The sequence below is a fragment of the Myxococcus sp. MISCRS1 genome (assembly GCF_026626605.1).
Classification (GTDB): Bacteria; Myxococcota; Myxococcia; order Myxococcales; family Myxococcaceae; genus Myxococcus; species Myxococcus fulvus.
In genome coordinates, this window is sequence record NZ_JAPNKB010000001.1 from 2,475,441 (window position 1) to 2,590,783 (window position 115,343).

Below are 115,343 nucleotides of genomic sequence, written 5' to 3' on the forward strand. Positions count from 1 at the left end.
TTCGCGCCGGAGCCGTCTCGAGGGGCTCCGGCCTGGCCTCCTTGTCACGCGTGCATCCCAGACACACGAGCGTCGCGACAACGAGGGCCCCCGCCCGCAAGCATTTGTCTGGAGTCGTGGACGGGCCGGAAATCCCAAGACCGATAGACAAGCAGGTCCAAACACTAACATTCGGACTCGATAAACAGGTATCGTGCCTCAGGGAGCGCGGGTGTCTGCTCTTTCACAGAAGCCCTGCCCTACGAGCGCAGCTTCGCCCGCATCCGCCCCGCGACTGGGGACAGGCAATGACGGGCATCCGTTGCTCGAGTGCTCCGTCGCTGGGAGCCCCGCACCCCCCAAGAGGAGCGCGTGGTCCAGCCCCTCACGCAGCGCCCCTGGACCTCGTCGACGGCGCCGAGAACGGCCTGTCGTGGAGGAGCGCCGCTCCGAGGGTTCGTCGACTTCATCCGGGCCGCAGCGGAGCAGGCCGGCCCCCAGCGACGTCACAACGCGACGTTGACCGCGACACCCTCGCGCCCGGTCGCCCACTCGCGCAAGTACGCGTTGAGCTCCCCGAAGAACGATATCGACACCAGGTCTGACACCGCGAAGAGTTCCCGGAGCAGCGCGCCCACGTGGTTGTTATGCGTTTCGGCCGCGTCAGCGTCCACGTACTCCTCGATGATCGAATAGTGACCGGGCTTCTGCGTGGTGAACCACTGGTAGCGCAGCGTCCCCGGCTCGGTCGCGGCGACGGCGGCCAATGCCCGCGCCGCTCGGAGGAACTCCGTCTCCCCTCCGGTCCGTGTCTTGAACTCACAAATCACCAGAAGGCTCATTCGACGCTCCTGCACAGGCTGCGGTTCGAGGGATGGCGCTCGTCGTACCATCCGACCGGCTCGAAGTCGTCAACGAACGCAGGGTGGAACCGGGTCATGTGCGAGCGCGAGATGCGGCACGCCCAAGCAGGTACTCCTCGCGCTTCCCCTCCGGGCACGCCGAACCGTGACGCGGGCTCAGTCGGGACGGCGGGTCGTGGTCTGCGCATCGCGGTCGTAGGACTCCTGGTGCTTGTGGATCGTGTCGATGTGCTCGAGGGTCCAATCGTACAGGGCCGCGAACGGCTCCTGGAGCGACCTGCCAAGAGGGGTGATGGAGTACTCGACGCCCGGCGGTGAGCCGCCGATGACGCGTCGGACAACCATCCCATTGCGTTCAAGCTTTCGCAGCGTCTGCGTCAGCACGCGCTGGGTGATGCCCTCGAGCTGTCGCTTGATGCCATTGAACCGCTTCGGCGAGGCCCGCAGCACGGCAAGCACCATCATCGACCACTTGTCGCCAATCTGGTCGAGGATGGTGCGGGTGGGACAGTCAGCTCGGTAGATGGGCTCGTCTTCAGTATCTCTCGGCATACCAAGGATGCTCCAGGTACGCTCTTGACCCTAGGTATGCAACATATACCTTCGTGACGTGACGACTTCGCCTCTGGCCCCAGCGAGCGGCGCTGGGTCTGCGGCCGCTCAGGCGAGCAGTCCGTTCGAGCGAAGGAAGCGTGACGCTGGCCGGACAGCAATCCCTGGCCAGCGACTCGTCACGACATGAACTGCCCATGCAGGAGAGAAAAACGTATGAATCGTTTCAAGGACAAGGTCGTGGTCATCACCGGTGCAAGTGAGGGTATCGGGCTCGCGACGGCCAAGGCCTTTGCCGCCGAGGGCGCCAACGTCTACGTCACCGGGCGCAGGCAGGAGAGGCTCGACGCGGCGGTGCGCGAGATTGGCGGCGCCACCGTCGGCATCCAGGGAGACGTTGGCACGCTCTCCGACCTCGACCGCCTCTACGCGCGCATCCAGCGCGACCACGGGAGGGTCGATGTCGTGTTCGCCAACGCGGGTATCTCCGAAACGTCGGCGCTGGGTGAGATTGACGAGGCGCACTTCGACCGCGTGTTCGGCACGAACGTGAAGGGCATGGTCTTCAGCGTGCAGAAGGCGCTGCCGCTCATGACCCGCGGAGGTACGGTCATCCTCGCGGGCTCGGCCAGCGGCAGCAAAGGGTTCCCCGGGCTCTCGGTCTACAACGCGACCAAGGCCGCGATTCGCTCACTCGCTCGAACCTGGACGACGGACCTGAAGAGCCGAGGCATTCGCGTCAATGTGATTTCACCGGGGATGATTGAAACGCCCGCGATGCAGACGTACCTCCAGAACAACGCGGGGTTCGAGGACGTGCTGAAGCAGATGACGCCGCTCGGGCGGATCGGTCAGGCGGAGGACGTCGCGAACGCGGTGTTGTTCCTCGCAGCCCACGAGAGCAGCTTCGTCGCGGGCGTCGAGTTCTTCGTGGATGGAGGCATCATGGCGGTCTAGCCAGCCGCCTCCCCCCGATGGCGATACCGCGCTCAGCCCGCTTTGCGGCGGAAGTGGAGCGCCTGCGCGCCGGACTTGAACCGCTGCGTCGAGAGGAGTTCGAGCTGCCGCGGACTCGACAGGCCCTGAAACAACGTCGGCCCGTGGCCGCTGATGATGGGATGAACGACGATGCGGTACTCGTCGATGAGCCCCCACTCCTCGAGCGACGCCGCGAGCTTGGGCGCTCCGACCAGGACACCCTGCTCGGTCTTCGCCTTCAGCGCCGAGATGGCCTCGCGAAGTTCACCCTCCACCCTGACCGTGTTCTGCCACGGGAAGTCGCTCCGCGAGTTCGACACGACGTACTTCACCTTCGCCTCGAGCTTCTGCGCCCACTCGCGCATCGCGCGCGGCGCATTCTCGTCGCGCGCCACCGCGGGCCAGGCGCCCTCCATCAGCTCGTAGGTGTTGCGCCCGAAGAGCATCGCCCCGCTCTGCTCCATGCGCTCCCTCCAATAGTCGTGCAGCTCGTCGTCCGCGATTCCCTGGGTGTGGTCGATGCACCCGTCCAGCGTCACATTGAGACCGAAGGTGAGGAGGCCCATGGCGCGGGACTCTACGAGAAGCGCCCCCCGTGCGCAGCACACCTCGCCATCGACGCAATGCCCCATCTCCGGCGGGCCCCACCGCCACCCGAGGTCGCGACATGCATCAATCCCCGCCGCCCGGCCGCGACGACAACAGGCCCTTGAGGCCATCGAGGATGCTCCGCGCGCTGAGCGCTCCTTCGACCCGCTCCCCGACACTGTCGGGCTCACTGTCGAAGCCGAGGTCGCGCTCGGAGCCCTCGATGCCGATACAGCCCTCGACGACCAGGTCGGTTCCGTTGAAGACCTGCACGGCATGGGCCCTCTTCGAGGGCAAAGGCTGGGTGAGGTCGTACGACCAGAGGCGCCTGCTGAGCTCCCATGCGAGGAAGGACGGGTGGGCGGCCGCACCTCCTGCCTGAGCGCCCAGGGGCATGATGACCGAGTCCGTGCGGGCATCGCCTTCAGCCGTTTCCAGGTCGCCATTCGCATGCACCCGGAGCCACAGTCCGGGCCGCTTCTGCAGCCGCAGCAGGAGCGGACTGCCGCTGCGTGAGCGCCTGGGAATGTCCGGCATCGCCAAATCACTTTCGAGCTCCGTGTCGCCGAGGTCGTGGACGACCAGCTCACCCTTCGAGGTGCCCACCGCGACGAAGCGGTCATTCGGAGACACACTCAGGCACGAGACGTCCCACGGGGACACCTCGCATGACAGCACCCCGAGCACCCGCCCGCTGCGACTCGAAACGAGGGTCACTCCGTCCGAGCCGCTGGCCGCGAGCCAGCGCGTGCTCCGGGCCATCGCCAGCAGCGTTTCCTGCCCATGCCCATACCCCAGGATCTCCGAACTCCAGTCCGCCCCACCGGTCTCGTGGTCCCACCTGTAGAGGCGCGGCCGGACCGCGTCGTCATCCCGGTTGAGGCGTGACTTCACGCCCACCACGCGAGGCCCGGTCGGCAACACGAAGCCCGGCCCGATGGCCTCGTCCCGCGCGCCCTTGAACCGGGAGAGTTCCTGCCCTGTCCGCGCATCGAGCACCACGAGGTCCCACTCGAAGAAGCACCACAGCTTCGTCCCGTCGTCGGAGAGCGCCAGGCCACAGGTGGGCTCGAAGGTGTGGATGTCCTTCAGGAGCGGCTTCGGGGTCGAGCCCGGCGTCCACGACCAGACCCTGTCGCCCTGGGAAGCGTGGCCCGCCCAGTACACGGCGCCATCCGCGGAGACCACCAGCGCCCTGGGACGCGTCGCAAGGGGAGCGCTCTCCAGCATCCTGCCGGAACCCAGCGCATACACCCGGGCGACCTGGTCCTCGAAGGTCGCGGCCAGCACGTCACCGGTCGGGAACAGCCGGACCTTGTTGAGCCCCTCGGCGACCGTGAGCGTCGACACGGTCCGCGCGGCCGCGACGTCCCACACGCGAACCGTGGAGTCCCCCTCCGCCGCCGAGACGAGCCGGGACGAGTCCGGGAGCCAGTCCGCGGCGAGGATGGGTGTGGAGTGGCCCTCGAGTCTCTTGCTCGACCTGCGAAGGTGTCTGTCCTGCTTCACGGCGTGCCTGCCTCCGCCCTCTCCTCGTACCCCGTGGGAGGGCTCTCCGCCCGTCGTGGGGGGCCACGACAAGAACAAGCTCCACGTCCTGGGGAAGGTCAAGCGCATCCGCCTCGAGCGCTTCGTCGCCCCCGACCGCGGACGCAGGGCGGACTCCGTCTGGAACCATCCCAACGAAATCCAAGCGGCCTGCAAGAACGCATGCATCGAGCAGCAGCAGAACCGCACGGACGAGGATGCGAAGCACGACAAGCCGAGCGCATCCTGATTCGACGCTCGAGGGACATCCCTTCGCGTGAGTCCGCGAAGACCGCCTTCGCGCTCGGCATCATCATCTGGTTCCACGCGCGCCCGCCGAGATAAGCTCCGGGATGTTGGCCCCTCGATTGCTTAGGGCCGAGCAGCCCCCGACTCGACACTGGAAGCCGAGCCCCCATGCGTTCCCGTCACTTCGTCCCCGCCCTCCCCGCCGCTTCCACCTCGTCTGTCCGCTCCCAGGAGGTGGCCCCGTGAGCCGCGTCGCGGGATGGGTGGTGCTGATGCTGGCGCTGGCCGTGTCGTACCACCCGGCCGAGGCCGCGCAGGCGAAGAAGGCTCCTGCCCAGCCGAAGACCACGGTGGCGGTGCTGCGCCCCGAGGGCCGCCAGGCGGACGCGCTGCGCAAGGTGCTGGCCGCGGAGCTGGGCAAGAAGGGCCGCGGGCGCGTGGTGCTGCCCGCGAAGAAGGTGGATGCCCAGGTGAAGCTCCTCCGCGGGGGTCCGAAGACGGAGGAGCAGCGGCAGGCGCTGGCGAAGAAGCTCGGCGCGGACATCCTCATCCTCTCCTCGGTGAAGGGCACGAAGCGCTGGGACGTGCAGGTCCGCGCCTACTCCGGCCAGGACGGCTCCCTCATCGCGGAGGAAGCGTGGGACGTCCGCACGAACCGCGCCTTCCCCGACGTGCGGCGCGAGCTCGAGCCCAAGCTGGGCGCGGCCCTGAAGGAAGGCCCGCCGCAGAGCCTCCCGCCCACCGCCGTCACGCCTCCGACGCCTGTCGTCTCCGAGCCGGAGGTCGCGCCCGCGGCCCCCATCGCGGAGGCACCTCGCCAGGCGGTCGTGAAGCCTCCTCCGCCCACGGTGACGAAGAAGGAGGAGCCGCCCGCGCAGCCCGAGCCCAAGGCCGCCGGCCCTCGTGACCTGGACGGCCCCACCCTGGAGGCGCTGCTCTCCGGCCAGGGCCTCTTCCGTCGCTTCAACTTCTCCGGCAGCAACGCCAGCCAGCTGCCCGACTACAGCCTCAACAGCGCCGCGGCGGCGAGCCTCGCGGTGAGCTACTTCCCCCTCTCCCACTTCACGGATGGGATGGTGCACAACCTGGGGCTCGTCGCGCGGGGCTCACGCTCCTTCGGGCTGTCCACGCGGCTCCCGGATGGCTCCAGTCACCCCACCACCGCGCAGCTCATCGAGGGCGGCCTGCGCTTCCGGCTGCCGCTGCGGTGGCTGGAGCTCTCCGTGGGCGCGCTGTACGGCACCCACTCCTTCGCGGTGGAGCTCCCGCCGGAGAGCACCTTCGCCCTGCCCGACGTGGACTACCGCTTCGCGCACGTGGAGCTGGGCCTGCGCAAGGCGCTCAACGAGCGCTGGGCCATCGCCGCGCGCGTGGGCTACCAGCACGTGCTGAGCGGCGGCGAGCTGTCCTCGGACGACTACCTCCCCGAGCTGAGCGGCTCCGGCATCGATGGCGAGCTCGCCGTGGAGTTCGCCCTGACGCGCGTCCTCGGTCTGCGCGTGGGCGGAGAGGTGCGCAGCTACTCCTTCACCGCCGGCGCCGCGGAGGGCACCCCGGTCTTCGCCGGCGGCGCCAAGGACCTGTACTTCAGCGGCCAGCTCGGCCTGTACGTCAGACTGTAGCACCCGCGCATTGAGGGGGTCTGTCCCCCACGCCTGTGGCGCCTCCTCCACACTTTCGCCCGAGGCCCGCATGGAAGATGAAACGCGCGTGCATGCGTGACACGAGTTTTTCAGTATCCGTGTCACCGGGCCATCCGACCGATGCGTGCGCGTCGCGGCTACATTGACAGGACCGCGTCATCCAGCCGATGGGTATGTCTCCCAATGATGGAGGCGCTCGTGCCGAGGATGCGGTCACAACGGTTGTCACGAGAGCCAGCGGAGCGGGGACGGTGGTGGCGCCCGGTGGTGCTCGGGTTGCTCTTGAGCGGGGCTGCTGGCTGCGAAGGAACCCTCTCCAACCCGGAGGGCCCCGGTGGAGGCCCCGGTCCCGGCAATCCCCCGCCCCCCGCCGTCGAGAAGCCCGCCCCTTCCGTGCGGATGGCGCGCCTGACGCACGTGCAGTGGACCCACAGCGTGCAGGAGCTGCTCCGCCTGGACGCGCCGCCCACAACGCTCGCGGGCACCTTCCGCGCGGACCCCGCCCAGAGCGGCTTCCTCTTCGACAACGATGCGCGCGCCCTCTCCGTCGACGAGGCCCTCTGGGGCGCCTACCAGCGCGCCGCCGCGGAGCTCGCCGGACAGGTGACGACGGACGCGGCGAAGCTCGCGCGCCTGGTGCCCGCGTCGACCGCCACCGGTGCAGCGCGCGCCCGCGCCTTCGTGGAGTCCTTCGGCCTGCGCGCGCACCGGCGCCCGCTGACGCCCGATGAGGTGGAGAGCTACCTCGAGCTGTACCGCAAGGGGCCCCAGGCCTACGCGGACATGGCGGCCTTCGAGGGGGGCCTCCGGCTGGTCATCGAGGCCTTCCTCCAGTCGCCCCACTTCCTCTACCGCGTGGAGCGCAGCACCCAGGCCGTGCAGGACCGGGTGCCGCTCGACGACTACGAGGTGGCCTCGCGGCTGAGCTATGGCCTGTGGAACGCGATGCCGGACGACACCCTGTTCGCCGCCGCGAGCGAGGGCACCCTGCACTCGCGCGAGGGCGTCGCCACCCAGGCCAGGCGCATGCTCCAGGACGCGCGCTCGAACAAGGTGGTGGAGGCCTTCCACCGCACCCTCTTCGACGTGCCCCGCTATGCCGCCATCCGGCCCTCGCTCACGCGCTATCCCCAGGTGACCGAGCGGCTCGGCGAGTACGCGGCCCGGGAGACCAGCCTCTTCGTCCAGGACGTCGTCTTCTCCCGCAAGGGCGGCTACAGCGACCTGCTCACCTCGCCGTCCACCTTCGTCAACGACGAGCTGGCGCGCGTCTACGGGCTGAGCGGCGCGTTCACCGCCGACTTCGTCCCCGTGACGCTCGACTCGCGCGAGCGCAAGGGCGTGCTCACCCAGGTGGGCTTCCTGGCCTCGCACGCGACGTCGGTGGACCCGGACCCCATCCACCGCGGCGTCTTCGTCTCCGAGCGCATCATCTGCCGGAAGATTGGCGCGCCGCCGGCCAACATCCCGCCGCTCCCCGCCCCCCAGGGCCGCACCAATCGCGAGGTCGTCGCCTCGCACACCGAGGCGCCGGGGAGCGCGTGCGCCAGCTGCCACTCGCACCTCATCAACCCGCTCGGCTTCCCGTTCGAGAACTTCGACGCCATCGGCGGCTTCCGCACCACGGACAACGGGCATCCGGTGGACGCCAGCTCGACGCCCAACATCAACGGGGAGACGGTGCCGGTGCGCGACGCGCTGGATTTGGCGGACGCGCTCGCGGCCAATGAGTCGGTGCACGCGTGCTACGCGAAGCACTGGGTGGAGTACCTCCACGGGCGCCCGTCCGCCCACGAGGACGCGCCGCTGGTGGAGCGGCTCGGGAAGCTGTCGAAGGCGGGCAACCTGTCCATCGTCGACCTGGTCGTGGAGGTCGTCACCAGCGAGGGCTTCGTGAATCGCCACCCGGAGGAGCTGCCATGAAGCTGAGTCGCCGGATGGTGTTGAAGGGCCTGGGCGGGACGATGCTGAGCCTGCCGCTCCTCGAGGGGTTGATGCCGAGGACCGCCCTCGCGGCGGACCCGGTGGTGCGGCCGTACGCCATCTTCTTCCGACAGGCCAACGGCGTCGCCTCGGCCCAGACGACGTCGGAGCTGGGCGCGGAGCCGGAGCGCTTCTGGCCGCGCACCCTGGGGGCGCTCACCGCGGACAGCATGGCCGGGCGGGCCGTGGGCGTGCTCGAGGCCCACCGCGCGCACCTGCTGCTCGTGCGCAACGTCAACATGCGGGACTACAACTACGGGGACGGCCACGCCCGCGGCGCCATGCAGGGGCTGACCGCGCGGGGCCCCGTGGTGGAGGGCGCGGGCGGCGGCTCCGAGTCCGCGGGCGAGTCCATCGACCACCGCATCGGCCGCGAGCTCAACCCGCAGCAGCGTGACTCGCTCGTGTTCTACGCGGGCCGGCGGGGCGGCTGGCTCGGGGGGCCCTGCCTGTCCTACCGGAGCAGCAACGTGCGCCGGGCCGCGCTGCATGACCCGTGGAATGCGTACCAGACGATGATTGGCGGACCGGGGGGACTGACGCCCGAGGCTCGCGAGCAGCTGCTCGTCCGGCAGCGCAGCGTGAACGATTTGGTGAAGGCCCAGCTCCAGTCGCTCAAGCAGCGGCCCGAGCTGAGCGCGTCCGACCATGAGCGCGTGGACCTGCACCTGTCGAACGTCCGGGACCTGGAGGTCGCCCTGAGCTGCCGCATGCGCGCGGACCAGGAGCTCATCCTCCAGCAGCAGGCCCCCGGCTACGACAGCACGGACGGCACCGAGGTGCTCGCCACCGCCCGGCTGCACATGGACATCGCGGTGATGGCGATGGCGTGCGGCACCAACCGCGCGGCCGTCATCCAGGTGGGCAACGGCAACGACGGCGACACGCGCTACCGCAACCCGGAGACGGGGCAGTTGATGGAGAACTTCCATTACGTGTCCCACCGGCGCACGTCGCACGACGCCAGCGGCGGCATCATCACGGGCTCGGACCTGCTGCACCACCACGTGGACGTGCAGTTCGCGAGCACCTTCAAGCACCTGCTGGACAAGCTGGCGGCCTACCAGATGCCGGACGGCAAGCGGCTCATCGAGCACGGCGTGTCGGTCTGGTACAACGACCTGGGCAACGGGCCGGCCCACTCGGCGCGCAATGTGCCCTTCGTCCTGGCGGGCAGCTGCAATGGCTTCCTCAAGCAGGGCGTCTACGTCGAGGCGTCGGGCGGCGGCAATCCCAACCACAACCGGATGCTGAACACGATTGGCACCGCCGTGGGTTTGAGGAACGCGGCCGGCGGGAACCTGGACGACTTCGGCGACCCGGCGCTCACCAAGGGCGTGCTCTCCGAGCTCATCGCATGAGGCGTTGATGGCGGCCTGCTCCCGTGCTTCGCGCTGGAGCAGGTCGTCGAGCGAGGCCGTGGCGCTGGGGCAGGCGCACGCTGCTGACACACCCTGTCAGCACCCCTCGGGCACAACCTGGGGATGCACGCACCCCAGCGACGTACGCCCCGCCCATTCACCCTCTCCATTTCCGACGCCGAGCTGGATGACCTCCGCGCGCGGCTGAAGGCCACCCGCTTCCCCGCGACGGTCGAAGGCGTCGGCTGGGACGATGGCACCGATGCCGAGCTGCTCCGGCGGTTCGTCACCCACTGGGCGGAGCGGTTCGACTGGCGCGCCGCCGAGCAGCGCCTCAACGCGGTTCCTCAATTCATCGAGGAGGTCGACGGCGAGCGAGTCCACTTCGTCCATGCACCGGGTCAGGGCGGGACGCGCGTCCCCATCGTCCTGGCCAATGGCTGGCCCTCGAACTTAGTCGAGTTCCTGCCGCTCATCCCGCTGCTCACCGCCGAGCGCAACGGGGTGTCGTTCGACGTCATCATCCCCTCGCTGCAGGGCTTCGGCTTCTCGGGCCGGCCGACGAAGCGGGGAATGAACATGAGCCGCATGGGTCATCTCTGGGCGGAGCTGATGACCCGGGTGGGCTACGAGAAGTTCCTCGTGGCGTGCTCGGACCTGGGCTCGGGGGTCTGCTTCAGCCTGGTCCGCAACCACCCCGGCCGACTCCTGGGCGCGCACTACCTCAACGTCTTCTCGGGGTACCCGCGGCCCCAGGCGCCGACGCCCGAGGAGGTGGACTACTTCCGGCGCGTCGACCTGTGGACCGCCACGCAGAGCGCCTACGTCATGATTCACGGCACCAAGCCGCAGACACTCGCCGTCGGCCTCAACGACTCACCTGCGGGCCTGGCGTCGTGGATCCTCGAGAAGTTCCACGGCTGCAGCCACCTGCGGGACGGCCGCCTCGAGTCGGTCTACTCGCTCGACGACCTGTGCACCCTGCTCTCCGTCTACTGGTTCACCCAGACGATTGGCTCATCGGTCCGGCTGTACAAGGAGGCCTTCGCCGACCAGGAGCTGCTGGCGCCGATGCCCCGCCATGACGTGAAGCAGGGCGTCCTGGTGCCCGCCGACGTCGACAACCCCGCGCCGCGCGCCTGGGGCGAACGGCACCTGCAGAACCTCGTCCACTGGACCGAGGCGCGGCTGGCCGGGCACTTCCCGGCGCTCGAGGCTCCGGAGCACTACGCGGCCGACCTCCGCGCGTTCCATGGCACCATCCGGTGAGCCCCGGGCGCGCATGGACAAGACCGAACGCCTCTTCGCAGTCATGGACGCACTTCGCCGGCACCGCCGCCCCGTCACCGCGGCGGCGCTGGCCGAGGAACAGGGGGTGTCCCTGCGCACGCTCTATCGCGACGTGCGGACACTCATCGGTCTTGGCGCGCCCATCGTGGGCGAGGCGGGCGTGGGCTACATGCTGAAGCCGGGCTTCTTCCTGCCGCCGCTGATGTTCACGGCCGAGGAGCTGGAGGCGCTGGTGCTCGGCTCCCGCTGGGTGGAGGCCCAGCCGGATGCCGGCCTCGCCGGGGCGGCGCGCAATGCCCTGGCCAAGATCGCCACCGCCTCGCCCGAGGACTTGCGCGACCGGATGAACGACACCGGGCTCTGGCCCATCCTGATGCGCGGCGGGGCCGCGCCCGTCCCGGTGCTCGGCCTGGTGCGCCGGGCCATTCGCGAGGAGAAGGCGCTCCTCATCGTGTATGCCGACGAGAAGGGCCAGCCGAGCCAGCGCGACATCTGGCCCGTGCAGCTCGCGTTCCACGAGGGCAAACAGCTCGTCGCCGCCTGGTGCTGCCTGCGCCAGGCCTTCCGCCATTTCCGCGTCGACCGCATCACCGCGGCCTCGGCGACGGAGGCCCGCTACGGCCGCCCCCGGTCCGTGCTCGCGCGGGAATGGCGGGAGGAATGGAAGCGCCTGTATCCCGATTGAGCGCGGCCACCTGCGTGAGGCGCGGTTCCTTGCGCATCCCTGGGGGAAAGAACCACCAGACGCGACTGCGGACACGCCCCCGGGTCCCGCCCCTCTGCCGAGGGCGGCGTGAAGCTACCGGTTTCGTGGCGGCGCGTTCGCGTTGTCCATGTCCGAGACGATCAGCCACGGCCCACCGGGTGCACGACGCAGGGTGAGGGTGAACTTCCCCGTGTCGTCGGCTTTGTTGCCGTAGCCGTATGCGCCGATGATGTAGCCACTCGTCTCTTCAGCGGCAAACGCGAGCGCGCGCAGTTGCAATGGCCCGCCGGCCTGCCCCTCATAGGCGGCTCGAATGGCCGCACGACCACGGACAGGCGGGCGATTGCTCTGCAGTACGAACCCGTCCTCCGCGAACAGCGAGGCAAGCGCAGCCGCGTCGCCCGCGCGCCATGCACGCTCATAGTCGCGCAGCACGCGGTCCAACGCAGGTGGCAGTGCGACCTCGGGGAGGCGCACGGCCGCGGCGGGAGCAGGAGCGCTCTGAGCCAGGATGGGCTCGGTCACCAGCATCGAGCCAAGGACGACCCACGGAAGACGATAGCGGCGCATGGACCTCGGGCTCTGGTGGATGTCGAGCTGGGGAGACGCCCTTACTTCGGCGCCACCGTCTTGGTCGCCGTCTTCACCGTCGTCACGGTCTTTGTCGTCGCCTTCGTCGTCGACGTCTTCGTGACTGTCGTTGTCGCCTTCGAGGCCGCCGCCGCCTCGGCCGTCGACACCACGCCATTCGAATCAAAGCCCTTCATGAAGAGCGCGACGACCGCAAGAACAGACAAGACACCTGCCAGTTGTTTCATACGACCTCCTGTCGACAGCGTGTCATGTGGAACCCGGGAAATCAAGGAGAGGAGCCGTCCGAGACCTACTCCCAAGGCGCAAGCGGATTGCGTGGGAACCAGAAGAAGAACCACGCCAGGACACCTGCGCAGAATGTCAGCGTGGCCCCGCGCGGCAGTTTCGAGAGCGCCAGCGCCGACAGGATGCATTGGCCTGGCATAAACAGCAGCATGTAGAACGGATAGGTCACGCGCACGTGCGCGACCAGGAGGAAGAGCAGGTACGGGACCCCCACCAGCAGCGAGGAGAGGAGCGCCAGCGGCTGTCGCGCCCGGATGTCCGGCCACACGAGCGGAATGGCGAGCCAGATGAACAGCAGAATGACCAGGTTGGGCTGGTCCATGTACTGCAGGACATCTCGTGGGATGCTGCCGTCCTCGGACTGGATGGACGTGACGAAATACGGCGAGTTCGGGAACCCCGAGAACCAACGCAGCGGATGCACGCTGTCGCTCATTCCCGGCGAACCGAGGGTCTGATGATAGCTCGCCATGCTGGCGAGGTGATGCAGCGGGCTGGGAAAGGCTTGATACACGAGGTCGTAGAGCCCCAGTCCCGCGAGAAAGGTCAGGGCCGCGGGGATGCCGACGCTGAGACCGACCCGTGTCGTGACCGCCAGCGCGGCCTTGGAGTACCACCGCTCCTGGCTGAGCAGGACGTAGAGGACCAGCGCGATGAACACCATCGCCACCACGCCCTTGGCCAGCATGCCAACGCCGAGCGCGAGTCCAGCGAGCCACCACCTCTGGCCCGTGAACAAGTAGACGCCCAGCATCGCGAAGAAGAACGCCGGGATGTCGAGCATGGCGATCGACGAGTGGACGAACCAGAGGTTCTCGAAGCCGAGCAGGAAGGCGGCGAGGAGCGCGACACGGCCGTCCGTGAGCCTCCGCGCGAGGAGGTAGAGCAGCACCAGCGTGAAGCTGCCCGCGAAGACGGAGGGCAGGCGCCAGCCGAATCCCCGGTCACCGAACGCCTGGATGCTGAGTGCGATGAGAACCTTGGCCAGAGGCGGGTGCTCCTCGTTGCATCCCGTCCCGGCCATCAGACACCTGGCCGCCGGTACGTAGTGCGCCTCGTCGAAGACATAGGACAGGGTCGGCTGATCGATGATGAGCAGGTGAAGCAGCAGGACCCCCGCCACGAGCGCCACGAGTGCCCAGCCCTCGCTGGACGTCGAGGGCTTCGGCGGCGTCGAGCCATCCCACCGACGCATCTTGAGACTCCATCGAGAAGGTGCGTCCATGATTGATGGCCGGAGGATACTCACGGACCTGTCTGAAGCGAGCACGAAGGACGGCGCCACCGGGCCCTGAGACACGGCTCGAAATGGACTCTTCCCCGAGTATCGGAGGAGCTATCCTGGCGCGATGCGAAGCACCGACCTCGACCTCTACGCTCCGATTCCGCGCGGGCATCGCGTCCGCCTGATGGGCCTGAAACGCCCAGGCAGCTTCCTGGTGGGTCCCGTCGACGTCACCCTCGTCATCGACCTCACCACGGGCACGTACTACATCCCCCACGCGCTGTTCCCCGACTTCCAGACCTGCACCTCGCCGGAGATGCTCGACGCGCTGATCCACTCGGGCAAATGGGGCATCACCTACACCTACGAAGGGGAAGTGCTCACCTCGGCGGTGACCCTCAAGGAAGCAGGCAAGTACAACTACGCCGTGACCCGGCTGTTCGTCTCCCCGTGAGCTCCTTGGAAGACCTCGCGGGGGCCTGACTCAGCGCAGCGGCAATCCCAGCCGCATGGCCAGGAAGGACTGCATCACGTCGGCCGCGGCCTGGGTGTACTCGTCCGTCATGCGGCCATGAAGGTAGAAGGACATCCGGAGGCTCGCGGTGCCGAACTCCACCGCCAGCGCCGCGATGTCCGGCGCCCCCCGCGGGATGTCGATGCCGTGCGTCGCGAGCAGGTTGCGCGCGAGCGTGCCGAGCCGCGCGATGGTGGACTCGAACGCGCGGAAGCTCACATCCGAGACCGGCCCGCTCAGCAGGACCACCTGCGCCGCCGGATGCGCGCGGTAGAAGTCCGCCGCCGCATGCACCATGCGCGTCATCGGCTCCTGCCAGTCCTTGGCCCCCAGCAGGCTCTGGGCATAGGTCGTCAGGTGCGCTTCCAGCGCCGCCAGCTGGCGCTCCGCGAGCTCGTTGAGCAGGGCCTGGGGGGTCGGAAAGAACTTGTAGATGGTCGACCGCGGGTACTCCAGACGCTCCGCCAGCGTCGGAATCGAGAACGCCGAGAGCCCTGATTCGAGCAGCAGCTCCTCCGCCGCCTGGAGCACGGCATCGACCCGGACCTTGGCGCGCTGCTGCTGCGGCTTGCGCGCCACGAAGTCGGGGCGGGGGGCGGATTGACGCGCATCGTCAGCCATGGCTCGTGACTCCATTGCGTTCGTCGCGGACGCGAAGTCGGCACCGCGGGTTCTTCCACGCCAGGGTTCGCTCGACAACCCAGCGCTCGCCGCCAGGTCTCTCCTCAAACTCGCCCCCAGAGGCCTCGTCTGGCCCTGACGGTCGCCCATTGCCAATAGGCGACAAATGTCGCCCAAAGGCACTTTCGCGACAAATGTCCCCTTTAAGGGACAAATGTGAACTACTCTCATACCGAGCGTGCGGCTCGAAAGCTGGCGTCTTCGAGCCCGCGTCCCCCCGGTCGGAGAGAGGCCCCATCCGACCGCCCACCGGACGCCAGGAGGAGGGACTTCATGGCGGCACGTCTGACTCGAAGCGTTCTCGTCGCGATGTGTTGTGTCTTTGCCGGCAGCACACCGGCGGCAGCCCAATCCGACCTGCTCGGCAGCAAGCGCGGCGGGCACTACTGGTTCGAGTTCTGTACTGGCAGGTCCGATGCGACGCCCCTACCGGCGGATCCACGCTCGCTCGTGACGCCGACGTCGAACAAGAACGTCGTCTTCAACGTGGGATGGAACTCGTGCATGAACCGCACGCCGCAGACGTGTGGCGAGCTGCGGTCGGTCAACGCGGCGGGAGGGCGGCTGCTCGGGGGAAATGGAGACCCCGACGCCGGCTGGGAGTTCAGCGGCCACTCCGCGTGGAGTCTCTGGTCGATGTCCGCGGCCCAGTACAACGCGCTGTGGCTCAGGTGGGGCCTGCCGTTCCGCCCTTCTGACTTCGACAACCTCGTCGCCGAGCGTTACGGCGTCCCGCTCAGCCAGCAGCGCAATCCGTATCCCCTCCCCTTCGAGGACCCGAACCGCACGAACGGAGGCTCCGGCCAGTTGCCGATGGCCCTGACGCAGACACGCAACGCCGACGGCTCGTGGAGCGGGCAGATTGGCGTCACGTGTTCGGTCTGTCACAGCGGCCAGATTGGCAAGGCGAGCGACGGCGCGGGCCTGGGGGCGCTGCACGGCACCAACGGCCTCACCGACGCGACCCTGTTCCTGGGCGAGCTGGGCGGCCTCAACCCCGCCTTCACCATTGCCTCCCTGAACCGCATCCGCGGCACGGGCAACATCACCAACTTCCAGCTCTTCGCCCTGCTCACCCTCTTCGACCCCGACGGGACGATTCCCGGCGTCATCCTCAATCCGAGCATCTGGGCCGCCGGCTCGACGGGCACGGAGGACCCGCCGAACTGGTGGAACCTCGGGCACCGGCCGGTGAAGTTCTACGACGCCGGGATGAGCAGCGACGCCACGCGCATCGAGCTCTCCTGGTACATGCCGGGCGCCGCGCTGCCGACCTACCAGGGCGGCTACGAGTGGATCCTCGAGAATGAGTACCAGGCGAACACCTGGATGCTCGGGCTGAAGTCGCCGGCCTACCCGCTGCCGGTCAACACGGCGCTCGCGCAGCAGGGGTCGGTCCTGTTCCACACGCTCGACCTGTGGGCGCCGAGCCGAAACAACCCGGTCGCGAAGCCGCAGCAGGCCGGCAACGGCTCGTGTGCGAGCTGCCACGGCGCCTATGCGCCCCGCTACGTGAACGACCCGAGCTTCCTCGCCACTCCGTTGTTCGAGGGCATGGCGGCCAACGTCACGCCCATCGACATCATCGACACCGATGACGCCCGGATGCTCGCCAACGACGGCGCCGTCGAGACCCAGGCGAAGTACAGCTTCTTCGGCTACAACGGGCAGGAAGGCTGCGCCGAGAAGTACAACATGATCGGCTATCTCGCGCAGCCGCTCTACGGCATCTGGGCGTCCGGCCCGTACTTCCACAACGGCTCGGTGCCCGACCTCTGGAGCCTGCTCAAGTCGTCGGACCGACCGCGCATCTGGCGTCGCAAGTCGAAGCCGGCGAGGTTCGGCGTGGTGATGGGCTTCGAGACCGACCTGGCGAAGGGCTATGACCAGGGCAAGGTCGGGTGGAAGTACGACACGATTCCGTGCAGCTACCTGACCTTCTCGCCGTTCAACCACTGCAACCCGTGGGACCCGAACGAGACGCCGCTCATCGAGGGCGGGCTGTCGCTGCTGTACGGCAACGGCGCGCTGGCCTGGAACCTCCTGGGCAGCATCGTGGCCCCGAGCTTCACGAACTCGGACATCGAGGACCGGAAGATCTACAACACCCGGATGTTCAGCCAGTCGAACTCGGGCCACACGTTCACCGACGTGCTGACCGACGCGGAGCGCACCGCGCTCATCGAGTACATGAAGACGCTGTGAGCCTCACGCTGGAGCGTGGCGGGGATTCGCTCGCCACGCTCCGGGGAGTGGCCCCCGCGGCGCTCCCCTTCGAGGCCTCGCGAGCGCATCCATTCAGGGGTCCGGGCCAAGGCGAGGCCCATGGTCGTGGCGCCTCATGAGGGGCCGCTCCCCTGGGGGCTGGCGCGACGGGCCATGGCGGCTTCACGCGCGTCCGGGAAGGCACGCTCGATGCTGGCGTCCAGCAGCGAGAGCTGTCGCTCCAGTTCGGCGCGCCGGAAGGGGGGCGCCACGCGCAGCAGATCCTCCAGCAGGAAGCGCAGGCGCCGGACGACCTGGACGGAGCGCTCGCCATACTGGCGAAGCTCGTCGATGGCGAGCCGGAGGTAGGCGCTCCAGTCCGGGCGCGGGCAGAGCAGTCGGAGCGCGCCCTCCTCATCTTTGCGTGACGGGGCGGGAAAGCGCCGATGGACCATGCGCCGCAGCAGGTCATGGAGCTGGTCGATGGCCTGCACGGCCGTGGTGGGGTCATTGATGCCCGGAGAGAGGGCCCGCTCCGCGACGTCGACGAGTTGGCGGAAGCCGAACGCGGTGTCCTGCTGGAGCGTCCGCTCGGGGCCGACGACCACGGCCTCCGTCAAGGCCTTCACGTCGAGCTTCGCGGCGTCTCCCCACACCTCGAAGAGCGGGCCGCCGTGGGGGATGAAGTCACCCATCATCGGCAGCAGGGCCAGCAGGACGTCGGCCTCCCGGGCACAGGCCAGCAGACGTGACTCGTCGATGACGACGAGGACCCCGGACGGCCCGTCATGGGGGACGAGAAGTGATGCGGGCGCCACGGGTCGCTCCAGGCGCCCCTCCTCCGCGTCCTGGCCGATGCCCTCCGGGTACATCCGCTCCAGGGTGCGGCAGGTCTCCTGACGGATGCGCTCGAGGATGACCACGGCGCGGATGGACTGGGCGACATGGTGGATGAAGTAGATGAACGTCGCCACGCAGAGCAGCGCGAGGACGACGGCGAGCCAGACCGAGAGCGAGGGCACGTAGCCCTCGTTGCCCCGCCATTCCGTCGCGCCTCGGACGCCTCGCAGCGTCAGCAGGGCGTAGACGAACGTCCCCACGAAGATGCCGAGGGCGAGCTGACTCCGCCGGTCCCCCAGGAAGGTGCGCATCACGCGCGGAGAGAACTGATTGCTGGCCTGCTGGAGGACGAGGATGGTGACGGAGAACACGAGGCCCGCGAACGTCATCATCGAGGAGGCCACCGCGGTGAGGACCGAGCGGGCGCCCTCCGGCCCGCCTCGAAAGAGGTACCAGGCGTGCTCCGTCTGCTCCAGTCGCGAGTCGATGGCCTGGGCGAGGTAGGAGAAGCCGATGGCTCCCACGACACACAGCGCGGGCACCAGCCAATAGCTCATGTTCAGCCGCTCGGTGAGGCGTGCGAATCGAGGCGTCATGATGGTCGCGACGAGCACCGGGCCGCGGACGCGGCGCCGCGAGCCCGGCTGGCGGGAGGAGGCTCGGTCTTCCTGGTCGACTCCGGCAATAGTGGGCACGCCTCATCGGGACGGAAGGGACCGCGGCCCGCCAGACAGGAGGCGACAGGGCTCCGTCGGGGCACCGTCAGGCGACCATGCGCCAGGCCTGTCGGCGCGCGTGTGCCCCTGAGCCGCGGAACGCTCCTTGACCCGCCGAGGGGTCAGAAGAGGCTGACCTGCTGATACAGCAGGCCCGAGAACCCGGCCCGAGCCCACGGCTCAGCCATACAGCTCGCTCAGCGGCCCCGGCGCGATGCGCGTGCTGCCCTCCTGACCGAAGGTGTTGAAGTCCGCGTCTCCGAACGCGTGGCCGAGCGTGTTGAAGAGGTTGGAGACCTGCCGGTTCCGCGTCGCGTCGTACTTCGGGTACACGACGGTGCGCCCGTCGGTCTTCAGGCCCAGCGCGTTGCCGCCCACCACGAGCTTGGGCCACTCCCGCGAGGTCGAGTGGTGCTGCTCGCCGTTGTCGGACATGAAGACGATGGCGGTGTGGTCCAGCATCGACCCGCTCGCGCCAATCTCCGGCGTGGCGGCCAGCGTCCTCGCCAGGTTCGCCACCAGCTGCACGTGGCGGCGGGTGACCTCGGCGACGCGGTCCCAGTTCTGCCCCGCGTCCAGGCCGTGCTGCAGGCTGTGTCGCGCGACGTCGGCCACGTCCGCGCCGTAGGCCACGTCGAAGCCCGAGCTTCCCGTCGCCAGCACCACCGTGTTCGTCAATCCACCCAGCAGCGACGCCGTGGCGATCTGGAACTGCGCCTCGAACCACTTCAGCGAGTCGGGCGGTGAGCCCGCGCCGGTGATGAGCGGGTTGTCCTTCGGCGCCGGCGGCAGGTACGGCCGCACGCGGTCCGCCATGCCCGCGAGCTGGTCCTCGCGCGTGCGCAGCGACTCGAGCGAGGAGAGGTAGCGCTCCAGCTTCAGCCGCTCGTTGGAGTTGCCCTTGAACTCCGCCAGCGCCTTTCGCGAGTCGGCCAGCGCGAAGTCGAAGAGCATCTTCCTGTCCCGCCCGTTCGTCGAGCCACCGAGCAGCGAGCCGAAGGTGCTGTCGAACGCGAGCGACGGGTTCACGATGATGCCAGCGGGCTTGCGAGGCCCCAGCGCGCACGTCTCGTACACAATCGACACGCGCGCGGAGCTGGTGCCCAGGCGCAGCACGTCGAACGGGGCCCCCCGGCGCAGGCGAGGCGCGATCACCGCGTCGAAGGTCGCGCCCGCGCCGTTCACCGCGCAGCTCAGCGCCCCCGTCCCGCTGGAGTGCCCGCCGCCCGCGATGAGGCTGGAGAGCCCCAGCAGCACGGCGGAGCGGTTTACCAGATCAATGTTGCCGGAGGACGCCGCCAGCGGTCCGAGACAGGTCGCGGTGGCGAGATTGTCGCCTTCACGCACCAGCGCCGTGTCCTTGTACGCGTCCCAGAAGATGCGGTCGGTGGTGTTGGCGCGCCCCCCCAGCGCCGCGCGGGTGCCCGCGCTCAGGAGCGCGCGGGGATAGACGCCGTTGCACTCGAGCACCAGCACCAGGCGCGCCGGCGGCTTCGACGACGACTGGGCGTAGACGTCGTGGAAGTAGGGCGCGAAGAGGCCGGCGGCCATGCCCTTCAGGACGGTTCGTCGCGAGAACATGGCGGTCACTCTCCAGCCCGCGGCACGCGCCGCGTCTTCCAGGTGTCACTGGTCATCAGCGTGGTCAGCATCTTGGAGAACGAGCCGTTGTTCTGGTCATAGGCCTGCTCCATCTGCGTCAGCGTGCAGGCGTCGCTCGGGTTCTCCGGGCGCCCCATGAAGTAGCGGAAGGTCTGTCGCAGGAAGCAGCGCTTCACGTGCCGCGAGGTCGCCAGGCGCTCGCTCAGCTCCACCGCGTCGCGCACCGGGCCGTCCAGCGCGGGGTCCGGCATCGACGTGAGCGTCGAGCTGCCGTCCGGCGTCGTCCACCCTCCGCTCGTCGAATGGTCCCGCGCGCGCAGGAAGCCCGCGTGGTTGTAGATTTCGAACGGCAGGCCGAGCGGCTCCATCAGGCGGTGACAGCCCTGGCACTGCGCGCCGGCGGTCGCCTCCTGGAGGCGGCGGCGCGCGTTCTTGTCGGGAGCGTGGGCGCCGACCTGGGCCGCCACCTGCACGGTGCTCAGCGGAGGGACGAAGCCACACAGGAGGTTCTCCCGCACCCACTTGCCGCGGTGGACGATGGACGGGTCGTCCTCGAAGTTGCCGCCGTGCGCGGCCAGCCACACCGGGTGGGTCAGCACGCCCGCCCGCTCGGTGGCGGGCAGCGTCTTCCAGCGGCCCGCGACGGTCGCCGGGAGGATCTCACTGACGTTGTAGGGATGCGACAGGCCCTTGTGCGAGTCATAGGCCGCGTTCTGCATGGAGGGCACGTAGAAGGTACGCGTGGTGAGCAGGTTCGCCAGCACGTCCTTGTCCTCGACGACCACCCGGGCAATCAGGTCGTCGAACTGCTGGATGAAGGTCGGCTCCAGCGGATGGAAGTTGGTGAGCAGGTTGTCGTAGGAGACGGAGCTGATGTAGCCGAGCCCCTCGATTTCGAAGCGCGAGGTCGCCGCCGGGGACTCCTTGAACACCCCCGCCACGTGCCCGTAGCCGAGCCACTCGCGGAAGAAGCCCGCGACGCCGTCCCCCAGCCAGTACTGTCCACGCTTGGCGCGCTGCTCCTCGTTGTAGTCCTGCACCAGGTCGAAGCGCGGGGTCCCGTTCTGGTTGGCGTCGACGCCGCCCAGGTACTTCTGGATGAGCGCGGTGGTCGTCGCATCCTGCGTGAGCGAGCCATCCTTCGCGGCCGTGGCCACGTCCGCCAGGTGCCCTTCCAGGGGCGCGGAGTAGTGCGGCCACACGAAGCTCGGCGTGGCCGAGGGGGCGCGCCCTCCCAGGGCGTAGGCCAGCTGAGAGCCCAGCTCGAGGCCGGTCAGCTCCACGCGGCCGTCCACCGGCTCGCCGCCCATCTCGCGGCGGAACAGGGCGCCGGTCATCATCCACGCGGCGTTGGAGATGCGCGTGATGGAGTCCGCCCGGATTTGCGCGGACTTGCTCGGCTCCTGCGCGATGACCTCGGTCGCGAAGGCGGTGAGGCGGGTGAGCTCATCCTCGGTGGGCGGGCGGAAGAAGACGCCGAACTCGAGCATCTGGCCCAGGTGGAAGCGCTTGCAGGTGTCGCTCGGGTTCGCGTCGTTGAACATGCAGCTGAAGCGGCTGTTGGTGAAGACGCGCTCCATCCGGTTGCCGTCCGGGTAGTTCATCGTCCACGGCGAGGCGGCCTCGCCGACGACCGGCAGGAACAGCTCCACCGTGGCTTCGTCCAGCGTCTCGTCCGTGGCCCAGGAGCTGTACTGCTCGATGGCGCTGGGGTCGAGCGGGTTGTCGTAGAAGCTGAACCCCGTCCAGCTGCGCTCGACCGAGCCACCGACGTTGCGGGTGAACTCGCGCCGGTTCATGCGGCGGATGCGCGTCGGCGCATCCGAGCGCACGCCCGCGGTGCAGCTGAAGAGCGTGGACTGGTCGAGCAGGTTGGGCTCGGCCACCTCCGTCACGGGCGGGCCCCCCGTGCCATTGCAGAGAGGCATCCCCTCCCCTATCCAGGTCTCGAGCGCGGTGAGCTCGGCGGTGCTCGCGCGCGCATGCGGCGCCGGCGGCATCGGAGACGCGTTGTCACGCATGCGAATGAGCGCTCGTTCGGCGTTGCTGAGCCGCCCGTCCATCGACGAGCTCACCCGCATGTCGTGCAGGGTGCGCAGCGGCATCGTCGCCCCCTGGCTCGGCATCGCGCCGTGACAGCTGGCGCAGCGCTCGGCGAGCACCGTCTGCACCACGCACGCGGCGGCCTGGTTCCCTCCGGGCCCACCATCAGGGTCACCTGGGTTGTGGGGGCCTGCGTCGGGGGTGTCGTTGGGCCCGTTGGAAGAGCCCTTGCACGCAACGAGGCTCAACAGTCCGGCCAGCAAGAGGACGCGGTTCATGCGGCCAGACTGGCACGGACGGCGGGTGGGATAGCAAGCAAGCTCTGCAAAGCAGGCTCAGCTCCGTGAAGCGGCTCGCGTCCAACGCGACGGGCCCGGCGCGAGGAAACGCACCGGGCCCGCCGTCATGTTTCACGATGTGGCGAGGTGCTTCAGGCGCCGAGCGCCACGTTCTCCAGCACGCCCAGCGCGTCGGGGACGAGCACGGCGGCGGAGTAGTAGGTGCTCACCAGGTACTGGGTGAGGGCCTGGTCGTTGATGGCCATGCGCTTGACGGTGAGGCTCGCCTCCACTTCATCCGGGATGCCCGCGTTGTGCAGGCCCACCACGCCCTGGTCCTCCTGGCCGGTGCGCATGGCGATGATGGACGTCGTGTTCTCCCGGCTGATGGGCAGCTTGTCGCACGGGAGGATGGGCACCCCGCGCCACGCCTGGAACTTCGCCCCGCCCACGTCCACCACCGTCGGGTACAGGCCGCGCCTGGTGCACTCCCGGCCGAACGCCGCGATGGCGCGCGGGTGCGCCAGGAAGTAGCGCGTCTTGCGACGGCGCGTCACCAGCTCGTCCATGTCGTCCGGCGTCGGCGGCCCCGAGCGCGTGTTGAGGCGCTGCTTGAGGTCCGCGTTGTGCAGCAGGCCGAACTCCGGGTTGTTGATGAGCTCCCACTCCTTGCGCTCCTTCAGCGCCTCGATGGTCAGCCGCAGCTGCTCCTGCGTCTGGTTCATCGGGTCGTTGAAGATGTCCGACACGCGGGTGTGCACGCGAAGGATGGTCTGCGCCACGCTCAGCTCGTACTCGCGCGGCTTGAGCTCGTAGTCCACGAAGCCACCCTGCAGCACGGGCTCGCCGTGGTGGCCGGCCGACATCGGGATGGCCGCCTGCCCCGCCTTGTCCTGGGGCTTCTTGAGCTTCGCCTTGTAGCCGTCCACGTGCGCCTTGAGCGCCGGGGACTGGACGATGAGCGCCTCGAACACGTCCTGCGGCAGCGCCATCACCGTGCAGGCCGTGAGCGCCTTGACGGTGAAGGGCCACACGTCGTTGGACTCCACCACCGCCTGGTCGCCGAAGTGGTCGCCGTCCGCCAGCGTGTCCAGCACCAGCGGGTCGCCGTACTTGCCCTTCGAGAGCTTCTGCGCCTTGCCGTGCGCGATGAGGAACACCTGGTGCGCGGACGTGCCCGCCTCCACGATGACGTCCCCGGCCTTGTACTGCTGCTGGGTGAAGCGTCCCGCCAGCGTGCGGATGAGCAGGTCATCCGCGTCCTGGAAGCCCCGCATCAGCGGCAGCTTCAGCAGCTCCTGCGGAATCACCTCCACCTTGACGCCGATGTTGCTGAAGTTCAGCCGGTCGTCGCCCGCCGCGTACGTCAGCCGCCGGTTGACGCGGTACGTGCCGCCCGACACCTGCACCCACGGCAGGATGCTCAAGAGGTAGCGGGGCGAAATGCCCTGCATCACCGGCTGCGTCTTCGTCGTCGTCGCCAGCTGCCGCGCGCCGGCCGTGCTCAGGCTGGTGCCCTCGTGGGCCGTCAGCTCTCTGTCTGGATTCGCCATGAAGTCGTCCTCCTTGGTCCGGATGCGACGACTACGAGCGGCCCAGCTCCACGCTCTCCAGGATGCCCAGCGCGTCCGGCGTCAGCACCGCCGCCGAGAAGTACGCCGTCACCAGGTAGTTCATGATGGCCTTCTCGTTGATGCCCATGAAGCGCACGTTGAGGCTGGGCTCGATTTCGTCGGGGATTCCCGCCTGGTGCAGGCCGACGACGCCCTGGTTCTTCTCGCCCGCGCGCATCAGCATGATGGACGTGGTGCGCGTCTCGGAGATGGGCAGCTTGTTGCAGGAAACAATCGGCACGCCGCGCCACGCGGGCACGTGGTTGCCGTTCATCTCCACGCTGGTGGGGTAGATGCCCCGCTTGTTGCACTCCTGGCCGAAGGCGGCGATGGCGCGCGGGTGCGCCAGGAAGAACGACGGCTCCTTCCACACCGTCGCGAGCAGCTCGTCCATGTCGTCCGGCGTCGGCGCGCCCGAGCGGGTGTGGATGCGCTGCTTGAGGTCCGCGTTGTGCAGGAGGCCGAACTCGCGGTTGTTGATGAGCTCGTGCTCCTTGCGCTCCTTGAGCGCCTCCACCGTCAGGCGCAGCTGCTGCTGCGTCTGGTTCATCGGGTCGTTGAAGAGGTCCGCCACTCGGGTGTGAATCTGGAGCACCGTCTGGGCGACGGACAGCTCGTACTCGCGGGGGCTCGTCTCGTAGTCCACGAAGGTGCCGGGCAGCACCGGCTCGCCGTGGTGGCCCGCCGCCAGCTCAATCGCCTTCTGGCCCGAGTGGTCCTGCTTCTTCTTGGCGCGCGCCTTGAACTTCTCGAGGTGCTTCTGCAGCGACGGCACCTGCGCCACCACCGTCTCGAAGGCGGACTGCTGGAGCACCAGCGCAATCACGGGCGTGACGGCCTTGGCGGTGAACTGCCAGTAGTCCTGCGACTCCAGCAGCGCCTGGTAGCTGTAGTGGTCGCCGTCCGCCAGCGTCTCCAGCACCACCGGCTCCCCGTACTTGCCGGTGCCGATGCGGTTCACCTTGCCGTGCGCGATGAGGACGATGGAGTCGGCCTCCTTGCCCGCCTCGGTGATGACCTCGCCCGCCTTGAACTCCTTCTGCTCGAAGCGGTTGGCCAGCGCGGTGAGCGCGTCCACGTCCTCGTACCCGCGCAAGAGAGGCAGCTCGCCCAGCTCCTGCGGAATCACCGCCACCTTGGCGCCCGTGCTGGTGAAGGTGACGCGGCCGTCGCCCACCGCGTACGTCATGCGGCGGTTGACGCGGTACGTGCCGCCGGACACCTGCACCCACGGCAGCAGCTTGAGCAGCCACCGCGAGGAGATGCCCTGCATCTGCGGCTCGGACTTGGTCGTCGTCGCCAGCTGCCGCGCCGCCTGCGTGCCCAGGCTCTGGTTGTTGTCGTCGAACTTCTTCGAATCATTGGACATGGGTCACCCTTCTTCGGAGTTGAAGACTCGAAATCACTTCGGAATGTGTCTGGGGACTTCTCAGGGGCGCGTGGCGCGAAGCAGCTCGGCGATGCGCATCGCCGACGTGCCCAGCGGGGCGGGCTTGCCCGTCTTGAGCTTCGGCGCCGCGTCGTGGATGAGCTCCACCTCGGTGTAGCGCGTCACGCCCGCGTGCCACCGGGGGATGCCCGCCATCCACTGCTGCAACTGCTCCACGTACTTGTGCAGCTTGCCTTGCGCCTTCTCGTCCAGCTCGAAGGTGCGGATGACGGCGGGCAGCTCCTTGGCCACCAGGTGCTCGAACTGCTTCATGCGCGCGGTCATCATCTGGTTGACCACCTGCACCGCCGCGTCCTTGTCCACGCCCAGGAACTTCTGCACGACGAGAACGCAGTTGTTCAGCTCACCCTCGAACTGAATCTCCTTCTGGTAGGAGTACAGGTCGTTGACGAAGCAGGCGTAGTCCGCGGCGGAGTTCTCCAGCGCCCGCAACGTGCGGGTGTTGAAGACGTCCTCCGGCACCGCGTCGCCGTGGGACAGGCGCGCCAGCGACATGGTGAGGTCCGAGCCGAACGTCTTGCGGCGCATCTCCACGTAGTCCACCGGGTCCGGCACGCGGTTGAGCAGCTGGTTGTTCAGCTCCCACACCCAGCTGTCCGTCATGTCCTGGATGGCCTTGCGGAAGAGCTTTCGGCCGCGCGGCGTCAGCGGGCCCGCCGTGCGCTTCCACAGGTCCGCCAGGCTCAGCTCCACCGGGTTGAGGGGCACCGCGGCGCTGGCCGTCTCCACGTCGTCCGGCATGAACTGCCCCAGCCGCGCGGTGAAGGCCTTGGCGCCCGCCATGTCCCGGGTGTTCGCGTAGAGCAGGGGGAAGTAGTCGTCCGCGTACGTCCCCCACACCAGCCAGCAGGCCGTCAGCTCCAACTGCTCGGGCGTCGCGTCCGGGTGGATGAGCGCGCCGCAGAGGGCCACGTCCGCCGCGTCGAACTTGTGGTCATCCCAGACGTAGAAGCCCACGCCGGGCACCACCTCCAGCAGGCCCATCTTCCGCGCCCAGGCCTTGGAGGCCCTCCGCGCATGGTCCAGGTGGGGACTGAGGTACGTGCTGTACGGCATGTAGAACTTCGGCAACGTCGTGGGGCCCACGTGCTGGCGCGGCGTGTGGCTCAACGAGCGGGCGCGAGGCCCCATCCCCAGCGCGCCCGCCGTCAGCGGCAGCCGGAGCGCGGAGGTGCCCAGGCCCGCGGGCACCGGAATGGACAGCGCCGGGCGCTCCTCGGCGTGCTGGTTCATGTAGCGGTTGGAGCGCATGTGCCACTCGTGGCCGCCGGACTGCCAGTCCTGGAGGCCTCGCAGGTAGGTGAGCACCTGCGCCTGCTCCACCGGGTTGAGTCCGTACTCCGCGAAGAGCCACGGCAGCTCCGTGGCGAACGTCGTCTCGAACTGCTGCAGCCGCGACGTCAGCAAGTCGTTGACCAGGTCCGCGGCGCGCTGCGTGTCGCAGTCGAGGAACTTCTCCACCACCAGCACGCCGTTGGAGAGCTCGCCCTCCTCCAGGATTTCACGCTCGTAGGAGAACAAGTCGTTGCGCAGGTGCACCGCGTCCGAGAAGGTGTCCTTGAAGACGCGCATCGGCCGGCTCTTCACCACCCGGTCCGGAATCTCCGCCGCGACGGCCACCTCCACCAGGTCCGACGACCAGGGCGCGCCGCCCACCTTGCGGCGCATCTCGATGTACTCGATGGGGTTGGAGACGCGCGCCTCGCTGATGTTCTCGATTTCCCACATCGACTCATCGAGCAGGTGCTTGGTGTTCTCGAAGAAGCGGCGGCGCCAGTCCATGGACATGGCGGGCACCGTGCGCTGCCACAAGTCCCACAGGCCGCGCTCCACCGGGTTGACGGGCTCCGGCGGCGTCTGGCTCATGTCCAGCGGCATGAACAGCGGCAGCCGGTCCAGGTAGGCCTGGCCGCCCTTCACGTCGCGCGAGTACTTGAAGACCTCCAGGAAGTGGTCGTCGAAGTAGAAGACCCAGACGTACCAGTCCGTGATGAGGTCCAGCACCGGCCCCGGCGCCTCGGGGTGCGTGTACGCGCAGAGCAGCGCGTAGTCCATGCCGTCGAAGCGGCGCTCGGACCAGACCTCCCGGTCCGTCCCGTCCCTCGGCGGCCCCAGGATGCCCATCTGGTAGGACCACGCCTTGGTGTGCACACGGGCGGCTTCCAGGTTCGGGTTCAGCCGCGCCGGCCACGGCACGTAGAACTCAGGCAGCTGGAATGGTTGCTTCTGACGCGCCTTTGACATCTTCAACCCTTCGCCAGTCTCAAGATGATTCAACTCATCGGGCCCGCGCGCCCATTGCAACGGTGGTGCCGGGATGAATCAGGCCGCCTCTCGTGTGATTCGAGGCGGTTGAAACACCCCGGCTCGCGCGGCTGACACGTCAGTCGTCACCGAGGACGTGTCAACGGGGCGCATGACACGTCCGCGGCGGCGTCAGACGCTCGTGCCGGTCGCGGCGGCGGCGTCCTCTGCGGGGAGGCTTGCCAGCAGCTCGCGGGCCTTCTCCACCTTCACGTGACCCGCCTTCACCAGCAGGTTGGCGATCTTCTCCACCCAGTCGCCCCGCGCGCCCGCCGTCACCGCCACGCAGCGCGCGTGCATCGCCATGTGGCCCTTCTGGATGCCCACGCTGCCCAGCGCCCGGAGCGCCGCGAAGTTCTGCGCCAGCCCCACCGCCGCGAACACCATCGACAGCTCGCGCACCGAGGGGGTCTGCATCAGCTTGAGCGCCAGCTGCACGCCGGGGTGCACCTTGATGGGGCCGCCCACCACGCCCAGCGCCATGGGCAGCTCGATGCGGCCCACCAGGTGCCCCTCCTCCAGGTACCAGGTGGACAGCGGACGGTACTGCCCGCTGCGGCAGGCGAAGGCGTGCGCGCCGGCTTCAATCGCGCGCCAGTCCTGCCCCGTGGCGATGGCCACCGCGTCGATGCCGTTCATCACGCCCTTGTTGTGCGTGGCCGCGCGGTACGGGTCGGCTTCGGCGAAGCGGCTGGCCTGGGTGATGCCCTCGGCGATGATTTCGCCCGGCATCTCGAAGTCCGCCAGCGCCGCCAGTGGGATGCGGCACGTGGCGCGCGCCAGCCGCCGATCCGCCAGGTTGGAGAGGATGCGCAGGTACACCTTGCCGCCGGTGAGCTGCTCGATGAGCGGCGCCACGCCCTCCGCCATGGTGTTGATGAGGTTGGCCCCCATCGCCTCCTGCGTGTCGATGAGGAGGTGCACGATGAGCAACGGCTCTCCGCACGGGCCCTCGGGGGCCGGCAGCACGCGCACCTCCACGTCCTTGGCCCCACCGCCGCGCGCCACCATGGCCGGGTGGAAGCTGTTGGCCAGCGCGAGGAGCTGCTCCTTGTTCGCCAGGATGTGCTCGGTGGCCACCTTCGGGTCGCCGTAGCGCGACACCTGCACCTGGCCAATCATCAGCGAGGGGTCCGCCTCGGCGGTGAAGCCACCGGACTCGCGGACGATCTTCGCGGCGAAGGACACGGCCGCCACCACGGACGGCTCCTCCACCGCCATGGGCACCAGGAGGTCGCGCCCGTTGACCTGGAGGTTGAGGCCCAGGCCCAGCGGCAGGCAGAACGTCCCCACCGCGTTCTCGATCATCTGGTTCGCCAGGACAGGCGGCAGCGCTTCGGAGCCCAGCAGTTGTCGCAGGTCCTCGGGCTGGAGCCGGAACATTCGAGCGAGGTGCGCGTGGCGCTCCTCCATCGGCAGCTTGTGGAAGCTCGGGAGCCGGGAGGTCACGGTGTCGGACATGTTGTTCCTTCGGTGCAGAACCTGGAGCGGGCCCCCTTGCAACGGTGGCGCCATGAAGCGCCGGGCCACATCTCGCGGGATTCGAGGAGGATGAAACAGCCAGGCTCCTCGTTTGACGTGTCAACCCCGGTGGCTGACGCGTCAACTCACCGAATCACAGACCCGGCACACCCACTGGCGACCAGGAAGCGCACACCGCGAACCGACTGGCTCGCGGATTCACCGGAGCCGAGCGCCGCGAGTCACCAGGTGAGCGGCAGCTCATGGACGCCGAGCAGGTTCTCGTCCTTCTTGAAGCGGACCTCCTCCAGCGGCACGGCCAGCCGCAACGTGGGGATGCGCTGGAACAGCGTCTTGAACACCACCTCGAACTCGATGAGGGCCAGCGCGCGCCCCGTGCACAGGTGGATGCCGTGGCCGAAGGCGAAGTTGCGGTGCGCTTCCCGCTGGAGGTCCAGCCGGTCCGGCGCCTCGAAGACCGTGCCGTCGCGGTTGGCCGAGTCCGGCTGCGCGAGGACACCCTCCCCCGCGCGGATGAGCTGACCGCCCACGGTGAGGTCCACGGTGGCGACGCGCTGCCGGGCCAGATGCGAGACATTGACGAAGCGCAGCAGCTCCTGCACCGCCGCGGTGATGGCGGCGGGGTCCTCCATCTGGCGGAACTTCGCGAGCTGCTCGGGGTGGATGAGCAGCGCCAGCGTCCCCAGCCCGAACATGTACGCCGACGGTCCGTGCCCGGCGTAGTACAGCGCGTGGAACAGGGACGCCGCGTCCGGGGGGCTCAGCTTCCCCGTCGCCACCTGCTCCGTGACGACGCGACCGATGAGCGTGTCCCCGGGCTCACGCAGGTTGTCCTCCACCAAGCGCAGGAAGACATCATCCAGCGCCATCAAGGCCGCTGTCGCCTCCTCGCGGGAGGACGCACGCGAGCCGACGGTCCTGCTCAGCACGTGCAGCGCCTCGGCGCCTTCCTGGGGCACGCCGAGCAGATCGCCAATGACTTGCAGGGCCACAGGGAGCGCGAACGCCGACATCAGGTCCACGGGCCTCGGGCCGGCCAGCATCGCGTCGAGCGCCGCGTCCACGGTGGCCTGGATGCGCGGCCTCAGGGCCTCCATCCGCCGGGGCATGAACTCCTGCACGAGCATGGCCCGCTGCGCCCGATACTCCGCATCCGGGCGCAGGAAGAAGGCCAGCGGCCTGCCCTGGCGAGCCGCGGCCGCGGGCGACAGGTGCGGGAACCCCGGCAGCGTGGAGTCCGCGACCAGCCGCGGGTCTCCCAGCACCGCCAGCACGTCGCTGTAGCGGCTCACCAGCCACGGCGTGTTTCCGTCCCACAACTTCACGGGACAGACCGGGGCCTGCTTGCGCAGCCGCTCGTATTCAGCGGGCGGCTCCAGCGGGAGGCTCCAGTCCTTGGGGAAGGGATAGGAAGGGCTCATCGGGGGGCTCCTGTTCGGTCGAGCCGGGCGGCGATGCCCGCCACGGTGGGATGCTGGTACAGCTCGCGCAAGCCGAGGTCCTGACCCAGTTCATTCCGGATGCGGACCGCGACCTCGACGAGCTGCAAGGAGTGGCCGCCGCGCTGGAAGAAGTCGTCGTCCGGAGCGACCGAGGCGACCTTCAGCACGTCGGCGAAGATGCGGCCAAGCTGTTGTTCCCGGGTCGAGGAGCGCCGAGGCGAGGTCCGCGCGTCGGGGGTCGCCGTCCGCAAGACGTCCTCGTAGTCCGCGAGCAGCGCCTCGATGAAGGCGGGCTCGAAGAGGCTCTCGTCGAACTCGCCCCACACGGTGAACGCGCCGTCGGAGCGCTCCTCCACCCGAACGGTCAGCTCGAACTTCGCGGAGGGGAGGTCCAGCAGGAGCTCCGTCACCTCACAGTCCTGCAATGACAGGGCGCCCGCCGTGCCCACGGGGTGGTAGGCGAAGTTGACCTGGACGACGGGAGAGCGCGTCGGGTCCCTGGGCGGAGCCAGGTCCGCGACGAGCTGCTCGAAGGGCAGGTCCTTGTGCGCGGTGGCCGCCGCCGTGGCCGATGCCACCCGGGTGAGCAGCGCGCGGAGGTCGACGTCACCACGCAGGTCCACCTGGAGCACCACGGTCTCGACGAAGAACCCGAGCACCCGCTCGACCTCGGGCAGGTCCCGGTTCGCCACGGCCAGCCCCAGCAGCACCCGCTCACGTCCCGCACGGTGCCCGAGCACCCTCCCACAGGCGGCGGCCAGCACCGTGAACACCGTCTGACGCTCGGTGCTCGCGAGGGCACGCACGCTGTCGGAGACCGCGGCGGGCAGCACCCGGTGCATGCGCCGTCCCCGCCCCGACACGGGACGCGGAGGGACGAGGTCCAGGAACAGGGGGACACCCGACAGCTGCTCCCTCCACCAGCGCGACAGCGACTCGCGCCGCTCGGCGGTGAGCTGCTCGCGCTGCCATGCGGCCCAGTCCACGTACTGCACGGGCAGCTCGGGCAGGGCGGGAGGCCGCCCCAGGAGCGCTGCCCGGTATGCGATGGCCAGCTCCTCGGTGAACACCTGGAGCGAGGTGCCGTCCGCCACCAGCAGGTGCACGGCGAAGAGGAGGAAGTGCGTCCGGGGCTCCAGCCGCAGCACGGTGAGCCGCAGCAAGGGACCGCGCTCCAGGTCGAACGGCTGGAGCGCCTCCTCGTGCGCGTGTCGCAGGGCCTCGGCCTCCGTCTTGACCTCCACGAAGCGAACCTGCGCGCGCCCTTCCGGCGCGATGTGCTGCTGCGTCCCCAGCGGGAAGACGGTGCGCAGCGGTTCGTGCCGGGCCACCAGCGCGTCCAGGGCCTCTTGCAGGGCTCGCGAATCCAGGGGCCCCGTGACACGGTGGCAGCGAACGGTGGCGTGGGCCGCGCCGGTGGGGTCCATCCGGTGCAGGAAGCACAGCCGCTGCTGGGCGAACGACATCGGGAACACGGTCGTCATCCGCGTGGAAGCCTCTTGATGGTGGGCTTCGCGACCGGAGCCTCGGCGAGCGCATGAGCGAGCTGGGCGATGGTCGGCCCGGTGAGAATCGTGGCGAGCCCGACCTCGCGCCCCACCGTCCGGCTCAGCCGCGAGGCCAGCCGCATCGCCTGTAGCGAATGCATGCCGAGCGCGAGCAGGCTCTCATGCACATCCACCCGGCTCACGCCCAGGAGCTCGGTGACCACCGATGCGACACGGACCTCGGCCTCGGTCCTCGGCGCCGTGTAGGGCGCGTCCGGGCGCCGGTCCGTCGTGGGCAGCCGCGAGGGGTCCACCTTCCCGTTTTGAGTCAGCGGCCAGGACTCCAGGACGATGACCTCCGAAGGCACCAGGTGCGCCGGCACCCTGCGCGCCAGGTCCTCGCGTACGGCCTGCCCCGACACCTGGGTCACTGCCCCGGCCACGACATAGCCCACGAGGCGAGCCTCCCCGCCCCGCGAGTCGACCCGCGCGAGCGCGTCCACCACGCCGGGATGCGCGGCCAGGGCGGCGCGCACCTCGGCCAGCTCCACCCGGACGCCACGGACCTTCACCTGCTCATCACGGCGGCCCAGGAACTCGATGACGCCTCCTGGCAACCACCGGGCCAGGTCTCCGCTGCGATAGAGCCGCGCCCCCGGATGGGTCCCGAAGGGGTCCGGTACGAAGCGCTCGGCGGTGAGGCCCGGCTGGTCGCGGTAGCCTCTCGCGACACCGGCCCCACCGATGCAGAGCTCCCCCACCGCGCCCGGCGGAGCCACCTGCCCGTGCGCGTCGAGCACCACCAGGTGCGCATTGAACAGCGGGCGCCCGATGGGGACGTGGGTGGCCTCGGCGTCGACCCCGTCGTCCAGCCGGTGTCCGCTGGCCATGACGGTGATCTCCGTGGGGCCGTAGCCGTTCGTGACCTTGGTGAAGCCCTCGCGCTGGAGCGCGCGGAACGCCTCCACCGGGAAGACATCTCCACCAACCACCACGCGGTCCAGGGCGGCGAAGGCCTCCGGAGCGTCGGCCGCCAACCGGGGCAGCACCACGGGAGGAATCACCGCATGCGTGATGCGCTGGTCGACGAGACAGCGCGCCAGCCCCGGCACGTCCCACCCCGGCGGCAGGAAGTGGACGGCGGCGCCATTGAGCAGCGCGCCCCAGACCTCCAGCACGGAGATGTCGAAGGTCACCGACGCCATCGCCAGCATCGTCTTGCCGGGGCCCAGGTCCTCGGCCAGGGCCGTGCGGTGCAGCAGGGACACGACCGAGTGGTGCTCGATTTGAACGCCCTTGGGTCTGCCCGTCGACCCGGACGTGTAGAGCACGTAGGCGAGGTCCGACGGGCTCCCCTCCGGCAGCGGCCCGGATGACACCGGAGGCAGCGCCTCCAGCACGACGGTGGGCAGACCGGTGAGTCGGCCGTCCAACGCCGCCGTGGTGACGAGGGCGCGGGCCCCGGCCTCCCGCATGAGCGGCTCCAGCCACGCCGCGGGAGCACCTGGGTCCAGCGACAGGAAGGCCGCCCCCGCAATGAGGATTCCCAGCTGGGCCACGACCAGGGCTTCCGAGCGCGGAATGCACACCGCCACGAGGGCCTCACGGCCAACGCCCAGGTCGCGCAGGTGGTGCGCCAGGTGCTCCGCCCGACGCGTCAGCTCGGCATAGGTCAGCACCCGGTCGCCGGACCTCACCGCGGGAGCGTCGGGCGCTCGGCGGGTCCAGTGTGCGAACAGGTCATGCACCCGATACGACGGCGCCTCCTGGCGAGCCCCCACGCTGACGAGCGCGCGCCGGTCCGCGTCGCTCAGCATCGACAGCCTGGACACGCGGGTGTCCGGCGCGTCGACGATGGAGCGCAGCAGTTGCTGATACGCGGACAGGATGCCGGCGATGAAGAAGTCCTCGAAGAGGTCGGAGTCGAACTCCCACGAGAGCAGGATGCCGCTCAGGGATGAGCGGGGACTGGAGCGCACGGGGGCCTCCGAGCGCGGGATGCGCACCACGTCCCCGGCCAGCCGTTGGATGTGCCCCGGCTCGGCGTAGAGCGGCACCGCGACGACGGACAGCTCGAACTTGGCGGAGCCGTTGCCCAGCCCCTCCACGAAGGAGACGTCGAGCGGCGACGCATCGAGCGTGCCCACCGACGAGTCGTGGAAGTTGAACATCGTCTGTATCAACGGGTTGAAGCCCCCCTGATGCCGCGCGGGCGACTGCGCGAAGATCTGCTCATAGGGCAGCTCCTGGTGGTCATAGACCTCCAGCGTGGTGCGCCGCACCCGCGCCAGGAGTTCCTCGAACGAGGGGTCCCCGTCGAGCCTGCCCCGCAGGACGACGGTGTTGATGAACATGCCCAGCATGCCCTCGGTGTCCTGCCAGCGCCGGTTGGCGACCGAGGAGCCCACGAGCAGGTCCTGGGAGCCGGTGTACCGGTGCAGCAGGACGAAGAACGCGGAGAGGAGCGTGGTGAAGAGGGACGCGTTGTTGCGGTCCGCCAGCGCCTGGAGGCGCCGCGCGAGCTCACCGTCCAGCTCCACCCGGGGCGCCACCCCACGAAACCGTCGCCCATGGGGGGCCACCCGTCGGGGGAGCTGGAGCAGGGTCTGCGCGCCCTCCAGCTCCCGGCGCCAGAAGCGGCGCTGCGCCTCTGCGGCCTCGGTCCCCACCCACTCGCGCTGCCAGCGCGCGTAATCGGAGTACTGCACCGCCAGCGCGGGGCGCCGCACCTGGCCGTGGCGGACGTGTTCGGCGTAGCCGTTGAGCAGCTCTCGCACGAAGACGTTGAAGGACCAGCCGTCGTGCACGATGTGATGCTCGACGTGCACGAACAGGTGCTCCCCCGCGCTCAGTCGCAGCAGCCGCCAGCGGAAGGGCCGGCCCTCGGCGAGCGCGAACGGGGCCTGCACCGCGTCCCGGACCGCCTCCGCCACGCGGGAGTCCAGCTGCGCTTCGTCCACGCCGCTGAAGTCCTGGACGCAGAGCTCCACCTCCCACGGGGCCTCCAGCTCACACCGCAGCTCGCCATCCACCTCGGGGAAGCGCGAGCGCATCACGTCGTGGCGACGCACGATGTCGGTGAGGCTCGCTTGCAGCGCGGCGAGGTCCAGCGTGCCCTCGAGACGGAACACCGCCTGCGTGTGATAGGCCCGCGCGTCCGGGTTGAGCTTGTGCATCAGCCACACCCGCTCCTGGCCGAACGACGGCGTGAGCGCCATTCCCACAGCGCCACGTCGAGGGCCCAGGTCCACCCCACCCTGTGCTTCCTGCAAGCGCGCCGCGAGGCGGGCCACCGTGGGCGTCTGGAGCACCTCGCTCAGCTCCAGCTGCGCGCCCAGCACGCGTCGCACCCGGGCCACGAGCTGGGTGGCGAACAGCGAATGCCCTCCCAGCTCGAACAGGTTGTCATCGCGCCCCACCCGCTCCATCCCGAGCAGCGCCGCCGCGATGGCCGCCAGCGCCACCTCACCGGGCGACCGCGGGGCCCGGTAGTCCGTCCGCTCCGCGCGAGGAGGGCGAGGCAGCCGCGCCCGGTCCACCTTGCCGCTGGTGTTCAGGGGCCAGGCCTCCACCACGACCACCACGTCCGGCACCAGGTAGCCGGGCAGCCGGCGTCGAAGCTCCGCGCGCACCGCGTCGCCGGTCAGCGCCGCTCCGGTGTCGGGCATCACGTAGCCCAGCAGGCGCTCCCGCGTGTCGTCGATGAGGGCGACCGCGTCGCGCACGTCCGGCAGCGCGGCCAGCGCCGCCTCCACCTGGCCCAGCTCGATGCGCGCGCCGCGAATCTTCACCTGGTCGTCGCGCCGGCCCAGGAACTCCAGCGTGCCGTCCGGCAACCACCGGCCCCAATCGCCGCTGCGGTACAGCCGCCCTCCCGGCACCGGACCGAACGCATCCGGGATGAACCGCTCGGCGGTCAGGTCGGGCCGCCCCAGGTACCCACGCCCCACCCCTTCCCCGCCGATGCACAGCTCACCCGCCACCCCGTCGGGCACGAGGCGCAGGTGCTCATCGAGGATGACCACGTGGTCGTTGGACAGGGGGCGGCCGATGGGCACGCGCTCCCCCTCCACGCCGTGCACCGCCTGGAGCGTGCTGGCCACCGTGACCTCCGTCGGGCCATAGCCGTTGACGAAGCGGTGGTGCGCGCTCCACTGACGGGCCGTCTCCGGCAGGCACACGTCCCCGGTGCTCATCACCACCTGGAGGTCGGGGAAGCCGCCCGGCTGCAGCGTGCGGAGGACCGTGGCGGGCAGCACCGCGTGGGTGATGCGCCGGTCCACCATCACCTGGGCCAGCGACGCTCCGGAGAGCGGCGACGCATCCAGCGTCTCCAGCCGACCTCCATTGGGCAGCGCCATCAGCACATCGAACAGCGAGGCATCGAACGAGGGGTGGAAGAACTGCAGCACCCGCGTGTCCGGCCCCAACGCGCCCAGGAAGTCCCGCTGCGCATGCAGGAGGTTGGCGACGCCGCGATGCTCGGTCATCACCAGCTTGGGCTCGCCCGTCGAACCCGACGTGCAGATGATGTACGCGAGGTCCTCCGGGACGAGCGCCGTGTCCTCCACGCGCCCCTCGCCCGCGTCGGCCCCTGGCTCCAGGAAGGGCACGCCCGGCACCTGGCATTCGGGCGCGCCCACCACGAGCGCCGCGCCGACCCTGCGGACGATGTCCTCGCGCCACGCCTGGGGATGTGACGGCGCCAGGGGCAGGTAGGCCGCGCCCACGCGCCAGACGGCGAGGGCGAGCTCGACGAAGGCCGCGCCCCGCTCCAGCACCACCGCGACCACGTCTCCGCGCCCGAGCCCCCGGGCCCGCAGGCGGGCGGCCAGGGCACGCGTCCGGGCCTCCAGCATCGCGTAGGTGATTTCAGCAGCACCGGCCGAGAGCGCGACGCGGTCGGCATGCCGCCGGCACTGCTCGGCGATGACGTCCACCACCGAGCGCCACGGTCCATGGTCGACCCGTCCACCCTGCACGCGGGCCGCCTGCGCCGCGACATCCAGCGCACGGCGCACCTCTTCCGGGGTGTGTCCCTCGAGCGCCCAGGGGCTCTTCAGACGGAGACTGGAGAGCAGGCGTTCGTACTCGGTTCCTGTCACCAGGGCGGACGGGGGCGTGGCGGGCAAGGGAACTCCTGGAGGCAATGACATACATCGAGACCGCCGCGTGGAGCGGCCTTCCGATGCGGCTCGAGGCTCCGGGCCTTTAACACGCGAAAAACCACGGTGACACCCTTGTCTGGTAGAAGGCGCGAGGAACGCATCCGCGCAGGATGTAGGAGTGCACCGTGGCCTCGAACAACATCGCGCCTCCAAGTGGACCTGGGCTGTCGCTCTTCGCCGTGGGCGATGTCTTCGTGGACCGCGACGAGCCGGCGACCGCCTTCTCCTCCGCCCGCGACGTCCTGCGGGCCGGTGATGTCGTCTTCGGCAACTGCGAGGGCGTCTTCAGCGACGACATCCAGCGGGCCCCCAGCGCCGGCTCGGCCGTCACCGCGCCCGCGGCGAACGCCGCCCCCCTGGCCCAGGCGGGCTTCGACATCCTCTCATTGGCCAACAATCACAGTCTGGACGGGGGACATGCCGCGCTCCTGTCCATGCGCGGGACGCTGGCCGACCTGGGCATCGCCACGGTGGGCGCGGGCGCCCATCTCGCGGAGGCCACCGCGCCCGTGTATCTGGAGCGCAATGGCAGACGGCTGGCCTTCCTGGCCTTCAGCTCCGTGTTTCCCTATGGCTATGAGGCGCGACCTGGTGTCCCGGGGCTCGCGCCTTTGCGCGCGCACACCCGCTACACGCCCGTGGACCTGAACGTGTGGAATCCAGGCATGGCGCCCGTGGTGAGCACCGAGCCGCTGGTCGAGGACCAGCGGGCGTTCCTCCACAGCCTCGCCGAGGCCCGCGCGAAGTCGGACATCGTCGTCGCCAGCTTCCACTGGGGTGACTCCACCGTGCCGTACTCGCTGACGGACCACGAGCGACGCACGGCCAGGCTCGCCATCGACCACGGGGCGGACGTCGTCCTGGGCCACCATCACCACATGCTCCGCGGGGTCGAGTTCCACGCCGGCAAGCCCATCTTCTACGGGCTGGGACACTATGTGTTCGACCTGCCGAACCTCACCGAGCGGCTCGCGAAGGATGGCTACCTGGGCGTGGGACGGCCGGAGGAGATGGCGGCCTGGGCCCGCAAGTTCGGCGAGTACATGATTCGCCCGAGGGAGGGCTACCCGCTGCTGCCGTTCCACCCGGACTCGAGGATGACCGGCGCGGCGGTGGTCCACATCACGCCGTCCGGGCGCATCCGCGCGGGCTTCCTCCCCGCCATCATCAATCCCGCCAACGAGCCCATCCACGTGGCCGCGGACAGCGACGAAGGCAGGCGGGTGGTGGCCTATCTCGAACGCTGCTGCGCGGCCGAACAGCTCCCGACGCGGCTCATCGCTCCTCGGCCCGACTCCGGACTGCCCAGCGCGTGCATCGAGTTCGTGTCGACGGCGACCGACTGAGCGGGACCAGGGCGAGGCCTGCGCCGAGGCGGCGGCTCGAACGCATCCAGCTCGAGGCCCACCCTGGACGGGTCCTCAGGGTCCACGACGACCAGCCCCCCAGGACGCGGGCTGCACGCGGGAAGCCCCGCGGCCTCAGGTGTCGGGCAGGTCGTGCCCCTCCTGCTGACGGAGCCACTGGGAGATGGCCTTCTCTGACTCGAGATGGCGGTCGAGGAACACGAAGTGCCCGCTGTCCAGCTCCACATAGGTGGCTCGCGGCCCCAGGCGCTCGACATAGGCACGCATGGCGGGGGTGCCCATCATGGAGTCATGGCGCCCCTGTATCACCAGCGTGGGCACCTCCGGCACGGGGGCCGAGGACCGCGCGCCGGACACGAGCACCAGGCCCCGCAGGTCCAACCCCGGGTGCGAGACGCGATTGACGAGCAGGCTCGCCCCCACGCCGCCGTTGGAGAGCCCTCCCAGGTAGAAGCGACGAACCCCTCGGGCCGAGAGCCATTCGAGGGTCGCCTTCAAGGTGCTCGCCCCCTGGGGCGACCACCAGTCTCCGGCGGGGCCCACCGAGGGGCACACCGTCAGCGCGGAGATGGTCCAGGACGCCCGCGCCATCTCCCAGCAGTACACGGCGAAGTTGCCCGCATGGCCATGCAGGAAGACCACGGCCGTGTCCGGCGTCGCCCCTCGAGCCGGCGGGATGACCAGCGCATCGAAGGACTCCGGCGACTGAAGCCCCAGGGAGGTGGCGATCGCGGGCGTGGCCACCGAGCCCTCCGCCAGCTCCATCCGGTCGAACGCCGCCTCCAGCGCGGGGATGAACCCGCTCGCCTCCGAGCGCGGCAGCTTCCCCAGCCGCACCAGCGCGTGCGCCGCGAACAGCGTCCCGTCCCGCTCGTCGACGAGGCGATTCACCCACCGGTGGCCTCCCTCCGGAAGCCGCACGGTCTCCAGGAGCGTGCCGTCCGCGAAGAGCAGCCGTGAGCAGGCGACGAGCGCGATGAGCCCGAGCCCCGCTCGCCACAGGCCCCGGGCACGCAGCATCAGGCCGACGGCCACCAGCACGAGCCCTCCGGAGTAGCTCCACCCCGAAGGCGAGGCGCCGATGCGGGCCGCCGCCGCCAGCAGCAGCCCGGCGACCGGCGTCAGGAGGACTCCCAGCAAGACTCCGGGCCACGTGCGGGGCCGGGTGCCCTCCTTCGCGGGAGCACGACGAACGCCTGCGGGAACCGCCACGGGAGCGGAGATGGAATGAGCCATGCCGAGCACCATGGCGGACCTGGAGCGGCCCGCTGAGCCCACGGGGCCGAGCGGTCCGGAGGCCTAAACCAACGATCTCGATTCTCGCACGACGTCAGGAGGCGCGCCTAAGGGCGGCTCGGCGAGGGGATGGACAGGCAGAGCGCTGTGCATTCCGCGCGTCGAGGTAGGCATGTACCCGCACCATGAGCTGGGCCATGGTGCGGCAGCGGTGGTTTCGCGTGACGTTGGCGTGCAGGTCGAGCCACACGCGCTCGATGCGGTTGCCCTGGGGGCAGTAGGGCGGCAGGAAGTGGAGCACGATGCGCTCTTTGAGTTGGACCAGCGCCTTGCGAGTCTTCTGACTGGTGTGGACCGCTGCATTGTCCAGCACGAGGTGGATGCGGCGGGCGCGCCGGTACTCCCCTGCCAGCCGCCAGAGCAGCTGAATGAAGAGGTCGCTGGCCTTGGATTTGCCCTCCACCCACGTCAGCTTCCCCGTCCGGACATTCAACGCTCCGGCCAGGAAGCGCTTCTGGTTGTTGCCCGGTGTCACCACCACCCGACGCTGCCCCGGAAGGCACCAGTCGTGTCCCACCTTGGGGTTGAGATGGATGTCCACCTCATCTACGTGGAGCACGGGCTCTTCGGGGGGCGTGTGTGCATGCAGGCACTTCAACTCGTAGAGCCGGCGCCGACGCTTCCACGCGGGCCAGGGACACTTGACGATGGGCCTGGCGGCCTTGCGCCGCGCGCCGAGCCAGGTGAGCGCACGCCCCATGGTCGCCACCGACACCTGGGGCAGCCCGCGGCGCTCAAGCTCCAGGCACAGCAACTCTCGTGTCCAAGTGGGCCGGCACCAGCCCCAGTCCTCGGGCGTTCCCACCAGCACCCGCGCCAGCCTCTCTCGGAATCGCTCGTCTACCTTGCGCTGGCCGTTGCCCGCCCTCCTGTCTCGCAGCGCTCCGCGTCCTTCCTCCCGGTAGCGACGCACTGCGCTGACGACGGTGGAGGTGGCACAACCCAACTCCCGGGCTGCCGCGTTGCATGAGGCTCCCCGCCCCACGGCCGCCACGGCCATGCACCGCCGCATGGTGAGCGGGCAGCCACTCCGCTCACCCCACCTCAGCAGCGCCTGCCGCTGCTTCCTCTTCAGCCACTGCCTACCTTTGCCCTCGGGCAGGGCCTTCTCGCTCTCAGGTCTTCTGCGCACACAAAGCCGAACGAGAAGTGCCCCTGCTCCCTCTTCCCGCGCACTTCCCGCCTGCCCGCCCTTCAGCCTGATCGAGAATCACGAACTTCGGTTTAGGGGAGTGGCTCCAACGAGTGCCTGGGCGGCAAGGCTCGCCGTCGAACGACCCGATTCACCCAGGGCCGTTCGTGCTCACGGTTTCTTGGGTGTCGTGGTCGGGGCGGGGTCCACCACCGCGCTCCAGTCGATATCCGCGTTGATGTCCGCCAGACGGCCGGTGTTCTGCCGGCGCAGGTCCTGCTTCTCGAGGTCGCCGGGGTGCACGACACCGTAGGGCAGCTTGATGGCCTGCGCCGCGTCGCGCGCCTTGACCGCCTTGTCGCGGCCGACGCGCAGCTCCCCTCTCCTGCGTTGCACCTCGCGCGCCGCGGCGGCCTTGGCCAGATAACGCTCCCGCTGCATCTCCAGCTCCTCGCGCTCCGGCCCCGCCCCCAGCTTCGAGAGCTGCCGCTGGAGGTTGGCCGCCTCGGTCTCCAGCTCGCGGACGAGCGTCGGGTCATTCACCCGAGGGTCGCTCTCCACCGACTCAATCTCCACGTCGACCGCGCGCAGCTTCCGGGTCGCGGCCGCCACCTCGGCCTCTTTGCCCTCCTTGGCCGCCTGGTGCTTCGGGTCCAGCTTCGCGTTGTAGGCGCGGAGGTTCGCGTCGAGCACCCTCGCGTTGGTGCTCAGGGTGCGCAGCCGCTGGAAGAGGCGGACCAGCGCCTCCAGGTCGTCGCCCCGGTTGACGCCGCGGAGCACGGCGAGCTGTCCCGGGTCCAGGTGCGTCCCCAGCGAGCCCAGGAAGGACTCGTTCCTGGCCTGGAGCCACGTCACGAGCTTCTTGCGGTTCACCGGGCCCTTGAGCTTCTTGCCCTGGATGAAGTCCGCGTTCTCCTTCGCCAGCTTCGTCGCGGCCGCGCCCGTGCGGCCCGGCAGCATCTGCGCCGCGGTGAGCGCGGGCCCCGTGTCGGGAGTCACCCGTGAGATGTGCGTGACGGGCGTGACGTAGGGGTCCAGGTTGTTGCCGGGATTGGGCACGAAGCGGTCGCCCAGCCTCGCCTTGTGTTGCACGCCGCCTTTGGCCGGGGTCGGCTGGCTCCAGACGATGGCCACGTGGTAGCGGGCTCCAGGTGGCGTCTGGAGGAGATCCTTCTTCTCCCAGTGGGAGAAGATGACGCTGTGCCCGCCCCCTTCCGAGGCGTTGGCGTTGTAGAGGTACAGCCAGTCTCCCGTCTGGATGTCGTTGAGCTTCGCCAGGGGGAGATGCCGCTGCCGGTAGTATTTCGACCCCTTGCCGGGGTTCTCCGCCGCCGCCTTCTCCGCCGCCTCCGCCTGCTTCGTGCCCTCGTGCAGCGGCCCCAAGCCCTCGTCGGTCGGCTTCACGGTGCTCGGCGCCGGCCCCGGGTGTCCTGCGCCGCAGGACGGGGGCATCTCGGCGCCCTCGGCCTCATCGAGGGGAAGCTTGTCTTTCGACACCCGGTCCTGCTTCGTGACGTCAATCGACCTCCCCGTGTTGAGCATCGCGGCGCCCAGCGGGTCGAAGGACCCCATCACCCCTCCGGCGAAACCGGACCCGGACGGGGTGGCGCCAGCGTAGTGGTGGACGATCTGCACCCAGTGGAAGCAGAACTGCGCATGCACCCGCTGCTCGAACGAGCCGGGCTGGTAGATGCCCTTCGCGAGGATGTGGGCCGACAGGAGCAGGCGCTGCTGAGCCGTGGTCGCCCCCCGGTCGGAGCCGTTGAACAGGCGCTCGGGGATGCGCTTGGAGACGATGAAGTCCCGCAGCTTCTGGCGCTGGGTGCTCGTGAAGAGCACCTGGAGCCGCGCGGTGGTCAGCGGAGCCGCCGGCACGCCGAAGACGTTCAGCACGTCCGCGAACTCCGTGTTGAAGAGGGAGGTGAACGCGTCCGCCATCGTCGTCCTGGGCAACGCCGGACCGACGATTGCCTCCAGGCGGGCGAGCTCGGCGCGCAGATGTTGAATCGTCGCGTTGTCGGCCCCGGGGGGCTGCCGCGCCAGCCAGCGGTGAATCCTGGCGATCTCCAGCCGGGCGGCCTGCGGGTTCGTGGCACTGACGCTGTTCTTCAGTGACTGCGGCTCGTCCGTGTCGGCCCCCAGCAGGGGCGTGTCCAAGGGCTGCCGGCGGAGTGTGCGCGTACCGCCCTGGAGGGTGTGCGTCAGCTCGTGCGCCAGCAGCCGATCTCCCGCGGCCGTCCCCGGCCCGTAGCGCCCGGGAGCGAAGACCACGTCGCGACCGACGGAGTAGGCGTGCGCGCCCACCGCCAGGGCGCTCTGCGCGGCCCGCGAGTCGTCATGCACACGCACGGAAGAGAAGTCGGCGCCACCGAAGCGCGCCTCCATCGCGTCGCGCGCGGCCGGCTCCAGCGGGCGCCCGGGTCGGGCGAGCACCTCATGGACGACCGGCGGCGCGAGCGCACGCGATGCCCCCACGTCCCCATTCCCCCGGTGCAGCCCCGAGCCGACGGGCGCCGGTTGCGGCGTCCCCATGACCTGGTCGGCCACGGTGTCCGCCTGGCGCTCGAACGGGTCCCCCGGTGAGCCGAGGGTCAGCTCGCGATGAATCCGTGGCGGCGTGATGGAGATGCGGGCGAAGTCGAACTGGGAACCGGGAGCGACTGGCGCCGTCAATCCGCCACCTGATTCCGATGCGGCGCGCGCGACGGCCGGGCGCTGCGATTCACGCTTCGGGGCAGGAGCATGCGCCGACGACGGACGCGGCTTCTGGTCGAACGCGAACATGGAGCACTCCTCCCCCTGGACGACAACGATGGAGCCGCACGGCGTCTGGCGCCCAGTATAGGAGAGAAGGGGGCTCGGGCGTCACCCGGCGCGGGTGAAGTCCCGCTCAACGCTCGCCCCAGTTGCCCAGGAAGTCGCCCATGGTGAGTCGCACGCCTTGGTTGCGCAGGATGCCGTAGGCCGTGGTCAGGTGATAGAAGAAGTGGGGAATCGAGAAGGCCATCAGGAACTGCCTCCCACTGGCGCGCACCGAGCCACGGCGGTGCTCGATGACGACCTCTCGCTCGAGGCCCGCTTCGAGGTCGCTTGCAGACAGCTCGCGCAGATGCGCAATCGTCGCATCGAGCCGGTGATGGAGCTCCGCGAAGCTCCTCGCCACGTTCGCGGCAGGGACCCGTGACTCTCCCAGCAGCCGCGCCATCGCCAACACGGCGCCCTCCGCGGCCCAGTGGACCTGAGCGGCGAGGGTGTACTGGTGCAGGTCCGCTGGCGAGTCACCCGCACCTGCTCCGGAGAGTCGCGCGTCCAGCAACACCTGGTCACCACAACCCCTGGCGGCGGCATGCTCCTCCGCCTTCATCAACTGCGTTTTGAGATTGGCGAGCCCGCGGACGAACACGCCAGTGGACAACTCGTTGGCATTCAAAGACATGCCCCATTCTTTCACATGTCGATGGCCCCCGAGTGCTTGTCATTTGATGAACAGAGGACTTTGGCCATCCCCATGTTGCGCGCCGCGCAGGAGGCCGCCAGGAAGGGGCCGTTCATTCCATGGGAGGACAGTCCCTTCGGGCGCCGTCCCACTTCTGGGGGGAGACACTCGATGCGAAGCCGTCCTGGTATTCTCGGGTCTTTGGGATTGGGCGTGACGCTGGCGTTGTCGCTGGGAGCGTGTGGCACGGAGTCGCTGGAGGAGAAGGTCCGACCTCCGGAGGATGCGGTGTCGCGAGCCGCGTTGACGTGGGACCCGGATGGTGGACGCGGTGGAGACCTCGCTGCGGCCCGTCTGTGGTGACGGGGTGCAGGGTGGCGCGGAGTTCTGTGACGACGGCAATCAGCCCTCGGGGGACGGCTGCAACAGCGTCTGCCAGGTGGAGCCGGGCGCGGTCGTCGTCACGAGCCACGGGGAGATAGACTCCCCTCCGTGAGCGATTCCCAATCCGGGTGCCTCGAGCGCGCTGGCGGCCTTCGAGCGTCATCGGGCGAGCACCTCCTCCCGGGGTCCGAGCTGACGGGGAGCTTGCCCACGAAGGACCCGATGTGTTCACGGTGCCGGGCGCCCTGCCCCCGCTGTCATGGGTGGAGGTCCAGGAGGCCGAACCCCAGGACATCCTCCTGTGTGCGAGCTCCCCGAGGCCGTGAAGCCTTCACAGCCTGGGAATGGAGACAATACACTCTCCATCCCATGTCGACTCCTGGTGCAATCGCTGTGTACACGTCGGGGTCGGGCCTCCCCGAGCACGTCTCGGAGCGCCCCTGGCGTGGGGTCTATCACCACTGGGATGGCTACCCGACCGGCCTCGGGCAACACCTGCCGCCCTCCGCGCGACGGGAGCCGGAGCGTGTCCGGAGCTTCCTCGAGGCGCTGCTCGAGGACCCGCGGCGGTTCAACTCGTTCTGGCTCTCCGCGCAAGACCCACTGCGTCGTTCCGTCGCGAGGCAGCGTGAGAGCTTCGCGCGAATCCTGAGGGCGTACTGGGCTCACGACTTCGGCTCGGAGGAGAAATGATCCCAGGAATGACCGGGACTCAGATTGGCATCTTCGCCAGCGTCTTCGGCGTCGGCCTGGGGGTCGCGAGCATCATCGGCTACGTCCGCTGGAAGCACTGGAAGCAGCAACTCCAGGTCTGGGAGGGCTTCGCGAAGACTCGCGGCTGGTCCTTCATGGCGAGGTCCGGGTTCATGTACTCGGCGGGGACGATGGAGATGAAGGGCCGCCATGCCGGGCGGTCCATCACGGTGGAGACCGAGCACCGGGGATATGGCAGACATTTCCATATCGTCACCATCGTCCGGCACGGGTTGGGCAACGGCTTTCCGCGCGAGGTGGTCATCCGACCCGAGACGCTGGGGGATACGGTCCTCCGGCTGTTCGGCAACAAGGACGAGGATGTTGGAGATGCCAGCCTTGATAATGCATTGGACCTGAGGAACGTCACGCCCAAGGCCCGCACCTTCCTCCTCCGTACGGAGATGAAGCAGCCCTTGCTGAACCTGGCCCGCGCCTTCGAGCACTTCTCCATCGAGGACGGCGTCCTGACAGTGGCGGTCATCGCCGTCCCGCGCACCACCATCGAACTGTATGAACTGCTGAAGCCCGTGCGTGAGCTGGCCGACGCCGTTCGGGACACGCTCGGCGATACCGGCTGACGGTCGTCGCGTCGTCGAGCGCGCTCCACGCCGGATGGAATGTCAGGGTCACGGGTCAAGATGCTCCCGGTTCGACAACACAAGGAGCCCGCAACCATGAAGACCGCCATCGCAGCCCTCACCCTGCTCGTGTCCACTTCCGCCGCGGCGTCCCTGACCCTCCGCTACGAGAACAAGGACTCCAAGGCGTACGCCGCCGAGGCCGTGTGCAGCGGGAGCAAGCAGGACCCGGTGAAGTTCTCCGCCAGCACCACGTCCTCGGTCTCCATCCAGGGTTCGTCGCCCTGCAAGGTGACGCTGCAGGGCACCACCATCACCTTCGACGGTGACGCGAACATCATCATCAAGGACGGGAAGATCTCCCGGAAGTAGCCCGGAGCGACCGCGTTCCCGTCCAGGACCTGAACGGACGGGAGCGCGCTGTCCGGCATGGCGTCCATCGAAGGGCCCGTGCTGACTCCAACAAGGTGGGTTCTCGGAGCCTCTCGTGGACTTCGAGCGACCTGACGTCCGAGCAGGCCCCTTCCAGGCCGAACCGTCGTCGGACGCCTGCTCGCGCCGCCCAGCACCGTGGCACCGGCAGGCGGGGAGCCGCGCGGGATGAAAGGCACGCAACGTCCCGTTGCAACGCCCAATCCATGACGCAACCCCCACCCGACGCCTTCTCCCCCGCCGCCTCGGGAATCAGGGGCCTGCTCGCCTCCTGCTGGCAGGCCGTGCGCGGCTCCACCGAGGACCTGGCCACGGGGCCCGTGGACCGCGCCTTCCTGCTGCTGTCCGTCCCCATGGTGCTGGAGATGGTGATGGAGTCCATCTTCGCCCTCGTGGACGTGCTCTTCGTGTCCCGCCTGGGCGCGGACGCCATCGCCACCGTGGGCCTCACCGAGGCCGTGCTCACGCTCTTCCGGACCGTGCCCCTGGGGCTGGCCGTCGCCGCGACCGCGCTCGTCTCCCGCCGCATCGGCCAGAAGGACCCGGAGCGCGCCGCGCGCACCGCCGTTCAGGCCCTGGGGTTGGGACTGGCCCTGTCCGTGCCGCTGGCGCTGGCCGGCTGCCTCTTCGCGCGCCCCATCCTCACCGCGATGGGCGCCGCCCCCGGCGTGGTGACGCACGGCCTGGGGTACGCGCGGCTGATGCTGGGCGGCTTCCCCATCATCATGCTGCTGTTCCTCATCAGCGCCATCCTGCGCGGCGCGGGGGACGCGGCCACCTCCATGCGCGCGCTGTGGCTGGCCAACTCCGTGAACATCGTGCTCGCGCCCCTGTTCATCTTCGGCATGGGGCCCGTGCCCGCGATGGGCGTCACCGGCGCCGCGGTGGCCACCACCGTGGGCCGCGCCTCCGGCGTGCTGTACCAGGTCTACCGCCTGCTCCAGGGCCGCGGACGGCTGGAGCTGCGCCGCCGTCACCTGCGCGTAGAGCCCTCCACGCTGCGCTCGCTGCTCAAGCTGTCCGGCGGCGCCATCCTCCAGTCGCTCTTGGGCATGTCCAGCTGGCTCGTGCTGATGCGCATCGTCGCCACCTTCGGCAGCACGGCGCTCGCGGGCTACACGCTGGCCATGCGCATCCTGCTCTTCGCCCAGCAGCCGTCCTGGGGCCTGTCCCACGCCGCGGGCACGCTCGTGGGTCAGAGCCTGGGTGCGGGCGACACCGAGCGGGCCGAGCGCGCCGCGTGGCGCGCCAGCTTCTACACGCTCGGCTTCCTGGGCGTGGTGGCCGTGGGCTTCCTGGTCTTCGCCGAGCCCCTCATCCACCGCTTCACCTCCGAGCCGGAGGTGGCCCTGCACGCCGTGCGCTGCCTGCGCATCGTCAGCTGCAGCCTCGCCCTCTACGCCTTCGTCACCGTGCTGCCCCACGCCTTCAACGGCGCCGGGGACACCACCACGCCCACCGTGGTGAACGCCCTCTTCTCCTGGGGCCTCCAGCTGCCCCTGGCGTATGTCCTCTGCCATCCGTTGGGCTGGGGCCCCACGGGCGCGTTCGTCGCCATCGCCATCACCTACGGCGCCCTGGGCCTGACGAGCGCCGCCCTCTTCCGCAGGGGCGGGTGGAAGCTTCGACACGTCTGATACACGCCGCTGGCATCCGACATTCGGCACGCCCCGGAGACAGAGTTGAAAGCACCCACCCAGGTGCCGACTTTCCCGGAACTCTCGCAGCGTGTGAGTCCCCGGAGTATCCGGGACACCGGAGGCGCCCGACACCCCGGAGCGCTCCCGGCCCCACCGCGGCGAGTCCCAGGGTGCGGCAGTCGGTGGGGGCGTCAGACATGGCGAGCAACGAGCGGCTGGGAGTGGCGATTGTGGGTTTGGGCGGGGCGGTGGCCACCACGGCGGTGGCGGGCATGGAGCTGCTGCGCCGGGGACGCGTGGACACACGAGGGCTGCCGCTGGCGGACGTGAAGGGCCTGGGGCTCGTGGAGTACGACGCGCTCACGTTCGGCGGCTGGGATTTGTTCGACGAGGACCTGGCGAAGGCGGCGCGCAACCACGCGGTGCTGACGGAGGCCCAGCTTTCGGCCGTGACGCCCACGCTGGAGCGCATGCGCCCCTGGGCCGCGGCCTCCAACCCGAGGTTCTGCAAGAACATCGTCGACACGACGGCGAAGAAGGCCCGCTCCCTGCGTGAGCAGGTGCAGGCCATCCGCGACGACCTCGCCCGCTTCAAGAAGGACGAGAAGCTGGACCGCGTGGTGGTGGTGAACCTGGCCTCCACGGAGAAGAGCGTGGACCTCACCCGGCCCCAGTTCGCCACGCCGGAGTCCTTCGAGAAGGCCCTGGACGCGAACGACGCGGACATCGGCCCCGCGATGCTCTACGCGTACGCGGCCATCGTGGACGGCGTGCCGTTCGCCAACTTCACGCCCAGCGTCGCCGCGGACGTGCCCGCGCTGCTCGAGCTGGCGAAGCGCACCGGCGCACCCATCGCCGGCAAGGACGGCAAGACGGGGCAGACGCTGCTCAAGACGGTGCTCGCGCCCGCGCTGAGAGATCGCGCGCTGCACGTGGACGGATGGTACTCCACCAACATCCTGGGCAACCGCGACGGCGAGGCCCTCGACGACCCGGCGTCGCGGCAGAACAAGCTCGACACCAAGGGCGCGGCCCTGGACAGCATCCTCGGCTACAAGGTCCAGGACCACATCGTCCAGATCCAGTACTACCGCCCGCGTGGGGACAACAAGGAGGCCTGGGACAACATCGACGTCACCGGCTTCCTCGGGCAGCCGATGCAGCTCAAGCTCAACTTCCTCTGCAAGGACTCCATCCTCGCCGCGCCGCTCGTGGTGGAGCTGGCGCGCACGTTGGACCTGGCCAAGCGCCGGGGCGAGGGCGGCGTCATCGACGCGCTGGGGTGCTTCTTCAAGGCCCCCATGTCGCCGGACGGCCAGCCGGTGGAGCACGCCATGGCCGAGCAGCAGCGCCGCCTGATGGCGTGGCTGTCCAAGGGCCGCGTGCAGCGCACGGAGTCCACCCCCGAGCGCATCAGGGGCTGACACCACCATGAACACACCCGCGCGTGACTCGGCGGCGGCCCCGGGCCGCCTGGCGAAGCTGCGTCCGCTCCTGTCGGAGCTGATGGACCTCAAGCGCACCCGCACTCCGGACCTTCCGGAGGGCCTCGCGGCCCATGGCTTCCGTCGCGCGTGGGCGGCCCTGGCGGCGGGCATGGACCCCGGCACCGTGGCGCTCCAGGAGACGGCGCGCGCGGTGGCGGCGGTGCGGCTGTGCGGCCTGGACGCGGACCTCCTCCAGCGGGCGGGGCTGTCCCCGCTGGACACGACGCGGGTGCTGCGCCGGGGCCTGGACGCGGTGGCGGGGCCGCTGGACCCAGGCCTGCGCGAGCAGCTGTCGCTGGCGCTGATGCCCTCCTCCGAGGCCACCCCCGGCACGCCGCCGGCGTTCGTGGAGCGGCTGGTGCACCAACCCCGCGCCGGGGCCACGTTCCCCGGCCGGGCACGCCTCGTCGTGCCACCGCAGGAGAGCCACGCCGACCACTGCTACGCGGTGGCGGTGGGGGCGGTGCTCGTGTCCCGCCACTTCGGCGCGGCCCCGGCCCTGCCCTTCCTGGCGGGCCTGTCGCATCACCTCTTCAACGCGGCGCTGCCGGACGCGGGCTACAGCGGCGAGACGCTGCTGGGGGACCTGCTCGAGCCCCTGATGAAGCGCCTCACCGAGGCGGCCCTGACACAGCTCCCGCCCCGGCTCCGCGAGGCCGTGCGCCAGGCGCTGACGCTCACCGGCAACGTGGATTCGGCGGAGGCGCGCGCCTTCAACGCCGCGGACACGCTGGACCGGGTGCTGGAGCTGGAGGCCCACGCCCGCGCGGCGGCCTTCACGCTGCGCCAGGCGCTGGAGGACCTGGAGCTGCTCCACCCCGGCCCGCTGCAGGCCTTCGGCAACGACGTGCTTCGCGAAGCGGAGGTGTGGCCATGAGGCAGCCGTGGGACACCGCCGCGCCGCCGCCGCATCCGCGCCATCCCCTCACGGGCCTGCCGTTGACGCGCGTGTCGCCCGAGCTCTGGTCGGATGGCGCCACGTGCTGGCCCGTCGTGGACGGCATCCCCTTCCTGCGCACCGGCCGGGAGGCCCTGCGCGAGGCCGTGGTGAGCGCGCTGGAGCGAGGCGACCGCCATCACGCGCGCGCCCTGCTGCTGCGGGACCAGGATGACCATGCGCGCCTGCCGCCCCCGCCCCTGTCCTCCACCGCCGCCGTCGTGGCGGGCGTCGAGTCGGGGACGATGGGGCTTCGCGAGGCCATGGAGCGCCTGGGCTTCGGGCCGGTGGCGCCCTACTTCGCGCACCGGCAATCCGCGCCCACCTTCCTGAGCGCGCTGGGCCTGCTGGCGCAGCACTGGGACGCGCCGCCGTGCGTGGTGGAGCTGGCGTGTGGCATCGGCCAGGTGCTGCGCGAGGTGTCCCTGCGGGGCACCCCCGTGGTGGGCGTGGACGTGGTGTTCGCCAAGCTGTGGCTCGCGCGTCACTTCATCGTGCCCCAGGCCGTGCTCCTCTGCGCGGACGCGGCCGCGGACCTGCCCATCGCGCCGCTCGAGGGCGCCACCGTGCTGTGTCACGACGCGCTCTACTTCCTGTCGGACAAGGCCCGCGCGCTGGCGGAGCTGCGCCGCGTGGCGGGGCCCTCCGGCCGCGTGCTCGTGGGCCATGCCCACAACCGGCACGTCGACCAGCGGGGCGTGGGGGGCACACCGCTGGACCCCGCCGGCTACGCGGCGCTGATGCCCGGGGCCGCCTGCTATGACGACGCTGGATTCGTCACCCGCTTCCTCGACGGGGGCGCCGTGGCCGACACCCCGCTGCCCCAACTGGAGCGCGCGGAGGCCTTGAGCTTCGCGTGGCCCCCGACGCCGGGACGCAGGTCCATCGACTTCGGCGTGGCCGTGCCGGGCGCGAGGCTGAGCCCCAATCCGCTGCTGGAGGCGCACGACGGCCGGGTGCGCCCCGCGTGGCCCACGCCTGGCCTGGCCGCCGAGTACGCGAGCGCCCACTACCTGTGCTCGGACGCGCCCGGGGACGCGGCCCTGCTGCGGCGGGCCGCCACCGACGCGACGCCCGAGCAGCGGGCCGCGCTCGTCAGGCGGCGGTGGCTTTTGAACCTTCCAGAGAGGTGGTGACATGTCCGGGGCGAAGCCAGGAGGCCGCACGCTGGGCTGGGCGGTGGTGGGGTGCGGTCTGGTGGCGCGGGAGTACGTCATCCCGGCGCTCCAGGGCGCGCGCAACGCGCGGCTGGTGGCGCTGTGCGACTCGGACGCGGAGGCGCTGATGCGCATCCCGGCGGACGACGTCGTCCGTCACACCGCGCTGGAGGCGGCGCTGGCGGACCGGAGCGTGGAGGCCGTCTACATCGCCACGCCCAACCACCTGCACGCCGCGATGACGGAGGCGTGCGCGGCGGCGGGCAAGCACGTGCTGTGCGAGAAGCCCATGGCCATCACGGTGCAGGACGGGCTGCGCATGCTGTCCGCGTGTCGGCGCGCGGGCGTGCACTACGCCACCGCGTTCGACCAGCGCCACCACGCCGCGCACCGCAAGCTGCGCACGCTGGTGAAGGAGGGCGTGCTGGGCACCCTCACCCAGGCGCGCATCCACTACGCCTGCTGGCTGCCCGCGGACTGGGCGCCCGACAACTGGCGCATCGACCCGGAGCGCGCCGGCGGCGGCGCGATGATCGACCTGGCGCCCCACGGGCTGGACCTGCTGGAGGTGGTGCTGGGGGATGAATGGCAGTCGCTCGTCGCGATGACGCAGCGGCGCGTGCATGACTACGCGGTGGACGACGGCGCGGTGCTGATGGGCCAGTTCCGCGGCGGCGCGCTGGGCGTCCTCCAGGTGGCCTACAACTGCCCGGACGCGTACCCCCGGCGCACGCTGGAGCTCATCGGCACCCGCGCGCGCGCGCTGGCGTACAAGACGATGGGGCAGACGCCCGGCGGGACGCTGTCGCTCACCGACGCGACGACGGGCGAGCAGACGTGGCTCCCCCTGTCCCCGGACGAGGACCAGAGCCCCTTCCGCAACCAGGTGGAGGCCTTCTCCGACTGCGTGCTGGAAGACCGCCCCCAGCCCTTCGCCCCGGAGCGCGACGTGCGCCTCGTGGGGCTCCTGTCGCAGGCGCTCCACGCCGGGAAGGCGTTTCCCCCATGTCACTGACCCGCTATGCCTGCACCCACTGCGGCACCTGGCAGCCGGGGTTTGCTCGCCAGCCGCCCGCGGGCTGCCCCACCTGCCTGGACGTGCGCAACGCCCTGCCGCCGGACGGCTGGGAGTTCCAGACGACGGGACAGGTGTCGGAGCGCCTGAGCACGCACTGGGAGGAGGCGCTGCCCGGCGTCTGGGGCTTCTCTTGCGCGCCGCGCTTCGGCCTGGGCTCCACGGGGTGGCTGCTGCGCCGCCCCGAGGGCAACGTCGCATTCGAGGGCGCGCCCTGGTACTCGCGGCCGGCGCTGGAGTTCCTGGAGACACTGGGCGGCCTCCAGGTGCTGTCCGCGTCGCACCCGCACGGCTTCGGGGCGCTGTGGCAGTTGCAGGAGCGCTTCGACCCGCTGCTCGTCCTGCACCGGGACGCGGTCCGCTACAGCAAGGCCTTCCAGGTGCGCTGGCCGGTGGATGACGAGCACACCCTGGCACCGGGCCTGACGCTGCACTGCGTGGCGGGGCACTACGAAGGCCAGACGGTCTTGTACGACGCGCGCACCCGCTCGCTGTTCTGCGGCGACGCGCTGAAGGTGGAGCTGGACGCGCGCGGCCGCCCCACGGCGCTGTCGTGTCACAAGGGCTTCCACTACGCGATTCCGTTGAGCCACGCGGAGCTGCGCCGCTACCGCGCGGTGCTCGAGCGGCTCCCGTTCGAGAACGTCTTCACCCCGTTCGAGTTCGCGCGCGGCGTCACCCGCGAGCATGCCCTGGCGCTGTTCGACCGGCTGCTCACGGGCATGCCTCACACCCGTCCCATTGCGTTGGAGGAGCTGTCATGAGCCTGACCGAAGCCCTGGATGCCTATTTCCGTGTCATGCCTCCGGGAGCGTTCCCGATCTTCCGCATCGACCCGCTGGACCGGCTGGGCGTGCCGGTGGTCTCCGCCAGCCTGCGGATGGGAGACCGCCCCGGCGACATCATCCACGCCAACGGCTACGGCGCCACCGAGGAGGAGGCGCGCGTCGGGGCCCTGGGAGAGCTCGCCGAGGAGGTCTGCGCGGACCAGGCCCTGCTGCGCATGCCCCGCGTGCACGGCACCTACGCGGAGCTGGTGGCCACCTTCGGCCCCGAGGCGGTGGTCAATCCCCTCACCCTGAGCCTGCCCGCGGGCAGTCCCTACCGACCCGACATGCCGCTCGTCTGGGGCGAGATGAGGCGCCTGTCCACCGGCGAGCGGGTGCTGGTGCCCGAGGAGTTCATCGCCGTGCGGCCCGGGAACCTGGTGGGGAAGACGCCGCTCGCCAGACCCTTGACCAACGGGCGTGGCGCGGGACGCACGCAGCAGCAGGCGCTGGCGCACGCGCTGCTGGAGCTGCTGCAGCGCGATGGCAACGGGCTCCAGTTCCGCGCGATGGACCAGGGCGTGGTGCTGGACCTGGAGGGCGCGGCGCTGGACCCGGACGTGCGGGAGCTGCTGGGGCGCTACCAGCGCGCGGGCGTGGAGGTGCTGGCGAAGCTGGCGAGCACCGACTTCGGCCTCGTGAACGTCTACGTGGTGGGCCACGACCTGTCCGTGGGCAACCAGCCGCTGCTCGTGACGGGTTGCGGCGAGGCGACGGACCCGGACCGGAACCGGGCGCTGCGCAAGGCGCTGCTGGAGTTCGCGGGCTCCCGGGCGCGCAAGGCCGTCTCGCACGGCCCGATGAGCGAGGTGGCCCGCGTCGCGCCCCGGGAATACATGGAGCAGTTCGTCCCCCTGGTGGACGTGGCCTCCGAGGAGCCCCGCGCGCTACAGGCCATGGCGGAGTGGTCCCAGTTGCCGGCCTCGGCGCTGCGCGAGCTCACCGCGTGCACGTTGCTGCGCCGGCGCACCGTGCGCTTCGAGGACCTGCCCCAGGTGCCGGGGATGGAGGACCCCGCGCGGCGGTGCGACCACGTGGTGAAGCAGCTCCACGCGGCGGGCTTCGACATCCTCGTCGCGGACCTGTCGCCTCCGGGCCACCCCGTGCACGTGGTGAAGGTGGTGGTGCCGGGGCTGGAGGTGGAGACGATGACCTATGGCCGGCTGGGCGAGCGCAACGTGGCGCGGCTGCTCGAGCGTCGTGAGCCGCTGGCGGGTCTGGGGGCGCCGCCGCCGGGAGCGCAGCCGGTGCGGCTCACCCCGGAGGCCGAGGCGCGGCTGGGCGGTCCCGCCTGGTTCGACACGCGGCTGGCCGAAGCGCGCGTGGGACGCCTGTATCCCCTCTACCGGGAGCCGGACCGTCACGCCGTGCACGCGATGCGCACGAGCCGTCGCTTCGGGGGGCAATGAGCCATGGCGCTGCGCTTCGCGTACAACACCAACGGCGTGTCCAACCACCGCTTCGAGGACGCGCTGCGCCTCATCGCGGACAGCGGCTACGACGGCGTCGCGTTGACGCTGGACCACCACCACTTCGACCCGTTCGCGCCGGACTTCGAGCAGCGGAGCGGCCAGCTCGCCGCGCTGCTGGAGCGGCTGGGGCTGGGGCTGGTGGTGGAGACGGGGGCGAGATTCCTGCTGGACCCCCGGCGCAAGCACGAGCCCACGCTCATCACGCCGGACGCCGCGGGTCGGGCCCGGCGCCTGGAGTTCCTGGAGCGCGCGGTGGACGTGTGCGCGACGTGTCGGGGCGAAGCGGTGTCCTTCTGGGCGGGGGTCCCCCGCGCCGAGGTGACGCAGGAGGCGGCCTGGCCGTGGCTGGTGGACGCAGTGGCCCGGCTGTCGGAGTACGCGGCGGCGCGCGGGGTGGTGCTGGCGGTGGAGCCGGAGCCGGGGATGCTGGTGGACACCGTGGACGGCTGGAGCCTGCTGCAGGCGCGGGTGGTGGCGGCGGGCGCGCCTCCAGTGCGCCTGGCCCTGGACGTGGGGCACCTGCTGGTGACCGGCGAGCGGGCGCCGGCGGAGGCGGTGCGTGAGTTCGCGCCGGTGCTGGGCACGGTGGCGCTGGAGGACATGAAGCGCGGCGTGCATGAGCACCTGCCGTTCGGCGAGGGGGACGTGGACGTGCCGTCGGTGCTGCGGGAGCTGACGCGCGCGGGCTACGACCGGCTGGTGTGCGTGGAGTTGTCCAGGGATGCGCACCGGGCGCATCAGATGGTGCCCGGGGCGCTGGAGTGGCTGAGGGCGCGGCTGCCCACGGGCGCGGAGGTGGCGGCGTGAACACCGTGAGCCCGCTGCGAATCTGCTTCATCTCCCGGCGCTTCTTCCCGGCCATCTCGGGGATGAGTGTCTATGCGCTCAACCTGGTGCGGGAGCTGGTCGCGTGCGGGCATGACGTGACGATGGTGAGCCAGTACCGCAACGACGCCGCGGGGATGGCGGTGTATGGGGGCGGGCCTCCGCCAGGGATTCCGGGCGCGCACGTGCTGGGGTGCGAATCCCGGGGCGAGCAACGCATCAACCAGGGGCAGCCCGCCAGCTTCGAGCAAGACGTGGAGGACCTGGTGGAGACGGTGGTTCGCGAGCACCGGCGCCGGCCCTTCGACTTCATCCATGCCCAGTATGGTTATCCCTGTGGCCTGGCGGCGCTGGAGGCCTCGCGGCGTCTGGGATTGCCCAACGTCGTCTCCATCCAGGGCGGTGACGGACACTGGGTGGGGACGTGCTGTGGGACGCACAAGCAGGCGATGCTCGCGGTGCTGGGCCACTCGGGGGCGCTGTTGATTGGCAGCCGGTCCTTCGCGGAGGAGGTGCGGGGGCACCATGGGACGCCGCTGGAGCGGTTCACCATCGTCCCGGGCGCCACGGACACCCAGCGCTTCCATCCGCGCAACGAGTCGAGGCTGGGGGAGCCGCAGGACGTGCCGGTGTGGCTGTACCACGGCCGGGTGGACGCGCGAAAAGGCGTGATGGAGCTGCTGGACGCGGCGAAGCGGCTGGTGGCGGAGGGGCGCCGGTTCCGGCTGCGCGTGTCTGGAATCGGGCCGGACGTGGAGGCGGTGCGCGCGCGCGTGGAGGCGGAGGGGCTTCGGGGCACGGTGGAGCTGACGGGCGTGTCCACCTACGCGCAGGCGCCGGACCTGTACCGGAGTGGGGACCTGTTCGTGTCGCCCACGTATTCGGAAGGGTTCTCCAACACGCTGCTGGAGGCGATGGCGTCGGGGCTGCCCATCGTGTCCACGAAGGCGGTGGGGGTGGTGGACTGCCTGGAGGACGGGCGGGACGCGCTGTTGGTGCCACCGAGGGACAGCGTCGCGCTGGCGGAGGCCATGGGGCGGCTGATGGACGACGCGCCGCTGCGAAGACGGCTCGCGACGACGGCGCTCGGCGAAGTGCGGGAGCTGTACTCGTGGCGGACGGTGGGGCGACAGATTCAGGGAGTGTACAAGGCGCTGACCGGCACGCGGCCGGACACGCGGTGGACGAACGTGTATGACCCGGCGACGACGCAGCGGAGCGCGGACCCCTCGTGTAGGTTCCGGGCGGCGCCGCACCTGTTATGAGCACCGCCCTCTTCGTGTCGCCGCACCTGGACGACGTGGCCTTCTCGTGTGGGGGGACACTGGCGGCCTTGAAGGCCAAGGGGTGGACGGTGGCGCTCATCACCGTCTTCACGCGCTCGGTGCCGGAGCCCCGGGGCTTCGCGCTGAAATGCCAGACAGAGAAGGGGCTGGGGCCGGAGGTGGACTACATGGCCCTCCGGCGAGAGGAGGACCGGGCGTTCGCGAAGCGGCTGGGCGTGGACGTCCTGGCGTGGGCGGACCTGGAGGAGGCGCCGCACCGGGGCTACGCGAGCGCGGAGGCGCTGTTCCATCCCCCGCGAGAGGATGACGCCATCCAGGCGGAGGTGGCGCGGCGTCTGAAGCCGGTGTTGTGGGAGCTGACGCCCAGCCGGGTCTTCGTGCCGCAGGCGCTGGGGAGCCACGTGGACCACGTTCAGGTGGTGCGCGCGGCGCGGGGGTTGGGCATCCCGTCCCACCGCGTCTGGTATTACCGCGACACGCCCTACGCCGTGCGCCAGCCGGGCGCGAAGCCCGACCCGGCGCTGCCTCGGGAGCCGCGGCCCCTGGCGGTGGACATCACGGCGCACCTGACGACCAAGGTGGAGGGCTGCCTCTGCTACGGCACCCAATTGGGCTTCCAGTTCGGCGGCGCGGAGGGCGTGGGACCGATGCTGGAAGCCTTCCACCACCGGGAGGCGGAGGCCCACGGACGCTCGGGAGCCGCGGAGGTCTTCCTGGGTCAGCAACTCCCGACGGCATCCCCGCGCTGACGCACGGCTCGGCGGAATGCGTCGGGGCTCGCTGGCTGAAGCTGCTCCGGGAGCACGTCTGTTCTATGCACCCGCCGCGAGCGCGTCGGCGAGGCGGGGGAACACCGGCTTGAACCCGAGGTCCTCGCGGATGCGGCGCCCGTCGAGGAGCACGTCGAAAGCGCGCGCGAACTCGGCGTTCGAGCCATCGGGCGGGGGCTGCCCCACCGATGCGAAGAGCGTGGCGAGGTCAGGCGCCTCGTCGTCGACCACGTTGTAGATGCGGTGCGCCGGCGAAGGCGCCTCGAGCAGACGTGCCACGGCCTGCGCGACGTCGGCGTGGTGGGCAATCGACATGCGTTGGGCCGCCGGGAAGCCGCGCATCATCGGCACCACCTCCTCGATATGTGGGTCCCCGTCGCCGTACACGAACGGCAGGCGCAGCACCCGCACGTCGAGCCCTTCGACTCCGAGGAGGAAGCGCTCGGCGGCGAGCTTGCTCACCGGATAGGCCACGGTCGGCGCACAGGAGTCTTCCTCGCCGACGAGCCGTCCCCCCGTCGAGCCATGGACCAGGCCGGTGCTCGTGAAGATGAAGCGCTTCACGGACGCGGCACGTGCGGCGGCCGCGAGGTGCTGCGTGCCCAGGTCATTGACCGCGTGCGCCTGCTCGGGCGTCGCGCCGCGGAAGAACGCGGCGCAGTGGACCACGGCGTCGACGCCGCGCACGGCGGGCACCAGCGAGCCCGCGTCGAGCAGGTCGCCCTGGGCGATTTCCACCCGCGCCTCCTTCGGGAAGACAGCGCGGGTGGGCTCGCGGACGAGGGCACGCACGTCATGGCCCCGCTCGGCGAGTCGCTGGGTGAGTCGGCTTCCGACCTTTCCGGTCGCTCCGGTGACTAGGATTTTCATGGGCCGACCTTCGCCCGCCCAGGCGCGGCGAGGATTGGAGAAAACGGACACGTGTCCCCACGCTTGCGCCGCCGTCGAGCGCGGGCCAGAGTCAGGGCATGCATGCGGGCCTTGTCCATCGCCAGCACCTCGCGCCGGGCGCCTCGGTGGCGTCCGCTGTGGCCGCGCTGTTCGTGGACGAGCGCGACCACGACGTGCGGGGCCTCCTGATTCCGCGGCCCGAGGTCCATCTCGTCGTTCGGTTCGGGCCGGCGGCGCGAAGGGGCCTGGATGCACACGCGATGGGCGGAATGCAGCGGGTGCGTCGCAAGCACATCCACCACGGACAGCGGACCGTGACGGCGCGGCTTCACCTGGGCGCGCATGAGGCGGTGCTCGGCGTCCCGGCCTCCGCCCTGGTCGGAAGCATCGTCGCACTCGAGGACCTGTGGGGCGATGCCGCGGCCCGGCGGCTCTTCGCGCGGCTCGGCGACACCGACGACACGGCCCAGGCGGCGGACATCCTGGAGCGCGCCATCGCCGAACGCCTCGCGCGCACCGACGGACGCCGCGCCCACCCACGTCTCGCCCTCGACGCCGCCGAGCGGCTCTCGAGCGGCACGGTGAACGACGTCGCGGGTGACATCGGGGTGAGCGACAGACATCTGCGTCGCGTGTTCCGGGAGACCGTCGGCGTGGGTCCCAAGGCCTTCGCCAGGCTCGTCCGCTTCCATCGCGCGCTGCGCGCCGCATCCGAGGACGAACACGCCCACTGGGCGGACATCGCCGCCGACGCCGGCTATTACGACCAGGCGCACCTCATCGCCGAGTTCCGCGCGTTCACGGGTCTGACGCCCCAGGGGTTCCTCCGTGAGCTCCGAGCGACGGAGTTGATCAGCTGACACCCGGGCCAGTGCCCCACTGCCCCCCCAGGCCGGAGACCCCCTCTGTCGGACGCATCTCGCTCCATCTTCTTCGGCGCCAATGCCGCGCGGACCGGACACTTCGAGGGAACGGGACCGCTCGCGGTCAAGCGAGCCCGCTGGAAGTTCGCGCCGCGCGCGCTCGTGACGACGCGCAACACGCCCGCCATCCACGACGGCGTGCTGTTCGCGAACTACGACAACGACAGGCTCTACGCGCTCGACCTCGCGAAGGGGAAGGAGCTCTGGAGCGTGCGGGTCGGCGGCGCCAGCCCCGAGAGCCTCTCGCATCCGATGGTCGCGCGGGGCCTGCTCTTCGTCGTCGGCGGCGGGCAGTGTCACGCCGTCGACCTGGGCACGCACGCCCTCCGCTGGAGCGTCTCATGCGACTCCGAGGCGACCTCCTCGCCCATCGTCGTCGACGACGTCGTCTATGTGGGGACCCGGTCCGGCGCGGTCCTCGCCATCGACGCGCGCACGGGGACCGAGCAATGGCGCGTGCAGCTCCGCTGTGGCGGGAGCGTGCAGTCCGCGGTCAGCGTGACGCGAGCGCAAGTCATCGTCGGGACCTGCCAGGGCTTCACCCAGGGACACGTGGTCGCGCTCGACCGCGCCACGGGGGCCGAGCGCTGGTCGGTGGAGACCGGTTCGATGAGCCATGGCGGAGCCCCCGCCGTCCACGGCGACACGGTCTATGCCTTGTCCGGACTGGGACAGCGCCTTCACGCGCTCGACCTCGACAGCGGCGAGCAGCGTTGGGTCTACCAGACGCCCGGCGCGCTCTGGGGAGCGCCCGCCGTCGCGGACGGTGTCGTGTGCTTCACCGGCTATCACTCGATGCTCCACGCCGTGGGCGAGGAGACCGGGAAGGAGCGCTGGTCGGTCGCGCTCGACAAACCACCCGCCAGCACGGTCTCACCAACCATCGCCGGGGGGCTCGTCTACATGGGGGCCCGCAACGCCGTACACGCCTGGACGCTTCGGGAAGGGACGGAGCGCTGGCGGTGGAGGGCCCCCTATCGCGTGACGACGGCACCGCTCATCGCCGACGGCACCCTCTACGTCGGCTGTGACCGCGCCGTCGTCGCGCTGGCGTAGCGGCGCCCCACGGCGCCGGGGCACTCGGTGGACCGCACAGGGTCTGGGAGTCGGGCGGCGCCCCGAATCGAGCAGCCCCACACTTGACGAACGCGGCACGCGTCCCTACCCGTGACTCCTCTCACGGCAGGAGTGTCAAGGAATGGGATTGAGCAGGTGGGGTACGTGTCTCCTCGCGGTGATGTTGGTGGCCTGTGGTGATGGGGCTGGGCTGGAGCCGTCCTCCGAAGCCACGCAGGGGACGCTGCGGTTGCCGCTGACGGCGCAGAGCCCCGAGGGGGCGGTCAAGCTGGTCGGCGCCACGTTCAACATCACGGGCGCCCAGACGGTGTTCATCTCGGACACGTCCGCCGACACGTTGACCGTGCCACTCATCGAGGGCGACTACACCATCGAGCTGGGGGGCAGCTGGCACCTGGAGCGCCTGTCGGCACCCGGTACGCCCCTGAGCGCCCAGCGACTGTCGCCCTCCGTGCTGGCCTTCTCGGTCATCCAGGGGAAGCTCACCGAGGTGCGCTACCTCTTCAAGCTCGCGGGCAGCGGCGGCGTGGACGTGGGCATCCAGGTGGACAACGGGGGCTCCATCTCAGGCACCCTGACGTTCACCCAGCACGAAGGTCCTCCGGACTCCGAGTTCGCGTCGCTGGTGGGCAAGAGCGTGCCCTTCGTCATCAGCTTCGAGACCTCTCGCGTGGTCAGGGAGGGAGGCGGCCCGAAGGCCCTCTCCGTGGAGACCGGCCCCATCTTCGTCCAGTTCGGCGGACCGGACGGGGCCCTGCTGGAGAAGCACGTGTCCCCCTTCTTCAAGGGGCGCTCCTTCCTCTTCAGGGTGACCAGCCTCCCGAACGGGTATCAGGTGCTCAGCACCTTCCTGATTGAGGGCGTGGGCAGCGGCGCTCCGCTCGACTTCGTCTCACATGAGAGCCAGCCGTTCAGGGGCACCGTGGACCCAGGCGGCTATCCCGAGACGACCCCCTTCGAGTTCCAGTCCACCATGGTCTTCAGCCTCCACGCGTTCGGGGATCTGAGTGGCACGTTCACCGGCACGGTGGCGCCCAAGTAGCCACGGTGCCTCCCGGCATGGAGACGGCGGCCCTCCCCACGGAAGGCCGCCGCGCTGCCTGCTTCGAGCTCCGGACTCCCCTGTCGAACCCGGCAGGGCTGTTGGGTTTCCACGGACCTCGCGAGGTGAAGCGGGAGTCGCGCAGGTTTCGGCCCTGCCCGAACCTCGCTCAGCGTGGCGCGAGTCCTCGCACGAGGGGCGAGAGCACGCCCATCAACCCGCTCGCTACTACGGCCCGAGGAACCTCGGAGAGACGCGGGGCCTGCCCGCTGACGCGAAGGTGCCCCCGCGCGCCAGGGACGAGGCGGCCGCCCGACGGTCGTGGCACGAGTCGGAGCAGCTCTCGGGCCTGCGCTTCGCGTGAGGCCCTTGCGCAAAGCCCCTATGCGCCCCGGCCCTCCATCAACCCGCGAATCTTCACCGCGTCCGCCTCCTCCATCGGGTTGTAGACGAGCATGGCCAGGTCGGGCCGGCCATCCACGGCGAACGACGAGTACTCCAGCGTGAGGGCACCCAGCACGGGGTGGCGCAGCCGCTTCACGCCCTCGCCGAAGGACCTCACGTCGTTCTCGCGCCACATCGCCGCGAACTCCGGGCTGTCCCGGCACAGCTCGTCGACCAGCGGCTGCACCGTCTGGGCCGCCCCGGCGCGGGCCGCGTGGCCGCGGAACACACCGACCACGAACCGCGCCACCGACTCCCAATCGAAGTTGAGCTCGCGCGCCTTCGGGTTCAGGAATATCTGGCGCAACACGTTGCGGCGGTCCGGCGGCAGCGTGCCGTAGTCGGACAGGACCACGGTCGCGGCGCGATTCCAGGCCACGATGTCCCACGTCGCGGTGTGGACCATCGCCGGGCAGACGCCCATCGCATCCAGCACGCGCTGCAAGCGCGGTGTGACACCCTCGACGGGCCGGTACCGCACCTCCGGTGGCCGCCCCAGCCCCAACAGGAACAGGTGCTCGCGCTCGACGTCGGTCAGCATCAACGCCTGCGCCAGGCGGTCCAACACCTGCGCCGAGGGCGCGCCGCCCCGGCCCTGCTCCAGCCAGCTGTACCAGGTGGGGCTGATGTGGGCCCGCTGCGCCACCTCCTCGCGCCGCAACCCCGCCGTGCGCCGCCGACCGGCCGGATAGCCCAACGCAATCGGGTCGAGCCGGGTCCGCCGCTCCCTCAAATAGGCACCCAGTGGAGTCTCGTTGGCCATACGCCCATCCTGTTGGTCGCCATACCTGGATAAGCTCTCGACTTTAACAGGATGGCGAACGCGCCCACAGTGCCTGCCTCTCACGCAAACAGGAGGTGCACATGAACGTGTTCGTGACCGGAGCCACGGGGTGGGTCGGCTCGCGCGTGGTCCAGGAGCTGCTGGGGGCCGGGCACCAGGTGCTGGGGCTCGCCCGCTCGGAGGACAAGGCGGCGGGACTGGCGCGGACCGGCGCCCGGGTGCTGCGCTCCACCCTGGACGACCTGGGGGCGCTGGCTGACGCGGCCAGGCAGTCCGATGCGGTCATCCACCTGGCCTTCAATCACGACTTCTCGAAGTTCGCCGACAACGCCAGACAGGACCAGCGCGCCATCGAGGTACTGGGTGAAGCCCTGGCCGGCACGGACAAGCCGCTGCTGGTGACGTCCGGCATGGCGAGGCTGGCGCCCGGCCGCGTCCCCACCGAGGCCGACCTGCCGGTCGACCGCCCCGACTATCCGCGCCGCTCGGAGGCCTCGGCCATCCAGCTGGCCGAGCGCGGCGTCCGCGTGGCCACGGTGCGGCTGCCGCCCTCCGTCCATGGCGTGGGAGACCACGGCTTCGTGCCCTTCCTGATTCAGCTGGCGCGCGAGAAGGGTGTGTCGGCGTACCTGGGTGAGGGGACGAATCGCTGGTCCGCCGTGCACGTGTCGGATGCGGGCCGGCTGTATCGGCTGGCGCTGGAGCACGGCGTGGGCGAGCGCGTCTATCACGCCATCGCGGAGCAAGGCGTCGCCCTGCGAGACATCGCGCGGGTCATCGGCCGCCGCCTGGGCGTGCCGGTCGAGCCGCGCGGCCGCGAGCACTTCGGCTGGCTCGCGGACTTCGCCCTGGCCGACATGCCGGGCTCGAGCGAGCGCACGCGGGCCGTGCTGGGATGGAACCCCACCGGCCCGGCGTTGCTCGCGGACATCGAGCACCCCGACTACTGACGGGCGCGAGGGAGCGCGGACGGGCAAGCCCCGCCCGTCCGCGCCGTCCTCGTGTGACTACAGCTCGACGGGCGGGAGGGCCTCGCCCATCTCGCCCGGGTTGTCTCCGCGGTGGTCCTCGTCGTCGAGCCCCAGCTCCCCGCTGGCGTTGCCGCCCCAGCACTTGACGCTGCCCTCATCGAAGGTGGCGCACGTGTGGTGGTAGCCCGCCACGAGGGACGTCACGGCGCGACCCGCGCCCAGGTTCACCCGGGGCAGTGCCTCGCCCATCTCGCCCGGCGCGCCTCCACGCTCGTTCCAGTCGCCGGACCCGAGCTGCCCCCAGTAGCCGCCGCCCCAGCACTTGACGGAGCCGTCATCCAGGAGCGCGCAGGTGTAGATGCCGCCAACGGTGAGCGCCTTCGCGGTCCGCCCCGTCCCCAGGTCGACTCGCGGCAAGGCGTCTCCCATCTCACCCGCGTTGTCTCCCCGGTGCACCTTGTCGCCGAGGCCGAGCGCGCCGTACTGGTTGCCGCCCCAGCACTTGATGGAGCCATCATCCAGGAGCGCGCACGTGGAGAACTCACGGGCGGCAATCGCCTTCGCGGTCCTCCCCGTGCCCAGGTTCACCCGAGGCAGCGCGTCGCCCATCTCGCCCGGGCCAGCTCCGCGCTCCGCCGTGTCACCGAGCCCCAGCTCGCCCCAGTTGTTATCGCCCCAGCACTTGACCGAGCCGTCATCCAGGAGCGCGCACGTGTGACGACCTCCCGCGGCGAGCGCCTTCGCGGTCCGCCCCGTGCCGAGGCTCACGGCAGGCAGCGCGTTGCCCATCTCCCCCGGGCCATCTCCGCGGTGCTCCGTATCGCCGAGCCCCAGCCGGCCATTCCCGTTGTCACCCCAGCACTTGACCGCCCCATCATCGAGGATGGCGCACAGGTGATTCAGCCCGCTGACGAGCGTCTTCGCGGTCCGCCCCGCGCCCAGGTCCAGCCGGGGCAACGCGTCGCCCATCTCGCCAGGGCCGTCTCCGCGGCGCCGCGTGTCGCCGAGCCCCAGCTGGCCCTGCGCGTTGTCTCCCCAGCACTTGACCGCGCCTCCCTCGAGGAGCGCGCAGCTGAAGCCCTCCCCCAGGCCCATCGTCGCCACGCGCGCGTCCGTGCCCACACCGACGAAGGGGAGGTTGCTCATCAGGACGGAGCCACGGCCGCCACCTCGGTTGTCGGTGTGCTCGAGCCCGAGCTGCCCCTTGCCGTTCTCCCCCCAGCACTTGAGCCGTCCATCCGTGTAGACGGCGCAGGTGGTCCCCACCCCGGCGAAGACGGACTTCACCGCGTAGCCACGCACGCGCACCTCGACCGAGCCGGTGCCGGTGGCGCCGTGGGTGTCGGTCACCTGGTACTCGAAGCCGGCGGCGCCCACGAAGCCCGCCGCGGGCGTGAATCGCACGGCGTCACCGACGAGCTCGACCGTGCCGTTGCGCGCGTTCGAGACTCCGGTCACCGCCAGCGCGTCCCCTTCCACATCGCGGTCATTGAAGAGGAGCGTCGCCACGGGGATGCGCAGCGCGACCTCCGCGCGGGCCACGGCGGAGTCCGCGACGGCCACGGGGGCGTCGTTGACCGGGTTGACGGTGACGCTCACCGTCCCGAAGCTGAAGCTGGCCCGGTCGGAGACCTCATACCTGAACGTCGCCGTCCCGAAGAAGTCCACCGCCGGCGTGAAGATGACGTTCTGCCCCTCCAGCTTCACGGTGCCATTCGTGGCCGAGTAGACGCCCTCCACCAGGAGGTCGTCGGTGTCGACGTCGACGTCATTCGCGACGAGCGTGGCGGTCGGGATGACCAGCACGGTGTCCTCGAGGGTGCTCACGGTATCGTCGACGGCCACGGGCGCCTCGCCCACGATGACGGTCACGCTCGCGCTGGTGGTGCCGGCCAGATTCCGGACCGTGTATTGGAACGTCGCCGACCCGGTGAAGTCCGCCTCCGGCCTGAAGTCGATCATCCCGCCGTCGATCTTCACGGTGCAATGGACCGCCGAGCCCACGCCAGCGAGGTTGAGCAGGAAGCCATCGCCCATGTCGTCATTCGCGGTGAGCTCCTCGACCTTGATGTACCGCGAGGTATTCCTCCGGGCGTACACGGTGTCGGCGACGGCGACCGGAGCGTCCTCCACGGAGCGGACCGTGACGGCCACCGTCGCGGTGTGCGTCAACAGCCCGTCGCTGACCGTGTACTCGAAGCTGGCGCTCCCGTGGTGGTTCGCCTCCGGGGTGAAGGTGACGTTGGCATCCGCGAGCGTCACGGTGCCATGCGTCGCTGCGCCGACGCCCACCACCCAGAGCGTGTCCCCATCCACGTCCGTGTCATTGGCGACGAGCGTGGCCGCGGGGACGACGAGCGCGACATCCTCGTCGGTGCTCGCGCTGTCCGCCACGGCGACAGGGGCATCGTTCACGGCGTTGACCGTGACGGTGACCCGCGCGGTGTCCGTCAGGCGGCCATCCCCCACCGTGTACTCGAACGTCGCGGTTCCGAAGAAGTCCGCCTCCGGGGTGAAGGTGACGGTGCCGCCCACCAGCGTCACGCCGCCATGGGTCGCCTTGCCGACGGCCGTCACCGTCAGCGAGTCGCCGTCCGCGTCGACGTCGTTGGACACGAGCGACGCGCCCGGAATCACCCGGGCGGTGTCCTCATCGGTCGCGAGCAGGTCGTCATGCCCGGACGGGGCCGTGTTGGCCGCCGGCGGGGGCGTGGGGGGTTTCTTGTCCTCGCCTCCTCCACACGCGGCCAGGGCCACGCAGAGCAGCAGGGTGCGCGGCCAGGGAACGGACGGAAGTCTCGGGTACGAACGAACGCGTTGGTGCTTCACAAGCCCCCTCACAGGAAGAAGCCCCCCATGACCGGAGGAACCCGGTGGGGTGCTGCCCCCATAACGGAGCCCGGCGGCGCGGGTCGCACGGACAAACGCGCCACTCGACAGAACGACTCGGCCCGAGGGCCACCGGGACACGGCGCACAGCCAGTGTCCCGGCCCTGGGACAGAGGGACTACTGCAGGTCGCAGCCAGGGATGCAGTAGTTCACGTTGATGAGCGTGCGCGTGGCGGGCAGGTTCGACTGACAGCCGGCGTACTGCGTGGCGGGGGTGGCCTGGATGCGCGAGGCGCCGCACTTCACCACACAGGCGCGGATGTTCTCGAACCAGTAGATGAGGTCGTTGTTCGGGCAGTTGGGCGGGATGCCGATGCCCTGCTCCGTGCTCGCCATCACCTCGCCCTCCGGCGCGTCGAGCTCGGACTCGGCTCCACCACCGCAGGCGACCAGGGACAGGCTGCACATCGCGACCAGGGACACGACGAGACGCTTGGATTGCATGGCGACTCCTTCACGACAAGGGGGAAGGAGAATCATGACCTATCCAGCAGTCCCCGAGAAGCAGACCTCACGGGTCCGCCTGCTCGGAAGCAGCACGCGCGGCTTCACCGGCGCCCCTGTCGGTCCAGCGCCCCCGCTCACCGCCCCCCAGGGCGGCTCACCGGGCGTGGACGCCACTCGCCGAAGACTCTCCAGGCATATCGGCGGAGGGCGAGGACCCGGTGCTCAAGGTGGACGGCAGGTGGCGCAGCGTGGCCAAGGTGTACCACCGCGAGCCCCGGGCGGAGGCCCCGTCGCGGCCCACGTCCGCCTCGCCCTGAGCCGACGACGTCCCTTTCCCCTCCCCTCGGGCCTGCCCTCACCAGTCCACGATCATCGGCACCTGGTGGTCCCGGGAGTCCACGAGCGCGGCGCGGAGGCTGTCGACCGCGGCCTTCGCGTTGTCGGGCCAGTGCATCCGCTCCAGTGCCGCCAGGGCCCGGGGCGTCGAACCGGTGAGGCGCCGCAGCGGCGTCGTCATCTCGAAGGTCGCCTCGAAGTCGCGGGGAAGAAACAGCATGGCGGCCACATGGACGCGGTCGCCCTCGCCTCTCTTGCGGAAACCCAGGAACGACTTGCCGGGCCTGCGTGCCTCCTCCAGGAGCGCCTCGTACGAGGCGGGGTCCACGCGGTGGAAGCGAGGCTCGGCCTCGGAGCGCTCGTCCCACAGTGGGTCTGGCGTGGAGACTGGGAGCTGCCGCAGGTCCTCCACCAACATGTCGATGACCCTGGCGCGACGAACCGGCGCATCAGGGCCGCCGAATGGCAGTCCTTCCGGAAGCGGCCGGGCACCTTCCGGCCCGATGATGGAATACGGGACGCCGCTCGCCCACGCGGAGCGCATCGCCGGGGTGATGAAATCACCGACAATGTAGCGGCTGAGAGGCAGAACCATGAAGTCGATGGCCATGGAGGCCTTGGAGCCTAGCCGAGCAGCTCCAGGAGTTTCAGCACGGTGTTCCAGTTGCGCGTCGTGGCCGTGCCGCGCAAGGCCAGCTTCCCGAGCGCGACCGCCAGCGCGCTCTTCCCCTGGCCGTTCGGGTACCAGGAGTAGATCTCCTTGCCCGCGACCTGGAACAGCTCCGGCCCCCAGTCCTGGGCATGCAGGGGCGCCAGCTCCGCCTTCGTCGGCGCGGCCGAGAGGAACGTCACACACAAGGCGGAGGGGTTCGTCGCCACGTCCGCGAACGGGTTGCCGTCGACGACGGCTTGCAGCTGCTTCAGCGTCCGCAGCGTCGTGGCGATGGGCCGCCCCATGAACTGCTCCAGCGCCTCCTCGATGCCCTTCGTGAGCTCCGCCACGCCGAGCTTCGTGGTGAACACCGCGTTGCCGCTCTGCACGTAGGTCTTCACGTCGCCGCAGCCGAGCCGCGACAGCATCGCGCGCAGCTCGGCCATCGGCAGGCTGTTCTTCGTGCCCACATTCACACCACGGAGCAGGAGCGCGTAACGAGTCATCACGTGAGTGTGCCACGCGGGCGCCGAAGCGCGGTGTCCGGGATGCTCCCGGTGCGCGCCGCGCTGAACCGCTCGGGACTCACTCGGCCTTGGGGGCGTAGAACTCCGCCGGGCCGGCGAGCCACACGGTGGCGCCGTCGGTGCGCTCCAGCAGCGCCTCGGCCAGCCGGGTCCAGTCCTCGTGGAAGCCCACGACCTGGAGACTGGACGGGACGTAGCCCAGGAACTGCCCGGGCCCCACGGCGACGACGGTCGCGGAGGGCGCGCGATGCGGCTGCTCCGAAGGGGCGCCATACAGGGCCCAGGGACTCCAGGAGCGGCTCAGCGCCTCGTAGCGCAGCGGCGCGCAGCTCGTCTGGGCGATGTGCTTCGCGTCCTCCTCGCTCTGCCCCGAGCAGACCTGGAGGCGGTCCCCGAGCTTCACGTCCGTCAGCGGACAGGAGACCTGCAGGACGTTGCGGCAGGTCCCGATGGGCTCGGGCACACCACGCTCGCTCGAGTAGGCCTGGACGAAGGCGGCGGTCCCCTTCGGGTCATCCCACTGGATGGCCGGGCCCAGGTCCTCCAGGAAGACCCAGGGCACGGTGGTGGCGTCCACGACCGTCGAGGCCACCCACGCCACGTCCAGGCCGTACCCGAGAGGCGCCTCGCTGTACGGGACGAACCCAAGATAGCCGCCCGTCTGCAGGCGCCTCACGGCGCCGGAGCCCCGGAACAGGACCTCGCCGTCCGCCGAGCCCCCGGGGCGCGCCACGGTGCCGCCGTCGCCGGACGGGTTGTTCGCCGGATGCGTACAGAGCCGGGTGCAGGTGTTCTTGGCATCCAGGTCGGCCCACGCCTGGCTCGTGTTCGAGCAGCCCAGGGTCTCATTGAGCGGGGCGACGGCGGGGAGTGCGCAGACACAGGGCTTGTGGACCGCCGTGAACCGGCACGCGGCGTCCACCCACGGCGGCGGGCCATGATGACCGTAATACCCGACGCCGATGATGCCTCCGGGCGTTCGCGCCTGGGCCGGCGCGCTCCAGGTGATGACGCTCAGGGCGGCCAGGAGCGCGGGCAATGACATCCTCGACGTGAGACGAATCCAGCACGGCTGCGGGGACATGGGACCTCCAGCGAATGGACAGACACGGCGAACGGGCCCGAGAAACATACGGGAGGGCCGTCGAGCGCCGGCATCACCCATCGGGGTGACGCCCTCCGAACCCAGGGGGCGTGGGAAAGGCTGTCGTTGCCGCGCATGGTAGAAATCCCCCCGGACGTCGTGCCGACACTCGAAGCCACCGGGGAGACAAGGTCATGCGCGTGAAGCGTCAGCCGGGTTCCATGCAGGGGGAGCAGGTGCTCCTGGAGGTGATGACGGCGTTGAGCAGCTCGCTCGACCTGAAGGAAGCCTTCTCGGAGTCCCACCGGATTCTGTCACGCGTGCTGGCGGCGGACTTCGGAGGGCTGTGTGTGTCCAATCCAGGGGCGCCCGGCCAATACGACTGGCCGATGGTCCAGGACATGCCGCAGGTCTTCTTCGACCGCTACCCGGAGATTTCAGACGAGTGTTTCGTGAGCTCCGCGGTGATTCGGCGGCCCAACACCGTGCTGCGGGACACCGAGATGCTGTCGCGCCGGCAGATGCAGGACAGCGCCATGTATGCGTACTGCCGGGAGATGCACATGCCGGTGGAGCGGGTGTTGTCCGTGTTGATGGACATGGGCCTGGGCTGGCACAGCGGCTTCACGCTGTACCGGGAGACCCGGAGGGCGTTCACGGAGAAGGAGCGCGCCTTCCTCCAGCGCCTGACGCCCATCCTGGCGAGGACCGTGCGCAATTGCCGCATGCTGGAAGACCTGGCGCACCAGGGCGACCTCCTGGAGCAGCTCTTCCGGCACACGGGGCTCGACAGCATCGTGTTGAGCCCGCCCACCACCGAGCTGATGCGCACGCCCCGCTCCACGGCGCTGCTGCATCGCTGGTTCCCGGACGCGCCCTGTGGCCGCTTCGGCCTGCCGCAGGTGCTGCTGGACGCGCTGGAGGGGCTCCGGCGCTCCGGACCCCAGCAGCTCTCCGGACAGGACGTGCTGACCTTCCGGCGCCCGGGGAGGAGCTTGAAGGTGACCTTCCTGCGGTTGCCGGGGCAGTCGGGGAGGATGCCGTGGGCGCTGATCTTCCAGGAGGTGCGGCACGGGGCGCAGGCTCCCGCGGAGTGGCGCAAGCGCCTGACGCCGCGCGAGATGGACGTGGTGGAGCGGGTCTTGAATGGCTGGGACAACCAGACCATCGCGGACGACCTGGACAGCTCGCTGAACACCTTGAAGACGCACCTGAAGCGCGTCTACGCCAAGCTGGCCGTGCCCAGCCGGGCCAAGCTCATCCTGCTGGCGCAGGAGCACAGCGCCGAGACGGAGGGTTGGCCATCTCGCTCGTAGGCAGAGCGCGAGGGCGCTTCGCGGGAGCGCCACCGCGGCGACTACCAGATGCGCAGCCCCGTGTACAGGTCTCCACTGTTCTGGATGTTGCGCCGCAGCTTCGTGGCGGCATCCGCGCAAGCGCCTCGTCCTGTCTCCAGCCGCAACACATCCCCATCCAGGGTCAGGTCCCCTGTCGACAGGCAGCTCGAGATGTCGACGTCCCAGAGCCAGCGGTCGACGAGCAGTCGCCCTCCGAAAACGGCGGGATGATCCGCGAACTCCTCGGGGAGCCCCGTTGATACGCCCAGGTGACTGAATCGCAGGGGCTCCTCCGATTGGAAGACGACCTCCAGCACGAGGGGACGCTCCTGGTAGGTGAAGATCGCGCGGAGCAGGAAGCTGGGATGCTCCGGTGTCCCCGGGTCCCACCGCGAGTCGATGGTCCGATAATACGTCCGGGGGATGAACACCTGCTTGCCCCCGATGGACAGGGGCGTGTCGGTGCCTGCCTCGACGGGGCCTCGGATGTGAAGCTTGCCAGGCGGGTCCTCAGGGAAGTCAAAGATGTCGCGCGGGGCCTGGGTGTTCGGCACGGAGTTCTCACAGGACAGCTCCGGCAGGAGCACCTCCGCGTAGTCCTCGCAGCGAACCTCGGGCGGCAGGTCCATCCGCAGCTCCGCGAGCCTGTACTTCAGGGTCTCCACCGAGAAGCGGAGGCCGTCAGCGGAGAGGAAGCGGCTCGGCGACGTATAGTCGATGCCACCCTCTGGGGTCAGCCAGACGGAGTCCGAGCCATAACTCAAACCGAACAGGTAGGTCGTTTCGGGCGCATCATCACCACCGCAAGCACTCAAGCCCAGCGTGGCGATGAGACCGACAGCGCGGTACCAGGAACGTGAAGGCATAGGCGAGGGGACTCTACGCTCGATGCCCTTCCAAAGTCCGGTCTCCGTCTCATGGAGGAGAGAAAGGTTCGACCGGCGACCCCGACTGTGCTCCCGGGAGCAGGCGGCCATCCTTGCGTTCGCTGAGAGCGGCGGGTGGGATGGATGGCTCCGAAGCCGAAGGAGGCGTGAATGTCGAGTCGAACGGTGTCCCGGAGGACGTTGCTCCAAGGTGCGTTGGTGGCGGTCGCGTTCAATCCCATGAGCCGCAGCTGGGCCTCCACGCCGGAGGCCGGCGCGGTCCCCCTGCCCCCTCTCGATGGCGAGCTGTTGCTGGACGAAGCGTCGCGGACCGCGGCCTCGGACGACTTCGGTCACATCCGGCACCACACGCCGTGGGCGGTGCTCGTGCCCGGCTCGGTGAAGGACATCGTGGCCATGGTCCGCTTCGCGCGCCGCCAGGGGCTGAAGATCGCCGCCGCGCGAGGCCTGGGTGAGAGCCACAGCACCTTCGGCCAGTCCCAGGTGCCAGCGGGCATCGTCGTCGACATGTCCGCGCTGGCCACCCTCCACGAGCTGGACCAGGACAGCGCCTGGGTGGATGCGGGCGTCCGGTGGCACGAGCTGCTCCAGGCCTCGCTCCCCAGCGGCAAGAGTCCCCCGGTGCTGACCGACTACATCGAGCTGAGCATCGGCGGGACGCTGTCGGCGGGAGGCATCGGCGGACAGGCATTCCGCTGGGGTCTCCAGGTGGACAACGTCCTGGAGCTGGACGTCGTCACGGGCCGGGGCGAGCTCGTGCGGTGCTCACGCTGGCGCGAGCGACCCCTGTTCGACGCCGTGCGCTCGGGCCTGGGCCAGTTCGGCATCATCGTGCGAGCCCGGGTTCGGCTCGTCGACGTGCAGCCTCGCGCCCGGACCTACCTCGCGCTGTACGACGACCTCCACCGCTTCCTCGAGGACCAGCGGCGGCTCATCGAGGACGGCCGCTTCGACTACGTCGAGGGCTCCGTCGTCTCCTCCAACGGAGGCCGGGCGTACCAGCTCGAGGTGGTGAAGTACTTCACCCCGGGCTCGGAGCCCCAGGACTCGCGGCTGCTCGCGGGCCTGCGCTTCCAACCGGGGACGCTCCAGGTGACGGACGGCAGCTACTTCGACTTCGCCAACCGGCTCGCGCCGCTGATCGAGCTGCTCAAGCAGCTCGGCGTCTGGGGTTTTCCCCACCCCTGGCTGGACATGTTCGTCCCCGCCCGGTGCGCCGAGGAGTTCGTCCAGGAGGTCCTCGCGCAGACCACCGACGCCGACATGGGACAGGGGCCCATCCTCCTCTACCCCTTCCGCGCCTCGGCGCTGACCACGCCCTTCCTGCGGACGCCCAACGACAGACACGTCTTCCTCTTCTCGCTGCTGCGCACCGCGATTCCCCCGACGCCCGAGAACGTCGCGGCCCTGGTGCAGAAGAACCGCGCCATCGTCGACCGGCTCACGGCCCTCGGCGGGAAGATCTACCCCGTGGATGCCGTGCCCTTGAGCCCCGCCGACTGGCGCCGCCACTTCCATCCCCACTGGGAGCGGTTCGTGCACGCGAAGCGACGCTACGACCCGGACCACGTCCTCACCCCGGGACAAGGCATCTTCTGAGCGAGGGTGGCGGAACGTCCAATGACTGTGTCCACGGAGACACAGTCACTCCTCCTGGATGACTGGCATTGATTGACGCCCGCGTGACGACGAGGCGAGAGTTTCGTCGTCACCCAGCAGCAACTCCCAGGAGAATCCAGACATGTCCTCTCGTTTGAGCGGGTGGTCCGTCGCCGTGCTCGCCGTGGTCCTCCATGTCGCGCCAGCCCAGGCCCAGCAGTGCGTTTCGGCGAACTCGACCGCGGGCACGTGGCTCACCGTGGTCGACAACTACGTCAGCTCGGCACAGGCCTCGGTCGCCTCCACGCTCACGGCGGTCGCCACTCCGAGCCCTCTCAACCTCCTGCAGGCCACCAGCGACCTCGCATCATTGACTGTCAATGCCACGGCCATGAACATCTTCTCCGGCTTCGACGCCGAGGTCATCGCCGAGGCCTTCAACGTCGACACCGAGGTCGCGCTCCAGTTGCAGACGCAGGGTGGCATGCGGGGCACCATCGTCCGGGTCCATGCGAGCTTGCCGAGTGTGATTCGGCCAGTCGACGATATCAACGCCATGAACGACTCGCTCAGCGAGCTCACGGACCTCCGGGCGAGCCTGCCGGCATTCTGTCCGTGACGCCCCTCAGGCCGGGGCTTGCTCGAACCCGGAGATGACCTCCTCGAGGACGCTCCGGAAGTAGCCCTCCGAGGGGCCACCGGCGTCACGTAGGGCGAGCAGCAGCGGATGGAAGCTCGGGTCGCCCAGGGCCGCGGCGGCCTCGAGCGCATATACCATCACCCTCTCGCCCCTCAGCGCGGCGCGCACGGGCTCAACCGCGCGAGCATCCTTGCGAGTCGCCAGTCCCACCAGCGCCTCCCCGACAATCTCCGGGTCCTCATCCCCGAGGCGCGCCACGAGCGCATCCCGCAGCTCCGGCGTGTCACGCGCCTCCATGAGCGTCCCCAGCCCGAACGTCGCCCAGTCCCGGACATCGCGGTCCTCGTCGGCCGACAGGCGGATGAGCGCCTCCACCGCCTCCGGCGCATCCAGGACCGCCAATCCATGCGCCGCGCCATACCGCGCCTCGGCCGAGGGATGACCTGCCAGCGCGACGAGCACGGCCAGGGCGCGGGGCTCCACCAGGTGGCTCAAGGCAACCCCGGCGGAGAGGAGGACCTCGGGCTCCCGCTCCCGCCGGAGCAGGTCCACCAGCGCGTCCCCACGCTCCGTTTGGAAGACCGGGTTTCCAGCGCCGAGCTGGCCCAGGATGTCCACGCCGCGCCCCCGCGCCTTCGCGGAGGAGGACCCGAGCAGCCCAAGGGCCGCGTCCAGCACGTCACGCGTCCCCCGCGCATGCAGGGCCCGGAGGGCCTCCCAGGCGCGCGCATCCTCTTCGTCCCCCTCCAGGGCAACCTGGATGAGCTCCTCGAGGCTCCTCGCTTCGCCATGCTCGGGATGATTCATGCGTGAAGTCCTCTCAGGACGACGGAGGGCGACCGTCGTGGCACCAGACCACGGCGCGGGCCTCCAGGCCAGCCACAGGCCGGATCCGGGTCCCCAGCCCATCCGCGAAGTACAGCCGACCAGCCGCGACATCGCTGGCAATCCCATGCACCGTCGTCGGGTTCGTCACCAGGGGAGTCCTGTTGTTGTAGTGACGACCTACACCTTGCCATTCGGGACATCGAACCCGAGGGCGGACGGGCTGTTGATACCGCCTACCACCTGCGTGGGATGGCTGCCGTCCAGCCCGGCGCTCATCACCCGGCTGCCGTTGAAGTCGGACCCGTACAGCGTGCGGTTCGTCGAGTCGATGGCCAGACCGCTGGGGAAGCCTCCGTTCGCCACGTCGACCGGGTTTCCCCTATCATCCGCGCCCCATGGCACCTCCTTCAGACGACGCTCCGATGGCTCCTGCCGCCAAGCCCTGGTTGACCCGGACGAGCGCCGCGGTCGTGTCGACGGTCCTCTTCATCGTCAGCTGCGCCCTGCCCGCCCTCGTCCTGTACAACACCGCGACGAAGCAAGAGGACACGATGGCGGGTGTAACGCTCCTGCTCACCGGCTGGTTGGGCGTGTTCGTGATGCAAGGGGGCTGGTTCGCGAACCCCTTGCTGGCCGTCACGCTCCTCCTGCTGTTGATGGGCCGGTATCGAGGGGCCTTCTGGACAGGCTTCCTCGCGGTGCTCGTCGGGCTCTCCTCCTTGTCCTGGTACTTCCACTCCATCCCCGCGGACGAGGGTGTCAGCCCGACCCGGCAACTCGAGCTGCTCTACCCCACGCTCGGCTTCTTCTTCTGGCTGGGGAGTCTGCTGGTGGGGCCTGTCAGTGCGTCCATCCTCGCGAAGCGGGAGGCCGAGCCGAAGGCCACCTCCCCCATCCCCGTGGTCGACGTGCGGCCCCACCCATGACTCACCCCACCTTCGCGCGAGCCTCGCGCACCGGCGCCTCCAGGGCCCGCGTCACGATGCGGTTCTCCTGGGTCCCCAGGTGGATGACCCCGTCCGGGCTCGAAATCGAGGCACGCAGGACGTCCCCCTCCTTCAGGTAGCCCGCCGTGTTGCCCTGCTTCAGGATGAGCTTCGCGAGCGTCTTGTCAGACAGGAAGACGCTGATGAACCTGCCCACCTGTCGCGCAAGCTTCGACAGGTTGCGCCCCGCCGCCACGCCGCCCGGCGTCCCCGTCAGCACCAGGTCCCCCGGGAACAGGTCCATCACCTCCGACAGCTCCGTGAGTGTCTCCTCCGGCGGGTAGAGCATCTCCGAGGTGCTCGCGTCCTGCCTCGGCTCGCCATTGACAGACAGCTGGAGTCGCAGGTCCATCAACCGCGCGCAATCCTCCGCGTCGAGCAGATAGACATACGGCCCCACCGGACAGAAGGTCCGGAAGCTCTTCGCCTTGTGCCACTGTCCCTCCGCGAGCTGGAGGTCCCTGGCGGAGATGTCATTGCCCATCACGATTCCGGCGACGAACTCGTGCAGCCCTCCCCGCTCCACCCGCACCGGCCCCGAAATCCTCCGGCCGATGACCAGCCCCAGCTCGATTTCGTAGTCGAGCATCCGGACCCGCTCCGGCTTGACGATGTCCTCCGTGCTCGAGGCCAGCGACGACGAGGCCTTGCGGAAGAACTGGTTGAAGTCCTTCGCGTCCGGGTCCTGCCCCACCTCCAGCATGTGGCTGCGGTAGTTCTGTCCCTGGCAGACCACGTTGCACGGCGACGTCACCGGCGCGAGCAGCTCGAGCTTCGCCAGCGCGAGCCCCTCCCCCACGCTCCCCGCCGCCGCCATCCCCCGCGCCCTCGCCGCCCCCTCCGCGAGGAACTCCGCCAGGGACTCGTACCGCCCCGGGATGGGGATGACCTGCTCCCGCCGCACCCATCCCCACCGGACCTCGCCTCCCATCCTGAACCGCGCGACATGAATTCCCATGACCCAAGGCTCCTTCAACGTGGCCCGGCGGCCACCGTGAGCGCATCCAGGAAGCAGGTCATCCGGTCCGCGACCTCGCGGACATGCGGCGCCTGCAGCATCGTGTAGTGATTGCCCGGCACCTGATGCAGCTGGGCCTGGAGCAACCGCTCCCCCCAGCTCTCCACCGGCGCGGGCAGCGTGTCCGACGAAGGCGCGGCCAGCTGCTCCGCCTGGAGGAAGAGCACCTTGCCGCGATAGGGCTCCGCCCGGTAGCGGGACAGGGCCCGCGCGTTGCGGGAGAAGACCCGGAAGCGCTGCTCCATCTCCGGCAGCTCCACCCCCGGAAGCGCGCCCAGGGCCTTGGCGTGCTCGACCAGGTAGCCCAGGCGCCCCGCCTCATCGAGCGCCTGGAGCTTCACCGCGTCGAGCTTCGCCGCCTCCGCGCCCCCCAGCAGGTCCGTGGCGAACCACGCCATGAGCGCGCCGGGCTCCTCCGCCCGCTGGTAGAGCTCCGGAGACCAGGTCTCCAACAACAGGAGCAGCTCCACCTGCTCGGACCGCGCCTCCAACTGCCGCGCCATCGCCTGCGCGACGATGCCGCCCGTGGACCAGCCCCCCAGGCGATACGGCCCGCTCGGACGGACGCGGCGCACCTCCTCCAGGTACCGCGCCGCCATCTCCTCGATGGAGCCCGCGTCCTGGTCCGGCAGCGCCTGCAGCGCATAGAAGGGCTGCCGGGGCCCGAGCTGCCTCGCCAGCGGCGCGTAGCACAGCACGTCGCCGCCCGTCGGGTGCACGAAGAACAGGGGCGGCTTGTCGCCCGTCTCCTGGATGCGCACCAGCGGCTCCCGCGCGCGAGCACCGCCCTCCTGCTGGACGAGCAGGGCCGCGAGCTGACGGATGGTGTCCGCCTGGAACAGGAGGGAGACGGGGAGCTGACGCCCCCAGCGGGCGCGCAGCCGGGACATCAACCGGACCGCCAGCAGCGAGTGGCCGCCCAGCTGGAAGAAGCTGCTGGTAACGCCGATGGGGCGCAAATCGAACAGCTCCTCCCAGAGCGCCACCAGCTCCAGCTCCAGCGCGTCCCTGGGCGCGACGTACGCGGCCGACAGCTCCGGCGCCGGAGCCTCGGGCACCGGCAGGGCGCGGACATCCAGCTTCTGGTTCGGCGTCAACGGCAGCGCGTCCAGCCGGACGAAGTGGGAGGGAATCATCGCGGGCGGCAGCCTGTCCCTCAGCAAGCGCGACAGCGCCGAGGGGGTGACGGTCGTCGCGGCCACGACATAGGCCGTGAGCGCCACCTCGCCCGAGGCGTCGGCCCTCGCCACCACCACCGCTTGACGGACCTCCGGGTGCTGACGCAGCTCCGCCTCGATTTCCCCCGGCTCGATGCGTACTCCCCGCACCTTCACCTGGTGGTCCTCGCGGCCCAGGAACTCGATGCGCCCCTCGGGCAGACGACGGACCCTGTCTCCTGTCCGGTACATGCGCAGGCCGGGCTCCCCCGCGAAGGGGTCCGGGATGAAGCGCTCCGCCGACAGCTCGGGGCGGTGGAGATAGCCCCGCGCCACCCCTTCGCCTCCGATGAACAGCTCCCCGGGCACCCCCACCGGCACGGGCGAAAGCCGCGCGTCCAGCACGTACATCCGCGTGTCCGCGATGGGCCCGCCGATGGTGACCAGGGACGCGTCCTCCACCCGCTCGAACGAGGACCAGATGGTCGTCTCGGTCGGCCCGTACATGTTGAGCACCTCGCCCTCCACCCTCGGGAGCACCTGGCGCGCAAGGGCCGAGGGGAAGGCCTCGCCGCCCACCAGGAGCTTGCGGAGCGGACGCAGCGCCTCCACGCCCCCCGGCTCCAGCAGCAACATCCGCAACATCGACGGCGTGCACTGGAAGTGGGTGACGCCGTGCGCGGCGATGAGCGAGGGGATGTCCTCGGGCGCGGATGGGGGCCGCGTGCAACGCTCCTTCAGGGCGTTCAACGTCTCGAGCCCCGCCAGCGTCGCGTCGACGTCCATCCCGAAGTCGATGAGACACGCGACCTCGTCCACGCCCAGCTCGCGCAGCCTGTCGATCAACGGCAGGCAGCTCTCCACGTTCCCGAACAGGCCCAGCTGGTTGAAGTACCGGTCGATGGCCTTCGCGAGCAGCTGGTCGACGTCCGCCTCCGAGAGCGCCTCCAGCTCGCCCCCATGTGGCAGGGGCCCGATGACCGAGCGCAGCAGCCCGATGGAGCTCTTCAGGTACTGGCGCAGCGGCGCGTTCACCTTCTGGCGGATGTCGTCGACGTCCTCGCCCATGAACGTGTGCAGCATGAGCGTGACGTGGCCCGGCCCCGGCCCGTGGCCCGCGGCCGCCCAGGCCTCCCGATAGATTCGGACCTTCTTCGCCAGCTCCGTGAGGTTCTGCCCCAGCAGGTGCGTGAGCACATGCGCGCCCGACGCTCCCGCGGCGCGGAACGTCTCCGGGTTGCCCGCCGCCGTCACCCAGACCTGGACGTCCGGCTGGACCGGCCGGGGAAGGGACTGGACCGGGACGTCCTGCCCCTGTCCGTTCCGGAACGACACCGCCTCGCCCCTCCAGAGCCTCCTGACGGTGGAGATCTGCTCGAAGAAGGAGGTGCGCGCATCGGCGAAGCGCTCGGGCGCGAGCACGAAGTCATTGGGGTGCCACCCCGAGGCGAATGAGAGGTCCACGCGTCCGTCGGAGAGGTTGTCCACGATGGACCACTCCTCCGCGACCCGGATGGGGCTGTGCAGCGGGAGCACGATGCTGCCCGCGCGCAGCCGGATGTTCCGGGTGGTCGCCGCGAGCGCCGCGCTGACGACGGAGGGATTCGGGTAGAGCCCGCCGAAGGCGTGGAAGTGCCGCTCGGGCGTCCAGACCGCCTTGAAGCCATGCGTGTCCGCGAACCGCGCACCCTCCAGGAGCAGCCGGTACTTGGCCTTCGTGTGCTCGCGCTCGCCGCTGGCGAAATAGAAGAGGCTGAACTCGAGCGGCCTGCTGGACGCGCCGGTCCCGGTCGATACTCCCTGCTCGCCGCGGAGGACCACCTGGAAGCCCCGGGTGAGCGAGTACAGGAGCTCCAGCACGGAGATGTCGAACGACATGCTCGTCGTGGCGAGCCACACGCCGCGCTCGTGAGCGCCCATGGCGTCATCCATCGCGTCGAAGAAGCGCACGACGTTGCGGTGACAGACCATGCAGCCCTTGGGACGCCCCGTGGAGCCCGAGGTGTAGAGCGTGTACGCGACGTTCTCCGCGCCGACTCCGCTCCTCGGAGACTCCACGACCTCGTCGCCGCCGGCCTGCAACGGCACCACCTTCGCGCCCGTCTCCGGCAGCCGCGTCGCGTGGCCCGCGTCGACCAGGACGACCTTCGCCTGGGAGTCGCCGAGCATGTACGCGAGCCTGTCGGCGGGATAGGTCGGGTCCATCGGCACGTAGGCGCCGCCGGCCTTCAGGATGCCGAGCATGCCCACCACCATGTCGGCGCTCCGGGGGACGCAGAGGCCCACCCGCGCCTCGGGGCCGATGCCGAGCGCCCGCAGACGGTGCGCCAGTCGATTGGCGCGCGCGTCCAGCTCGCGGTAGCTCAGCCGCTCGGCGCCGGCGACCAGGGCGATGGACTCCGGGGACGCGCGCACTCGCGCCTCGAACAGCTCGTGGAGGCACGACGCGGGGGTCCGCGCGGAGCGGGTGTCGTTCCAGGTGTCGAGCACCTGGCGGCGCTCCTCGGGGGTGAGCAGGGGCAGCTCCGACAAGCGCCGCTCGGGGTCCTCGACGAGCCCCTCCAGCAGCGTCTCCAGGTGCCCCACCATCCGGTGGATGCTCGCCGCGTCGAACAGGTCCGTGCGGTACTTCAGCACGCCGCCCAACGAAGCGTCCGTCTCCGTCAGCTCCAGCGAGAGGTCGAACTGGCCCTCCTGTTGCGGGATGTCGAAGGGGCGCAGCACCAGCCCTCCGGGCAGCGCGGGGTGGGCCTCGTCCCCCTGGTAGATGTCCTCCCGGGGCGTGGGCTGGAGCATGAACGCCACCTGGAAGATGGGCGAGCGGCCGGAGTCGCGCTCCGGGTTGAGCTTCTCCACGAGCAGATGGAAGGGGAAGTCCTGGTGCGCGAGCGCGCCGACGACCGTCTGCCGCAGCTGCCCGAGCAGGGCCCGGAACGAAGGGTCCCCGGAGAGATTTCCCCGCAGGACCATCATGTTCATGAAGTTGCCCACGACCTTCGCGAACTGGGGCTGCGTCCTCCCCAGCGTGGGCGTTCCGACGAGCAGGTCCTCCTGCCCCGAGTAGCGGTGCAGCAGGCCCATGAAGGCGCCCAGGAGCAGCGTGTACAGCGTGACGCCCTCCTGCTCGCAGAGCGCCCTCAGTCTCCGGGGCAGCGTCCCCTTCAACGACACGGGGACCGACGCGCCCGCGTAGCCCTGCACCTGCGGCCGGGGACGCGCGATGGGCAGGTCCAGCGCCGGCAGCGCGCCGCCCAGCTGCCGGGACCAGTACTCCCAGAGCCGCTGCCCCGTGGCGCCCGCGAGCATCTCGGCCTGCCAGCGGACGTAGTCCACGTAGGTCGCCTGCGGCGCGGGCAGCGTCGCGGGAGCGCCCGCCTTCTCCGCGGCGTAGAGGTGCCGCAGCAATTCCTCCCCCAGCACCAGCAGCGACCATCCGTCGTAGACGATGTGGTGGATGGCGATGAGCAGCACGTGGTCGCGCGGGCCTCGCGTGAACAGCCGCACGCGCATCAGCGGGCCCCGCTCCAGGTCGAACGGCGCCTCGTACGCCTGCGTCACCCGCGCCCGCAGGGACTCGAGGTCGAGCTCCGGGACAGGGACCTGCTCGAACGGGACCTCCGCCTGCTCACGCACCCGCTGGACGGGCTGTCCCTGGTGCGTGGTGAAGGTCGTCCGCAGCGCGCCATGTCGGTCCACGAGCCGCTGACAGGCGCGTCGCAGCGCGGCGACGTCCAGCTCGGAGACGATGCGAATCGACAGCGCCGTGTTGTAGGCGGCGCTGTCGGGTGCCACCTGGGAGACGAACCAGAGCGCCTGCTGTCCGTGGGAGAGCGGATGGACGGACTCACCGTCGGCCGCGAGCCGGCGCAGGTGCTCCACCAGCGTGGCCTTGTTCGTGGACAGCTTCGCCAGGTGCTCCGGCGACAGCGCGCCCTTGGGGGCCCGGTACTTCAGCCGCTCCCCCTCCACCCAGAGCGTGACGCCCTGCCGGGACAGCTCGGCGATGAGTTCGTCGGTCATCACAGCTCGCCTTCCTCCCAGTCCTGACTCGGGGCCGTCCGGCCCGCGCCGCTCCCGTCGAGCTGCTCGGCGAGGCGCTGCGACAGGTGCGCGATGCTCGCGCCCTGCAGCAGCTCATCGAGCTGCAGGCTCACGCCCGTCTCCGCGTGGATCTTGTGCTTCAGCTCGAGCGACAACAGCGAGTCCAGGCCCAGGGTGCTCAGGGGCTGCTCCGCGTCCAGCCGGACCACCGGCATCTTCAACAAGTTGGCCACCTGCTCCCGCAGATAGCTGTCGAGCAGCGGGCCTCGCTGGCCGGGCTCCGTGGAGAGCAGCGTCTTCGAGAAGGTGCTCGCGGCGGAGGCGGCGTCCTGGAGCGTCTGCGCCCCCGGAGGAGGCGGCAGCGCGTACGGCCCCTTCGTCACGGCGCTGTAGGCGGCATCGTAGGAGACACGCGCGCCCAGCCGCTCGAGGTTGATGCGACGAATCGTGTCCACGTCCATCGACTCGTCCTTGGTCACCGTGAACAGGAGGTAGGCGGCCAGCCGACGCTTGAGCAGCTCCCCCAGCATGTGGATGCCGTGCAGGTGCTTCTGCGTCACCTCGTCCAGGTCGCGGGTCACCCGCGTGAAGTTCTGCTCGAAGTCCGGGTCGTGGAGGAAGTTGGCGATCTCCTGGCTGGACTCGACCGCCTCGACGATGCGCAGGTGGTTGCGGGCGAGCAGCTCCGCCCACTCGGCCTGGGGCACGAAGAGGGTGGTGGACTCCGGGTGCTCGATGGCGCTCGCCATGTTGGACAGCGTCTCCGCCATCACCAGGTAGCCGCCGTTGCGCAGGCTCCGGCTGATGTTCGCGAAGAGGTCCGCCTTGTTCCGGATGTGGTGGATGACCTGGAACGCGATGACCAGGTCGTACGTGGACGGGAAGGCGTCGCGCGAGCTGTCCTGGTAGTGGAGCTTGATGCGCCCATCCAGCCCGAGCCCGCGGATGCGCTGCCGCCCCGCTTCAATCTGGTCGGGCGAGATGTTGCAGCCATGCAGCTCCAGGTGGGGATGCGCCTTGCCCAGGTCGATGAGGTCCGCGGCGTGACCACACCCGATGTCGAGCACGCGGGTGAAGGACGAGAAGTCGAGCCCCCGGTAGAGCGTCTTCGCCATCTCGAGGTTCGACTGGAGGGCGAGGTCGTAGAACTGCTTGTAGACCGCCTCCTTCGAGGGGTCGGCTTCCGGCCGGTACATGGCGATCCACGAGAAGCCGGGCACGGGCTCACGCAGCGTCGCGAAGCGCAACGAGGGGAACTGCACCGCCGTGTTGACCTCCGCCAGCTGGACGATGGTCCGGTAGAAGGTCACCAGCACATCGGTGTTGGGGATGAGCGAGTCGACCCAGTAGCGCTCACGCTGGAAGGGATACGTCGGCAGCGCCACCCGTCGGCGCGCGTACCCCTTGTCCACCCCCGCCCAGTCCACCTCCACGCCCTTCACGTACAGCTTCGCCGCGCTCCCCAGCAGCATCTCCCAGTCGCTGCTCCCGGGCCTCAGGCTCCCCACCCACTGCGCCTCTCCCTCCCCCAGGTACCTCTTCCCCACCCCCGTCAGCGTCGGCTTCGGCCCCACCTCCACGAAGACCCGGTATCCCCTCTCGTACAGCCCCTTCACTCCCTCCCAGTACTTCACCGGCTCCCTCAGGTGCCTCGCCCAGTACCCCGCCTCCCTCTCCTCCCCCTTCACTTCCTTCCCACTCACGTTCGACACCAACTCCAGCTTCGCCCTCTTCATCCCCACCTTCCCCGCCGCCCTCTCGAACCCCTCCTTCATCGGCTCCATCAGCTCCGAGTGGAACGCGTGCGTCGTCTTCAACACTCGGCACTCCTTCCCCCTCCCCTTCAGCCTCCCCTCCACCTCCTCCACCTCCTTCACTCGCCCCGCCAGCACCACCTCCCCGGGCCCGTTCACCGCCGCAATCAGCTTCCCTCCTCCTTCCCCCTTCACCTCCTCCTCGCTCGCCAGCACCGCCACCATCTTCCCTTCCCCCTCCAGCCCCTCCATCAACCTCCCTCTCTCCATCACCAGCTTCAGCCCCTCCTCCAGGCTGAACACCCCCGCCACGCACGCAGCCACGTACTCACCCAGGCTGTGCCCCATCACCGCCGCCGGCTTCACCCCCCACTCCCTCCACACCTCCGACAGCGCGTACTCCACGCTGAACAGCGCCGCCTGCGACACGCTGCTCCTCTCCAGCAGCGCCCCCTTCCCTCCGTACAACACCTCCACCAGCGACTCCCCCAACTCCCCCTTCACCACCTCCTCGCACCGCTTCATCACTCCCCGGAACGTCTCGCTCGTCTCGTACAGCTCCCTCCCCATCCCCTCGTGCTGCACTCCCTGCCCCGTGAAGAGCAGCACCACCTCCTCCGTCTTCCTCGCCTGCCCCTCCGCTCCCCTCTCCACCCCGCCACCGCTCGCGTACCTCGCCAGCTCCTCCCTCAGCTCCTCTCCCGTCCTCCCCACCACCGCCACCCGGTGCGCGAAGCGTCCTCGCCCCGTGTTCGCCGTGAAGCACGCGTCCCCCACCTCTTCTCCCAGCCCCTTCGCGTACCGGCCCGCAAGCTCCCTCAGCGCCTTCTCGCTCCTCGCTGACAGCGCCAGCACATGCCTCGGCCTCTCCGCCACACCCTTCCTCTCCACCTCCGGCGCCTCTTCCAGCACCACGTGCGCGTTCGTTCCGCTGGCGCCGAACGAGCTCACGCCGCCCACGCGCTTCCCGTCCCGCGCGGTCCACGGCGCGAGCTGGGTGGGAATCTCCACCGGGAGTTCGTTCCAGGGGATGTACGGGTTGCCGCGCTTGAAGTGCAGATGCGCGGGCACCTCGCCGTGCTTCAACGAGAGCACGAGCTTGATGAGCCCCGCGATGCCCGCCGCGTACTCGAGGTGACCGATGTTCGTCTTCACCGAGCCGACCTGGAGGGCCGCGGCGCCGTCTCGCTTCTCGCCGAACACCGCGCCCAGCGCGCGCAGCTCGATGGGGTCTCCCAGCGACGTGCCGGTGCCGTGCGCCTCCACGTAGCCCACCTGCTTCGGGTCCAGGCCCGCGTCCGCCAGCGCCTGACGAATGACCGCCTGCTGCGCGAGCCCGTTGGGCACCGTCAAGTCACTGCTGTGCCCATCCTGGTTCACCGCGGTGCCACGGATGACGGCCAGGACCTGGTCCCCATCCGCCTGCGCATCCGAGAGGCGCTTGAGCACGACCATGCCGCAGCCCTCGCCCCGGCCGTAGCCATCCGCCGCGGCGTCGAACGTCTTGCAGCGCCCATCCACGGCGAGCATGCGCGCCTTGCAGGTGGTGATGGTGCCCTGCGGCGTCAGGATGAGGTTCACGCCGCCCACGAGCGACAGCGAGCTCTCCCCCGAGCGCAGGCTCTGACACGCCAGATGGACCGCGACGAGTGACGAGGAACAGGCGGTGTCCACGCCGAGGCTCGGCCCCTGCAGGTCGAAGAAGTGGGACAGCCGCCCCGTGGCGAACGTGAGCAGGCTGCCCGTGAGGTAGCTCGCATCGATGCTCTCGGCGCCCTTGCCCTGGATGAGCTGGGTGTAGTCGCCGGTGGCGCCGCCGATGAACACCCCCGTCTTGCTGCCCGCGAGGCTCTGGGGCGCGATGCCCGCGTGCTCCAGCGCCTCCCAGGCCACCTCCAGCAGCAGCCGGTGCTGGGGGTCCATGTTCACCGCGGAGCGCGGAGGAATCCCGAAGAAGTACGGGTCGAACAGGTCCACGCCCTCCAGGAACGCGCCGTTGCGCGTGTACATCTTCCCGGGCTTGGAGGGGTCCGCGTCGTAGTACGCGTCGATGTCCCAGCGGCTCGGCGGCACCTCGCCCACCGCGTCCGTGCCCGCTCGCAACATCCGCCAGAAGGAGTCCGCGTCACTCACGCCGCCCGGGAACCGGCAGCCGATTCCGATGATGGCGATGGGCTCCGCCGTCTTCTTCTCCGGGACGCTCTCGCCCACCGAGCGAAGGAGCATCCTGGCGAGGTTCACCCGCTTCTCAGGGGAGAGACCACGCACCAACTTCTCCATGACGTCACTCATTTGAGCCCTCACCAGGGAAAGACTGTGCAAGTGATTGCAGCGCGGTCTCCGACAACCGCTCTGCTTCACTCAGCAGTTCGAAGATGGCTTCGTCCTTCAACAACGGGTCCACGTCGGCGACAGCGGCGCCGGCGAGCGCCACCTCGGGCCGAGCGGGAAGGAGCACCGCGAGCGCGGGGACCTCCTTCGCCAGGAAGTCGGTCAACTCCGCCACCGTCGGATAATCGAACGCGAGCGTGGACGGGAGCTTGTGGCGGAGGCTCCGCTCCAGGTGGTTCTTCAGCTCGACGGACATGAGCGAGTTCATGCCCATCTGGAAGAAGCCCTGCCCCGGCGTCAGGGAGGAGGGCTCGGCGCCCAGGACCCGCGAGGCCTCGCCGCGCACGAAGTCCTGCAACACGTTGCGGCGGCGTCCCAGGGGCGCCTCCTCCAGACGGCGAAGCAGCTCGGAGGTGACCGAGCCCTGCTCCAGGGGGGCCTTCGGGGCCGGCGCCCCCACGGAGATGTGCTCGAGCAGAGGGCGGTGTCGCCGTGCCTCCTGCAGCGGCTTGAAGCGGCTCCAGTCCACCGACGCCACGGTCCGCTGGGTGACGCCCGCGCCCACCAGGCGCTCCAGCAACGTGAGCGCCGCCTCGGTCGGCATCGCCTCCAGGCCCACCTGCGAGAAGAAGCGCTGAGCCTCCTCGGAGCCCGCCATCCCGCCTTCACTCCAGCGGCCCCAGTTGATGCACGTCGCCGCCAGTCCCTGGGACTTGCGGTGGTGCGCGAGGGCATCGAGGAAGTGGTTCGCCGCCGCGTACGCGGCCATCCCTTGCGAGCCCCACACGGAGGACGCCGAGGAGAACAGGACGAAGCAGTGGAGTGGGAGGTGACGGGTGAGTTCGTGGAGATTCCAGGCGCCCATCGCCTTGGGTTGGAAGACGGACGAGAGCACCTCCGGGCCCGTCTCCTTCAACGCGCGGTGCGCAGAGACACCCGCCGCGTGGAAGATGCCCACGAGCGGAATGGGGCCCTGTCCGCATGCATCGATGAGCGCGCGCACCTGGTCCGGCTCACCGACGTCGCACCGCACGTAGCGAACCGATGCCCCTTGTGCCTGGAGTCCGCGCAGCGCCTGGACCTGCGACGTGAGCGGGCTGTCCGACGGGAGCGCTGCCCAATCGCTCGGGGCGGGGAGCTCGGTACGACCCGACAGGAGCAGGTGCCGGACGCCGTGGGCCACCAGTGACTTCGCGACCTGGAGCCCCAGTCCTCCCAGACCTCCGGTGATGAGGTACGCCCCGTCGCTCCTCCAGGGTGACTTGCCCGCAGGAGGAAGCTCGCCACGGACGAGTCGGGCCACGTGCCGCGTCTTCCCACGCAGGGCGAGCTGGTCCTCGCCGTCCGGCTCACACAGCTCCTCGCAGAGCGCGTCGACCTCTTGTGCGTCCGGAGAGGCGGAGAGGTCCACGAGCCCGCCCCACAGCTCGGGGTGCTCCAGTGCGAGCACCCGACCCGCGCCCCAGATGGGTGACTGCGTCACGGAGATGGGACCTCCGTCGCCGACGGACTGCGCGCCTCGCGTGACCCACCACAGCCGCGTGTTCGCGCCCACGCCTCCGCCCAGCCGCTGCACCAGCGTCAGCAGGCTTCCACAGCCGAGCCCCAGCGTCGTCGCGTCCGGCGCCATGCCGCCGAGGTCGAGGTTCCACAGGTGCACCACACCTCGGAAGGGGCCGCCGCCCTCCGAGGCCAGCGTCTCCAGCACCCGCTGCCAATCCGCGGGGTCCGTCGGGTCGACCCGCGCCGCATCGGCTCCGAGCGTCCGCTGACTCTTGGCCGGGTCCGTCGGCTCGACGCGCGCCCCGTCCGCTCCGAGCGTCCGCTGACTCTTGGCGGTGTCCGTCGGGTCGACCCGCGCCACATCGGCCCCAAGCGTCCCGTGACTCTTGGCCGGGTCCGTCGAATCGACGTGCGCCGCATCGGCTCCGCGCGTCCGCTGCCCCTCGGCGGGGTTCGTCGACTCGTCGCGCGCCGCATCGGCTGCGAGTCCCTGCGCACCGGGCTCCGCGTACAGCAGCGTGCAGCGCTCGCCCCGGGCTCGCAGGCGCGCGGCCAGCGCCTCTCCCGTTCCCGTGCGGTCACAGAGAATCAACCACCGGCCCGTAGCCTCACCCTTCCGCTGCGTCTCGGACTTCGACACGCGCGGCTTCTGGGGCCACGTCACCTCGTAGACCCACTCGCGTGAAGCGAGCGGCGCCAGCCCCTCCAGCTCGGAGTCCTCGGCGGGCGCCGCCCAGGCCCCCGCGTCCTCGAACGCGGTGAACGGGGTCAGCGACGCCAGCTTCGCGCGGTTCACCCTCGCCAGGTACGGCGCCCCCGCGTGCTCGTCCTTCTGGGCGACGAGCAACGCATAGCTCATCAACCCCTTGTCGAGCGCCTTGCCGAAGTTGCGCATGGCATCGAAGTTCCGCTTCACCAGGTCACTGAGCTTGAACCGCTCCGCCACGACCTCCAGGTGACGGTCGAACCCCGGGTCCTCGAGGAAGCACGCGGCCTCCCGGCTGATGTCCACGCCCTCCACCAGCCGGAAGCGGTGGCGCGCCAGCAACTCCGCCCACTCCTCCGCGTTGACGTTGTACGACGCGGTCTCCTCGACGTTGATGGCCGACACGCCATTGGCGACGAAGTCGGCGAGCAACAGGAAGCCTCCGTTGTGGAGGCTCCGGGAGAGGTTCGCGAACAGCGCCTTCTTGTCCGCGACGTGGGTCGCGACCTCGAACCCGAAGGCCACGTCGTAGCGGTCCGGGAAGGCATCCTTCGCGCTGTCACGTGCGAAGACGCGGACACGCTCCTGGAGCCCACGCGCCCGCACCCGCTCACCGTCGATGGCCGCCTGCTCCGCGGAGATGGTGTAGCCATCCAGCCGCAGGTGCGGGAACTTCCGCGCCAGCGAGATGAGGTCCGAGGCGTACCCGCAGCCGAAGTCGAGCACCTTGCGCACCGAGGACCAACGGACGCCCCGGAACAACACGGAGCGGAGCCCACGCTGCCCCTCCAACAGCAACTCCGTGTGCTCCGGTCGCTCCGGGAGTCCGTAGACGCTCAGCAGCCACGAGAAGCCCGGCACCGGTCGACGCTGGATGCCGAAGGTCAGGTAGACCTCGTCGGGCGCGAGCACCCGCTCCCGCTCCACGGAGTCGTCGTAGAAGCGGGACGGCGTGCCGTCGGCGTGCTCGGACTTCACCGTGTCCGAGGGCACCGCCATCACCTCCGGACGGGAGTCGACGGGGCGCGCCACGTTCCGGAGCGCGGCGGGGCGCGGCTCCAGCCAGAAGCGGGAGCGCTGCCAGGGGTAGCCCGGCAGGGGCGTGCACTCACCCGGCTCCGGATACACCGCGCGCCAGTCGATGGGATGCCCCGCCGTGTGGAGCGCGCCGAGCGACTGCAACAGGACCTCCAGCTCCCCCTCGTCCCTGCGCAGCGAGGGCAGCACCAGCCCCTCCGTGCGCGACGCTCCGACGATGCGCTCGATGGACTGCGTCAGGATGGGATGAGGGCTCAGCTCGACGAAGACCTGGTGCGGGCTGGCGAGCAGCTGCTCGATGACCGGAGAGAACAGGACCGGCTCACGCAGGTTGCGCTGCCAGTAGCTCGCATCCCAGTCCGTCCCGTCCGTCAGTCCTCCGGTCACGGTGGAGTACACGGGCAGGTTCGCCGCGCGGGGCTGGAGCCCACCGAGCGCCTCGCGCAGCTCCGGGAGCAGCGAGTCCACCTGGGGCGAGTGGGAGGCGACATCCACCTTGATGGCCCGACAGAAGACGTTGCGGGTCCGCAGCCGCTCCATGACCTCCTGCAAGGCCACGGAGTCTCCCGCCAGCACCGTCGTCGTCGGACCATTGCTCGCCGCGATGGACAGCCGGTCCTCGAAGCCCGCGAGCACGGCCCGCGACTGCTCGAGCGAGAGCCCCACGAGCGCCATGCCGCCCTGCCCCCGGACGCGGCGGAGCAGCGCGCTCCGGCGGCAGATGACCCGCGCGGCGTCCTCCAGGGTGAGCACGCCCGCCACGCAGGCCGCGGCCACCTCGCCCATGCTGTGGCCCACCACCGCGTCCGGCTGGATGCCCCAGGCGCGCCACTGCGCGGCGAGCGCCACCGAGATGGCGAACAACATCGGCTGGATGACACCGATGTCCTCCATCCACGAGGCGTCGTCCTTCTTCTCCAGCAACGCCAGCAGGGCGAGGTCCCCGTGCGCCCGCATGGCCCGCTCGCAGTCCTCCAGCGTGGCGCGGAACACCGGGGACACCCGGAGCAGCTCCCGCGCCATCGTGGGCCACTGGGAGCCCTGTCCCGAGAAGACGAACACCACCTTCGGCCGACGGGGCGAGGCCCGCCGATGGGAGACCGCCGGAACCGGCTCGCCTCGGAGGAAGGCCCCCAGGTGCTCCGCCAGCTGCTTGCGCGTGCGCCCCACTACCGCGAGCCGGTGCTCATGGTGGCTGCGTCGCGCGCTCGCCGTGTAACAGATGTCCGCCAGTCGCCCCGGCGCTCCGGCCAGCCAGGTCTGGTACTCACGGGCGAGCTGCTGGAGCGCGTTCTCGTCGCGAGCGGACAGCGGCAGCAGGTGGGCGGGGCGCTCGGGCGACTCGGTCGGACGCGCGGACTCCCGCTCCGGCGCCTCTTCGACGAGCAGGTGCGCGTTGATGCCGCTCAGCCCGAAGGAGCTGACGCCCGCCACGCGCCTGCCGGACGCCTTGTCCCAGGGACGGAGGCGGGTGGGGATGGAGATGGGCACCTCGCTCCAGGGGATGGCGGTGGTGGGCCGCGCCAGGTGGAGGTGGGGCGGAATCTCGCGGTGCTGGAGCATCAGCACCACCTTCATCAATCCGGCGATTCCAGCCGCGGCCTCCAGGTGCCCGACGTTCGTCTTGATGGAGCCCAGGCCGAGGGGCCGTGAGGCGTCCCGCCCCGGGGCGAACACCTTCTGCAGCGCGCGCACCTCTATCGGGTCGCCGAGCGGTGTCCCCGTCCCGTGCGCCTCGACGTAGTCCACCTGCGCGGGCTCCACGCCCGCGTTGGCCAGCGCCCGGCGAATCACCGCCTCCTGCGCGGGACCGCTCGGCACCGTGAGGCCACCACTGGGACCGTCGTGATTGACCGCGCCGCCTCGGATGACGGCCAGCACCGGGTCCTTGTCCGCGAGCGCGTCGGAGAGCCGCTTGAGCACCACGACACCGCAGCCCTCGCCACGCACGTAGCCGTCGGCCGCGGCGTCGAACGTCCTGCACCGCCCCGTCGGAGACTGGGAACGGAGCCGCGACGAGACGATGTGCCCGTCCGGGGCCAGGATGACGCTCACGCCCCCCGCGATGGCCATGTTGATCTCGCGAGCGCGCAGGCTCTGACAGGCCAGCTGCACCGTCACGAGCGAGGAGGAGCAGGCGGTGTTCACCGCCATGCTCGGCCCCTGGGCGCCGAGGATGTACGAGATGCGCCCGGCCATGAAGCTGGAGTCGTTGCCGAACGCCAGATACGCGTCCATCAGCGCCGGGTCCGCCTGCTGCGCCTGGAGCTGGGCGTAGTCGTTGAGCATCACCCCGACGAACACCCCGGTGAGGCTGTTCGCGATGCGCTCCTGCACCTGCCCCGCGTTGGCGAGCGCCTCCCACGTCACCTCCAGCATCAACCGCTGCTGGGGGTCCATGCTCGCCGCCTCGCGAGGCGCGATGCCGTAGAACCGGGCATCCAGCTCATCGAGCCGGACGCCCTTCAGGAAGCCCCCCCAGCGCGTGTACATCTTCCCTTCCGCCGCGGGGTCCGGGTCGTAGTAGTCGTCGATGGCCCACCGGTCGGGAGGCACCTCGACGATGGCGTCACCGCCGCCACGCAGCAGCTCCCAGAGCGCCTCGGGGTGGTTCGCGCCGCCAGGGAAACGGCACCCCATGCCGATGATGGCGATGGGCTCGCGCTTCTCGCGCTCGCTCGCCTCCAGCCGCGCTTGCATCTTCTCCAGTGCGACCAGGGCGCGAGCCAGGCGTGCACTGTTCTCGTGCGGGTCCAAGGGGCTGCTCATCGTCGTGCCTCTCTCATGAACGTCGGGGCAGGCAACCGCGGGGGGACTAGCTCTCACCCATCAGCTTCTCGAGAGCCGCGAGCTTCTCGTCGAGCAGCGACCCCAGCTCCTCCTCGGGGCGCCGCTCCAGCTCCGCCAACGTCGGGCCCGTGTCCTCCACCGGCGCTGCCGGCGGGGTGGGGACGAGGGGGCCCAGCTCGAAGACCTCGAGCGCCAGGTGCTCGGCCAGCGACTCGATGCTGGGGTGCTCGAACACCAGCGTGGCCGCCAGGGGGCGCTCGAGGCCCAGGCTCGCCTGGAGACGGTTCTTCAGCTCGACGGCCATGAGCGAATCCAGGCCCGAGTCGAACAGCCGCAAGTCCCCCGACCTCGGCGCGGAGGCATCCCAGCCCAGCACCTGGGCGACCTGCTGGTGCACGTGCTCGAGTAGCAGCTCCTGCTGACGACCTCGTGGCAGCCCCTTCAGCCGCGCCCGCATCGGCGACGCCTGCGCGCGGGGCATGCCCGCCCGAGCCTCGTCGAGCAGACCCGATAGGACCTTCGGCGCGCCGACCTCTCCGAAGCGTTGCAGGTACCGGGGCCACTCGATGGGCAGCACCGCGACCTGCGCGCGGCCCGAATCCATCACCTGTCCCAGCAGCTCCAGCCCCTGCTCCGGTTCAATCCACTCGAACCAGCGCCGCGCCTCCGGCACCTCGAGGGCCGCCGCCATTCCGCCGCCACTCCAGGGGCCCCAGTTGATGCTCACCGCGCGCAGCCCGAGCGCGCGACGGTGGTGCGCGAGCGCATCCATGAACGCGTTCGCGGCGGCGTAGTTGCCCTGCCCCGCGGCCCCCAGCAACGAGGCGGAGGACGAGAACATCACGAAGAAGTCGAGCGGCAGCTCCAGCGTCTGCTGATGGAGGTTCCAACTACCGCGCTGCTTCGGTGCGAGCACGCGCTCGAAGCGGGCCCAGTCCTGGTGAAGGAGCGTCCCGTCCTCCACCACACCGGCGACGTGCATCACGCCGCGCAGCGGTGGCGCGTCGCCGGAGCGGGTGGCCAGCGCTCGCGCGACGTCCTCGGGCCGCGAGACGTCCCCTCGCACGCACTCGATTCGCGCCCCGGCCGACCGAAGCGACCGCAGCGCCGCCTCCGCCCCAGGGCTCCCCTCGTTGCGCCCCATCAACACCAGATGGCGTGCGCCGCGCTCTACCATCCACCGGGCCACGTGGAGGCCCAGGGCGCCCAGGCCGCCCGTGACGAGGTAGGTCGCATCCTGTCGGAGCTGTGACACGGGAGGCGTCGCGCGTGAGGACACGTCACCGCGCACGAGACGCGCCACGTACCGCTGGCCGCGCCTGATGGCGACCTGCTCCCCCTCGGGAGTCCGCAGCAGCTCGTCCAGCAGGGAACGGAGGTCCTCGTCGCGCGAGTCGCCATCCAGGTCGATGAGCGCCCCCCAGGACTCCGGATGCTCCACCGCGAGCGTGCGGCCCAATCCCCAGAGCGCCGCATGGGCCAATGAGGGAGGCGCCGCCTCGTGCCCCGTGCGCTGGGTGCCGCGCGTCACCAGCCACAGGCGAGGCGGCGGCATACCTCCACCACGGCTCAACGCCTGGACCAGATGGAGCGCACCCATGCAGGCCAGGTCCTGGGTCGACGGCGCGGACAGCCCGCCCCCGAGCCCCCACAGATGCACGATGCCCCGACACGGCCCGCCCCCCGTGGCGGTGAGGTGCTGGAGCAGGCGCGAGAAGTCCTCGGCCCGGGTCGGGTCGACCGCGTACGTCCCACCCTCACGCGCCTCGTAGGTGCTCCCCGCGAGGACCCGGACGCAGCGAGCGCCCCGCGCCTCCAGCGACTTCGCGAGGTCGTCCGCCAGACCGCCCCCATCCGCGAGCAGCACCCAGGTACCACTCGAGGTCGCCCCGTCCGGGAGCGCCGTCAAGGAGCGAGGCTCCCAGGCGAGTTCGTAGGTCCAGTCCCGCCCCGTGCCGAGAATCCGCCGCAGCGCGGAGCGGCTCACCTGTTGGAAGCGCAGCCCCACCAGCTCGACGCACACCCGTCCAGCCTCGTCGAGGATGCGGACATCCCCGGTCGACGTGCTGCCCGCCCGCATCGAGACATGGCTCCAACACGTCGTCCCCGGCTCGCTCCAGACCACGAGCCGCTCCAACCCGACGGGAAGGACGAGCACGTCCTCCGGGGTGTCGCGGCCTTCGCCCAGGAAGAGGGCGCCGCAGACCTGGAGACACGCATCGAGCATCGCGGGGTGCAGTGGCGCTCCCCACGTCTCGGCCGTCAGCGCTTCGGGCCGTCGCACCTGGCCCAGCGCTTCGCCTTGTCCCAGGCGGATGCGCTCGAGGCCCTTGAAGGCCGGGCCGTAGTGGATGCCGCGCGCGTCGAAGTGCGCATGGAGCTTCGCCGCGGGGACCTCCTCGGGACACCGCGCCAGCAGCTCCGAGAGCGGGCGTGGCTCGGGGGTGACGACGTCGGCGCGCGCCCTGGCGAGACTGCCCGATGCGTGCAGGGTCCAGCTCGGCGCCTTCGTGCCTCGGGCGCCCTCGTCTTCCGCGCTGAAGAGCTGGAAGGTGTACGTGTCATCACCGCTCGGAGACACGACGAGCTGGAGGACACGCTCGGCGGCACCACGCAGGACGAGCGCGTCGTGGATGAGCAGTCCGTCCACCGGATGCGCACCTGCGCCCAGGAGTTCGGCGGCCGCGGCTCGCGCCAGCTCCATGTAGACCGTGGCCGGCAGCACCGTCGCACCGTGCACCTGGTGCTCAGCGAGGAACGGCATCGCGCCGGTACCCACCGACGACTCGAAGACCGTCTGCGTGAGCGCGGGAGAGCGGAGGCGTCGACCCAACAACCCCGCGCCACCCGAGGTCAGCGTCGCGGCGCGAGCGTTCTCACGAGGGCGCTCGACCCAGTAGCGCTCACGCTGGAAGGGATACGTCGGCAGCGCCACCCTTCGGCGCGCATACCCCTTGTCCACCCCCGCCCAGTCCACCTCCACGCCCTTCACGTACAGCTTCGCCGCGCTCCCCAGCAGCATCTCCCAGTCACTGCTCCCGGGCCTCAGGCTCCCCACCCACTGCGCCTCTCCCTCCCCCAGGTACCTCTTCCCCACCCCCGTCAGCGTCGGCTTCGGCCCCACCTCCACGAAGACCCGGTATCCCCTCTCGTACAGCCCCTTCACTCCCTCCCAGTACCTCACCGGCTCCCTCAGGTGCCTCCCCCAGTACCCCGCCTCCCTCTCCTCCCCCTTCACTTCCTTCCCACTCACGTTCGACACCAACTCCAGCTTCGCCCTCTTCATCCCCACCTTCCCCGCCGCCCTCTCGAACCCCTCCTTCATCGGCTCCATCAGCTCCGAGTGGAACGCGTGCGTCGTCTTCAACACTCGGCACTCCTTCCCCCTCGCCTTCAGCCTCCCCTCCACCTCCTCCACCTCCTTCACTCGCCCCGCCAGCACCACCTCCCCGGGCCCGTTCACCGCCGCAATCAGCCTCCCTCCTCCTTCCCCCTTCACCTCCCCCTCGCTCGCCAGCACCGCCACCATCTTCCCTTCCCCCTCCAACCCCTCCATCAACCTCCCTCTCTCCATCACCAGCCTCAGCCCCTCCTCCAGGCTGAACACACCCGCCACGCACGCCGCCACGTACTCACCCAGGCTGTGTCCCATCACCGCCGCCGGCTTCACTCCCCACTCCCTCCACACCTCCGACAGCGCGTACTCCACGCTGAACAGCGCCGCCTGCGACACGCTGCTCCTCTCCAGCAGCGCCCCCTTCCCTCCGTACAACACCTCCACCAGCGACTCCCCCAACTCCCCCTTCACCACCTCGTCGCACCGCTTCATCACTTCCCGGAACGTCTCGCTCGTCTTGTACAGCTCCCTCCCCATCCCCTCGTGCTGCACTCCCTGCCCCGTGAAGAGCAGCACCACCTCCTCCGCCTTCCTCGCCTGCCCCTCCGCTCCCTTCTCCACCCCGCCACCACTCGCGTACCTCGCCAGCTCCTCCCTCAACTCCTCTCCCGTCCTCCCCACCACCGCCACCCGGTGCGCGAAGCGTCCTCGCCCCGTGTTCGCCGTGAAGCACGCGTCCCCCACCTCTTCTCCCAGCCCCTTCGCGTACCGGCCCGCAAGCTCCCTCAGCGCCTTCTCGCTCCTCGCTGACAGCGCCAGCACGTGCCTCGGCCTCTCCGCCACACCCTTCCTCTCCACCTCCGGCGCCTCTTCCAGCACCACGTGCGCGTTCGTCCCGCCGATGCCGAACGAGCTCACGCCGGCGCGGCGCGGCGTCGAGGCGGCGCGCCACTCCGCGAGCCGCGTGTTCACGAAGAAGGGGCTGTGCGCGAAGTCGAGCTGCGGGTGAGGTGCCTTGAAGTTCAGGCTGGGAGGAAGGCGTCGGTGCTGCAGCGACAGCACCGTCTTGATGAGCCCGGCGATGCCCGCCGCGACCTCCAGGTGCCCCACGTTGGTCTTCACCGAGCCGATGGGACAGACGCCCACCGCGTCGGCGTCGGCACCGAAGGCCTGCTGGAGCGCGGCGAACTCGATCTGGTCACCCAGCGGCGTGCCCGTCCCGTGCGTCTCGATGTAGCCGATGCTGCGGGGGCTCACGCCCGCGGCCGTCAGCGCGGAGGCGATGACCGCGGCCTGCCCCTCCTGGCTCGGCGCCGTGTAGCCAATCTTCACCGAGCCGTCGTTGTTGACCGCCGAGCCGCGGATGACGGCGCGGATGCAATCACCGTCCGCCAGCGCGTCGGCCAGGCGCTTGAGCACCACCACACCCGCGCCGCTCCCGAAGAGGGTGCCCTGGGCGTCCGCATCGAACGCACGGCAGTGACCATCCGGGGACAGGATGCCGCCCTGCTCGTAGAGATAGCCGGAGCGCTGCGGCAACCGCACGGCCACGCCACCGGCGAGCGCCATGTCGCACTCGCGGTTGCGCAGCGCCTGACTCGCCAGGTGGACGGCCACCAGCGACGAGGAACACGCCGTCTGGACGCTGATGCTCGGCCCCTTCAGGCCGAGCCGATATGAGACATGCGTCGCCAGGTAGTCCTTGTCGTTTCCAATCAGCGTCTGCAGGTCTCGGACCGCGCCCTCTCGGCCCACCGACGAGCCGAGGTGGAACAGGAGGTAGTTGCTGATGATGGAGCCGGCATAGACCCCCACCAGCGACTGGAGGCGCTTCGGGTCATAGCCCGCGTCCTCGATGGCCTCCCACACACACTCCATGAAGATGCGGTGCTGAGGGTCCGTGAGCCGGGCCTGCTTCGGCATCAGCCCGAAGTGCTCGGCGTCGAAGAGCTCCACGTCGTCGAGCACCGCGCCGGCCCGGACGTAGCGAGGGTCCTCCAGGTGCGAGGGCTCCAGCACCGAGCCGCGCAGCTCCTCCTCCGTGAAGAACGAGACCGACTCGACCCCGTCACACAGGTTCCGCCAGAACTCCGCCAGGTTCCTCGCGCCGGGGAACCGGCCCGACATCCCGACGATGGCGATGGCCGACTCCAGCGCGGGGTCCGGACGCGCGCTCGGCACGGGCACGGCCTTCGGACGCGGCGCCTCACGGACAGGCTCGCGTCGCGCCTCGGTGCCCCGCGTCGACACGTACTCCGCCAGCGCGCTGACGGTGGTGAACCGGAACATCTGCGCGATGGGCAGGTCCACGTGGAGCCGCTCTCGCAGCCGCCGGTGGACCTGGACGATCTGCACCGACGTGCCCCCCAGGTCGAAGAAGTTGCGGTGGATGTCCACCTCGTCCAGGTGGAGCACCTCCTGGAGGATGGTGGCCAGGGAGCGCTCCACCTCCGTGCGCGGCGCACGGGACGCGGGCAGCGCCACCTGCGCGCTGTCGCTCGGCTCACGCAGGGCGTCGCGGTCCACCTTGCCGTTGGGCGTCAGCGGCAGCGCGTCCATCAGCACGAAGGACGTGGGGACCATGTAGTCCGGGAGCCGGGCGACCAGGTGACGCCGCAGCTCCTCGGGGAGCGAGGTCGCCGGAGCCGAGCGCGTCGCGGGCGTGGCCACCTTCACCGAGGCGCCGACGCCCCCGACCAGGAAGCTGTGCAGGAGGACATGCCCCGCGTCCAGCGCGAGCTGCTGGCGCAGCGGCTCGAAATCCAGGCCACCAATCGGACACAGGCCCAGCTCGCCCCCCACCGCCGAGCCCATCAGGAGCTGGGCGATGTAGCCCGCCTCGAGCAGACAGAAGTCCCGCGCGAGGTCTCCGTACAGCGGCTGGATGGCGTCGAGCTGGCCGACGAGGAACACGGACAACGCCGCGTCGTCGAAGGTGGCCCGGTTTCCCGGCGCGTGCTGGGCGCGGCTCATGACCACGTCCGGCGAGAGCAGCACCAGCGCGTGCTGCTTCGGATGGTAGTAGTACGTCCCGCCCGCGAGCCCCTGGACCCGCCCGGCCTTGACGTGCAGGTAGACCTGCACCGGATAGAGCCCTCCCGCCGACGCGTAGCGGTACTTGGGGAGCAGCGAGTCCTCGAGCTGGACCTGCATCAGGCAGCTCAACAACTCGGAGAGCTGGCCGAGGGAGACGGGGCTCGAGCGGAAGGACTTGTGACTGCGCCGGTCGACGACGGCCTGGAGCCGCGCGGCGTCGAGGACCGGCTTCGCGAGCGCGATGGACTCACGGGCGCCGACATCCGTCCGCAGCCCAGGCCCCTTCAGCTTGAACTCGAGGCGCGCGATGGGGTCGGAGATGACGCCCAGTCGAGGCTCCGGCTCATGCGCCTCATCCAGCGTCGCGTCCGAGGGCTCCTTCTCGAGGACGTGGGTCGGAATCGTGGCGTCCGGGACGACATAGGCCACCAGACGCCTCGGCCCCCCCGGCTTGCCGAGCGCCTTGACCACGGCCCCCCTCACGGCCGGGTGGGTGTCGAGCGCGGCCTCGATTTCGCCCAGCTCGATGCGGTGCCCCTGGATCTTGACCTGGAAGTCCTCACGGCCGAGGAACTCGATGTTCCCGTCCGGCAGGAAGCGCCCCAAGTCACCGGTGGCGTAGAGGCGCTCACCGGTTCGCGGGTGGACGATGAAGCGGGCGGCGGTGCGCTCCGCGTCGCCGTAGTAGCCCAGCGCCAGTCCCACCCCGCCGATGTAGAGCTGCCCCGCCACCCACTCGGGGCAGGGCTCGAGCGCGTCGTCCAGCACGTGGAAGCGCTGGTTCACCATCGGGTGGCCGTAGGGGATGCTCCGCCACGCGCGGTCGACCTCGCCAATCCGATACAGGATGGACCAGATGGACGCCTCCGTCGCGCCGCCCAGGCTCACCAGCTCGATGCCCGCGCGCTGGCTCCGGATGCGCTCGGGCAACGTGACGGGAATCCAGTCACCGCTCATCATCACCAGGCGCAGCGAGTCCGGCAGGCGCTGCCCCGCGCCCTCGACGAACTCGATGAGCATCTCCATCAGCGCCGGAACCGAGTTCCACACCGTCACCCGGCCCTGGGTGAGGACCGACAGCCAGTGGCTCGGGTCGCGCAGCGTGCCGGGCGCCGGCATCACGATGGCCGCCCCCGCCGCGAGCGTCCCGAAGACGTCGTAGACCGAGAGGTCGAAGCTGAGCGACGAGAGCGCGAACACCCGGTCCTCGGGCCCCACCCCGAAGCGCGCGTTGATGTCGACCAGGGTGTTCACCGCGCCCTGGTGGTCGATCATCACCCCCTTGGGCCGCCCCGTCGAACCCGAGGTGTAGATGACATACGCGAGGCCATTGCCTTGCACGGCGGGAGGCTCCGCGTCCCCGACATCGAGCGCGCCGTCCAGGTCCACCGCGAGCCGCCGGGGACCCTCGGGCCAGGTGAGCGACGCGTCGAGATGCGCCTGCGTGAGCACGAGGTCGACGCGCGCGTCCCGCAGCAGCTCGTGGAGCCGCTCGGTCGGCAGGCCCGGGTCCAACGGCAGATAGGCCGCGCCCGCGCGCAGGATGGCGAGCGCGCAGAGCACCTGCTCCGGCCCCTTCTCCGCGACGATGGCCACCAGGCGCTCCGGCCGCGCGCCCCGGGCGATGAGCCATGACGCGAGCCGCGCCGAGCGCCGCTCCAGCGCTCCGTAGGTGAGCACCTGCTCGCCCGCGATGATGGCGGGCGCCTGGGGCCGCGTGGCGGCCTGACGCAGGAAGAGCGTCTCCATCCGCTCCGACGGGACGAGCCGCCCCGTGGCGTTGTAGGCCTCCCGACGCGCGAGCTGCTCGGCCGGGAGCGGCTGCCGCGCGGGGGCCTCCCAGGCGGACGGGTCCTCCACCAGCCGGCGCAGGAGCCGGACATAGGCCCCGAAGAGCGCGTCCATCAGCCCCTGGGGGAACTGCGCGTCGACGGAGTCCCAGCTGAAGTACAGCGCGTCGTTGAGCTCGAAGACCTGGTGGTCCAGCCACACCTGCGGCGTCTGGCTGACGACCTCCACGATTCGCACGCCCTCGCCCATCCTCAGCGAGCGCCCCGTCTCCGACAGCAGGCTCGTGAACACGAAGGGCATGCCCATCCCCGTGTCCAGACGGCCGAGCCGGGCCGCCTCGCGCAGGACCTGCACGCTCGACACGATGGAGTACTCCAGGTCGTCGAAGAGCTGCCCCTGCAGTCGCCGGGCGCGCTGGGCGAAGGACTCGGGCTGGGAGCCGTCCACCTCCAGCAGGATGCCCGAGGTGAAGTCGCCGACGATGCGCTCCACGTCCTCGAGCAACGGCAGCCGGTTGAAGAGCGTCAGGTTGAGCGTCAGTCGCTGGCCGCGGCCGTGGGCGCGCAGCACCTCGCCATAGGCCGCGGCCAGCGCCATGGACGCCGTCACCCCCGCCGCGGCGGCGCGCTCGCGGAAGGTCTTCCACGCGGCGGGCTCCAGGGCGCCCTTGCGGCGGGAGAAGCGACGAGGTCCCCGGGTGCCCGGGTCGGCGGCGAGCGGCAGCTCGGGCGGACCGGGCAGCGTCGCCAGCCGGCCGCGCCAGTACTCAAGCGCGCGCTGATAGGCCTGGGCCCCCTGCTCGCGACGTCGCGCGGCGGCGGCGAAGTACTCGCGGAAGGTGTGCTTCAGCGGCGCGAGCGGCGCCTCCAGGTCCTGGTACAGCACCACGCACTGCTCGATGAGCAGCTGCACACTGAAGGCGTCCGCCACGAGCAGGTCCAGGCTGATGTGCACGTGGACCTGTCCCCCCGGCAGCTGGGAGGCGCGGACCTCGAAGAGCGGGAAGCGGTCGGCCGGCAGCACCTGATGGGAGAGCTCCGCGCGAATCGCCGCGAGGTGCGCGTCGACGCTCCCGGCCGAGGCCGCGCGGAGGTCGTACGTCGTGACGCGGAACGGCGGCACGGAGGCCAGGACCACCTGCTCGCCCGTGGGCAGCACCACCATGCGCAGCATGTCGTGGTGCGCGATGAGCCGCTGGAGCACCCGCTCGAGGCGGGCGGGGTCCAGCGCGTCGAACGCGAGCTCCAGGTAGCTGTGCGCCGCGACGCCGCCCGCGTCGAACGCGTCCTGCCGCCCCACCCAGTAGGCGTTCTGGATGTCGGTGAGGGGGAACGGCGAGAAGCGCGCGTCCTCCGGTGGTGGGACGACCGCGGCCTGGACCTCCGCCACGCGGGAGGTGGCGCTCAGGTGCTCCACGAGCTGGTGCTTGCGCTCACGCAGCGCCGCGCGCACCTCGTCCGTGACGTGGCCCGGAGGCGCGCGGAACCGCAGCGCCTCGCCCTCCACCCACAGCTCGATGCCCTGCCGCTGAAGCTCGACGATGAACTCGGCCGTCTTCACAACGCCCCCTCTTCCCAGGCGATGGCGCCGCCCACCAGGCTGTGCAGGTACACGTGCGGCTCCTCCAACCGGAACGCGGCGCGGAGGTCGTCGAAGCGCAGCTCCCCCACCTGGCAGAGCCCCAGCTGCTGCTCCGCGGCGCGCAGCTCCAGCAACTGCGAGATGAGCCCCGCCTCGAGCAGCGCGAAGTCCCGCCACTTCTCGCCGTAGAGCGGCGCGATGGCGCGCCTGTCACACACCAGGAAGAGCGAGAACGCGGAGCTGGCGAACATGGACCGGTTGGTGGGCGCGTGGAGGCTGGCGTCGAGCGCGTCCACCGCCGAGAGCCGCACCAGCGCGTGGCGCGCCGGCTCGTGGTAGTACGCGCCCGCCTCGAGCCCCCGAACCCGTCCAGCGCTCACGTGGAGGTACAGCTGGACGCCGTACGCGCTCCCCGCCGAGCCGTACTGGTACTTGAAGCGCCCTCCGACCTCGAGCGAGCGCAGACACGACAGCAGGCGACCCAGCGCCTGGGCCTCCACGGGCTCGGACGAGAAGGTCCGGTGGCTGGAGCGCTCCAGGTGACGGCGCCGCGCCTCGCCCTCGGAGAGCCCGGCCATCGGGACCACGGGCGTCCCCGCGTCGAAGGTGCGGACGCCGTGGCGCGCGCGCTTCCAGGCCTCGCGTTGCTCGGGGTCCAGCAGCAACCCCTCCTCCACCTTCGCGCTCGCGGGTGGGGCCTCCGCCGGCGGGTGCCGGGTGTAGTAGGCGACGATGTCCGCGGTGTTGCGCAGCGTGAGGAACTCCGACATCCGGGGCCGGCTCCCGAAGGCCTGCTCCAACATCGTCGCGAGCTTGATGAGCTCCACCGACGTGGCGCCGAGCTGGAGCAACGACGCCTCCGGCTCGACGCTGGGGCGCTTGAGGACCTCGGCGACGAGGCGGGTGATTCGCGTGAAGACCTCCCCGCCCCGCGCCTCCAGGGGCAGTGAGCCGTGGACGGGCTCCTCCACCGGCGTGGGCAGGGCCTTGCGGTCGACCTTGCCGTTCGCCGATTGCGGCAGCGCCCGCAGCCGCATGAAGACGCCCGGCACCATGTAGTGCGGCAGCGTCCTGCCCAGGAACTCCCGCAGCGCGTCGTCCGTGGGCGCGGGCTGCCCCTCCATGGGGACGACGTAGCCCACCAGCTTGCGCTGCGTGCGCTCCCCGGGCGCGGCGACGACGGCCTCGCGGATGGCGGGATGGCGGCAGAGCGCGGCCTCGATTTCGCCCAGCTCGATGCGGTGACCGGCGACCTTGACCTGGAAGTCCTTGCGGCCCAGGAACTCGATGTATCCACCGGGCAGGAAGCGGCCCAGGTCGCCCGTGCGGTAGAGGCGCTCGCCGGTGCCTGGGTGCGTGAAGAAGCGCGCGCGCGACAGCTCCTCGTCGCCGAAGTAGCCCCGGGCCAGGCCGGCGCCTCCGATGAAGAGGTCGCCCGGCACGTGCTCCGGCCGCGGCGCCAGCGCCTCGTCGAGCACATGGAAGCGCTGGTTCAGCATCGGCCGGCCGTAGGGGATGCTGCGCGCCCCGGGCTCGACCTGGGTGATGGGGTGCAGGATGGACCAGACCGCGCCCTCGGTCGCCCCGCCCAGGCTGATGACCTGGATGTCGCGGGACAAGCGGCGGATGCGGTCCGGCAGCGTGACGGGAATCCAGTCACCGCTCATCAACACCAGGCGCAGGGACTCCGGGAGGCGCTCACCGCGCGTCTCCACCAGGTCCACCAGCATCTCCATCAGCGTCGGGACGGAGTTCCACACCGTCACGCGCGCCTCGCGCAGCCACCGCAGCCAGCTCGCGGGCTCCCATGTCGCGTCGGGCTCGGGCAGCACGAGCGTCGCGCCCGCCGCCAGGCTCCCGAAGATGTCGTAGACCGACAGGTCGAAGCCCAGCGACGACAGGCCGAAGACCCGGTCCTCCGGGCCGACCCCGAAGCGGGTGTTGATGTCCTGGAGCGTGTTCGCCGCGGCGCGGTGCTCGACCATCACCCCCTTGGGGCGCCCCGTCGAACCCGAGGTGTAGATGCAATACGCCAGGTCCGCCGGCGAACGTGCCGGCGCGTGCGGCGGCTCCCCGGTCGCGCTGTCCGGGATGCTCACCACCCGGACGCCCTCCGGCCACGCGAACCGCTCCGCCAGCCCCGGCTCCGTCACCACGACCTGCACCCTCCCCTCCTGAAGGAGGAGCCGGCGGCGCTCGTCCGGCAGCGCGGGGTCGATGGGGAGATAGGCCGCCCCGGCCAGTGGGATGGCCGTCACCGCGACCACCTGCCTCCAGCCCTTCTCCAGGATGACCGCGACCAAGCCATCGGGCCGCGCATCCAGCTCGACCAGTCGGGTCGCCAGCGCGCCCGCGTGTCCACGGAGCTCCGCGTAGCTCAGCGTCCGCTCCGCGCTCACCACCGCGGCGTGCGAGGGGGCGCGTCGTGCCTGGGCCAGGAAGAGCGCCTCCAGGCGCGCCTCGGGGATGGGCGACGCGGTGGCGTTGAACGCCTCACGGCGCGCGGCCTGCGCGGCCGGCAGTCGCACTGGGGAGCGCGCCTCCCAGACGGCGTCCTCCTCCGCGAGCCGACCGAGCAGGGACTCGTAGGCCGCGAAGGCGTCCTCGAGCATGCCCGCGGGGAAGAGCCCCTCCGGGCTGTCCCAGGAGTAGCGCAGCGCCCCGTCCTCCTCCCGGACCTGGTGGTCGAGCCACACCTGCGGCGTCTGGGTGATGCCGTGGACCGTCTCGCCCAGCCACCCGAAGGGAGAGCCCGCGCCCGCGCCACCGGGCCTGTGTCCCAGCAGGCTCGTGAAGACGATGGGCATGAGTGCTCCCGCGGCACCTTCGCGCCGCCTCGCGCGCTCGCGCATCACCCGCATGCCGCTGAAGAGCAGGTGCTCGAGGTCCCGGGCCAGCTGCTCGCGGAGCTGGACCGCGCGCTGGGTGAACGACGTGCCGCGCCCGTCGACCTCGAGCAGCACGTTCGTCGTGAAGTCACCGACCACCTGGTCGATGGCCGGGTGGATGGGCAGACGCCTGAAGAGCGTGAGGTTGAGGCAGAAGCGGGCGCTCTCGCTCCATGCGGCGAGCACCTCCGCGAACGCGGCGCAGACCACGCCGGAGCGGGTCAGCCCGGCTTGCGCGGACCGCTCCTTCAGCCGCTCCCATCGCCTCGCGTCCAGGCTCCCGCCCAGCCGCCGGAACGCGGGGCGCACCAGCTGCTCGGGAGGCGTGGCCAGGGGCAGCACCGGGGCTTCCGGCAGGTCATCCAGGCGCGCGCGCCAGTAGGCCTCGGCGCTCCGGTAGGCCGTCGTATCGCGGGCGGAGAGCTCCGCGAGCACGTGCTCCCGGAAGGACACCGGGACCGGCTCCAGCACCTTCTCCGGCGTCACGTACAGCTCGCGCCACTCCTCAAGGAGCGCGAGCACGGCGGCGGCGTCCATCGTGATGGCGTCGATGTCCAGGTGGATGCGCGTGCGGTTCCCATCGAGCAGCGTCGCGCGCAGCTCGAAGGTGGGCCACTGCCCCAGCGGCACGGAGCGGTTGGAGAGCTCCTGGCGAATCCCGGCGAGCTTCGCCTCGACGACGTCCCGCGCCTGTCCACGCAGGTCCAGCACGGGCATGGAGAAGGACGGCACCTGCTCCAGCACGCGCTGCTCCCCCGACGGGAGCACCACGGCGCGCAGCATCGCGTGCCGCTCGATGAGGCGCCGCCACGCGCGCGACAGCCGCTCCACGTCCAGCGCCTGGCCGTCGAGCTCATGGTACAGGTGGCAGGAGATGCCGCCGACGCCGAAGTCGGTGCCGCGTCCGACCAGATAGGCCTCCTGGATTTCGGTCAGCGGGAAGGGCGCGTGATCCTGCTCGGAGCGGAGGGCCTCGCCCTGGCGTCGGAGCAGCTCGAGCACCTCCGCCTTCCGGGAGGCGATGTGCTGCTGCAGCTCGGGCGTGATGACGTTGCGCGCGGCGCGGACCCGGAGGTGCTCGCCCTCGACCTTGAGCTCAACACCCAGGCGCGTCAGCTCGGCAATCAGTTCGGTGGCATTCAAAATTGGAACTCCTCCATCGGGTCATCCAGGGCCGCCTCCGGCGGAGGCGGCACGGCGTCGAGGCTCTCGAGGACGAGCGCCACGAGGTCGTCGAAGCTCAGGCCGCTCAACAGCTTCACGGCCGGCACCGAGACCCCCAGCGCCAGCTCCAGCCGCGCCTTGAGCTTCATGCCCATCAGCGAGTCGAAGCCGAAGCGGACCAGCGGCAGGCGGCCGTCGGCCAGGTCTCCAGGGAGGGCCAGCATCGAGACCACCTCGCGCCGCAGCGAGCCGTCGACGCGCGCCCGACGCTCCTCGGGGGTCATCCGGGCCAGCTCGTGGAGCGCGGGAAGTCCCTCGGCCACCGCCGTGCCCGGGGCCCGGGGCCGCGCGCGGAGGAGGAAGTCGGTCAGGAGCGAGGCGTGGTCCGCCGAGGGATAGACCTGTCCCCACTTCGCCCAGTCGATGCGGGCGATGCCCACGTGGGTCTCGGTCGTTCCTCGCAGGAGCCTGCCGAGGATGGCCACGCCTTCGTCCGGCGCGAGGCTCTCCAGGCCCAGGGCCTCCAGCCGGGCGCCCCGGTCGGCGCGCGCCGCGGCGAGTCCGACCTCCGCCCAGGGGCCCCACGCCAGCGAGCACGCGGGCAGTCCACGCGCCCGCCGCTCGGCGGCCAGCGCATCCAGGAAGGCGTTCGCGGCGCTGTAGTTCGCCTGCCCCACCCCGCCGAGCAGCGCGGCGATGGAGGAGAACATCACGAAGAAGTCGAGCGGGTCCGCTCGCGTCTGCTGGTCCAGGTGGAGCGCCCCCGCGACCTTCGGCCGCAGGACCCGCTCGATGCGCTCGCGCTCCTGGCTCGCCAGCAACGCATCGTCGAGCAGCCCCGCCGCGTGGATGACACCCCGAAGCGGAGGCATGTCCGCGCGCAGCTCCGAGAGCGCACGCGCGAGGGACGCTTGCTCGCCCACGTCCGCCGCGAGCACACGCACCGAGACGCCCTCCGCCGCGAGGGCCTGGAGCACGACGCGGGCCTCCTCGGAAGGCGCGTGGCGCCCCAGGAGCGCCAGGTGCCGCGCGCCCTCCTTCGCGAGCCACCGCGCGCACCGCAGCCCCAGCCCGCCCAGGCCCCCCGTGATGAGGTACGTCGCGTCCGCGACGACCGGCACGGGGCCGGGCTCCGGGATGACCTCCAGGGACTGGAGTCGCTGGGCGAGACGCGCGCCGTCCCGCCACGCGACGCGGTCCTCGCCATCCAGGAGCCGCAGCTCCGTGCACAGCGAATGCACCGTGTCCGCGGCCGGCGCGGGGTCCAGGTCCACGAGCGTGCAGCGGACTTCCGGGTGCTCGTGGCGCAGCGTGGCCCCGAGCCCCCAGAGCGGCGCCTGGGCCAGCGAGAGCGCGTGCCGCGCGTCCGTCGACTGAGCGCCCCGCGTGACGAGCCACAGCCGGGGGGGCACCGGGCGCTTCAGCTGGGTCAGCGCCTGGAGGACCCGCACCGCGCCGACCAGGACCTCGGTGGTGACCCGCGCCTCGCTCCCGGGCTCCAGGGCTCCGACATCGAGCGCCGCCAGGTACATCACCCCGCGACAGGGGCCCGCGCCGAGCGCCGCTTCCAATCGGCGCAGCAGCGACGCCTCCGACTCCGTCGATTCAGGGGCCGCCATCACCTGGCACGGCGAGCCCTCCGCCCCCAGCCGGTCCGCCACCGCGGCGCCGACACCGCCACGGTCCGTCAGGAGCAGCCAGGGTCCAGTCTCCCGCGTCGGAGCCGTGACGGCAGGCGCCGGTCGCCAACGGACCTGGAACAGGTCCTGGCCGGGCGCACGCACACGCTCCCTCGTGAAGGCCTCGCGGGGAGCGCGCCGGACGACGAGCCCCTCCACCCGCGCGACCGTCACCCCGTCCTCACCGAAGAGGCGGAAGTCGGCGCTCAGCGTCTCGCCCTCCTGGCCGCTCCCGGGCCGCGGCATGGCGTGCGCCCAGAGCGTGCCGCGAGGCGGCGACAGGAAGACCACACCTTCGATGCCCACGGGAATCAGGGGCACGCCGTCATCGCGCACGACGCCCGGGACGCCGCGCAGGACATGGAAGAGGGAGTCGAGCAACCCGGGGTGCAACGGTGTCGCCGGCTGCCGGTCCTCGGGCTCCGGAGCGCGCATGCGTCCCAACGCCTCCCGCTCCCCCCGCCACAGCTGCTCGACCCAGCGGAAGCGTCGCCCGAGCGAGATCCCCTCGGCATCCATCGTCTCGTAGACCCGCGGCACCTCGAGGGGGGTCGGACATCGCGCGCGCAGTTGCTCCAGCGACACCGCCGCGTCGACTCGCGGCGCGCCGGAGCGCAGCACCTTGCCCTCCGCGTGGAGCACCCAGTCGCCCCCCGCCTCCTGGCTCTGGATGCGGAAGGAGGCGCGCCCCGACTGCTCCGCTCCCACCACCACCGAGACGGGACGCCCGAGCCCCGCCTCCACCACGAGCGCGCGCGGGAAGACGATGTCGGCCAGACGAATCGGCGCGGTGCCCTGGAGCGACTGGAGCGCGGAGAGCACCATCGAGACATGCCCGGCCCCCGCGACCACCACCGCGCCGTGGAGCAGGTGCTCGCCGAGCAACGGCATCCGCTCCACCGACAGCTCCACCTCGAACAGGGTCTCCGCCAGCGGAGAGCGCACGCGGCGCCCGTGCAGGGGCAGCACCTCCTGCGTGGAGGCGGGCCTCGAGGCGGCGGGAGCCGGGCTCGCGACCCAGTAGCGCTCCTTGCGCCAGGGATAGGACGGCAGCGGCACCAACGCCCCGCCCTCCGGGAAGAGCCGCTCCCAGGCTGGCGAGACGCCCGCGACGAACAGACCGCCCAGCAGCGCGCGCAGGGTGTGACGCTCGGCCTCTCCCCGGCGCAGCGCGGACACCACCGTCGCGCTCCGGCCCGTCTGCTGGAAGCACTGCTGCACCGGACGCGACAGGACCGCGTTGGGTCCAATCTCGACGAAGAGCGAATGGCCTTCGCTCGCGAGCGCGGAGATGGCGGGGGCGAAGCGCACGGGCTGCCGGAGGTTGCGGGCCCAGTAGTCGCGGTCGATGTCCCGCCCCTCCGCGCGCAGGCCGGTGACCGAGGAGAAGAGCGGGAGCGTCTCGGGCCTTGGGCTCAGCCCCTCCAGCGCCTGTCGCAGCGCCTCCAGGTGGGGCTCCACCGCGTGGCTGTGCGAGGCGTAGTCCAGGCCGAGCCGACGACAGGAGACGCCGCGCGCCGTCAGCGCGCCGAGCACCTCCTCCATCGCTCCCGTGTCACCGGACAGGAGCACCGACGTCGGACTGTTGAGCGCGGCGATGGACAGCCGCGTGCCCTGCGCCGCGATGGCCTCGGCGGCCTCCGCCTCGGAGAGCTCCACCGCGCTCATCGCGCCACTCCCCGCGATGGCCGCGAGGATGCGGCTGCGCTCGAGGGTGATGCGCATCGCGTCCTCGACCGAGAGGACCCCGGCCGCGTGGGCCGCCGCCACCTCTCCGATGCTGGACCCCAGGACCGCGTCGGGCTCCAGCCCCCAGGAGCGCAGGAGCGCCACGAGCGCCGCCTGGAGCGCGAAGTGCGCGGGCTGGGAGATGTGGGCCAGCTCGAAGCGGGGCTGCTCGCGCCGCAGCTCCTCGATGACGGACCAGCCCGCGAGCTTCATCAGCACGGCGTCCACGGACCGCAGGGCCTCGCGGAAGACGGGCTCCTCCTCGAGGAGCGCGCGCCCCGCGCCGGACCACTGCCCTCCCTGTCCGGTGAACAGGAAGACGACCCTGGGGGCCGCGCCGGGGAGGGCATAGCCGGACGTGACGTCCGGGTGCGACAGGCCACGAAGGTAGGCCTCCAGCGACTCCGCGGCGCTGCTTCGGGAACGAGCCACCACCGCGAGCCGATGCTCGTGGTGACTCCGACGACAGCTCGTGGAGTAACAGAGGTCGCGCCACGCCGCGCCGTCGCCTCCGGTCAGCGTCGCGGACAGACGCCCCGCGGCCTCGCGCAGGGACTCCGCCGAGCGGGCCGACAGGACGAGCAATTCGGGACGCTCCACGGACGCCGGGGCCTCCGCCCGAGGCTCACGCTTCGGGGCCTCCTCGAGGACCACGTGGGCATTGGTCCCGCTGAAGCCGAACGAGCTGACCCCGGCGATGCGCCGCGTCCCGTCCGGGACCTGCCATGCGCGGTGCTCGGAGATCACCTCGACGGGCAGCTCGGCCCAGGGGATGTGGGGGCTGGGCTCCTTGAAGTGGAGGCTGCGCGGCAGCTCGCCCTGGCGAAGCGCGAGGATGGCCTTGATGAGGCTGGCGATTCCCGCCGCGCCCTCCAGGTGTCCCAGGTTCGTCTTGACCGAGCCGATTCCCAGCGGCGAGGAGGCGGGACGCCCACGCCCGAGGACCGCCGCGAGCGCCTGCACCTCGATGGGGTCACCGAGGGACGTCCCGGTGCCGTGCGCCTCGACGTAGCCGACGTCGCGCGGGGCGACGCCACCCTGGCGCAGGGCGCTCTCGATGACGCGCTCCTGGGCGGGCCTGCTCGGCGCCGTGAGGCCATTCGAGCGGCCATCCTGGTTGACGGCCGTCCCCCGGATGACGGCGAGGACGGGGTCGCCCTCCGCGAGCGCTTCCGACAAGCGCTTGAGGACCACCACGCCCGCGCCCTCTCCTCGCACATAGCCATTGGCGGAGCGGTCGAAGGCCTTGCAGGCGCCGTCCGGGGACAGCGCCTTCAGCTTCGAGAAGTAGACCGTCATGCGCGGCGAGAGCAGCAGGTTCGAGCCGCCCACGAGCGCGACGTCACACTCCCCCTCCCGCAGGCTCTGGCAGGCCAGGTGCGTGGCGACCAGGGACGAGGAGCAGGCGGTGTCGACGGCGAAGGTGGGGCCCTCCAGGCCCAGCGCATACGCGATGCGTCCGGCCGCCACGCTCAGCACGCCACCGGAGCCCGAGTAGGCGTTGATGCCGCGAGCATCGGCGGCGTTGAGTTCCAGCAGCGCGTAGTCGCTCAGGCAGATGCCCAGGAACACCCCGGTGGGGGTCCCCTTGAGTCGCTCCACCGCCATGCCCGCGCGCTCCAGCGCCTCCCAGCTCAGCTCCAGCAACATGCGCTGCTGGGGGTCCATCGACCGGGCCTCCGCGCCGGAGATGCCGAAGAACGAGGCGTCGAACGCGTCGATGTCGTCGATGAAGCCGCCGTGTCGCGAGTACGTCTTGCCGGGGACCTCCGGGTCCGCGTCGTACCAGTCGTCGAGCGCCCAGCGCGAAGCGGGCACCTCGCGCACCGCGTTCACGCCGTCTGCGAGCAGGCGCCAGTAGTCCTCCGGGCTCCGGACCCCACCGGGCAGCCGGCAGGACATCCCCACCACGGCGATGGGCTCGGCGCCGTCCAGGGCCGCCCTGCGTGGCTTCACGGCCCGAGGCGCCGGCTCCGAGGCCGCCGCGTCGGCGGAGGGGAGCTCGCGCCCCAGGAAGTCGAGCAGCTGCTCCAGGCTCGGGTGGTCGAACAACAACGTGACGGGGAGGGAGCGACCGAGCGCGGTGGACAAGGCGTTGCGCAGCTGCAACGCCATCAGGGAGTCGAGCCCCAGCTCCTGGAGGGGTCGACGCGGGTCGATGGGCGACGAGGACGACAGCCCGAGGACGTCCGAGGCCTGCGACTGGAGCAGCGCGAGCAGTCGGGCGCGGGCCTCACGAGGCGAGGCCCCCGCGAACACCGTCGAGGGCGGCGCGGAGCGGGTGGGCTCGGCGCGACGAGGCGCGAGGACCTCGAAGAAGGCAGGCAGCCCCTCCCGCACCGCGCGCCCGCCAGCGGCCACGACCACGGTCTGCGTGAGGTCGGCGCCGAGGATGCCCTCCAGCGACGCGAGGGCCGCGGCGGGGGCGAGCATCCCCACTCCGAAACCGGACCAGGACTTGCCGGCGTCGGCGGACAGTCGCGCGGCCATGCCCACTTCGGCCCAGGGGCCCCAGTTGATGCTCGTGGCCGTCAGGCCGTTGGCGCGCCGGTGATAGGCCAGGGCGTCGAGGAAGGCATTGGCGGCGGCGTAGCTGACCTGTCCCGTGGTCCCGAAGACGGCGCTCACGGAGGAGAACAGGACGAAGAAGTCGAGGCGCGACTCGAGGGTCTCGTGATGGAGGTTGAGCGCTCCGTGGACCTTGGGCGCGAGGACGTCGGCCATCCGCGCCCTGTCCTGGAGCACGAGGAGCCCATCGTCGAGGACGCCCGCGGCATGCACCACGCCCCGGAGCGGAGGCATCGCCGCGCGGCACTCCGACACCACCCGCGCGACCTCCTCGCGCGACGACACGTCGGCCTGTCGCACGGTGATGTTCGCGCCAGCGGACCGCAGCGCATCCACGCGTGCTTGCGCGAGCGGCTCCGGCGCACGGCGGCCCATGAGGACCAGGTGACGCGCGCCCCGGTCCACCATCCACCGGGCCACCTCGAGCCCCAGGCCCCCGAGGCCGCCGGTGATGAGGTAGGTGGCGTCGGCGAAGAAAGACAGTGGATGGGGCGCACGCGGAAGCCGCGCGCGTGCGAGCCGGGCCACGAGGCGACGACCCGAGCGGAAGGCGACGCGGTCCTCATCCTGCGACGAGGAGAGTTCCTGGGCGAGCAGCGCCGCGTCCTCTCCATGAGAGGACGGGTCCAGGTCGATGCGTACACAGCGCAGCTCGGGGTGCTCGAGGGCCACCACGTGGCCCAGACCCCAGAGCGGCGACTGCTCGACGGCGAGGGCACCCTCCTCCACGCCGGTCGCCTGCGCGCCTCGCGTCACCAGGACCAGGCGCGGTGGAGTCCCACCGCCATGGGTCGCCAGCAGCTTCACGAGCCCGACCCCACGCTCGACACCGTCGAGTGGCGAGGAAGTATCGAGCCCTCGCAGGTCGACGACTCCGACGCAGGCCCGCGTCGAATCGCCGAGCGCGTCGAGACGCTCGAGCAGGCGCAGCTCATCGCCCTTGTCGGAGGACCGCTCCTCCACACGTGCACCAGCGCGACCGTGGTCGTCTGAAGCACTCGCGTCGCCGTGAGCGCCAGGACGTGCGAGGTCGGAGGAGAGCACCTCCACGCGAGCACCCCGAAGCTCGAGCTGTCGGGCGAGCGCCTCCGCGAAACCGCCGCGGTCCGCGAGGAGGAACCAGGTGACGGGCTCACTCGCGGAGGGCCGCACCGCCACGGGCCGAGGCTGCCACTCCACCTGGAAGTGCAGCGGCGCCGCCCCCGTGTCTCGTCGCAGGACCGTGTCCCGAGGCGCCCGGCGAATCGTCAGGCCGTGGACCTCCGCCACGACGACACCCGCGTCGTCCAGCAACCGCAGGTCCACCGTCGAGGCTTCGTCGACCGCGCCCGTCCCCGAGCGCAGCACGAGATGACAGAACCGAGGACGTTGCGCCCCGTGGAGCACGAACCGGTCGATGCCGATGGGAACGAAGGCCATCCCCTCGATGGACGAGAAGCCCGAGACCGCCCCCAGCACCTGGAAGCACGAGTCGATGAGCCCCGGATGCAGCCGGTAGTCCTCCGCGCCATCCCCCTCGTCCGGAAGACGCAGCCGCCCCAGCGCCTCCCTCTCGCCCCGGGAGACCGCCTCCAGCCAGCGGAACTGTCGCCCCAGCACCAGGCCCTGTCGGTCGATGCCCTCATAGAAACGCTCGATGGATGGGAGCGCCTCGAAGCGGGCCTCGAGCCCGGCGAGCGGCTCGGCCTCGGAGGGCGCCTCCCCGCTTCGCTCCAGTCGCCCCGTGGCATGCAGCGTCCAGCGCGGTGACTCCGCGTCATCGCTCGCGAGCCGGGTCGACAGCCGGAAGTCACCCCCGGCCGCGATGGACACCTGGAAGACCCGCTCCTCGGCGTCCTCCATCACGATGGGACTCAGGAACAGCACATCCTGGACGCGACAGCCCTCCGGCCCCCAGAGCCGACGGGCCGCCTCCAGCAGCATGCCGACCATGCTCGCGCCCGCGACCACCACCGTGCCGTAGAGCCGGTGGTCGGCGAGCAGCCGCACGCGGTCCGCCCGAAGGGAGGACTCGAAGCGCGCCTCGCCGAGGGGAGCCTCCACCGCGCGCCCCAGCAGCGGATGTCCCTTGTCTGGCGTGGCCCCGGGCGCGACGTCGAACCAGTAGCGCTCGCGCTGCCACGCATAGGACGGCAGCGCCACCCGCCGGCCCCCACGGGGGAAGACGCCCTTCCACGCGGGCTCGCGCCCCAACGTGTGGAGCGCCCCCAACGCGGCGAGCATCGTGACGCGAGGGGGCCGGTCACGGCGCGCGGAGAACAGCGCCGATGTCCCCTCCACCCCCGAGGCCTCGAGCGTCCGCGCCAGCGGCTGCGACAGCACCGGATGCGGGGAGACCTCGACGAAGACGCGGCAGCCGTCGGCGAGCATCGCCTGGATGGCC

At 70.5% G+C, this 115,343-nt stretch carries 71 protein-coding genes (1 of these 71 only partly in view); 32 read left to right on the forward strand and 39 right to left on the reverse strand.

The annotated features are described in order from the left end of the window. Positions 1-485: 485 nt before the first annotated feature. Positions 486-821, reverse strand: a complete 336-nt coding sequence (locus tag OWM54_RS09465; RefSeq protein ID WP_267697254.1) for a putative quinol monooxygenase — start codon at positions 819-821, stop codon at positions 486-488. 177 nt (positions 822-998) lie between these two features. Next, positions 999-1,394, reverse strand: coding sequence for a winged helix-turn-helix transcriptional regulator (locus tag OWM54_RS09470; protein WP_223750525.1), 396 nt, complete (start codon positions 1,392-1,394; stop codon positions 999-1,001). Between the two features lie 216 nt (positions 1,395-1,610). Between OWM54_RS09470 and OWM54_RS09475 the strand changes: the two genes are divergently transcribed. Further along, positions 1,611-2,351 (forward strand): SDR family NAD(P)-dependent oxidoreductase, encoded by a 741-nt coding sequence (locus OWM54_RS09475; RefSeq protein WP_267697255.1) that lies wholly within the window; start codon positions 1,611-1,613, stop codon positions 2,349-2,351. Between the two features lie 32 nt (positions 2,352-2,383). Here the strand turns inward: OWM54_RS09475 and OWM54_RS09480 are convergent, their stop codons facing one another. Further along, a complete protein-coding gene (locus tag OWM54_RS09480) occupies positions 2,384-2,938 on the reverse strand; it encodes a dihydrofolate reductase family protein (RefSeq protein WP_046712093.1) in 555 nt (184 codons plus the stop codon). 106 nt (positions 2,939-3,044) lie between these two features. Further along, positions 3,045-4,469, reverse strand: coding sequence for a WD40 repeat domain-containing protein (locus tag OWM54_RS09485; RefSeq protein ID WP_267697256.1), 1,425 nt, complete (start codon positions 4,467-4,469; stop codon positions 3,045-3,047). A 55-nt stretch (positions 4,470-4,524) separates the two neighbouring features. Between OWM54_RS09485 and OWM54_RS09490 the strand changes: the two genes are divergently transcribed. The 6 genes from OWM54_RS09490 to OWM54_RS09515 all read left to right on the forward strand — a co-directional run bounded on the left by OWM54_RS09490 (position 4,525) and on the right by OWM54_RS09515 (position 11,698). Continuing rightward, on the forward strand, positions 4,525-4,737 hold the full coding sequence (locus OWM54_RS09490; RefSeq protein ID WP_267697257.1) for a hypothetical protein: 213 nt from the start codon (positions 4,525-4,527) through the stop codon (positions 4,735-4,737). Positions 4,738-4,978: 241 nt separating this feature from the next. Further along, the gene (locus OWM54_RS09495; RefSeq protein ID WP_267697258.1) at positions 4,979-6,358 is read left to right on the forward strand and encodes a hypothetical protein; all 1,380 of its coding nucleotides are present in this window, start codon (positions 4,979-4,981) and stop codon (positions 6,356-6,358) included. Between the two features lie 243 nt (positions 6,359-6,601). Then, a complete protein-coding gene (locus tag OWM54_RS09500) occupies positions 6,602-8,302 on the forward strand; it encodes a DUF1592 domain-containing protein (protein ID WP_267697259.1) in 1,701 nt (566 codons plus the stop codon). Next, positions 8,299-9,723 carry a DUF1552 domain-containing protein gene (locus OWM54_RS09505; protein WP_267697260.1) on the forward strand — a complete coding sequence of 475 codons (1,425 nt, stop codon included), beginning with the start codon at positions 8,299-8,301 and terminating at the stop codon, positions 9,721-9,723. The genes OWM54_RS09500 and OWM54_RS09505 overlap by 4 nt, the downstream gene beginning before the upstream one ends. A 123-nt stretch (positions 9,724-9,846) precedes the next feature. Beyond that, entirely contained in the window at positions 9,847-10,992 is a 1,146-nt protein-coding gene (locus tag OWM54_RS09510; protein WP_267697261.1) for an epoxide hydrolase family protein, read from the forward strand. A gap of 13 nt (positions 10,993-11,005) precedes the next feature. Then, entirely contained in the window at positions 11,006-11,698 is a 693-nt protein-coding gene (locus OWM54_RS09515) for a helix-turn-helix transcriptional regulator (protein ID WP_248546906.1), read from the forward strand. A gap of 114 nt (positions 11,699-11,812) precedes the next feature. Here the strand turns inward: OWM54_RS09515 and OWM54_RS09520 are convergent, their stop codons facing one another. The 3 genes from OWM54_RS09520 to OWM54_RS09530 form a co-directional block, all read right to left on the reverse strand. Then, positions 11,813-12,289, reverse strand: coding sequence for a YybH family protein (locus OWM54_RS09520; protein ID WP_267697262.1), 477 nt, complete (start codon positions 12,287-12,289; stop codon positions 11,813-11,815). Positions 12,290-12,330: 41 nt separating this feature from the next. Continuing rightward, complete coding sequence (locus OWM54_RS09525; protein WP_153882715.1) at positions 12,331-12,537, reverse strand: hypothetical protein; 207 nt, start codon at positions 12,535-12,537, stop codon at positions 12,331-12,333. 65 nt (positions 12,538-12,602) lie between these two features. Next, a complete protein-coding gene (locus tag OWM54_RS09530; protein ID WP_267697263.1) occupies positions 12,603-13,793 on the reverse strand; it encodes a glycosyltransferase family 39 protein in 1,191 nt (396 codons plus the stop codon). Between the two features lie 154 nt (positions 13,794-13,947). Here OWM54_RS09530 and OWM54_RS09535 point away from each other — a divergent pair, with 154 nt between their 5' ends. Continuing rightward, positions 13,948-14,277 (forward strand): hypothetical protein, encoded by a 330-nt coding sequence (locus OWM54_RS09535; protein WP_141332079.1) that lies wholly within the window; start codon positions 13,948-13,950, stop codon positions 14,275-14,277. Positions 14,278-14,307: 30 nt separating this feature from the next. On the opposite strand, the gene OWM54_RS09540 is transcribed toward OWM54_RS09535, so the two are convergent. Then, positions 14,308-14,958, reverse strand: a complete 651-nt coding sequence (locus OWM54_RS09540) for a TetR/AcrR family transcriptional regulator (RefSeq protein WP_267697264.1) — start codon at positions 14,956-14,958, stop codon at positions 14,308-14,310. A 333-nt stretch (positions 14,959-15,291) separates the two neighbouring features. Here OWM54_RS09540 and OWM54_RS09545 point away from each other — a divergent pair, with 333 nt between their 5' ends. Continuing rightward, positions 15,292-17,223: a hypothetical protein gene (locus tag OWM54_RS09545; RefSeq protein ID WP_267697265.1), complete on the forward strand. Its 1,932-nt coding sequence runs from the start codon at positions 15,292-15,294 to the stop codon at positions 17,221-17,223. Between the two features lie 134 nt (positions 17,224-17,357). Here OWM54_RS09545 and OWM54_RS09550 read toward each other — a convergent pair whose 3' ends face one another. The 10 genes from OWM54_RS09550 to OWM54_RS09595 form a co-directional block, all read right to left on the reverse strand. After that, positions 17,358-18,659 carry a DUF2254 domain-containing protein gene (locus OWM54_RS09550; protein ID WP_267697266.1) on the reverse strand — a complete coding sequence of 434 codons (1,302 nt, stop codon included), beginning with the start codon at positions 18,657-18,659 and terminating at the stop codon, positions 17,358-17,360. 300 nt (positions 18,660-18,959) lie between these two features. Then, positions 18,960-20,360, reverse strand: coding sequence for a DUF1552 domain-containing protein (locus OWM54_RS09555; protein ID WP_267697267.1), 1,401 nt, complete (start codon positions 20,358-20,360; stop codon positions 18,960-18,962). Positions 20,361-20,365: 5 nt separating this feature from the next. Continuing rightward, positions 20,366-22,702, reverse strand: a complete 2,337-nt coding sequence (locus OWM54_RS09560; RefSeq protein ID WP_223785956.1) for a DUF1588 domain-containing protein — start codon at positions 22,700-22,702, stop codon at positions 20,366-20,368. Between the two features lie 152 nt (positions 22,703-22,854). Further along, positions 22,855-24,255, reverse strand: a complete 1,401-nt coding sequence (locus OWM54_RS09565; RefSeq protein WP_267697268.1) for a family 2B encapsulin nanocompartment shell protein — start codon at positions 24,253-24,255, stop codon at positions 22,855-22,857. A gap of 31 nt (positions 24,256-24,286) precedes the next feature. After that, complete coding sequence (locus OWM54_RS09570; RefSeq protein ID WP_267697269.1) at positions 24,287-25,684, reverse strand: family 2B encapsulin nanocompartment shell protein; 1,398 nt, start codon at positions 25,682-25,684, stop codon at positions 24,287-24,289. 60 nt (positions 25,685-25,744) lie between these two features. After that, positions 25,745-28,009 (reverse strand): family 2 encapsulin nanocompartment cargo protein terpene cyclase, encoded by a 2,265-nt coding sequence (locus OWM54_RS09575; RefSeq protein ID WP_267697270.1) that lies wholly within the window; start codon positions 28,007-28,009, stop codon positions 25,745-25,747. A gap of 192 nt (positions 28,010-28,201) precedes the next feature. Next, the gene (locus OWM54_RS09580; protein WP_223750358.1) at positions 28,202-29,530 is read right to left on the reverse strand and encodes a hydroxymethylglutaryl-CoA reductase, degradative; all 1,329 of its coding nucleotides are present in this window, start codon (positions 29,528-29,530) and stop codon (positions 28,202-28,204) included. Between the two features lie 242 nt (positions 29,531-29,772). Continuing rightward, positions 29,773-30,972 carry a cytochrome P450 gene (locus OWM54_RS09585; RefSeq protein WP_267697271.1) on the reverse strand — a complete coding sequence of 400 codons (1,200 nt, stop codon included), beginning with the start codon at positions 30,970-30,972 and terminating at the stop codon, positions 29,773-29,775. Beyond that, positions 30,969-32,477 carry a condensation domain-containing protein gene (locus OWM54_RS09590; protein ID WP_267697272.1) on the reverse strand — a complete coding sequence of 503 codons (1,509 nt, stop codon included), beginning with the start codon at positions 32,475-32,477 and terminating at the stop codon, positions 30,969-30,971. The genes OWM54_RS09585 and OWM54_RS09590 overlap by 4 nt, the downstream gene beginning before the upstream one ends. Further along, the gene (locus OWM54_RS09595) at positions 32,474-37,612 is read right to left on the reverse strand and encodes a non-ribosomal peptide synthetase (RefSeq protein ID WP_267697273.1); all 5,139 of its coding nucleotides are present in this window, start codon (positions 37,610-37,612) and stop codon (positions 32,474-32,476) included. Before OWM54_RS09595 ends, OWM54_RS09590 begins: the two co-directional genes overlap by 4 nt. Positions 37,613-37,773: 161 nt before the next feature. Between OWM54_RS09595 and OWM54_RS09600 the strand changes: the two genes are divergently transcribed. After that, a complete protein-coding gene (locus OWM54_RS09600; protein ID WP_267697274.1) occupies positions 37,774-38,994 on the forward strand; it encodes a CapA family protein in 1,221 nt (406 codons plus the stop codon). A gap of 135 nt (positions 38,995-39,129) precedes the next feature. On the opposite strand, the gene OWM54_RS09605 is transcribed toward OWM54_RS09600, so the two are convergent. The 4 genes from OWM54_RS09605 to OWM54_RS09620 all read right to left on the reverse strand — a co-directional run bounded on the left by OWM54_RS09605 (position 39,130) and on the right by OWM54_RS09620 (position 44,879). Further along, positions 39,130-40,155, reverse strand: coding sequence for an alpha/beta hydrolase (locus tag OWM54_RS09605; RefSeq protein ID WP_223785949.1), 1,026 nt, complete (start codon positions 40,153-40,155; stop codon positions 39,130-39,132). A gap of 190 nt (positions 40,156-40,345) precedes the next feature. Continuing rightward, positions 40,346-41,323, reverse strand: a complete 978-nt coding sequence (locus tag OWM54_RS09610; protein WP_324289059.1) for an IS630 family transposase — start codon at positions 41,321-41,323, stop codon at positions 40,346-40,348. A gap of 291 nt (positions 41,324-41,614) precedes the next feature. Further along, complete coding sequence (locus OWM54_RS09615; protein WP_267697276.1) at positions 41,615-44,116, reverse strand: DUF4157 domain-containing protein; 2,502 nt, start codon at positions 44,114-44,116, stop codon at positions 41,615-41,617. Between the two features lie 217 nt (positions 44,117-44,333). Continuing rightward, positions 44,334-44,879 carry a DUF1993 domain-containing protein gene (locus OWM54_RS09620; protein WP_267697277.1) on the reverse strand — a complete coding sequence of 182 codons (546 nt, stop codon included), beginning with the start codon at positions 44,877-44,879 and terminating at the stop codon, positions 44,334-44,336. A gap of 319 nt (positions 44,880-45,198) precedes the next feature. On the opposite strand from OWM54_RS09620, the gene OWM54_RS09625 reads away from it, so the two are divergent. The 14 genes from OWM54_RS09625 (at position 45,199) to OWM54_RS09690 (ending at position 58,484) form a co-directional block, all read left to right on the forward strand. Then, on the forward strand, positions 45,199-45,375 hold the full coding sequence (locus OWM54_RS09625) for a DUF4215 domain-containing protein (RefSeq protein ID WP_223750350.1): 177 nt from the start codon (positions 45,199-45,201) through the stop codon (positions 45,373-45,375). Between the two features lie 281 nt (positions 45,376-45,656). Next, entirely contained in the window at positions 45,657-45,956 is a 300-nt protein-coding gene (locus tag OWM54_RS09630; RefSeq protein ID WP_267697278.1) for a hypothetical protein, read from the forward strand. Further along, on the forward strand, positions 45,953-46,597 hold the full coding sequence (locus OWM54_RS09635) for a hypothetical protein (RefSeq protein ID WP_267697279.1): 645 nt from the start codon (positions 45,953-45,955) through the stop codon (positions 46,595-46,597). The genes OWM54_RS09630 and OWM54_RS09635 overlap by 4 nt, the downstream gene beginning before the upstream one ends. 96 nt (positions 46,598-46,693) lie before the next feature. Continuing rightward, positions 46,694-46,969: a hypothetical protein gene (locus OWM54_RS09640; RefSeq protein WP_141329207.1), complete on the forward strand. Its 276-nt coding sequence runs from the start codon at positions 46,694-46,696 to the stop codon at positions 46,967-46,969. Positions 46,970-47,235: 266 nt separating this feature from the next. Then, positions 47,236-48,666 carry an MATE family efflux transporter gene (locus tag OWM54_RS09645; RefSeq protein ID WP_267697280.1) on the forward strand — a complete coding sequence of 477 codons (1,431 nt, stop codon included), beginning with the start codon at positions 47,236-47,238 and terminating at the stop codon, positions 48,664-48,666. Positions 48,667-48,866: 200 nt separating this feature from the next. After that, complete coding sequence (locus tag OWM54_RS09650) at positions 48,867-50,093, forward strand: inositol-3-phosphate synthase (protein WP_267697281.1); 1,227 nt, start codon at positions 48,867-48,869, stop codon at positions 50,091-50,093. Between the two features lie 7 nt (positions 50,094-50,100). After that, positions 50,101-51,033, forward strand: coding sequence for a hypothetical protein (locus OWM54_RS09655; protein ID WP_267697282.1), 933 nt, complete (start codon positions 50,101-50,103; stop codon positions 51,031-51,033). Beyond that, positions 51,030-52,229 carry a class I SAM-dependent methyltransferase gene (locus tag OWM54_RS09660; RefSeq protein WP_267697283.1) on the forward strand — a complete coding sequence of 400 codons (1,200 nt, stop codon included), beginning with the start codon at positions 51,030-51,032 and terminating at the stop codon, positions 52,227-52,229. Before OWM54_RS09655 ends, OWM54_RS09660 begins: the two co-directional genes overlap by 4 nt. A 1-nt stretch (position 52,230) precedes the next feature. Continuing rightward, a complete protein-coding gene (locus tag OWM54_RS09665) occupies positions 52,231-53,265 on the forward strand; it encodes a Gfo/Idh/MocA family protein (protein ID WP_267697284.1) in 1,035 nt (344 codons plus the stop codon). Next, positions 53,256-54,089, forward strand: a complete 834-nt coding sequence (locus OWM54_RS09670) for a hypothetical protein (protein WP_267697285.1) — start codon at positions 53,256-53,258, stop codon at positions 54,087-54,089. Before OWM54_RS09665 ends, OWM54_RS09670 begins: the two co-directional genes overlap by 10 nt. Continuing rightward, on the forward strand, positions 54,086-55,561 hold the full coding sequence (locus tag OWM54_RS09675; protein WP_267697286.1) for a YcaO-like family protein: 1,476 nt from the start codon (positions 54,086-54,088) through the stop codon (positions 55,559-55,561). Before OWM54_RS09670 ends, OWM54_RS09675 begins: the two co-directional genes overlap by 4 nt. A 3-nt stretch (positions 55,562-55,564) precedes the next feature. After that, on the forward strand, positions 55,565-56,431 hold the full coding sequence (locus tag OWM54_RS09680; protein WP_223750341.1) for a sugar phosphate isomerase/epimerase family protein: 867 nt from the start codon (positions 55,565-55,567) through the stop codon (positions 56,429-56,431). Next, positions 56,428-57,714 (forward strand): glycosyltransferase family 4 protein, encoded by a 1,287-nt coding sequence (locus tag OWM54_RS09685; RefSeq protein WP_223750340.1) that lies wholly within the window; start codon positions 56,428-56,430, stop codon positions 57,712-57,714. The genes OWM54_RS09680 and OWM54_RS09685 overlap by 4 nt, the downstream gene beginning before the upstream one ends. Beyond that, positions 57,711-58,484 carry a PIG-L deacetylase family protein gene (locus OWM54_RS09690; protein WP_223750339.1) on the forward strand — a complete coding sequence of 258 codons (774 nt, stop codon included), beginning with the start codon at positions 57,711-57,713 and terminating at the stop codon, positions 58,482-58,484. Before OWM54_RS09685 ends, OWM54_RS09690 begins: the two co-directional genes overlap by 4 nt. A gap of 63 nt (positions 58,485-58,547) precedes the next feature. Here OWM54_RS09690 and OWM54_RS09695 read toward each other — a convergent pair whose 3' ends face one another. Further along, positions 58,548-59,375, reverse strand: a complete 828-nt coding sequence (locus OWM54_RS09695; protein ID WP_267697287.1) for an NAD-dependent epimerase/dehydratase family protein — start codon at positions 59,373-59,375, stop codon at positions 58,548-58,550. A gap of 98 nt (positions 59,376-59,473) precedes the next feature. Here OWM54_RS09695 and OWM54_RS09700 point away from each other — a divergent pair, with 98 nt between their 5' ends. From OWM54_RS09700 to OWM54_RS09710, 3 genes are all read left to right on the forward strand, one after another. Next, entirely contained in the window at positions 59,474-60,256 is a 783-nt protein-coding gene (locus OWM54_RS09700; protein WP_267697288.1) for a helix-turn-helix domain-containing protein, read from the forward strand. A 165-nt stretch (positions 60,257-60,421) separates the two neighbouring features. After that, the gene (locus OWM54_RS09705) at positions 60,422-61,375 is read left to right on the forward strand and encodes a PQQ-binding-like beta-propeller repeat protein (protein ID WP_324289060.1); all 954 of its coding nucleotides are present in this window, start codon (positions 60,422-60,424) and stop codon (positions 61,373-61,375) included. A gap of 142 nt (positions 61,376-61,517) precedes the next feature. Continuing rightward, positions 61,518-62,438, forward strand: a complete 921-nt coding sequence (locus OWM54_RS09710; RefSeq protein ID WP_267697289.1) for a hypothetical protein — start codon at positions 61,518-61,520, stop codon at positions 62,436-62,438. A gap of 382 nt (positions 62,439-62,820) precedes the next feature. On the opposite strand, the gene OWM54_RS09715 is transcribed toward OWM54_RS09710, so the two are convergent. Beyond that, entirely contained in the window at positions 62,821-63,645 is an 825-nt protein-coding gene (locus OWM54_RS09715; protein WP_223750336.1) for a helix-turn-helix transcriptional regulator, read from the reverse strand. A 101-nt stretch (positions 63,646-63,746) separates the two neighbouring features. On the opposite strand from OWM54_RS09715, the gene OWM54_RS09720 reads away from it, so the two are divergent. Then, entirely contained in the window at positions 63,747-64,616 is an 870-nt protein-coding gene (locus OWM54_RS09720) for an SDR family oxidoreductase (RefSeq protein ID WP_267697290.1), read from the forward strand. A 57-nt stretch (positions 64,617-64,673) separates the two neighbouring features. Here the strand turns inward: OWM54_RS09720 and OWM54_RS09725 are convergent, their stop codons facing one another. From OWM54_RS09725 to OWM54_RS09745, 5 genes are all read right to left on the reverse strand, one after another. Then, complete coding sequence (locus tag OWM54_RS09725) at positions 64,674-67,466, reverse strand: cadherin-like domain-containing protein (RefSeq protein ID WP_267697291.1); 2,793 nt, start codon at positions 67,464-67,466, stop codon at positions 64,674-64,676. A 178-nt stretch (positions 67,467-67,644) separates the two neighbouring features. Beyond that, positions 67,645-67,971 (reverse strand): hypothetical protein, encoded by a 327-nt coding sequence (locus OWM54_RS09730; RefSeq protein ID WP_267697292.1) that lies wholly within the window; start codon positions 67,969-67,971, stop codon positions 67,645-67,647. Between the two features lie 358 nt (positions 67,972-68,329). Beyond that, positions 68,330-68,920 carry a hypothetical protein gene (locus tag OWM54_RS09735; protein ID WP_267697293.1) on the reverse strand — a complete coding sequence of 197 codons (591 nt, stop codon included), beginning with the start codon at positions 68,918-68,920 and terminating at the stop codon, positions 68,330-68,332. Positions 68,921-68,934: 14 nt separating this feature from the next. Further along, positions 68,935-69,468 carry a DUF1697 domain-containing protein gene (locus OWM54_RS09740; RefSeq protein ID WP_267701113.1) on the reverse strand — a complete coding sequence of 178 codons (534 nt, stop codon included), beginning with the start codon at positions 69,466-69,468 and terminating at the stop codon, positions 68,935-68,937. Positions 69,469-69,547: 79 nt separating this feature from the next. Beyond that, a complete protein-coding gene (locus tag OWM54_RS09745; RefSeq protein WP_267697294.1) occupies positions 69,548-70,573 on the reverse strand; it encodes a hypothetical protein in 1,026 nt (341 codons plus the stop codon). A gap of 194 nt (positions 70,574-70,767) precedes the next feature. Between OWM54_RS09745 and OWM54_RS09750 the strand changes: the two genes are divergently transcribed. Next, positions 70,768-71,889: a helix-turn-helix transcriptional regulator gene (locus OWM54_RS09750; RefSeq protein ID WP_267697295.1), complete on the forward strand. Its 1,122-nt coding sequence runs from the start codon at positions 70,768-70,770 to the stop codon at positions 71,887-71,889. 41 nt (positions 71,890-71,930) lie between these two features. On the opposite strand, the gene OWM54_RS09755 is transcribed toward OWM54_RS09750, so the two are convergent. Then, entirely contained in the window at positions 71,931-72,776 is an 846-nt protein-coding gene (locus tag OWM54_RS09755; protein WP_267697296.1) for a hypothetical protein, read from the reverse strand. Between the two features lie 171 nt (positions 72,777-72,947). Here OWM54_RS09755 and OWM54_RS09760 point away from each other — a divergent pair, with 171 nt between their 5' ends. Then, positions 72,948-74,396: an FAD-binding protein gene (locus OWM54_RS09760; protein ID WP_267697297.1), complete on the forward strand. Its 1,449-nt coding sequence runs from the start codon at positions 72,948-72,950 to the stop codon at positions 74,394-74,396. Between the two features lie 175 nt (positions 74,397-74,571). Continuing rightward, positions 74,572-75,015: a hypothetical protein gene (locus OWM54_RS09765; RefSeq protein WP_267697298.1), complete on the forward strand. Its 444-nt coding sequence runs from the start codon at positions 74,572-74,574 to the stop codon at positions 75,013-75,015. 6 nt (positions 75,016-75,021) lie between these two features. On the opposite strand, the gene OWM54_RS09770 is transcribed toward OWM54_RS09765, so the two are convergent. Both OWM54_RS09770 and OWM54_RS09775 read right to left on the reverse strand, forming a co-directional pair. Further along, complete coding sequence (locus OWM54_RS09770) at positions 75,022-75,843, reverse strand: HEAT repeat domain-containing protein (RefSeq protein WP_267697299.1); 822 nt, start codon at positions 75,841-75,843, stop codon at positions 75,022-75,024. Between the two features lie 198 nt (positions 75,844-76,041). Then, entirely contained in the window at positions 76,042-76,227 is a 186-nt protein-coding gene (locus OWM54_RS09775; protein WP_267697300.1) for a hypothetical protein, read from the reverse strand. A gap of 107 nt (positions 76,228-76,334) precedes the next feature. Here OWM54_RS09775 and OWM54_RS09780 point away from each other — a divergent pair, with 107 nt between their 5' ends. Continuing rightward, positions 76,335-76,790 (forward strand): hypothetical protein, encoded by a 456-nt coding sequence (locus OWM54_RS09780; protein ID WP_267697301.1) that lies wholly within the window; start codon positions 76,335-76,337, stop codon positions 76,788-76,790. A 1-nt stretch (position 76,791) separates the two neighbouring features. Here OWM54_RS09780 and OWM54_RS09785 read toward each other — a convergent pair whose 3' ends face one another. The 7 genes in view from OWM54_RS09785 to OWM54_RS09815 are tightly spaced (at most 46 nt apart) and all read right to left on the reverse strand, a layout consistent with a single transcriptional unit that may run on beyond the window. Then, complete coding sequence (locus OWM54_RS09785) at positions 76,792-77,808, reverse strand: fumarylacetoacetate hydrolase family protein (RefSeq protein WP_223750324.1); 1,017 nt, start codon at positions 77,806-77,808, stop codon at positions 76,792-76,794. A gap of 14 nt (positions 77,809-77,822) precedes the next feature. Next, positions 77,823-83,045 carry a MupA/Atu3671 family FMN-dependent luciferase-like monooxygenase gene (locus OWM54_RS09790; RefSeq protein WP_267697302.1) on the reverse strand — a complete coding sequence of 1,741 codons (5,223 nt, stop codon included), beginning with the start codon at positions 83,043-83,045 and terminating at the stop codon, positions 77,823-77,825. After that, positions 83,045-87,112 carry a type I polyketide synthase gene (locus OWM54_RS09795; protein ID WP_267697303.1) on the reverse strand — a complete coding sequence of 1,356 codons (4,068 nt, stop codon included), beginning with the start codon at positions 87,110-87,112 and terminating at the stop codon, positions 83,045-83,047. Before OWM54_RS09795 ends, OWM54_RS09790 begins: the two co-directional genes overlap by 1 nt. Continuing rightward, the gene (locus OWM54_RS09800) at positions 87,105-93,167 is read right to left on the reverse strand and encodes a type I polyketide synthase (protein ID WP_267697304.1); all 6,063 of its coding nucleotides are present in this window, start codon (positions 93,165-93,167) and stop codon (positions 87,105-87,107) included. Before OWM54_RS09800 ends, OWM54_RS09795 begins: the two co-directional genes overlap by 8 nt. A 46-nt stretch (positions 93,168-93,213) precedes the next feature. Then, positions 93,214-102,912 carry a non-ribosomal peptide synthetase/type I polyketide synthase gene (locus OWM54_RS09805; RefSeq protein ID WP_267697305.1) on the reverse strand — a complete coding sequence of 3,233 codons (9,699 nt, stop codon included), beginning with the start codon at positions 102,910-102,912 and terminating at the stop codon, positions 93,214-93,216. Next, positions 102,909-106,964: an amino acid adenylation domain-containing protein gene (locus tag OWM54_RS09810; protein WP_267697306.1), complete on the reverse strand. Its 4,056-nt coding sequence runs from the start codon at positions 106,962-106,964 to the stop codon at positions 102,909-102,911. The genes OWM54_RS09805 and OWM54_RS09810 overlap by 4 nt, the downstream gene beginning before the upstream one ends. Further along, on the reverse strand, positions 106,961-115,343 hold the 3' portion of the coding sequence (locus OWM54_RS09815) for a type I polyketide synthase (RefSeq protein ID WP_267697307.1). Its footprint extends 3,662 nt past the window's final position; the window shows 8,383 of its 12,045 coding nt (coding positions 3,663-12,045); the start codon falls outside the window, past its right edge — the gene reads right to left on this strand; the stop codon is at positions 106,961-106,963. The genes OWM54_RS09810 and OWM54_RS09815 overlap by 4 nt, the downstream gene beginning before the upstream one ends.

Excerpts from the sequence above, each read along its gene's own strand:
- OWM54_RS09565 (WP_267697268.1), bottom strand. The coding sequence starts at position 24,255 with ATGGCGAATCCAGACAGAGAGCTGACGGCCCACGAGGGCACCAGCCTG.
- OWM54_RS09750 (WP_267697295.1), top strand. The coding sequence starts at position 70,768 with ATGCGCGTGAAGCGTCAGCCGGGTTCCATGCAGGGGGAGCAGGTGCTC.
- OWM54_RS09570 (WP_267697269.1), bottom strand. The coding sequence starts at position 25,684 with ATGTCCAATGATTCGAAGAAGTTCGACGACAACAACCAGAGCCTGGGC.
- OWM54_RS09470 (WP_223750525.1), bottom strand. The coding sequence starts at position 1,394 with ATGCCGAGAGATACTGAAGACGAGCCCATCTACCGAGCTGACTGTCCC.
- OWM54_RS09635 (WP_267697279.1), top strand. The coding sequence starts at position 45,953 with ATGATCCCAGGAATGACCGGGACTCAGATTGGCATCTTCGCCAGCGTC.
- OWM54_RS09695 (WP_267697287.1), bottom strand. The coding sequence starts at position 59,375 with ATGAAAATCCTAGTCACCGGAGCGACCGGAAAGGTCGGAAGCCGACTC.
- OWM54_RS09515 (WP_248546906.1), top strand. The coding sequence starts at position 11,006 with ATGGACAAGACCGAACGCCTCTTCGCAGTCATGGACGCACTTCGCCGG.
- OWM54_RS09505 (WP_267697260.1), top strand. The coding sequence starts at position 8,299 with ATGAAGCTGAGTCGCCGGATGGTGTTGAAGGGCCTGGGCGGGACGATG.
- OWM54_RS09650 (WP_267697281.1), top strand. The coding sequence starts at position 48,867 with ATGGCGAGCAACGAGCGGCTGGGAGTGGCGATTGTGGGTTTGGGCGGG.
- OWM54_RS09710 (WP_267697289.1), top strand. The coding sequence starts at position 61,518 with ATGGGATTGAGCAGGTGGGGTACGTGTCTCCTCGCGGTGATGTTGGTG.
- OWM54_RS09555 (WP_267697267.1), bottom strand. The coding sequence starts at position 20,360 with ATGTTCTCGCGACGAACCGTCCTGAAGGGCATGGCCGCCGGCCTCTTC.
- OWM54_RS09510 (WP_267697261.1), top strand. The coding sequence starts at position 9,847 with ATGCACGCACCCCAGCGACGTACGCCCCGCCCATTCACCCTCTCCATT.
- OWM54_RS09560 (WP_223785956.1), bottom strand. The coding sequence starts at position 22,702 with ATGAACCGCGTCCTCTTGCTGGCCGGACTGTTGAGCCTCGTTGCGTGC.
- OWM54_RS09545 (WP_267697265.1), top strand. The coding sequence starts at position 15,292 with ATGGCGGCACGTCTGACTCGAAGCGTTCTCGTCGCGATGTGTTGTGTC.
- OWM54_RS09645 (WP_267697280.1), top strand. The coding sequence starts at position 47,236 with ATGACGCAACCCCCACCCGACGCCTTCTCCCCCGCCGCCTCGGGAATC.
- OWM54_RS09525 (WP_153882715.1), bottom strand. The coding sequence starts at position 12,537 with ATGAAACAACTGGCAGGTGTCTTGTCTGTTCTTGCGGTCGTCGCGCTC.
- OWM54_RS09625 (WP_223750350.1), top strand. The coding sequence starts at position 45,199 with ATGGTGGACGCGGTGGAGACCTCGCTGCGGCCCGTCTGTGGTGACGGG.
- OWM54_RS09540 (WP_267697264.1), bottom strand. The coding sequence starts at position 14,958 with ATGGCTGACGATGCGCGTCAATCCGCCCCCCGCCCCGACTTCGTGGCG.
- OWM54_RS09620 (WP_267697277.1), bottom strand. The coding sequence starts at position 44,879 with ATGTCTTTGAATGCCAACGAGTTGTCCACTGGCGTGTTCGTCCGCGGG.
- OWM54_RS09800 (WP_267697304.1), bottom strand. The coding sequence starts at position 93,167 with ATGAGCAGCCCCTTGGACCCGCACGAGAACAGTGCACGCCTGGCTCGC.
- OWM54_RS09535 (WP_141332079.1), top strand. The coding sequence starts at position 13,948 with ATGCGAAGCACCGACCTCGACCTCTACGCTCCGATTCCGCGCGGGCAT.
- OWM54_RS09575 (WP_267697270.1), bottom strand. The coding sequence starts at position 28,009 with ATGTCAAAGGCGCGTCAGAAGCAACCATTCCAGCTGCCTGAGTTCTAC.
- OWM54_RS09475 (WP_267697255.1), top strand. The coding sequence starts at position 1,611 with ATGAATCGTTTCAAGGACAAGGTCGTGGTCATCACCGGTGCAAGTGAG.
- OWM54_RS09700 (WP_267697288.1), top strand. The coding sequence starts at position 59,474 with ATGCATGCGGGCCTTGTCCATCGCCAGCACCTCGCGCCGGGCGCCTCG.
- OWM54_RS09660 (WP_267697283.1), top strand. The coding sequence starts at position 51,030 with ATGAGGCAGCCGTGGGACACCGCCGCGCCGCCGCCGCATCCGCGCCAT.
- OWM54_RS09610 (WP_324289059.1), bottom strand. The coding sequence starts at position 41,323 with ATGCGGCGGTGCATGGCCGTGGCGGCCGTGGGGCGGGGAGCCTCATGC.
- OWM54_RS09720 (WP_267697290.1), top strand. The coding sequence starts at position 63,747 with ATGAACGTGTTCGTGACCGGAGCCACGGGGTGGGTCGGCTCGCGCGTG.
- OWM54_RS09755 (WP_267697296.1), bottom strand. The coding sequence starts at position 72,776 with ATGCCTTCACGTTCCTGGTACCGCGCTGTCGGTCTCATCGCCACGCTG.
- OWM54_RS09770 (WP_267697299.1), bottom strand. The coding sequence starts at position 75,843 with ATGAATCATCCCGAGCATGGCGAAGCGAGGAGCCTCGAGGAGCTCATC.
- OWM54_RS09590 (WP_267697272.1), bottom strand. The coding sequence starts at position 32,477 with ATGACGACCGTGTTCCCGATGTCGTTCGCCCAGCAGCGGCTGTGCTTC.
- OWM54_RS09795 (WP_267697303.1), bottom strand. The coding sequence starts at position 87,112 with ATGAGTGACGTCATGGAGAAGTTGGTGCGTGGTCTCTCCCCTGAGAAG.
- OWM54_RS09585 (WP_267697271.1), bottom strand. The coding sequence starts at position 30,972 with ATGAGCCCTTCCTATCCCTTCCCCAAGGACTGGAGCCTCCCGCTGGAG.
- OWM54_RS09785 (WP_223750324.1), bottom strand. The coding sequence starts at position 77,808 with ATGGGAATTCATGTCGCGCGGTTCAGGATGGGAGGCGAGGTCCGGTGG.
- OWM54_RS09530 (WP_267697263.1), bottom strand. The coding sequence starts at position 13,793 with ATGCGTCGGTGGGATGGCTCGACGCCGCCGAAGCCCTCGACGTCCAGC.
- OWM54_RS09580 (WP_223750358.1), bottom strand. The coding sequence starts at position 29,530 with ATGTCCGACACCGTGACCTCCCGGCTCCCGAGCTTCCACAAGCTGCCG.
- OWM54_RS09665 (WP_267697284.1), top strand. The coding sequence starts at position 52,231 with ATGTCCGGGGCGAAGCCAGGAGGCCGCACGCTGGGCTGGGCGGTGGTG.
- OWM54_RS09740 (WP_267701113.1), bottom strand. The coding sequence starts at position 69,468 with ATGACTCGTTACGCGCTCCTGCTCCGTGGTGTGAATGTGGGCACGAAG.
- OWM54_RS09735 (WP_267697293.1), bottom strand. The coding sequence starts at position 68,920 with ATGGCCATCGACTTCATGGTTCTGCCTCTCAGCCGCTACATTGTCGGT.
- OWM54_RS09640 (WP_141329207.1), top strand. The coding sequence starts at position 46,694 with ATGAAGACCGCCATCGCAGCCCTCACCCTGCTCGTGTCCACTTCCGCC.
- OWM54_RS09730 (WP_267697292.1), bottom strand. The coding sequence starts at position 67,971 with ATGCAATCCAAGCGTCTCGTCGTGTCCCTGGTCGCGATGTGCAGCCTG.
- OWM54_RS09675 (WP_267697286.1), top strand. The coding sequence starts at position 54,086 with ATGAGCCTGACCGAAGCCCTGGATGCCTATTTCCGTGTCATGCCTCCG.
- OWM54_RS09465 (WP_267697254.1), bottom strand. The coding sequence starts at position 821 with ATGAGCCTTCTGGTGATTTGTGAGTTCAAGACACGGACCGGAGGGGAG.
- OWM54_RS09760 (WP_267697297.1), top strand. The coding sequence starts at position 72,948 with ATGTCGAGTCGAACGGTGTCCCGGAGGACGTTGCTCCAAGGTGCGTTG.
- OWM54_RS09655 (WP_267697282.1), top strand. The coding sequence starts at position 50,101 with ATGAACACACCCGCGCGTGACTCGGCGGCGGCCCCGGGCCGCCTGGCG.
- OWM54_RS09745 (WP_267697294.1), bottom strand. The coding sequence starts at position 70,573 with ATGTCCCCGCAGCCGTGCTGGATTCGTCTCACGTCGAGGATGTCATTG.
- OWM54_RS09680 (WP_223750341.1), top strand. The coding sequence starts at position 55,565 with ATGGCGCTGCGCTTCGCGTACAACACCAACGGCGTGTCCAACCACCGC.
- OWM54_RS09520 (WP_267697262.1), bottom strand. The coding sequence starts at position 12,289 with ATGCGCCGCTATCGTCTTCCGTGGGTCGTCCTTGGCTCGATGCTGGTG.
- OWM54_RS09480 (WP_046712093.1), bottom strand. The coding sequence starts at position 2,938 with ATGGGCCTCCTCACCTTCGGTCTCAATGTGACGCTGGACGGGTGCATC.
- OWM54_RS09790 (WP_267697302.1), bottom strand. The coding sequence starts at position 83,045 with ATGACCGACGAACTCATCGCCGAGCTGTCCCGGCAGGGCGTCACGCTC.
- OWM54_RS09670 (WP_267697285.1), top strand. The coding sequence starts at position 53,256 with ATGTCACTGACCCGCTATGCCTGCACCCACTGCGGCACCTGGCAGCCG.
- OWM54_RS09690 (WP_223750339.1), top strand. The coding sequence starts at position 57,711 with ATGAGCACCGCCCTCTTCGTGTCGCCGCACCTGGACGACGTGGCCTTC.
- OWM54_RS09550 (WP_267697266.1), bottom strand. The coding sequence starts at position 18,659 with ATGACGCCTCGATTCGCACGCCTCACCGAGCGGCTGAACATGAGCTAT.
- OWM54_RS09715 (WP_223750336.1), bottom strand. The coding sequence starts at position 63,645 with ATGGCCAACGAGACTCCACTGGGTGCCTATTTGAGGGAGCGGCGGACC.